This is a genomic window from Tersicoccus phoenicis (assembly GCF_001968835.1).
Classification (GTDB): Bacteria; Actinomycetota; Actinomycetes; order Actinomycetales; family Micrococcaceae; genus Tersicoccus; species Tersicoccus phoenicis.
In genome coordinates this window covers 114,259-203,832 of record NZ_MRDE01000068.1, presented here as the reverse complement: position 1 = coordinate 203,832, position 89,574 = coordinate 114,259, and the positions used below count along the sequence as shown (strand labels likewise).

The following is an 89,574-nucleotide window of genomic DNA, read 5'->3' as shown; positions in this document are numbered from 1 at the left end:
CCTATGAGGTCACAGACGCCCGTCCGGTCGCGTGCGTAGCGATCCCCCCGCAGTGGACCGACAAATCGCAAACAAGACAGCCGGAGCGTCGGTCAGTCGGTGAGTCAGACCCACCCGGGGGAACCACTACCTCCATCATCACTGTCAGTCGATCACGACCACCCCGTCGCGACACCCCGACGTCGACTATCGAATTTCGGGGCTTCCGCCGCCGGAATGAGCCCCGAAATGCAATAGTCAACGCGGAATAGGGGCGGCAAGGGCCGCGCCCTCCTCAGTGGACGGGCGCAGTGCGGCCGAGGTCGGCGGACGGGCGGGTCGGCACCCGGCGTACCGGCGAGAGCGCGGCGAGGATCGCGTCCGTGTCGGGTTGACCGTGTTCCCCGGTGCCTGCGGCGTCGGTGCGGTCGATGCCGTGGCGGGCGTCGGTGCGGTCGATGCCGTGGCGGGCCAGGATCGAGGCGGCCGCGAGTTCGGCGAGCGCGGGAGCAATGTGCACGACGCCGTCGCCCTGGCCGGCGAGCCAGAAGAAGCCGCCCGCCTCGCCGTCGTACCCCACCACCGGCAGCCCGTCGCGGCCGCGCGTGCGCACCGCCGTCCAGGCCCGGTCGAGGCCGCCGATCGAATGGTCGGTCAGCGTCGACGCCGCCCGCCGGAGGTTCTGGACCACCGCGGGACTCGGAGGGACGGCCCCGGGAATGCCCGGGGAGCCGACAGCGTCGCCGACCAGCAGTCCGTCGCCGTCGGGCCGGATCACGACGCCGTCACGCACGAACATCGGGATGTCCGGGTCGATCGGCGCCTCGAGCGCGAAGACGGCCGCGGTGTGCCGGAGGGGTTGCAGGCCCTGGATCTCGACGGCGGCGACGACGGCGATCGGATCCGCCCAGGCGCCCGCCGCGTTGACGACCGTGCGCGCGTTGATAGCGTCCTGACCGGCGCCGATCGCCCAGCCGTCCCCGACGCGCGCGGCGGTGTGGACGTCCGCGACCGGGACGATCTCGGCACCGACGTCGAGCGCTACGGCCCGATAGTGGTCCTGCAGCACTCCGGCATCGATCTCGATCCCCTCGTCCGTGGCGACCGCCCCCGTGAGGTCCCGGGCCCCCACCTGTCCCAGCGCGGCGGCCGGGTCGTCGGCGACGGTCAGGCCACCGGCGACGGCGAGATCGCCGACCTGCCGCTCGGACCCGGCGAAGACCCGCCGTCGCGGGCTCGCCACGCTGCTCGCCCCCGCACCGAACGCCGTGGCGATCAGCTCCGCGGCCCGCCGCTGCAGCGCCCGCAGCACCGGCGGGTCGACGGTCGGTTCCAGCTGGCGCGCGGCCCGGGCGGACTGCTGATAGGCGACCGCCGGATCGGCCTCGACGATGACGACACTCGTGTGCGGGGCGAGCGCCGCCGCCAGGGACAGTCCGGTGATACCGCTGCCGATGATCAAGACGTCGGTGTCCATGGCCCGATGGTGTCACATGTCCGGAACTCGGGCCGGGTGGGTTGGCCACGATTCCCTGCGGTCGTGGAGCGGGACGGGGTCGGCCGTGCTCGACGTCGATCCGGGCGGTGCGGGGACATCCACGGGTCGGCGTGGTTGGTCTCAGGTCGTCGATCCCGTCGGTGCGGGCGTCGCCGACTTCACTGACGGCGCCCCGGGGTCCGGCGCCGGCAGCGACCGCCCCGCCCCGGCCGGCAGCACGAGCAGCCGCTGGACCGTCGGCGTCGTGCTCGTCTTCGCGGCCATCAGCGCGACACGGTCCCCGACCTTCAGGTCCGCGGCCGCGATGACAGTGCGGTGGCGGCTCCCACCAGCCCGCGGGTCCGGGTCGGTACCCGCGCTCGGGGTTGCGGTCGGAGTGCTGTTCGGCCCGGCGCTGGGGCCGGCGCCCGGACCGGCGCTCGACCCCGAGCCGGCGTTCGGGCCGCTCTTCGGACGGGGACCGGCGTTCGGGGTGCGCAGCGGCCGCTCCGGTGCGGCGAAGAGCCTCGACGACGTGCCGAGGGCGTAGGTCGCGGTGTAGCCGTCGGCGGACTTCACCGTGACCGACGTGTCGGACACCGCCGCGATCCGGCCTCGCTGGACGAGGACGGTGGTGTTGCCCTGGCCCTGCGGCAGGACGAATTCGCCGTGCAGCGGTGCTCGTGCCGGAGCGATCGGGAACCAGGCGCCCCGGTGCTGGGCACGGGGCTGTCGGTCCGGCCCGGAGGCGGGCGTCGATGCCGTGGGAGTAGTCGACGCACCGGTCACCCCGGTCCCGTTCGTCGCGGGTCCCGACGTGCCGTTGCCGGCCGCTATCACCGCGACGCCGCCCGCACCTGCCAGCCCCAGCGTCAACAGGCCGGTGGCGATCCACCGCCCTGTGCTCCCGGCCCAGCTCCTCGTGCCGGTCGTCGTCCCCCGCGGCGCCGGCTGCCGGTCGGATGTCGGTGTCTCGAAATCGTGCATGATCTCTCCCTGGATGAGGACGGTCAGCCCGACGACGCCGGCGGGTACCGCCACGTCGTCGCACCCCGCTCGGGCGCTCGTACCGCGATGCCGAGAGCCAGTGTGCGGTCAGCCGCTGGGGATCGCCTGTGCGTCGCTGCCAGTCCGGCGGGCAGCAGCCAGGCCGTCATCGTCGGCCGGCTCCGCGCTTGCACCGTCATGAGCCGGCTCCGTGCTTGTGCGGCTGCCACCCCTTGGGAAGACTGACCCCATGACCGTCGCTCCCTCCTCCCCCGGAACCGCCAACCGGGTCGCGCTCGTCGTCGGCGCCTCGCGCGGCCTCGGCCTGCTGATGGCCCGCGACCTGCTCGAGCAGGGCTACCGGGTCGTCATCGCCGCACGCAACGAGCAGACCCTGCGCACCGCGGCCGCCGAGCTCGACCCGTCCGGTGCCCGGGTCCTCCACCGGGCGGCCGACGCCGCGGATCCCGAGGCCATCGCCGACCTGGTCGCGTTCGCCGAGCGGCAGGGCGTGCTCGACGTCGTCATCCATGTCGCCGGCATCATCCAGGTCGGCCCGGTCGCGGCCATGAACCGCGGGCACTTCCGGGAAGCGATCGACATCATGACCTGGGGCCCGATCAACGTGGCGCTGGCCGCAGTGCCCGGGATGCGGGCACGCGGCCATGGCCGGATCGGCATCGTCACCTCACTGGGCGGCAAGGTCAGCGCACCGCACCTGGTGCCCTACTCGACGGCCAAGTTCGGCGCGGTGGGGTTCACGCAGGGGCTGGCGGCGGAGCTTGCCGGCACCGGTGTCACCGCGACGACCCTGGTCCCGGGGCTGATGCGCACCGGATCGCACCTGCAGGCCGCCTTCGTCGGTGACGTCGCGAAGGAGTACCGCTGGTTCGCGCTCGCCGCGACCCTGCCGCTGGTCGCCATGAGCGCCGAACGGGCCGCCCACAAGATGGTCACCGCGACCCTCGCCGGCAAGCCCGTGGCCGCCATCGGCGTCTCCGCGCAGGCCTCGACGCGGTTCGGAGGGCTGGCGCCGTCGATCACCGTCCGCGGGATGGGACTGTTCTCCCGCTTGCTGCCGAGCACGACCGACGACGGGCCGCACGTCCGGTCCGACGACGCGACCACGGTCAAGGGTGAGGACGCCCGCCGCAGGCTGGCCTCACCCCTGATCAACTTCCTGACCGGCCTCGGCCACCGCGCGGCGACGAAGAACCTGGAGCGGTAGGCCACCCGGTCGCGGCGTCGCTCGGAACGAGCGACCGCCATGGGGACCGTTCCTACCGATCGGGACGTAGGGAACCCCACATTTCGGTAGCAACTGTCCCCATCGCGACTCGGGTTGCGGGACCGATGCCGGACTGCGGGATCGACGACGCGGCCTGCGGGACCGATGCCGGACTCGACGCCGCCGGGGCTACGCGCGGTGACGCGGGGCACGGCCGGACGGCGACCCAGCGTCCGGCGTCGGCTCCGGCGCGTCCGTGGGCGCCGCGTGCCGGCCGCGGCCGTCGGCCGAGGCACCCACCGAAACCAGCTCCCCGGACTCCGCAGCGTCGGACGAGGACGACGCCGCCGCCGAGCCCGCACCAGCACCGGAACCAGCCGAACCCACCACCGTCACCGGCCCGGTGACCGGGTGCTCCCGCTCCAGTTTGGCGCCCTCGACGTCGACGTCCGGCAGGATCCGGTCCAACCAGCGCGGCAGCCACCACGCCGACCGGCCCAGCAGGTGCATCACGGCCGGGATCAGCAGCATCCGCACCACGAACGCGTCGATCAGGACACCGAACGCCAGGCCGAAGCCGATCGGCCGGATGATCGTGGACTCCGAGAACACGAAGCCGGCGAACACCGAGATCATGATCACCGCCGCCGCGGTCACCACGGCCCGGCCGGCGTGCAGGCCCCGCTGGACCGCGACCTTCGCCCGGTGCCCGTGCGCGTACGCCTCCCGCATCCCGGAGACCAGGAACAGCTGGTAGTCCATCGCCAGGCCGAACAGGATGCCGATCTCGATGATGGGCAGGAAACTGAGGATCGGGGCCGGGTCGTGCACCCCGAACACCGCACTGAGCCAGCCGAACTGGTAGATCGCGGTGATCCCGCCGAAGGCCGCGAGCAGGGACAGTACGAACCCGATGGTGGCGGTCAGCGGCACCAGGATGGAGCGGAACACCAGGATCAGGATCAGCAGGGACAGCCCGACGACGACGACGAGGTAGACGGGCAGCACGTCGGCCAGGTTGGCCGAGACGTCGATGTTCGCGCTGGCGTTGCCGGCGACGCCGAACGTCGCCTGTCCACCGCCGACGTCGACCGACAGCCCGCGCAGGTCCCGGACCAGCTGCTCCGTGTCCGCGCTGTCCGGCCCGCTCCCGGGGATCACCTGGAACGCGATGACCGTACGGTCCGCCGACGCACCGATCGGGGCCACCGCGGACACGTTCCGCTCACCGGCGATGGCGCGGCCGAGGGACACCTCGGTGGCGGTCACGTCCGCCTGGGCCACCGGTGCGGGCAGCTCCGCGACCGCCAGCAGCGGTCCGTTCTGCCCGGCGCCGAACTTCTGCTCGAGCGTCTTGTACGCCTGGTACTGGGTCGACGTGACGGGCTCGGAGGCTCCCGAGGGCAGCCCGAGCCGCATCTGCGTGGCCGGCAACGCGACCACGGCGAGCACCGCGATCCCGGCGACCAGGGTGACGACGGCCCGCCACGTGGACATCGGCGTCGTCGGCAGCCGCGGCGCCGTACCGTCGCGACCGATCGCGGCCCGCTCCTTCTTCCGCAGGATCCGCATTCCCACCAGGGACAGCAGGGCGGGGGTGAAGGTGATGGCGATGAGGATCGCGACCAGCACCGCCCCGGCCCCCACCGTGCCCATCAGGCCGAGGAACGGGATGCCGGTGATATTCAGGGCCAGCAGGGCGACGATGACGGTGGACCCGGCGAACACGACGGCGTTGCCGGACGTGCCGTTGGCCAGGCCGATCGACTCGTGCAGGGACATGCCGCGCTTGAGCTGGGCCCGGTGCCGGTTGAGGATGAACAGCGAGTAGTCGATGCCGACGGCCAGTCCGAGCATGACCCCGAGCACCGGGGTCACCGAGATGAACTCGACCAGGCCGGAGAACGAGAGGGCCGCGAGTGAGGCGACTCCGACGCCCAGGACGGCGCTGACCAGCGGCAGCGCCGCGCCGACCACGGTCCCGAGCATCACCAGCAGCACGACGGCGGCGATGACGACACCGACCACCTCGCCGGGCCCGAGCACACTGGGCACCCCCTGGGAGATGTCGTTGGACACCGCGACGTCGACCCCGGCGATCCCGGCGCCCTCGGCCCGGTCGCTGATGGCCTTCTTCTGCGGCTGCGGGGTCGCGAAGGTCGACTGGTCGAACCGGACCGTGCCGACCGCGGCGCTGCCGTCGGCGGAGACGAACCGGATGTTCTTCGACAGGTCCAGCAGGGCCGCACCCTGCTCGAGCTTCGTCTGCTGGGTCTGCAGCGCATCCCGGTTCTCGGTGATGGTCCTCTGGCTGGCCGCGAGCTGCTGCTGCTGCCGATCGATCTGCGCCTGCGCACGGTCCAGCTGCGGCTGGGCGGCGGCGAGCTGACCGGCGGACCGCGCCTGCGCCTTCCGCTGGTCGAGTTGCCGCTGCGCCTGGGCGAGCTGGGTACGGCCGGAGTCGATCTGCTGCTGCCCGGCATCGAGCTTCGCGCGGCCGTCCGCGATCTGCGCGCGCCCGTCGGTGACCTGTTTGCGCTGATCGTCGAGCTGACGCTGCTGGGCGAACGGATCGATGGTGTCCTTGACCCCACCCAGTGACTTCAGGTCCGCGAACAGGGCGGCCACGTCGCGCTTCTGGGCCGCGGTGAACGCCTTCCCGTTCTGGGTGGAGACGACGATGCTGCCGGAACCGCCGGTGGCCGCCGGGAACTTCTCCGCGAGCCGGTTCTGCACCTGCTCGGTCGCGGTGCCGGGGATCGAGATCGCCGAGGAGATGGTGCCGGAGAAGAGGGCGAAGGTGCCGCCGGAGATGGCGAGCACCAGGATCCAGCTGATGATGACCAACCAGTGCCTGCTGGCGCAGAACCGCCCGAGGCGGTAGAGGAGACCGGCCATGCCGTCCCGCTCCTTTCTTTTCGTGAGCGTGTTGTCGGGCCCCGGAGGGCCGGTCGGGCGCGGGTGAACACCGCGAGTCTCAGGGTGCGGCGGGCAGGTACCCGTTGCGGACGTTGGCGATCAGCCGGGCCAGCAGATCCTGCCAGGTGGCCCGCGCCGCGGCGTCCAGGCGCCCGCCCGTCCGTTCCACCCAGTGCCGGGAGATCACGACGATGCCGCCCATCAGGGACTCGACCAACAGTTCGGCCTCCAGTACGTCCGCGGCGGGATGCCGGCGCAGCACCTCGGCGAGCAGCCGCTCGGTGACCCGGGAGAACGCTGCATCGGTCAACGGCGCCTTCCGCTCGTCGGCGGGCGACGGGCCACCGAGGATCCGCAGGATGGTGGCGATCGCGGCCGGCAGGTCGGCGTCGTGCATGGCAGCGGCGATCTCGTCGAACATCGCGGACCGGCCGCCGTCGCCCAGCGGGGTGCGGGCGATGCGGGCGAGGAAATCGTCGACGACGACGGCCAGCGCGTCCTCGCACACGGTCAGGAACAGGTCGTCCAGGGACGGGAAGTGGTTGAAGACGGTGCGGCGGGAGACGTCCGCGCGGGCGGCGAGTTCGTCGACCCCGAACGTGGGACCGCCGCGCTCCTCGATCAGGTCGCGGGCGGCGTCGACGATGGTGGAACGACGCTCCGCCTTCTGCGCGGCGCGGCGGTCCAGGGTCGATCGAGTCACGATGTCTACACTAGGTGCAACCTTGCACTCAATGCAACTTCAATGCGCGGCCGGTGACGCGACGTCGCCCGGTGCACACTGCCGACTGGTCAATAGACGCGCGATTCGGCCGGTCCCCGGCGCCAATCCGTGCAGCTATTGACCACTCGACGACGAGGGCGAGCGCGACGACGACGACGACGGCGAGCGCGACGACGCCGTCAGACGCCGAGCTTCTCCAGGACGATCTCGCGGACCCGGCCGGCGTCGGCCTGGCCACGGGTGGCCTTCATGACCGGGCCGATCAGGGCGCCGACGGCCTGGACCTTGCCGCTCTTGATCTTCGCGACGACATCGGGCATCGCGGCGATCGCCTCGTCGACGGCCACACCCAGTGCCCCGTCGTCGGAGACGACGGCCAGGCCACGGGCCTCGACGATCTGGGCGGGCGTGCCCTCGCCGGCCAGCGCGTGCTCGAGCACCTGCCGGGCGATCTTGTCGTTGATTCGCCCCTCGACGATCAGCGCGTCCAACTCCACGATCAGCGTCGGGGTGGCGCCGACCTCGGTGGGCTCGACATCGCGTGCCTTGGCGAGGCGGGAGATCTCCCCCATCCACCACTTGCGCGCCACCGCGGCGGAAGCGCCGACGGCGATGGTGTCCTCGATCGCCTCGAGCACCCCGGCGTTGACGACGTCGCGGAACTCGGCGTCGCTGTATCCCCAGTCGGCCTTCAGCCGTTTGCGCCGTTCGGCGGGCGGCTCCGGCAGGGTGGCCCGCAGCTCCTCGATCCACTCCCGGGTGGTGACCACGGGGACGAGGTCCGGCTCCGGGAAGTAGCGGTAGTCGTCGGCGTCGGACTTGGGCCGCCCGGACGTGGTGGACCGGGTGTCCTCGTGCCAGTGCCGGGTCTCCTGGACGACCTTCTGCCCCGCGTTCAGCACGGCGGCGTGCCGGGAGATCTCGTGCCGGACGGCGTGCTCGACGGCGCGCAGCGAGTTGACGTTCTTGGTCTCGGACCGGGTGCCGAACACGGTGGCACCCTTGGGCATCAGGGACACGTTGGCGTCGCAGCGGACGTTCCCGCGCTCCATCCGCGCCTCGGAGATGCCCAGGCCCTTAACGATCTCGCGGACCGCGGCCACGTAGGCGCGGGCCAGCTCGGGCGCACGGGGGCCGGCCCCGACGATCGGCTTGGTGACGATCTCGATCAGCGGCACGCCGGCCCGGTTGTAGTCCACCAGGGAGTACTCGGCGCCCTGGATCCGGCCGGCCGCGCCACCGAGGTGCGTCAGCTTCCCGGCGTCCTCCTCCATGTGCGCCCGCTCGATCTCGACCCGGAACACCGTCCCGTCCTCCAGCTCGACGTCCAGGTACCCGTCGTGGGCGATCGGCTCGTCGTACTGGGAGGTCTGGAAGTTCTTCGGGGTGTCGGGGTAGAAGTAGTTCTTCCGGGCGAACCGGCACGACGGCGCGATCGAGCAGTTCAACGCGAGGCCGAGCTTGATCGCGGACTCGACGGCGGTCCTGTTGACCACCGGCAGGACGCCGGGCAGGCCGAGGTCCACCGGGGAGACGTTGGTGTTCGGCACGTCCCCGAACGCGTTGGGGGCGGCGGAGAACATCTTCGTGGCCGTGTTCAGCTCGACGTGCACCTCGAACCCGAGCACCGGGTCGTACGTCGCCAGTGCATCGTCGACGGGAACCAGGGTCTCGGTGCTCATTTGTCGCCTCCGGTCGTGGTCAGGGATGCAGCTTCCGCGAGGTCCGGGGCCTGCGCCAGCAGCGGGCCGCCCCAGCGGTGCACCAGCAGCCGCTCGAGCGCGGCGCCGGCACGGTAGAGCCGCTCGTCCTCGCGGGCGGGGGCGAGCAGCTGGATGCCGGCGGGCAGCCCGTCCTCCGTGGCCAGGCCGCTGGGCAGGGACAGGCCCGGCACGCCCGCCAGATTGGCCGGGATGGTGGCGACGTCGTTGAGGTACATGGCCAGCGGGTCGTCCGTCTTCTCCCCCAGCCGGAACGCCGTCGTCGGCGCCGTCGGGGAGATGAGGATGTCGACCCGCTCGAACGCGGCGTCGAAGTCGCGCTGGACGAGCGTGCGCACCTTCTGCGCCGACCCGTAGTACGCGTCGTAGTAGCCGGCGGACAGGGCGTAGGTGCCCAGGATGATGCGGCGCTTCGCCTCGGCGCCGAACCCGGCGGCCCGGGTCGCCGCCATCACGCGTTCGATGGTCAACGGTCCCTCGGTGGGCAGGGTACGCAGACCGTACCGGACGCCGTCGAACTTCGCCAGGTTCGAGGACACCTCGGACGGCATGATCAGGTAGTACGCCCCGAGCGCGTACCGGAAATGCGGGCAGGAGACCTCGACGATCTCGGCGCCGGCCTCCCGCAGCAGGTCCAGCGCCTCACCGAAGCGGTCCAGCACGCCGGCCTGGTAACCCTCGCCCTGGAGGTCGGTGACGACGCCGATGCGCAGCCCGGTCACGTCGCCGTCGGCCGCGGCGGCCGCGAATGCGGCGACCGGGTCGACCAGCGAGGTCGAGTCCTTCGGGTCGTGGCCGCCGATCAGCTCGTGCAGCAGCGCGGCGTCCTCGACGGTGCGGGCACACGGGCCGATCTGGTCCAGGGACGAGGCCATCGCGATGGCGCCGTAGCGGGAGACCCCGCCGTAGGTCGGTTTGACGCCGACGGTGCCGGTGACGGCGGCGGGCTGACGGATGGACCCGCCGGTGTCGGTGCCGAGCGCCAGCGGTGCCTCGAAGGCGGCGACGGCGGCCGCCGACCCGCCCCCGGAGCCGCCGGGGATGCGGTCCAGGTCCCACGGGTTGTGGGTGTCGCCGAAGGCGGAGTGCTCGGTCGAGGAGCCCATCGCGAACTCGTCGAGGTTGGTCTTGCCGAGGATCGGCAGCTTCGCGGCGCGGATCTTCTCGATCACGGTCGCGTCGTAGGGGCTCATCCAGCCCTCGAGGATGCGTGAACCCGCCGTCGTCGGCTGACCGACGGTGACGATGAGGTCCTTGATCGCGATCGGGACGCCGGCGAGCCGGTGCAGGGACTGCCCGGCGGCACGGGCGGCGTCGACCTCGGCGGCGACGGCGAGCGCTTCTTCGGTGTTAACGTGCAGGAAGGCGTGGACGACGCCGTCGACGGCGGCGATCCGGTCCAGGTGTGCCTGGGTCAGCTCGACGGAGGTGATCTCACCGGCCGCGAGCTTGTCCGCCATCTGGGCGGCGCTCAGGGTGATCAGGTCGGTGCTCACGCTCACTGCTCCTCGTCCAGGATCGCCGGGACCTTGAAACGACCGTCCTGGACGTCGGGGGCGCCGGAGAGCGCCTGCTCGTTGCTCAGGGTCTCCCCCACGACGTCCTCGCGGAACACGTTCGACAGGGCGATGGGGTGGCTGGTGGCGGGGACGTCGTCACCGGCCACCTGGGAGATGGAGGCGATCGAGTCGACGATCACCGCCAACTCTCCGGCCATCGTCTCGAGCTCGGCCTCGGACATCTCGATGCGCGCCAGCTGCGCCAGATGGGCAACGTCGTCACGACTGATCTGAGCCACGGTCCTCCTCACGGGACGGGGTGGGTTTTCCGCCCTCCATCCTACGGCGGGCCGCGACGCGGCATCTCCCCCGGGATCGTGCGTCCGCATTGCCGCCGTCTTCGTCGTTGGCCCGTTGTTCGCGGCAATCGACTGCAGAGCCGGCGAACAAGTCGTCCATGACCTCGGACGGTCCCTGCCCTCGGCTCAGTCCGCCTTGTCGAGCGACTCCGGCTTGTGGACGGCCTCCTTGCCGGTCTTGTCGCTCTCGACCAGGTACTGCGGGTCGTCCTTGTCGGCACGGACGGTACGGCCGGCTGCCTCGGTGTCCTCGGTGATCTTCTTCTGCACCGTGCCTTCGACCGTCTGCCCGTGGCTGCGCCACTCGACCTTCTCGCCCTTGCGCAGATTCTTCTCGTCGCTCATCACGCCACCCTAGCGGCGGGTCGCTCGATGATCGAGAGGTCCCGGGAGGCAGCCACCTCTTCACAACGACCGGATCCGGCCCGACAATGACGATCACGGGGACCTTGCATGACCCCGTCTCCGCCTGCTCCTTTCTCGCACGCTGATCGGCGCCGGCGACGGTGCCGACGGGTGCGATGCGTTGGTCATCCCACGAGAACGGAGCGAGGTCATGAAGGTTCTGATCGTCGGGGCGGCCGGGAAGACCGGCCGAGCCACCGTCGCCCGAGCCGTGCGGGCCGGCCACGAGGTCACCGCCTTCGTGCATCGGCAGCCCGAAACCGCTCTCCCGGGGGCGCGTTCGATCGTGGGCGACGCAACCGACCCGGACGCCGTCGACGCCGCGGTTCGGGGGCAGGATGCTGTCATCGACACGGTCGGCGGGCCGGTGCCCTGGCGACGGACCACGCTCGAGACCGACGTCGCCCGCGCCATCATCGCGGCGATGGATCAGCACGGCGTCCGACGACTGATCGTCACGTCGTCCGTCGGCGTGGGCGACAGCATGGCCGCTGTCGCGCCCGGTCTCCGCGTGTTCCTGCCGACGTTCCTGCGGGGTGCGATACGGGACAAGGACGCGATGGAGGCGGCGGTGCGCGCCAGCGGTCTGGACTGGGTGATCGCCAGGCCGGCCCTGCTGACCAACCGAGCGGCCACCGGCGACATCTGTGTCCAGCCCGGGAGCTCCCGGACCCGCGCCCGTTCTCTCACGCGTTCCGACCTCGCCGACTTCCTCGTCGCCGAGCTCACGCGGGACGATCATCTGCGCACCGCCGTCACGGTCGCCAACGGCTGACGCGCCGCGCGGCCGGCCAGTTGCGGGTCCGACCTTCACGGCCCGACCGGTCACGGCCGGACCGGTCATCGTCGTCGGCCTCCGCGGTCGTCGCCGGACTTTGCGTTCCGCCACGAGAACCCCGACGTCGGTCGTCATCGGCCTCCGCGGTGTCGCCACTGGGACCGTTCCTACCGTTGACACAGTGACCAACACCGCCTCAGCGGGAGGAACTGTCCCACTGGGCACGATCCGGCTCCACGGATTGCGGCTGCGGTTGACAGGGTCCGGCCATCACGGTCCGGGCGTCGGCCTCCGCGGTCGTCATGGGCCTCCGCGGTCGTCGTCGGTCTCCGCGGCCCCCGCCACTGGGACCGTTCCTACCGTTGACACGGTGACCAACACCGCCTCAGCGGGAGGAACTGTCCCACTGGGCTTGACGTCGGCCGCGCCGCGGGCCGAGCCCGGTAGCCCGGTAGCCCGCCGACCCAGTAGCCCTCAGCCGAGCGCGGCACGCTCGGCGCAGCGGCGCGCGAACGACGTGAACACCGGCGTGAACGGCGTGGCGATTGATTCGTGCTCGGCGGCGAACGCGATGCGCAGCGCAGCGGCGGCCGCGTCGGGCTCTTCACCGGGCCCGGCCAGGTCGGCACGCATCTCCGGTTCAGCCAGCCAGCGGTCGAGCATCGACGGCGTCAGCTCGGGGTGGAACTGCAGACCGAGCGCGCTGCCGACGGCGAACGCCTGCACCGGGCATCCGGCCGACGAGGCGAGCACGACGGCGCCGTCGGGCGCGTCGACGTTGTCATCGTGCCACTGCAGCACCGTCGTCTCGCCGACCGGCAGGCCCAATCCATCGAGCAACCCATGGCCGGCGGTGTTCCCGAGACCGTCAGGCAGATGGTTCTCCACCGGTTGACCGAGGCCCCGCGTGGCATCCGTGACGTCGGTCGGCTGCCCGGCGCCCGGCGCGAACCCGAGACCGTCAGGGCCGACGCCCGGCGGCCGTGACCCGGCGCCGGTGAATTCCACCGGGGCGAGACCGACCTCGTGGGTGACCCCGGCGTGCAGGCAGCCGCCCAGGGCGGTGGCGATGATCTGGTGGCCGAGGCACACGCCGAGCACGGGCAGGCCGGCGGTGACGGCGGCCCGGACGATCTCGGCCTCGCGGGCCAGCCCTGGGTGGGTGTCGTGGTCGTCGGCGCGCATCGGCCCGCCCATGAGCACGACGCCGGCGAGGTCGGGGATCGCGGGCAGGACGTCATCGGGCCGGTCGATGAGGTTCCTCACGGTCATGGGCAGCCCGGCAGCCCGCAGGGCGTCACCGATCAGGCCGGGACCTTCCCACGGGCTGTGCTGCAGGACGAGCACGGGCGGTGCCGTGCGGGGCGACGGAACCCGGGCGGTCATGCGCTGCGCCAGTAGAGGCTGCCGTCGGCCTCGCGGGTGAGGAACCCGGAGTCGACGAGCGCGCGCCGCAGGGCGGGGACGTCGCGGGTGACGGTGGCCAGCAGGCGGTTGACTTCCGCCTCGGTCAGCACGTCCTCGACACCGAACAGGCGGATCGCCAGGTGGCCGAGCAGCTCGTCCCGGTCCTCGGTGCGGCGCGGGACGGCGGTGATGCGGCCGTCGTGGAAGAACCGATCGACGCCGGTGGGCTGTGGCGACGCCGAGGCGGCGAGAGCGGTGGCGAACACGGAACCGGAGACGACCGGCGCGCCGTCGGGACCCGTGGTGAGCAGTCCCGCGTCGGACAGCTTCCGGATCTCGCGCGGGTCGAGCCGGTCGACACCGTGAGCGACGGCGAGGCCGTACGCAAGCCGAAGCTTGTCGTTGGCCAGGGCGGCGAACACCCGCTGCCAGGGCACGGACGCACTGCTGTCGTCGGACGCGGTCATGGCGTCATGCTTACCACGCGGTCGCGCCCAGCCTCACCCCGGGCCGACCCTCACTCCAGGTCCAGATCCAGGTCGAGGCGCCGGGCCTCGTGCCGGCTGGTGGCCGCCGTGATGCCTTCCTCGCGCCACTGACCGGCGGGGTCGGCGAGCGCGGTGGACGCGGTCGAGCGGTGCACCCAGCACCCGGCCTCCTGCGCGATCAGGGCGCCCGCGGCCCAGTCGTGCTCGTGCAGCCCGCTCTCCCGGAAGGCATCGAGGGTGCCGTCCGCCACCAGGCACAGGTCCAGGGCGGCCGAGCCGAGCCGCCGCACGTCCGCGAACGCGCTCATCAGGCCCTCGAGCTCGTTGAACTGCCGGGTGCGGGACGAGCCGTTGTAAGAGAACCCGGTGGCGAGCAGCCGACCCGGCCGTTCCGGGTCCGGACCCGTGAGCCGCCGCGGGCGGTCCTGCGCGGCGTCGCCGATCAGCCGTCGTCGCCATGCTCCTCGTCCGGCCGCGGCCGAGTACTCCACCCCGAGCGCCGGGGCGTTGACGACGCCGGCGAGCCATCGCCCACCCGCGCCGATGACCGCGACGGACGTGGCGTAGTAGACGATGCCGCGGATGAAGTTCGTCGTCCCGTCCAGCGGATCGACGGACCAGCGCAGCCCGGAACCGTCGGTCGGAACCGCGGCGTCGTCGGACCCCGAGGTGCCGAACTCCTCACCGCTGACGACGTCGTCGGGCCGCTCGGCGGAGAGCACCGCCCGCACCGCGCGTTCGGCGGCCAGGTCGTAGGAGGTGACCCAGTCCGAGTCGGACGATTTGGTGGTCGCGTCCATCCGCCACTCGTCGGTGCCCCCGGCGACGGCGTCCGCCAACACGGCGGCGCCGGCCGCGGCGGCCCGACGGGCGGTCGCCAGCAGCGCGTCGAGATCGACCGGTCCGTCGGTCCCGTCGACCGGAGCGCCTGCCGGTGCAGCGCCGGCCGTATCGCGCGGAACACCCTCGCCATTGACGCTCATCACGCCTCCCCGGTGGCGAGCAGCGCCTCGAACCCGGCCTCGTCGAGCACCGTCACGCCGAGCTGCTCGGCCTTGTCCGCCTTGGTCCCGGCGTTCTCCCCCACCACCACGTAGTCGGTCTTCTTCGAGACGGAGCCGGCGGCCTTCCCCCCGCGGGTGAGGATGGCCTCCTTCGCCTCGTCGCGGCTGAAGTTCTGCAGCGAGCCGGTGACGACGACGGTCAGCCCGGTCAGCGTGCGCGGCACCGACTCGTCGGACTGGTCCGCCATCCGCACTCCGGCGGCGGCCCACGTGTCGACGATCTCCCGGTGCCAGTCCTCGGCGAACCACTCGATCAGCGCCTCGGCGATGGTCGGGCCCACCCCGTCGACGTGAGCCAGCTCCTCGACGCCGGCCGCCCGGATGGCGTCCATCGACCCGAACGCCCCGGCCAGAGCGCGGGCGGCGGTCGGCCCGACGTGCCGGATGCTCAGGGCCACCAGCACCCGCCACAGCGGCTGGCGCTTGGCCTTCTCCATCTCCTCGAACATGTGCCGGGTGTTCGCGGTCGGCTCCGGGGGCTTCTTCGCGGTGCCGCGCGTGTAGAAGTAGGGCACTAGCTCGGTCGTTCCCGTGGGCACGCCCTTGACCTTCTTCTCCCGCTCGATCCGCACGTCGGCGAGCTTCCCGGGTGTCAGGTCGAACAGGTCCGCCTCGGTGGTCAACGGCGGGGTCGCCGGCTCGGCGGGCGCCGTCAGGGCGATGGCCGCCTCCCAGCCGAGCGCTTCGATGTCGAACGCCCCGCGGCCGGCGACGTGGAACACGCGCTCGCGCAGCTGCGCCGGGCAGGAGCGGGCGTTGGGGCAGCGGATGTCGGCGTCGCCCTCCTTGGCCGGGGCCAGCTCCGTGCCGCAGGACGGGCAGTGGGTGGGCATGACGAAGTCCCGCACCGGCGGGTCCTGCGCCTCCCGCAGGGCGACGACGGGACCGACGATCTCGGGGATGACGTCGCCAGCCTTGCGCAGGACGACGATGTCGCCGATCTTCACGCCCTTGGCCTTGACCACGTCCTGATTGTGCAGGGTGGCCATCTCGACGGTGGAGCCGGACACCTTGACCGGGGTCATCACCCCGTACGGAGTCACCCGGCCGGTGCGGCCGACGTTGACCTGGATGTCCAGGAGTTTGGTGTTGACCTCTTCCGGCGGGTATTTGTAGGCCACCGCCCAGCGGGGCACTCGCGAGGTGTGGCCGAGCCGGCGCTGCGTGTCCAGGTCGTCGACCTTGATCACGATGCCGTCGATCTCGTGCCGCAGGTCGTGCCGGTGCTCGCCGTAGTGCTCGATGAACGCGAGCACGTCGTCGTAGGTGGCCAGCACCTTCGTGTAGGGCGAGACGGGCAGCCCCCACCCGGCGAGCAGGTCGTAGGTGCCGGACTGGGTGGTGGCGGTCAGCCCCTCGCGGACGCCGATGCCGTGCACATAGACGTGCAGGTGCCGGGACGCGGTGACCTTCGGGTCCTTCTGCCGCAGCGACCCGGCGGCGGAATTGCGCGGGTTGGCGAACGGCGCCTTCCCGCTGGCCACCATCTGCTCGTTCAGGACGAGGAAGTCGGCGCTCGGGATGAACACCTCGCCGCGCACCTCGAGCCGCTCGGGCCAGTCCGACCCGCTCAGCCGACGCGGCACGTCCTCGATGGTGACGACGTTGGCGGTGATGTCCTCCCCGGTGACGCCGTCGCCGCGGGTGGCGGCCCGGACCAGGACGCCCTTCTCGTACAGCAGGTTGACCGCGAGGCCGTCGATCTTGACCTCGGTCAACCAGGCCGGCGCGGGCAGGTGCAACTGCTCGATCTGCGCCTCGGCGCGGGTGAACCAGGCGCGCAACTCGTCGAGGGAGAACACGTCGTCGAGGCTGTAGAGGCGCTGCAGGTGCGTGACCGGGCTGAAGGCGGCGGAGACCTCGCCGCCGACCTCCTGGGTCGGCGAGTCGTTGGTCTTCAGCTCGGGGTGCAGCGCCTCGAGCTCCTCCAGCCGCCGGTACAGCCGGTCGTATTCGGCGTCCGAGAGCGTCGGCGCGTCATTGGTGTAGTAGGCGACCCGGGCGCTACGGACGGCGTCGACGGTCTCGTCGTACTCGCCCTGCAGGGCCTGCGCCGGGGCCTCGGACTCGGGGATCTCCGCCTCTGTGCTCACGGCTCCATCTTGCCCCACCCCACCGACCGAACTGCAGGGCCGGCTGCTGCCGGGCGGCCGGCGATCCGGTGCGCGGCGCGGCGTGGACGCTAGCCCGCGGTGGCCGATCCCGTGGCGTCGCCGCGCCCCTCCGCGTCGCCGGCGTCGTCCGCGGCCCCGGACCCGCCGACGACGTCGATCACGACGACGGTGATGTTGTCCCGGCCGCCGTTCGCGAGCGCGGCCTGGACCAGGGTGTCGGCGGCGGCCTGCGGGTCGGCCACGGCGTCGAGCACGCGTCCGATCGCCTCGTCGGGGACCTCCACGGTCAGCCCGTCGGAGCACAGCAGGATCCGCTCCCCCGGTTCGAGCGGCAGCAGCCAGAAATCGGCGGCGATGTCGACACCGGTGCCCAGCGCCCGGGTGACCACGTGCCGCCGCGGGTGGACCAGGGCCTCCTCGGGGGTGATGTGTCCGAGGTCGACGAGCTCCTGGACCTCCGAGTGATCGACGCTGATCTGCCGCAGCCGGTGCTGGTACAGCCGGTAGCTGCGGGAGTCCCCGACGTTGAAGAAGAGCCAGTACGGCCGGCCGGCCTCGCGGGTGAGGACGACGCCGGTCAGGGTGGTACCCGCACGAGAGCCCGTCTCCTCGCGGATCCGCGCGTCGGCGGCCTCGAGCAGTTCCTGCACCTGCGCCGCGGTGGCGTCGGTCCGGGCCAGCAACTCGGATTCGCCGAGGGTGCGCACGCAGACGCCGCTGGCCACTTCCCCGGCCTCGTGCCCGCCCATCCCGTCGGCCACCGCGAACAGGGTGTCGGTGACGATCAGGGAGTCCTCGTTCAGTTCCCGGCGCAGGCCGCGGTCCGTCGTGAAGCCGGAGACGATGCGCACGACGTCGTCGGCGCCCTCGGCCGTGGTGGTCTCAGTCATCGTCCGGTCATCCTAGCCGCCATGGGTCGCGGTTCCCCACCGTCGACTGGTTGGTGGACGCGCGTTCGGCGGCAGCGGAGCGACTCGTTCGCGCACCTCTTGACCAGTCGAGGCGGAGATGCGGAGGTGCGGAGGTGCCGATGCTCGGCCGGAACCCCGGGATCAGTCGAGGACGAGGCCGGCGCCCTCGCCCCGGGTCAGCAACACCGGGTGCACCTCGCCGAATCCCCGGAGATTGGCGCTCTCCTGCGGGGTCAGCACGAATCGTTCGTTGCCGGCCAACAGTTGCGCTGTCGGCTCATCGGTCAGCACCGTGCCGATGTCCGCGATCGCCGTCAGGCGCGAGGCCATGTTGACCGTCGGCCCGTAGACGTCGCCGAGACGGGGCAGGATCCGGCCCCAGACCACGGCACCTCGGGTGGCGGGCATGTCCGGGTCGCCCGCGAACCGGGTGGCCAGGGCCAGGGCGATCTCCGCTCCCGCCTGCGGGGTGTCGGCGATGTACAGCACCTCGTCGCCGACGGTCTTGATCATCCGCCCGCCGCCGACCGAGATGATCTCCGCGCAGCGGGCCTCGAAGGTGGTGACGAGGCTGGCCAGGGTCTGTTCGTTCATCCGGCGGGACAACGAGGTGTACGAGACGAGGTCGGCGAAACCGACGGCGCGGGCGATCGGCAGTTCGGCCTCCCGGCGCGCCGGATGCCGCCCGCCGCTGGCCCAGCGCCGTTGCGACTCGGTGCGCACGGCGAGCCGCTGGACGCCCTCGTTGAGCTGGCGGCGCCAGGCGTAGCTGAGCAGTTCCTGCAGCGGTTCGATCATCGCCGGCAGCTCGGCGATCAGCCGCTCACGTGCCTCGGTGTCCGAGATGCCGAGGTGGGCGACCATGTCCTCGACGATGGCCTCGATCTGCCAGATCACCATCCGGTCCGTCATCTGGCCGAACGCGCGCGCGATCGAGATCGCCGCCTCCTCGCTGATCAGGCCGTCGCGGACGAGCCCGGTAGCCGTGCGCAGTGCCTCCAGGTCCCGCTCGGTGAACGCGACGGCGGACTCGTCGACGTTGGCGAACCCCATGGCACGCCACAGCCGGCGGGCCCAGCGCAGCGACACCCCGGCGTTCTTCGCGACCTGCCGTCGGCTGAGGGTGTGGTCGCCGCCGAGGATCCGCGCCTCGATGGAGGTCGCCTGCCGAGAACCGATCCGTGGCAGCTCCGTGGTCAGCGGCATGGGATCCCCGTCGAGACCCACGGATCGCTCACGCCCGTCTCGGCCGCGCACGTGCCGGCCCCGGGGTCGGTCAGCGGCCACGCGTCCCCCCGGGCAGGGAAAAGGGGGTCATGGCCGACGTCGGACCGGCCGGCCCCGGCCAGCCGGCACCGGGGTAGTGAGCACCGGGGTAGTCGGCGCCGGGGTGACCGGGCCCCGGGTAACCGGCCATCGGATGGCCCGGCCTCGATCGATTGACGGCGTCCGTGACGACGTCGGCGAATCGGCGCACGTGCGGCGCGTCGGGCAGCACCAGGCGCCCCGACACCGCATCGAGGTACAGGTCGCCCGCGCGCACCAGTCGCTGCCGCAGATTCTGGCTGATGTGCACGTGCAGGACGCCGGCCAGCCACACCTGCGTGGACCCACGGCGGCCACCGTCGCGGCGGATCATCCGCGCCGTGGTGAGCACATAGCGGGTATGGTGCCAGCGCAGGAACGGGCGCAACACGAAGACACCCGCGGCCGCTGCGGCCGCGACCACGACGGCGAGCAGCAGGACCGGCTGCACCGAGACGAGCACCGGGTCGGTGTGGCGGCGGCTCAGCCAGCCGAGCGAGAAGCCGGCGACGGCGACGATGACCAGGAGCACCACAAAGGATCCGACCAGCCGGTGGGCCCGCGGCCGGGTCACCACGAGTACCTCCTCCCGCGGGTCGGCGCCGCGGAGCAGCCGGCGCAGGGCGCGGGAGGTCACGTCCCCTCCTCGGTACGCAGGTGCACGACGTCGGCGGCATGGATGTCGTGCTGGGCCAGGTCGGAGCCGATCACCTGCAGGGCGCCGTCGGCGGCCAGGCCGGTGGCCTCGCCCACGAGGTCGGACCCGTCGGGCAACTGCACCCGGACCCGCCGGCCCAGTGTCCCCATCCGCAACGACACGGCCCGGATCAGACTGGTGCCCTCACCGGCCGCGGTGGGGTCCCCGGAGCGGGTGCAGAAGGTGCGGTAGTGGCCGGCGAACGCGGCGAGGAACGCCGTGGCCACGTCCGTGGGGTCGAGCCGACGGGAGCCTGCCGCGGCCAGGGACGTGGCGGTCGGCACGGGCAGTGCCCCGGCTGCCTGATTGACGTTGATACCGCATCCGAGGATCACGGCAGGTGGCGTGCCGTCACCGGTGCCCGCCAGCTGAGCGAGGATGCCGGCGATCTTGCGTTCGTGCACGAGGACGTCGTTGGGCCACTTGATCGTGGCGGTCACGCCGTCGGCACCACCGACGGACTCCGCCAGGGCGAGGGCGGCGAGCAGGGTGAGCCAGCCGTACGTCTGGGTGGGCAGCGGCCGGCCGGACGGAGCGGTCGGGCGCAGGACGAAACTGATCGCCAGGCCGGCGCCGGGTTCGATCACCCAGGACCGGTCCAGCCGTCCACGGCCGGCGTCCTGGTTGGTGGTGAGCAGCGCGCTGAGGTCCGGCCAGGCCTCCGGCTGGGAAACCGCGGCCGACGCGGCGTCGGCGTTCGTCGACCCGGTGCGCTCCACCACCGTGGTCCGTGCCCACGGCCCCGCCGGCGGGAGCAGCTCGCCTTCCATGCGCCTCTGGTCCAGAACCGGAGACGCGGGGACGGACGGGGTCATGCGGTCAGTCTATCCAGTACCCGTTCGGGCATCGGGGCCGCGCCGTTCGTCGACGTCCTGCATGGATACCGGGCGAAAGACCCGGTCAGCGCGGACCCGGGTCACCGGAGGGGTCATCGGAACCGTCGGACAGGAAGATGTCCGGGAGCAACCGGACGGGATCGGCTCCCGGGACGGGCGCGACCACGCTGTACGGGCGGAAGTCGGTGCAGCCGGCCTCGCGCAGCACCTGCTCGTCGGTGAAGAAGTTGCCCGTGGTGGTGGCGGCGTCCCGGGTGAGGACGGCGTGCGCGGCGTCGGCCATGATCTCCGGCTTCCGGGCGGCGCGCACCAGCCGCTCCCCGCCGGGCATCGCGCGGATCGCGGCGGTGTCGATCAACGTGCAGGGCCACAGGGAGTTCACGCCGATCCCGCGAGGTGCCAGCTCCCGGGCCAGGCCCAGGGTCGTCAAGCTCATCCCGTACTTCGCCATGGTGTAGGCCAGGTGCTTGCCCGCCCAGTAGGGGGTGAGGTTCAGCGGCGGCGACAGCGTCAGGATGTGCGGGTTGGCCGACCGGGACAGCGCCTCGATGCTCAGCTTCGAGAGCAGGAAGGCGCCGCGCACGTTGATGTCGGCCATCAGGTCGTAGCGCTTCATGTCGATGTCCGTCGTCGTGGCGGTGTCGATCGCCGACGCGTTGTTCACGACGACGTCGATGCCGCCGAACCGCGCGATCGTCCGCTCCACCGCGCGCGCGACGTCGTCGTCGTTCCGCACGTCGCCCACCACCGCGAGCCCGGCGCCGCCGGCGGCCTCGATCTGCTTGACGGCGGTGTGCACGGTGCCCGGCAGCTTGGGGTGCGGGGTGTCCGTCTTGGCCAGCAGCGCGACGTTCGCCCCGTCCCGGGCGGCGCGGACGGCGATGGCCAGGCCGATGCCGCGGCTGCCGCCGGACATGAGGATCGTGGAACCGGAAAGAGTGCTGCTCATGGGCCCATCCTAGCCGCATGTTACTGACCAGTAACCCGGCAAGGTCGCTTCCTGGGCTCGCCGATCGAGCGGAGCCGCTCCGTCGAGCGTGCGGATGACGCAGGCATTCGACCCGAATGACACCGCCATCCGCACAATCGGCGACCCCTCTGCGAACGCGTTCGAGAATCGCCCCTGACTTTGTCGGCTTCCTACAACGGTCGGCTCGACAGTGCTGGCTAGACTTGCACGAGTTCGCTCGCGTCGCGCCCGTTGTTGTGCGGAACCTCCAGAAGGCGCGCGGTCGTGACGGCCCCGTCCGGTGCACTCGGGCGTTACCACGCGATGACGCGCGAGAATCCCGGACCCATCCCCCCGGAACCCCAGGAGCCGAAGACCAGATGAGTATCGATCTGACCACCACCGCCGGCAAGATCGCGGAGTTCCGCCGCCGGCAGCAGGAGTCAACGGTCCCGTCCGGTCCGGCCGCCGTCGAACGCCAGCACGCCCGCGGCAAGGGCACCGCCCGCGAGCGCATTGACCAGCTCGTGGACGAGGGCTCCTTCGTCGAGTTCGACGCCCTCGCGGTGCACCGCTCCACCGCGTTCGGCATGGAGAAGAAGAAGCCCCTCGGCGACGGCCTGGTCTCGGGGTACGCCACCGTCGACGGGCGGCTGGTCGCCCTCTACAGTCAGGACTTCACCGTCTACGGCGGCTCCCTGAGCCAGGTCAACGGCGAGAAGATCGTCAAGGTGCAGGAGTTCGCGCTGCGCAACGGCTGCCCCGTGATCGGCATCAACGACGGTGGTGGCGCGCGGATCCAGGAGGGCGTCGCGTCGCTGGCCATGTTCGCGGACATCTTCCGGAACAATGTGCACGCCTCCGGCGTGGTCCCGCAGATCAGCCTGATCATGGGCCCGTGCGCCGGCGGCGCCGCCTACTCCCCCGCCCTGACCGACTACGTCGTGATGGTGGACAAGACCAGCCACATGTTCATCACCGGCCCGGACGTGATCAAGGCCGTCACCGGCGAGGACGTGGACATGGAGTCCCTCGGCGGCGCGCGCCAGCACAACGCGAACACGGGCACCGCCACCTACCTGGCCACCGACGAGACCGACGCCCTCGACTTCGTCCGGGAGCTGCTCGAGTTCCTCCCGTCGAACAATCTGGCCGAGGCGCCCCACCTGGACTTCGCGGAGGAGCCGGATCCCACCGTCGAGGACGCGGCGCTGGACACCCTCATCCCGGACTCCGCGAACCAGCCGTACGACATGCGCACGGTGATCGAGACCGTGGTCGACGACGGGCACTTCCTCGAGATGCAGGCGCTGTACGCGCCCAACGTGCTGATCGGCTACGCCCGGATCGAGGGCACGACGGTGGGCATCGTCGCGAACCAGCCGATGCAGTTCGCCGGCACGCTGGACATCAACGCCTCCGAGAAGGCCGCCCGGTTCGTGCGGCACTGCGACGCCTTCAACATTCCCATCGTCACGCTGGTGGATGTGCCCGGGTTCCTGCCCGGCAAGGACCAGGAGTTCAACGGCATCATCCGGCGCGGCGCGAAGCTGCTGTTCGCGTACGCGGAGGCGACGGTCCCGCTGGTCACCCTGATCACCCGCAAGGCCTACGGCGGGGCGTACATCGTGATGGGCTCGAAGAAGCTCGGTGCGGACGTCAACCTCGCCTGGCCGACGGCGCAGATCGGGGTGATGGGTGCCCAGGGCGCCGTCAACATCCTGTACCGGGCGGACCTGAAGGCCACGGCCGAGGCCGGGCAGGACGTCGACGCACGGCGCGCCGAGCTGATCGAGCACTACGAGGAGGAACTCCTCAACCCCTACCAGGCGGCCGAGCTCGGCTACGTCGACGCCGTCATCGCCCCCGCCGACACCCGGCTGCAGATCGTGCGGGCGCTGCGCGCCCTGCGCGACAAGCGTGCCTCCCTGCCGGCCAAGAAGCACGGCAACATTCCCCTGTAGATCGCACCGACTGCCACGCCGATACCCGCCCTTCGTGGAGGAGAACCCATGACCATCACCGTTCCCGGCACCGACACCGATCCCGAGCCCCTGCTGCAGGTGCTCGCCGGCAATCCGACCGCCGAAGAACTGGCGGCCCTCACCGCGGTCGTCGCCACGCTCGGCACGGCCGAGGAGGAGGCGCACGAGCACGACCGCAGCTGGCAGCGGCGCGCGGCCCTGCGGATGCGGCCCGCCCCGGGCCCGGGCGCCTGGCGCCGGAGCTCGCTGCACCGCTGACGTCCCGACGGATCCGTTGCCGGCCGGGTCGTTCCCGGCCCGCGACGCGCACGTGACGGCCAGCCCGCACCACCGAGGTCCGCGCGGGCGGGCCACCAGCGGATGTCGACGTGCAGGGCGGCGCAGAAGTCGGTGAGCCAGGCGCGGTCGGGATCCAGCCCGAAGGCCCGGGCGACGGTGGGATCCACGACCAGCCCGCCGGATCCGACGCGGTCGCCGAACAGGACGTAGGCGTGGTCGGTGTTGCACCGGTGACTCAGCCAGACGGCACCGTCGAAGCCGGCGCGGTGGGCTGCCTCCGCCCAGGCCACCGTCTCGCCGTACCGGTCCGCGGCCGTCGCGGTGATGTCGCCCGCCTCGACCTTCAGCGCCCGCAGCCCCGTGCCCATGAAGGCGGCCAGGGTCAGCGGCCGGGCCGGGTAGCAGCCGCCGAGAACCGTGTGCTCGTAGTCAGGCGGCCTCCATCGTCGTTCGACGCGGCGGCACCCGCCGGTGCCGGGCCCCCGGTCCGCGTACCGTTAGGCTCGTCCCCGTGACCGACACCACAGGCCCCGAGGCCACCCGCACCCCGACCACCCTCGATGAGCTGGCGAACACGTACACCCAGACCCTGTTCGACCTCGATCCCGCCTTCGCCACCGTGATGGGCAAGCCCGGCCGCGAGACCGAGTACCGCGACTACTCGCCCGACGGGTACCGGGCCGACGCCGACGCCGCCCGCAGCACGCTCGACGCCGCCGCGTCGCTACGCCCCGAGGACGACGTCGACGTCGTCACCCTCGACGCGCTGAACGAGCGACTCGGCCTGGCACTGGAGATCCACGAGGCCGGCCACGACATCGGCGAACTGAACAACATCGCCTCCCCGGCGCAGGAGATCCGCAACGTCCTGGACCTGATGCCGACCGACACCGCCGAACAGTGGTCCCACCTCGCCGGCAAGCTGGCCAACATCCCGGCCGCCCTCGACGGGTACGTCGCCTCCCTGCGCGCCGCGGCCGACCGGGGGCGCATCGCCGCCGTCCGGCAGGTCGACACGGTGATCGAGCAGGCCGGCCGCTACATCGCCGACGACGGGTACTTCGCCGGCCTGGTCGCCGGCGCCCGCACCGGTGACGGCGACCTGCCCGCCTCCGTCGCCGCCGACCTGGCGCGCGGCGCCGACGCCGCTCGCGCCGGATACGCGAAGCTCCGGGACTACCTCGCCACCGAACTGCGCCCGCTGGCACCCACCGAGGACGCCGTCGGGCGCGAACGCTACGCCCTGCACTCGCGGCAGTTCCTCGGCTCGGCCGTCGACCTGGACGAGACCTACGCCTGGGGTGTCGCCGAACTGGACCGGATCATCGCCGAACAGGAGGAGGTCGCCGGGCAGATCAAGGCCGGGGCGAGCGTCCCCGAGGCGATCGAGATCCTCGACGCAGACCCCGCCCGGCAGCTGAACGGCACCGAGGCGCTGCGGGCCTGGATGCAGACCACCTCGGACGAGGCCGTCGCCGCGCTGGCCGGCACCCACTTCGAGATCCCCGAGATCATGCGCACCGTGGAGTGCCGGATCGCCCCCACACAGGAGGGCGGCATCTACTACACCCCGCCCGCCGACGACTTCTCCCGGCCGGGCCGGATGTGGTGGTCCGTGCCCGCGGGCGAGGACACCTTCACCACGTGGAAGGAGAAGACGACCGTCTACCACGAGGGTGTGCCCGGTCATCACCTGCAGATGGGCTACCAGACGGTCAAGAAGGACGTGCTCAACAGCTGGCGGCGCAGTGCCTGCTGGGTCTCCGGGCACGGCGAGGGCTGGGCGCTGTACGCGGAGCGGCTGATGGCCGACCTGGGCTACCTCGACGACCCGGGCGACCGGCTCGGCATGCTCGACGCCCAGCGGATGCGTGCGGCGCGGGTCGTGTTCGACCTGGGCGTGCACCTGGGCCTGCCGGTGCCGGAGCGGTGGGGATCCGGTACCTGGACCGCCGACACCGGCCGCGCGTTCCTGCGCAAGAACATCGCCATCTCCGACGGGCAACTGGACTTCGAGTTCACCCGCTACCTCGGCTGGCCCGGGCAGGCCCCGGCCTACAAGATCGGCCAGCGACTCTGGCAGCAGATCCGCGACGACGTGCGCGCCCGCGAGGGCGACGGGTTCGATCCCCGGGCATTCCACACCCGCGCGCTCTCCCTCGGCTCGGTCGGCCTGGACACCCTGCGCCGGGCGCTGATCCCCGCCGCCTGATCGCGTTCTTCACCCGCCGGCTCGTCAAGGGACGCACCAGGGGTGCCGGTTCGCGACCACCTCAGTGGACGAGCCGGCGGGTGACTGACGTTACGTCACAGTTCGACATATTCACTTCACTTTGATATAGACCACCGACTAGTCTCTTTCGGTGACTTCCCAGACTTCCGCGTCGCAGCGACGCGCCCGCACCCTGCCGCGGTGGATGACGTCCTTCGGACCGCAGATCATCGCGGCCCTGATCGTCGGCCTGGCGCTCGGCCTCGCCGCCAAGGCCATCGGCGGGGACCCGAAGACCTCCCCCAACGCCCTGATGACGACGTTGAGCACGATCGGCTCGAGCTACGTCTCGCTGCTGACGGCCGCCGTCGTCCCCCTGGTCTTCACCGCCGTCGTCAGCTCCATCGCCAACCTGCGGCAGGTCTCCAACGCCGCCCGGCTCGCCTGGAACACCCTGCTCTGGTTCGGGATCACCGCGTTGATCGCCGTCACCATCGGCATCGGGCTCGGTGTGCTGCTGCAGCCGGGCAGGACCGCCAGCGCCGCACCGCCGGCCGACTACAGCGGCACGACCGGCAGCTGGTGGGCCTTCCTGCAGGGTCTGATCCCGGTCAACTTCCTCGGCCTCGGGGCCAAGACCACCATGACCGACGGTGCCGCCGCCACGGCCGTCAACTTCAACGTCCTGCAGATCCTGGTGATCGCGATCGCCGTCGGCATCGCGGCCCTGAAGGTCGGCAGAGCGGCCGAGCCGTTCCTCAATCTCACCGCCTCCGCCCTCGCGGTCATCCAGAAGGTGCTGTGGTGGATCATCCGCCTCGCCCCGATCGGCACCGTCGGCCTGATCGGCCGCGCCGCCGCCGAGTACGGCTGGGACACCATCGGATCGCTGGGCATGTTCATCCTCGCCGTCTACATCGGCCTGATCCTGGTCGGGTTCGTCGTCTACCCGGTCCTGCTGCGGCTGCATCACCTGAGCATCAAGCAGTTCTTCTCCGGTGTCTGGCCCGCCACCCAGATGGGCTTCGTCTCCCGCTCCTCCATCGGCACCATGCCCCTGACCCAGCGGGTCACCGAACGGAACCTCGGGGTGCCCTCCAGCTACGCGTCCTTCGCCGTGCCGCTGGGCTCGACCACCAAGATGGACGGCTGCGCGGCCATCTACCCGGCCGTCGCCGCGATCTTCGTGGCGCAGTTCTTCGGGGTGGACCTGAACCTCGGCCAGTACCTGCTGATCGTCGTCGTCTCCGTCCTCGGCTCCGCCGCGACGGCGGGCACCACCGGCGCGACCGTGATGCTCACCCTGACCCTGTCGACCCTGGGGCTGCCGCTGGCCGGTGTCGGTCTGCTGCTGGCGATCGACCCCATCCTCGACATGGGCCGCACCGCGCTCAACGTCACGGGACAGGCCCTCGTGCCGACGATCGTCGCCAAGCGCCGGGGGCTGCTCGACGAGACGCTCTACAACGCCCCGCGCACCGGCGAACCGTTCAACGACGACGCTCGCCGGGTCGCGGACGCGACGGTCGCCGCGCCGACGCAGTCCACCGGCGACGGCCAGCGCACCGACGCGGACCTGGCCGGCGTGCGCGCCTGAGCCGATCGCCTCCGTCCTCCGGGCCGGGTCGCCCCTGCTCCGGGGCGGCCCGGCCCGCGTCGTCCGCAGCGCTACGCTGGAGCGCGTGCCCGAGCTGACCCGTCCCCCTGAACTGATCCTTGCCTCCGCCTCCCCCGCCCGCACCAAGCTACTCACCGACGCCGGCATCGCCCACCAGGTCCGCGTCTCCGACGTGGACGAGGCCGCCGTCGTCGCCCGGCACGGCATCACCGACCCGGCCGAGACCGCCCTGCTCCTCGCCCGCGCGAAGGCCGAGGCCGTCGCCGCGGCCCTGGTCGGCGAGCCGGCCCGCGAGCACGGTGCCCTCGTGCTCGGCTGCGACTCGGTGTTCTCGTTCGACGGCGTCGCCCACGGCAAGCCGTACACGCCCGAGCGCGCGGCGGAGCGGATCACCGCGATGAGCGGCCGGTCCGGTGTGCTGTACACCGGCCACTGGCTGATCGACACCCGGCCCGGCCGCGGGCGGCGGGCACCCGACGGCGCGGCCGCCACCGGGGCGATCGCCAGTGCCGAGGTCCACTTCGTGACCATGACGGCGGCTGAGATCGCCGCGTACGTCGCCACCGGCGAACCGCTCGCCGTTGCCGGTTCCTTCACCATCGACGCCCGGGGGGCTGCCTTCATCCGCCGCGTTGACGGCGACGCGCACGCCGTCGTCGGCCTCTCCGTCACCACGCTGCGCACCCTGCTGAGCAGACTCGGTGAGGACATCACTGCGCTCTGGGCCTGACCCGGCCCACCGTCCCGGGCACGGCGACGACCGGTGGCGTTTTGTAGGGATACCACAACGATTCGGGCTCCGCAACGCGTGAACCCGGTCATCCGTAGGTCGAAGCCACCAACAGCGGTAGGGTTCCCCAAGATCACCGAAGGAGTTCACGTCCCGTGTCACGAGCCATCTCGAAAGTCCTCATCGCCAACCGCGGTGAGATCGCCGTCCGCGTCATCCGGGCCGCCCGGGACGAGGGAGTGGCCTCGGTGGCCGTGTACGCGGACCCGGACCGGGACGCCCTGCACGTGCGGTTGGCCGACGAGGCCTACGCCCTGGGCGGGACCACCGCGGCCGAGTCCTACCTCGTCATCACCAAACTGCTCGATGTCGCCCGCCAGTGCGGCGCCGACGCCGTGCATCCGGGATACGGTTTCCTCTCCGAGAACGCCGAGTTCGCGGCCGCGGTGATCGACGCCGGTCTGACCTGGATCGGTCCGCCGCCGGCGGCGATCGCCGCCCTCGGCGACAAGGTCTCGGCCCGGCACATCGCCGAGAAGGTCGGGGCTCCCCTCGTGCCCGGCACGGCGGACCCGGTGGCCTCCGCCGACGAGGTGCTCGCCTTCGCCGACGAGTACGGCCTGCCCCTGGCCATCAAGGCCGCCCACGGCGGTGGCGGCCGCGGCATCAAGGTCGCGCGCACCCGCGAGGAGATCCCGGAGCTCTACGAGTCGGCGGTGCGCGAGGCCACCGCCGCCTTCGGCCGCGGCGAGTGCTTCATCGAGCGGTTCCTCGACGCGCCCCGGCACGTGGAGACCCAGTGCCTCGCCGATGCCCACGGCGACGTCGTCGTCGTCTCCACCCGCGACTGCTCGCTGCAGCGGCGGAACCAGAAGCTGGTCGAGGAGGCCCCGGCGCCGTTCCTGGACGAGGCGCAGAACACCCGCCTGTACGCCGCGTCGAAGGCCATCCTGAAGGAGGCCGGCTACGAGGGGGCGGGCACCTGCGAGTTCCTGGTCGGCCGCGACGGCACCATCTCCTTCCTGGAGGTCAACACGCGCCTGCAGGTCGAGCACCCGGTGTCCGAGGAGGTCACCGGCCTGGACCTGGTCCGGGAGCAGTTCCGGATCGCCCGCGGCGAGGCGTTGGGTTACGACGACCCCGAGATCCGCGGCCACGCCTTCGAGTTCCGGCTCAACGGGGAGGATCCGGGCCGGAACTTCATGCCCACGCCCGGCACCCTGACGGCGCTGACGTTCCCGGCGGGGCCCGGCGTGCGCGTCGACTCCGGTGTCGAGGCCGGTGAGACGGTCAGCGGCAACTTCGACTCCATGATCGCCAAGCTGATCGTCACCGGCGCCAGCCGGCGGCAGGCGCTGGAACGGTCCCGGCGCGCCCTGGCCGAGCTCGTCATCGAGGGGATGCCGACCGTCGCCCCGTTCCACCGGGCCGTCGTCGTCGACCCCGCTTTCGCCCCGGAGGACGGGTCGCCCTTCGCGGTGCACACCCGCTGGATCGAGACCGAGTTCGCCAACACCATCCCGCCGCACGCCTCGGCCGGGTCCGACACCGGCGAGGACGACCGGCAGCGCGTCACCGTCGAGGTCGGCGGGAAACGGTTGGAGGTCGTGCTGCCCTCGTTCATCTCCTCCACGGTCAAGTCCGCCTCGACCGCGGTGCGGGCGTCGCGGAAGCCGCGCGGTGCTCGCTCGGCGGCCACGCCGGCCGCGAACGGGGACGCCCTCACCTCGCCGATGCAGGGCACCATCGTCAAGGTCGCGGTCACCGACGGGCAGGCCGTCAGCGAGGGCGACCTCGTCGTCGTCCTGGAGGCGATGAAGATGGAGCAGCCGCTGACGGCGCACCGATCGGGCACCATCACGGGCCTGACGACGACGCCGGGAGCCACCGTCGCGGCGGGCGCGGTCATCGCCACCATCGCCGACTGACCGGGACCGGCTCGGCACGGCACGGCCCGGCAGGCCGAGGTTCCGCACCCCAGGGCGCGAGCCGGTGCGTCGGTGAGCCGCTGACGTACGCGGAGTGGCGGCGTCCAGCGCGGTCCATATGGCGGACAGGTTTGTCCGCCATATGATCGCGGGCGTAGATTTCCTGCGTCTCACTCGCACAAGGAGCGCTCCCATGGCCACATCACTGCCGGATCCGTCGGGCCCCGCCGCCACCGGCCGCACCGACACCCCCACCATCCCCCGTCGCCGCATCATCATCGCGAGCCTGGTCGGCACGTCGATCGAGTTCTACGACTTCTACGTCTACGCGACCGCCGCGATCTCGGTGTTCCCGCTGCTCTTCTTCCCGAAGGGCAACGAGGGCGCCGCCGTCCTCGCGTCCCTGGCGACGTTCGGCGTCGCGTTCGTCGCCCGGCCGATCGGCTCCGTCCTGTTCGGCCACTTCGGGGACCGGATCGGCCGCAAGGCCACCCTGCTCGGGTCGCTGCTGACCATGGGCATCGCCACGTTCCTCATCGGCCTGCTGCCGACGTACCAGCAGATCGGCGTGTTCGCGCCCGCGCTGCTGGCGATCATGCGCTTCTGCCAGGGCCTGGGCCTGGGCGGCGAGTGGTCCGGCGCCGCCCTGCTCACCACCGAGACCGCCGCGAAGGGCAAGCGTGCCTGGGCGGCGATGTGGCCACAGCTCGGCGCCCCGATCGGCTTCTTCTTCGCCAACGGCCTGTTCCTGGTGCTGACCCTGGCCTTCGGGCACGACTCGACGAAGCCGTTGTTCGACGGCCCCTTCCTGACCTGGGGCTGGCGGCTGCCGTTCCTGCTCTCCATCATCATCGTCGCGATCGGCCTGTACGTGCGGATCAAGCTGGAGGAGACCCCGGTCTTCGCCCGCGCCGTCGCCCGCGGTGAGAAGGTCAAAGCGCCCATCGGCGTCGTGTTCAAGCGCAACTGGGTGCAGGTCGTCCAGGGCACGTTCATCATGCTCGCCACCTACGGGGTGTTCTACCTGATGACGACGTGGGTGCTCTCGTACGCCATCGGCTCCCCGGCCCAGGGCAAGCTCGGCATCGGGTACGGCAACTTCCTGATCCTGCAGTTGATCGCGATCCTGTTCTTCGCCGCCTTCGTGCCGGTCTCCGGCTGGCTCGCGGACCGGTTCGGCCGGCGGTCCACCCTGCTGGTGATCACGGGCCTGATCATCGTCTTCGGCTTCTGCTTCGGCCTCTTCCTCGACCGGAACGCCATGGGCACCGGCGCGTCGGCCAACCTGGGCTTGATGCTGCTGTTCCTGTGCGTCGGGATGGCGTTGATGGGTCTGACCTTCGGCCCGATGTCCGCGGTGCTGCCCGAGCTGTTCCCCACCAACACCCGGTACACCGGCTCCGGCGTCGCCTACAACGTGTCCTCGATCCTCGGCGCCGCGATCACGCCGTTCGTCGCGGACGCCCTCGTGCAGAGCGTCGGCGTCGGCTGGGTCGGCATCTACCTGGCGTTCATGGGCGTGTTGACGTTCATCGCCCTGTGGTTCACTCGGGAGACCCGCCACCGGGATCTGGACACCCTGGAGGACGAGGTCGCGACCGTGGCGGTGGCGACCACCTCCCCGTAACACCGCGCCCTCCGCGGGCACTACCCGGGCACTACCCGGGCACTACCCGGGTCGACTGGTCAGTTGATGGCCGTTTCCGGCTCGAACGGGTCGGGAAACACCCAACAAGTGACCAGTCAGCCCCCGGGGGGGTGGCAGCCGCGGAAGCGGCGACCCTACTGGTGGACGTGGAGGCGGCGGGCGGCCTCGGCGATCGACCCCGACAGCGACGGGTACACCGTGAAGGTGGAGGCGACGTCGTCCACGTTCAGCTTCTGACTGACGGCGATGGCGAGCGGGTAGATCAGCTCCGAGGCGCGCGGGCCGACGACGACGCCGCCGATCACCGTCCCGGAACCCTGCCGGGCGAAGACCTTCACGAACCCGTCCTTGACGTGCATCATCTTCGCCCGCGCGTTCGACTTCAGGGACAGGGTGAACACGTCCGCCTGGTACCGGCCGGACTCGACGTCGGCCTCGGTCACGCCGACCGTCGCGATCTCGGGGGACGTGAAGATGTTCGACGAGACCTGCTTGATCCGCAGCGGCTTGACGGCGTCGCCGAGCAGATGGGCGACGGCGATCCGGCCCTGCATGGCCGCGACCGAGGCCAGCGGCATCACCCCGGTGCAGTCACCCGCCGCGTACACGTTGAACGCGCTCGTCCGGGAGACACCGTCGACGACGACGTGCCCGGCCTCCGTGGTCGCCACGCCCGCCTCCTCCAGCCCGAGATCCTCGGTGTTCGGCACGGCCCCGACGGCCAGCAGACAGTGCGAGCCCGCCACCGTGCTGCCGTCCGCGAGCGTGACGACGACGCCGTCCGCGGTGCGGGCGACCGCGTTGGCGCGGGTGCGGGGCAGCAGGTTCAGACCCCGCTTCTGCAGCACATCCTCCAGCACCGCCGCGGCATCGGGGTCCTCCCCCGGCAGCACCCGGTCCCGCGAGGAGACGAGGGTGACGTCGGAGCCGAGACCGACGAACGCGGACGCGAACTCGGCGCCGGTGACGCCGGAACCGATCACGATCAGGTGCTCGGGCAGCCGGTCCAGGTTGTAGACCTGCTTCCACGTCAGGATGCGCTCCCCGTCCGGCTGGGCCGCGGGCAGCACCCGCGGGCTGGCGCCGACGGCGAGCAACACGGCGTCGACCTCGATCCGTTCGGTCCCCGACCCGGTCGTCGCCTCGATGGTGTGATCGGCGCGCAGCCGGCCCCGCCCGCGGACGACGCGGACACCCTTGCGCTCCAGCGCGGCCTGGATGTCCGCTGACTGGTCCTTCGCCAGGGCCAGCAACCGCTGGTTGACACCGGCCAGGTCCGCCCACATGGCGGGAGCCGGCGTGGAGGTGTCCAGGCCCGGGGTGTCTCCGGTCGCACCACCCGCGGAAGCGAACTTGATCCCGAGGGCGTCCGCGTCGGCCGCGGCGGTCATCGCGTCCGCGGTGGCGATCAGGGTCTTGGAGGGCACGACGTCGGTGAGCACCGCGCTGCCGCCCACCCCGTGCGACTCCACGATGGTCACCTGGGCTCCCAGTGAGGAGGCGACCATGGCGGCCTCGTAACCGCCCGGTCCGCCACCGATGATCCCCAGACGCAACGACGAGTAGTCCAACTGATTGTTCACGGCGACCATTGTGGTCCATCGCTTCCGGCACGGCCAACGCGGCACCGAGCGCCCGGCGGACCAGCCGCGTGAACATGCACCGAGCGCCCGGCGGACGTGAGCCGCGTCATCCCCGCCAGCCGGTAGGGTCTGACGGGTGAGCAGCCCCGAGGACCCTTTCCCCCTGGCCGCGGCCGCGGCCGCCGTCATCGCCGAACGCACCGGCGTCCAGCAGCACGACGTCGGCCTCGTCCTCGGCTCCGGCTGGGGCGGTGCCGCCGAGTTGATCGGTGCCACCGTCGCCGAGCTGGACGCCGCCGACCTGCCCGGTTTCGCCCGGCCCGCGGTCGCGGGCCACGTCGGCACCATCCGGTCGCTGCGCACCGACGCCGGCCGGCACGTGCTCGTGCTCGGGGCCCGCACCCACTACTACGAGCACCGCGATGTGCGCGCCGTCGCCCACGGGGTGCGCACCGCCGCCGCCACCGGGGCCACCACCGTGATCCTGACCAACGGCTGCGGTGGTCTGCGCCCCGAGGTGGCCCCCGGCTCCCCCGTTCTGATCGCCGACCACCTCAACCTCACCGGGGCGTCCCCGCTGGAGGGTGCGACGTTCGTCGACCTGACCGACCTGTACTCGCCGCGGATCCGCGCCCTCGCGCGCGAGGTGGACCCCGAGCTGACCGAGGGGGTCTACGCCCAGTTCCCCGGCCCGCACTACGAGACGCCGGCCGAGGTGCAGATGGCCCGTGTCCTCGGCGCCGACCTGGTCGGCATGTCCACCGCCCTGGAGGCCATCGCCGCCCGGCACGCCGGCATGGAGGTGTTCGGCATCTCGCTGGTGACCAACCTGGGCGCCGGGATCAGCGACGAGCCCCTCAGCCACGCCGAGGTGCTGCAGGCCGGGCACGACGCCGGCCCCCGGATCAGTGCGCTCCTGGCCGGGATCGTGCGCCGGCTCTGACGCCCCGGGTCGCCCCGCCGTCACGGCACGCCGCCGCGGCGACCGCCCGCACGAACGCTCGATCACTCTTGTCACAGCCCCCGGGTCGCCGACACGCCAACCCACCCCGAGGAGAGTCCCATGAGCCTGCCGCGGACCCCGTCGTCCCCCACCACCAGCGCCGAGACCGGCGACGGCACCGCCGCGCAGACCGGCACCCTCGTGCGGGCGGCCCGGGTCTGGGCGGACGCCGACCCGGATCCCCGGACCCGGGCGGAGCTGCTGGCCGACCTCGCCGCGACGACGGCCGGCGACGAGGCCGCCCGGGAGCGGCTCGCCGGCGCCTTCGCCGGCCCCCTGACCTTCGGCACCGCCGGGCTGCGGGCGGCGCTGGGGCCCGGGCCGAACCGGATGAACCGGCTGGTGGTGCGGCAGGCCGCCGCGGGCCTGGCCCGGTACCTGCTCGACGTCGCCGACGGCGCCTGGACCCCGCGCGCGGTGATCGGCTTCGACGCGCGCCACAACTCCGCCGTGTTCGCCGCCGACAGCGCCGCCGTGCTGACCGCGGCCGGCATCGAGACGCTTCTGCTGCCGGCGGCCCTGCCCACCCCCGTGCTCGCCCGGGCGGTCCGCCGCCTCGACGCCGACGCCGGGGTGATGGTCACCGCGAGCCACAACCCGCCGCAGGACAACGGGTACAAGGTCTACCTCGGCGGCCGGGCCAGCGACGAGACCGGCCGCGGCGCCCAGATCGTCAGCCCCGTCGACGCCGCGATCGCCGAACGGATCCGCGCCGTCGATCCGGCCACCGTGCCGATGGCCGACGACGGGTGGACGGTCCTCGCCCCGGCGATCGCCGACGAGTACCGGGCCGGCGTCGTCGCGCTCTCCCGGCCCGAGCTGTTTCCCCCCCGGGCGGTGACGATCACGCTCACCCCGCTGCACGGGGTCGGCGGGGACCTGATGCGCGCCGTGCTGAGCGATGCCGGGTTCGGCGCGGTGCACCTGGTGCCCGAGCAGGCCGCCCCCGACCCGGACTTCCCCACCGTCGCGTTCCCCAACCCGGAGGAGCCGGGTGCGCTGGACCTGGCGCTCGCCGCGGCCCGCGAGCAGGGCGCCGACCTGGTCATCGCGAACGACCCCGACGCGGACCGGGTGGCGCTCGCCGTGGCGCACGAGGGCGACTACCGGGTGCTGACCGGAGACGAGACCGGCGCGCTGCTCGGTGCGCACCTGCTCGACCGGTGGCAGCGCGAACGAGCGGCCGCTGCGCCCGCCGCCCGCAGCAACCCGGCCGGCCCGGCCCCGGTGTTCGCCAACTCGATCGTCTCCTCCCGTCTGCTCTCCCGCATCGCCGAGGCGGCCGGCATCGAGCACCGGGTCACGCTCACCGGCTTCAAGTGGATCACCCGGACCCCGGGCCTGACCTTCGGCTACGAGGAGGCGCTGGGCTACTGCGTGGATCCGGCCGCCGTGCGGGACAAGGACGGCATCAGCGCCGGTCTGCTCGCCGCCGAGCTGGCCGCCGACGCGAAGGCGGACGGCCGCACCCTGGTCGACGTGCTGGAGGACCTCTCCGTGCGCCACGGTGTGCACCGCACCCGGCAGCTCTCCGTGCGGGTCACCGATCTCGGGTTGCTGGACGCCATGATGGGCCGCCTGCGGCAGACCGGCCCGACGGCGTTCGACGGGTCCGCCGTCGTGGTCGCGGTCGACCTGGCCGCCGGGGAGGCCGTGCCCGGGCTGGCTCCGCTGCCACCGACCGAGGGCCTGTACTGGGTGACCGAGGCAGGCAACCGGGTGATCGTCCGCCCCTCCGGCACCGAGCCCAAGCTCAAGTGCTACCTGGAGGTCGTCGTCCCGGCGGCGTCCCGGACCGATGTGGCGGCCGCGACCGCCCGGGCCGAGGCGTCCCTCGACGCGATCGTGGCGGACCTGCAGGCCCTGCTCGAGCTGCCTTCGTGAACCCTGGCGCGTCCACCCGGGTCGGCCGCACCGAGCCGGCCGCACCGAGCCGGCCGCACCGAGCCGGCCGCACCGAGCCGGCCGCACCGGCGGACCGCACCGGCGGACCGCACCGGGTGTGCGAGCATGGACCGGATCCCGACGAAAGGCCCACCATGCCCTCGAACCGCGTCGACGCGGCGTCCCTCACCGCGGCCGAGCTCGCCGGTTACCTCGACCACACGCTGCTCGCGCCGAACAGTGCACGGTCGGACATCCTCACCCTGTGCGCTGAAGCCGCCGAGCACGGATTCCGGTCGGTGTGCGTCAACCCGCTGTGGGTCTCCACGGCCCGGGAGGCACTACGCGGCACGGACGTGCTGACCTGTTCGGTCGCGGCGTTCCCGTTCGGCGCCACCCCCACCGACGCGAAGGTCCACGAGGCCCGCGGTGCCTGCCTGGACGGGGCGGACGAGGTCGACATGGTGATCACCATCCCGGCGGTGATCGCCCTGGACCGGCACGCCGTCGTCGCGGACATCGCCGCCGTCGCCGAGGCGGTGCACCAGAACCAGGCCATCGTCAAGGTGATCATCGAGACGTCGATGCTGACCGACGAACAGAAGGAGTTCGCCTGCCGGTGCGCCGTCGACGCCGGCGCCGACTTCGTCAAGACCTCCACCGGCTTCGGCGGCGGCGGGGCCACCGTCGCCGACGTCGCCCTGATGCGGCGTACCGTGGGCGAACACCTGGGGGTCAAGGCCTCCGGCGGCGTCCGCACCCGCGATGACGCGCTGGCGATGATCAACGCCGGCGCCAGCCGGATCGGCGCCAGCTCGGGGATCGCCATCGTCACCGGCGGTGCCGGCACCGGCTACTGAGCCCCCCGCCGCGCGCGTCCGGTCCGGACCGGGGCCGGGCGGGCCAGACCGGATCGGGGCGAGGCCGGTGGGTACGATGGGAACGAATCATCCGTCGCGCACCCCCGGAGGAAGCATGAGCACGTCAGCCGCACGACAGTCGCCCAGTCAAACGGCGGACAGCCGCCCGCACCGGACCCATTCCGGCGAGGGCCGCTTCGTGCAGAACTTCGTGACCTTCATCATCATGTTCGCCGTCTTCCTGGTCGGTCTCTACCTGATGAGCTTCATCGACCACAACAACCCCGCCACCTGGTGGGCGATGCCGGTCGCGATCCTGGTCGCCTCGGCCATGTACTTCATCGGGTTCTCCCGGCCGACCCGCAAGGAGCACGCCGGGCGCTGACCGGGCTCAGCCTCCCCGGCGTGAGTTAGCCGGTTCCACCCGAAAGCAGTGCTCTCAGAGCATGCCTCTCGGGCGGAACCAGCTAAGTCAAGGACGAGGCGCGATCGCCGTCGCCGCGCTCAGCCGGCAACGGCGGGCTCGGTCGCGAACACCGCGTCGATCACCCCGCGCGCCCACGTCAGGATCGCCTCGTCCGTCAGGTCGGTCGCCCCGATCGGGGCGGACTTCGGTCGCGGGATCAGCACCGCGTTCAGGGCCGGCTTCACCAGCGCGCCCGGGTACATGCGGGTGAGCCGCAGTTGCCGCGACTCGGGCAGGTCGGCGATCGGCCCGAACCGGACCATCGCCCCCTGGGCGATCACCTCGGTCAGCCCCGCGGCGCGGGCGGCGATCCGGAACCGGGCGACCGCCAGCAGGTTCTCCACCTCGGCCGGCGGTTCCCCGTACCGGTCGGTCAGCTCGACCTGGACCTCGTCGATCCCCTCGTCGGTGGACGCGGCGGCGAGCTTGCGGTACGCCTCCAGGCGCAGCCGCTCGCCGGGCACGTAGTCCTCGGGCAGGTGGGCGTTGACGGGCAGCTCGATCTTCATCTCCGCCGGCGTCTCGTCCTTCTCGCCCCGGAAGTCGGCGACGGCCTCCCCCACCAGACGCAGGTACAGGTCGAACCCGACGCCGGCGATGTGGCCGGACTGCTCGCCGCCGAGCAAGTTCCCGGCGCCGCGGATCTCGAGGTCCTTCATCGCCAGTTGCATGCCGGCCCCGAGCTCGTTGTGCTGGGCCACGGCCTTGAGCCGCTCCAGCGCGACCTCCCCGAGCGGCTTCTCGGACGGGAACAGGAAGTACGCGTACGCCCGTTCCCGGCCGCGGCCCACCCGACCGCGCAGCTGGTGCAGCTGGGACAGCCCGTACGCGTCGGCCCGGTCGATGATCAGGGTGTTCGCGTTCGCGATGTCCAGGCCGGTCTCGATGATGGTGGTGCAGATCAGCACGTCGAACCGGCGCTCCCAGAAGTCGACGATGATCTGCTCGAGCCGGGATTCGCTCATCTGCCCGTGCGCGACGGCGATCCGTGCCTCGGGCACCAGCTGCTGCAGGTGCGCGGCGGTCCGCTCGATCGAGGACACCCGGTTGTGCACGAAGAACACCTGCCCCTCGCGCATGAGTTCCCGCCGGACCGCCGCGGTGACCTGCTGGTCGGTGTAGGGGCCGACGTAGGTGAGCACGGGGTGTCGCTCCTCCGGCGGGGTGGCCAGCGTGGACATCTCCCGGATCCCGGTCACCGCCATCTCCAGGGTGCGCGGGATGGGGGTGGCGCTCATCGCCAGCACGTCGACGTTGGTGCGCAGCTTCTTCAGCTGTTCCTTGTGCTCGACGCCGAACCGCTGCTCCTCGTCGACGATCACCAGCCCGAGATCCTTGAACCGGACCTGGTCCGAGAACAGCCGGTGGGTGCCGATGACGACGTCGACGCTGCCCTCCGCCAGGCCGGTGATGGTGTCCTTCGCCGCCTTGGCCGTCTGGAAGCGGGACAGGGCCCGGATCCGCACCGGGAACCCGGAGAACCGCTCCGAGAACGTCTCGAAGTGCTGCTGCACCAGCAAGGTGGTGGGGACCAGGACCGCCACCTGCTTGCCGTCCTGGACCGCTTTGAACGCCGCGCGCACGGCGATCTCGGTCTTGCCGTAGCCGACATCGCCGGAGATCAGCCGGTCCATCGGCACCTCCCGCTCCATGTCGGCCTTGACCTCGTTGATCGTGGTCAGCTGGTCGGGGGTCTCGACATAGGGGAACGCCTCCTCCAGCTCCCGCTGCCAGGGCGTGTCCGGCCCGAACGCGTGCCCCCGCGACGCCATCCGGGCCGAGTACAGCCGGATCAGCTCGCCGGCGATCTCCTTGACCGCGCGTCGGGCGTGGTTCTTGGTGCGCGTCCAGTCGCTGCCGCCCATCTTCGACAGGGCGGGCGTGTCGCCACCGACGTACCGGGTCACCTGGTCCAGCTGGTCGGTGGGCACGAACAGGCGGTCACCGGGGGCCCCCCGCTTGGCGGGCGCGTACTCGATCACGAGGTACTCCCGGGTGGTGCGCGCCTTCCCGGCGCCGGTGGTGCGCTGGATCAGTTCGACGAACCGGCCGATGCCGTGCTGTTCGTGCACGACGAGGTCCCCCGCCGTCAGGCTCAGCGGGTCGACGGCGTTGCGCCGCCGCCGGGCCGGCATCCTGCGCATGTCCCGGGTGGTGGAGGCGCTGGACCGGCCGAGCAGGTCGGTCTCGGTGAGCAGACCCAGCTTGAGCGGCTCGACGACGAAGCCCCCGTCGGCCGCGCCGGTGGTGATGTGCACGATGCCGGCGTCGGGGACCGTGGCCACGTCGTCGACCCGGGCGGCGGGGATGTCGGCGTCGTGCAGCAGTTCGGCGATGCGCTGGGCGGGGCCGGGACCGGGCGTGCACACCACCAGGCGCCAGTCGTCGCGGACCCGGCCACCGAGGAAGGCGAGCATCTGCTCGACGTCACCCTGGTAGCGCAGCGGCTCCCGCGCGTCCACGCGCAGGGTGTCGACGTCGGGCAGGAGCTCGTCCTGGACGAAGGAGGACATCGACCACCAGCGCACCCCGGCGGCGAGGGTCGTCGACCGGGTGTCGGTCAGGGAGGCGAAACCGCCCGGCTCCAGGCCCGTGCCGTCGCGGCCGGCCGCGTCGAGCTGGAGCGGCGCCGCCCCGCCGTCGGACGCGGACGCCCAGGCGGCGGCGAGGAATTCCGCGTTCGTGCGTTCCAGGTCGTGCGCGCGGGCCCGGACCTTCTCCGGTTCGATCAGCACGAGCACGGACCCGGGCGGCAGGTGCTCGACGACCGGGACCATCCCGTCCGCCAGCACCGGCGCGAGGGACTCCATGCCCTCCACGGCGATGCCCGCGGCGATCTTCTCCAGCATCGCCGCGGCGCCGGGCATGGCCGGGATCAGGGCGGCGGCCCGCTCGGCGACGGCGGGGGTGATCAGCAACTCCCGGCACGGCGGGGCGTAGAGGCTCCGCAGTTCCTCCCCGGGGAGGGACCGCTGGTCCGCGACGGAGAAGTACCGCATGTTCTCGACCTCGTCGCCGAAGAACTCGATCCGCACCGGGTGGTCGGCGGTGGGCGCGAACACGTCGAGGATGCCACCGCGCACGGCGAACTCCCCGCGTCGGGTGACCATGTCCACCCGCGCGTAGGCGGCCGCGGAGAGCTGTTCGATCAGCCCCGAGAACTCGTGCTCCTGGCCGACCGTCACGGTCACCGGTTCGAGATCCTCCAGGCCGGCCACGACGGGCTGGACGACGGCACGGACGGGCGCGACGACGACCCGCAGCGGCGCGACGGCGTCAGTGCTCGCCGGCTGCGTTCCTTCCCGCTGCCCGGGGTGCGCGAGCCGGCGCAGCACGTGCAGGCGGGTGCCGACCGTGTCCGAGCGCGGGGAGAGCCGCTCGTGCGGCAGCGTCTCCCACGCGGGGAACGCCTCCACGGCGCCGGCCGGCAGGTAGCAGCTGAGCGCGTCGACGAGGTCACCCGCCTCCCGGTCGGTCGCGGTGACCGCGAGTACCACCGGGGCCCGATCCCCGCCCGACCGATCCCCGTCCGGCGCATCCCCGTCCGGCGCATCCCCGTCCGGCGCGGTGGCCGGTCCGGTGCCGACCGGCCGGTCGTCGGTGCCGGTGGCGGCGCCCCCCAGGCCGGCCGCCAACTCGGTCAGCAGGGCCGGCCGCAACCCCGCCGGGGCGCTGACCTCCAGGGACTCGGGGGCGTCGGCCCCGGCACGAGCCAGCCGAGCCAGCCGTGCGACGCCGGGTTCGTCCGCCAGGGCGGTGCGCAGACCGGTCAGGCTCATCAGTCACTCCTCGGGAACACAGCGCGGGCAGCACGAACGCCCGAGGTCCAGCACGGACCCCGGGGAGGCCACCAGCCTACCAACGGCCCGCCGTCCCTCTAGGATGAGGGAGCCGGACCGGTTTCCCGAACCGGTTCTCCCATCCCTCCGACAACGCCGAAGAGGACCCCATGAGCCTGGACGCGACCGCCACCATCGACGCCCCGGTGGACACGGTCATCCGTGCGTTCACCAACCGCGACTTCCAGCAGTACGCCGGAGCCGCCGCGGGTGGCTCTCTCGACGACTTCCGGATCGACGGCGACCCCGCCGGCGCATTCACCATCGCGATCGTCCGCGCGGTGGCCGAGGAGCGGATCCCCGACCTGGCGAGGTCCTTCATCCGCGGGCGGCTGCTGCTGAGCCAGGAGGAGCACTGGGCCGCGCCCGCCCCCGACGGCAGCCGCACCTCCGAGGTCTCCATCTCGTTCGGCAGCGTGCCGTTGAAGGTCACCGGGACCGAACGGCTGGCCGCCGCCGGTGACGGGTCGACCCTCACCGTCACCGGGAACGTCACCTCCGGCATCTCGTTCCTCGGCGCGCGGATCGCCCAGATGGCCGAACCGGTGATCGCGAAGGCCGTGCGGCTGCAGGCCACCGCCGTCGCCCGCTGGATCCGGGAGCACTGACCGTGTCGCTGCCCATCCCGCTGGCCGTCATCCTCATCGTCGCCGGCCTCTGGTCGCTGGTGGCGTGGGGGTTCATCGCGGTCCGGGCCGTGCGCGCGACGCGGAGCGCGCCGACGTCGGCTCCGGGCTCCCCCAGCCGTGAGGCGTCGGCACCCAGCGGCACCTCGACCCGCGGGACATCGACCGACGAGGCCGCGACCGGACCGGCACCGACCCCGGCCGCCACACCATCGACGCTGTCGCTGCTCGTCGTCGCGATCTCGATGACGCTGGGGCTGGCGACCCTGGTGATCGGCTTCCGCGCCCTCGGTTGACGCGACCGCGACAAACGTCGGCGACGCGCCCGGTCGCGCCTGCCGCCGTCGTTCCCCACGGAATCCCCCGGTAGACTCATCCCCTGGTGTGCCGGGAAGTCTGGTCGGCGTCGTTCTGTCCTGCGCGCCGTGCGGCGCACGATCCCCGGGAGCCGCCCGTGACCGACCAACCCGAGCACGATCCGCCCGTGACCGACCAGCGGGCGAGCGCGGCCGCCCGCCCTGTCGCCGCCGTCGGCCGCACCCTGTTCGGCCGCGGAACCCGGCGTGAGGACCGCCGCATCGGCGAGATCCTGCGCAAGGAGACCGCCGGCGGCGTGCTGCTGATCGTCGCCACCGTCCTCGCGCTGCTGTGGGCGAATTCGCCCTGGGCCGACGGTTACACGGCGCTGCGGGACACGACCCTGGGCGTCGACGTCCTGGACCTGGAGCTGACCGTCGGGCGATGGGCCTCCGACGGCCTGCTGGCGATCTTCTTCTTCCTGGTGGGGCTGGAGCTCAAGCGCGAGTTCCTCGTCGGTGACCTGCGCGATCTCTCCCGGGCGATCGTCCCGATCACCGCGGCCTTCGGCGGTGTGGCCGTCCCGGCGCTGATCTACGTGCTCGTCACCGCACCGTCCGGGACGGAGACGCTCCGGGGCTGGGCCATCCCCACGGCCACGGACATCGCGTTCGCTCTGGCCGTGCTGGCCGTGATCGGCTCGCACCTGCCGTCGGCGCTGAGAACCTTCCTGCTCACGCTGGCCGTCGTCGACGATCTGATCGCCATCGTCATCATCGCCTTCGTCTACACCTCCGACCTGCAGATCGGCTATCTGCTGGCCGGGCTGGTGCCGCTGGCGCTGTTCGGGTTGGTCGCCCAGCGCCGCGAGCGGCTGTTCCGGTTGCGTCCGGGGGCGGCCTGGGTCCTCCTGCTGCCCCTCGGCGTGGCGACCTGGGTACTGGTGCACGCGTCCGGGGTGCACGCCACCATCGCCGGCGTCCTGCTGGGGCTGACCGTGCCGGTGCGCGTCCGGACGCGCACACCGGAGTCCCATGACGAGGAGAGCCTGGCCGAGAGCCTGGAGCACCGGCTCCGGCCCCTCTCCACGGGTGTCGCCGTGCCCGTCTTCGCGTTCTTCTCCGCCGGCGTGGCCCTGGGCGGCGCCGAAGGCATTCGCGCCACCGTGACGGACCCGGTGGCGATCGGCATCGCGGTCGGCCTGGTGGCCGGGAAGACCATCGGCGTACTGGGCACCACCTGGCTGCTCACCCGAACCACGCGAGCGAACCTGGACCCGGCCGTCGGGTGGCCCGACGTGGTCGGCCTGTCCGTCCTCGCGGGCATCGGGTTCACCGTGTCCCTGCTGATCGCCGAACTCAGCTTCGGGACGGGCAGCCCGCACCAGGACCACGCCAAGGTCGCCATCCTCACCGGGTCGCTGATCGCCGCCGTCATCGCGTCAATCATCCTGCGCGCCCGGAACCGCCACCATCGCCGCCACGCCATCCACCGCGTGGGCTGACGGGCGCAGCCGGTGGGACGAGGTGCGATCGACCGGTGGTGCAGTACGCCGTCGAGCCGCACGTACTTTCCTTTCCGCCCACGTTCGGGTGGCGCGCACGGTGCACCATAGGCTGACCGGGGCAGTCGGTAGCGGAAGGGCTGATGGCGTGAAGATCTCGGTGATCGGGTGCGGGTATCTGGGGGTGGTGCACGCGGCGTGCATGGCCCGGCTGGGCCACGACGTGGTCGGGGTCGACGTGGACGAGCGGAAGATCGCCGCCCTGCAGTCCGCGGCGGCACCGTTCTACGAGCCGGGTTTGAACGAGCTGCTCGCCGACATCCAGGCAGGGGGCTCCGACCACGGTGCGGGGACCGGGACCGGCTCCGGCACCGGCGCCGGGAGCCTGCGGTTCACCACCGACCTGGCCCGGATCACCGGGGCGCGCGCGCACTTCGTGTGTGTGGGCACCCCGCAGCGCAAGGGCGAGAACGCCGCGGACCTGCGGTACGTCGACGCCGCGTTCGCCTCCGCCGCCGCGTACCTGGCGCCCGGTGACCTGATCATCGGCAAGTCAACGGTCCCGGTGGGCACCGCCGGGCGCCTGGCGGAGGACCTGCACCGCATCGTGCCCGACGCGAGGCTGGTGTGGAATCCCGAGTTCCTGCGCGAAGGCCACGCCGTCACCGACACCCTGCAGCCCGACCGGCTGGTCTACGGCATCCCCGACGACGAGCAGCGGGAGACCACCGCGGCCGTCCTGGACGAGATCTACGCCGCGCCGCTGACCGGGGGGTCCGCCCGGCTGGTCACCGACTATACGACCGCTGAGCTGGTCAAGACCGCCGCCAACTCGTTCCTGGCCACGAAGATCTCCTTCATCAACGCGATGGCCGAGCTGTGCGAGGCGGCCGGCGCCGACGTCACCGAGCTCGCCGACGCGATCGGGCTGGACGACCGGATCGGCCGGAAGTTCCTCAACGCCGGGCTCGGCTTCGGCGGCGGCTGCCTGCCCAAGGACATCCGGGCGTTCATGGCCCGGGCCGGGGAGCTCGGCGCGGACCAGGCCCTGACGTTCCTGCGGGAGGTCGACGCCATCAACATGCGCCGCCGGATCCGGATGGTCGAACTCGCCCGCGAGGTCTGCGACGGGTCCTTCCTGGGCAGGACCATCACCGTGCTCGGCGCCGCGTTCAAACCCGAGAGCGACGACGTGCGGGACTCCCCCGCCCTGAACGTCGCCGCCCAGATCCAGCTCCAGGGTGGCAACGTCGTCGTCACCGACCCGAGAGCGCTGGCCAACGCCGAGCACCGGTTTCCGGACCTGCAGTACGAGGCGGACGTCGCGATCGCCCTGACGGGGGCGGACGCCGTGCTGCTGCTGACCGAGTGGAAGCAGTACACCGATCTGGACCCCGAGAAGACCGCGACCCTCGTCCGCACCCGCCGGATCCTGGACGGGCGCAACGTGCTCGACCCCGCCACCTGGCGGGCCGCCGGCTGGACCTACCGGGCACTCGGCCGCCCCTGACGAGGCGGCGGACGGTCCGACGTAAGCTGGAGCCCATCGAGTCATGGTCCGCTTCACCGGGTACCCATCGGCTATGTCGACGACAGAAGGATCAGGACGCATACGGTGCACGTGCAACGGAGGAGACGGGGGCTACTGCTCCTGTGCGCGGTCGGGGTGATCATCGTGGTGGCGGTCATGGTCTTCTGGCCGGTGCCCGTCGACCGGCCTTTCCGCCAGGTCATCATGCAGGTGCTCGACGCTGCGCGTGACCGCGGCCTGCCGCCGTGGGTCACCTACAACCAAGTCGAACGTGCGGCCAATGTCCTTCTTTTCATGCCGGTCGGGGCCGTCGTCACCCTCGTGCTGAGACGGCCGGTCGTCGCTCTCACCCTGTGCGTGCTCGCATCCGCCGGTATTGAACTGGTGCAGTACTTCCTGCTCGGCTCCCGCAAGGGCAGTGTCGTCGACCTCGCGATGAACTCTCTTGGCGCAGCTGTCGGGGTGACGGGCGTCGTCGTCACAGCGCGGATCGTCCGTCTGCTGCGGAACCGGTGGGGGCGACGATCGGTCAGCGAGCCGAGCTGATCCGCGACCACGGGCGACCCGTCACCACGGGTACCGGCCAGTCCGACGGACCGACCTCAGCGTTGCTCAAGCAGCCGCAGCAGATATCGGCCGTACCCGCTCTTGACCAAGGGTTCCGCCCGCTCCCGTAGCCCGTCGTCGTCGATGAAGCCCCGGCGCCAAGCGATCTCCTCCGGGCAGCCGATGGACAGGCCCTGCCGCTTCTCGACCGTGCGGATGTAGTCGGAGGCGTCGAGCAGGGAGTCGAAGGTACCAGTGTCCAACCATGCGGTGCCTCGAGGCAGGATCTCGACCTGCAAGCGGTCCTCTCGCAAGTAGGTGAGATTGACGTCCGTGATCTCCAGTTCTCCCCGTGCCGACGGCTTCAACCCTGCAGCGATCTCGAGCACGTCGTTGTCGTAGAAGTACAGTCCGGGGATCGCGTAGTTACTCCTCGGAGCGGTGGGCTTCTCTTCCAGGGAAACGGCGCGGCCGTCAGCGTCGAACTCGATGACGCCGTAGTCCTGGGGATTGGCGACCCAGTACCCGAACACCGCCGCACCGTCGACCTCGGCAAAGCGGCGCAACTGCCGACCCATCCGCGGTCCGTAGAAGATATTGTCACCGAGCACCAGGGCGACGGTGTCGGTACCGACGTGGTCGGCACCGAGCACGAACGCCTGCGCAAGGCCGTCGGGACTGGGCTGAGACACATAGCTGAGATTCACCCCGAAGCGCGAGCCATCACCGAGAAGGCGGTGGAACTGCTCCGCATCGTGCGGCGTGGTGATCACCAGAATGTCCTGAATACCGGCCAACATCAGCGTGGACAGCGGGTAGTACACCATGGGCTTGTCGTAGACCGGCACGAGCTGTTTCGACGTACCGAGCGTGATCGGGTGCAGGCGCGAGCCCGTACCCCCCGCTAGTAGGATCCCCCGCATGCGTCCCCGTTTCCTCTGACTATTCCGTGCTCCGCGCCTCCGCTGCGACACGCGTCCGTCTGTCGATCGGTGCTCTACTAAGCTAACGCGCATGCGCCAGTTGCTGGTCACCGGGGGAGCCGGTTTCATCGGTTCGAATTTCGTCCGTCATGTACTCGAGCACACCGAGGATAGCGTCACGGTGCTCGACAGCTTCACGTATGCGGCGAGTGAGGCGGCGCTCACCGGCCTCGACCCGACGCGGGTGCAGGTGGTGCGGGGCGACATCGCGGACGCCACGCTCATCGACGCCGTGCTCGCCGGGCACGACGCCGTCGTTCACTTCGCCGCGGAGACCCACAATGACAACTCCCTGGTCTCTCCGGCGCCGTTCCTGCAGACCAACCTTGTCGGCACCTACACACTGCTGGAGGCGGCCCGCCGCCATGGCACGCGTTTCCATCACATCTCGACCGACGAGGTCTTCGGTGACCTCGAGCTGGACGACCCTGCCCGGTTCACCGAGTCCACTCCCTTCAACCCCTCGAGCCCCTATTCCGCCACCAAGGCAGGCTCGGATCTGCTGGTCCGTGCCTGGGTGCGCTCGTTCGGCGTGCAGGCGACGATCAGCAATTGCTCGAACAATTACGGGCCCTGGCAGCACGTCGAGAAGTTCATTCCGCGGCAGATCACCAATGTGCTGACCGGCTCCCGCCCCAAGTTGTACGGCGACGGGCTGCACGTGCGGGACTGGATCCACGCCGACGATCACTCCTCCGGCGTTCTGGCCGTTCTGGACCGCGGTCAGATCGGCGCCACCTACCTGATCGGCGCGGACGGAGAGCGCAGCAACCGACAGGTGATCGCCGACATCCTCAGGTTGATGGGTCGCGATCCTGATGACTTCGAGCACGTCACCGACCGCACCGGTCACGATCGCCGGTACGCCATCGACGCGACCCGGCTGCGCACCGAGCTGGGCTGGCAGCCCCGATACGCTGATTTCGAGGCGGGGCTGGCCGCGACCATCGACTGGTACCAGGAGCACGAGGACGTGTGGCGACCGGCCAAGGAAGCCACCGAGGCGACCTACGCGGCAAAGGGACAATGACGTGACGGCCTCCCTCGACGCATCGGCGACCGCCATCGACGGTCTCATCATTCTCACCCTCCCGGTCCACGCTGACGCACGTGGCTGGTTCAAGGAGAACTGGCAGCGGGAGAAGATGGCCCCGCTCGGTCTCGGCGACTTCACCCCTGTCCAGCACAACGTCTCGTTCAACGCGGCCCCGGGGACGACCCGCGGCATCCACGCGGAACCGTGGGACAAGTATGTCTCCGTCGCCAGCGGCAGTGTCTTCGGCGCGTGGGTCGACCTGCGGAAGGGCCCCGGCTTCGGCACGGTGGTCACCGCACGGCTCGGTCCCGGATCGGCGGTCTTCGTTCCGCGCGGCGTCGGCAACGCGTTTCAGACCCTCGAGAAGGACACCGCGTACACGTATCTGGTGAACGACCACTGGAGCGCGGCCGCCCAGTCCCGGTACACGTACCTCAACCTGGCAGATGAGACGGTCGGCATCGACTGGCCGATCGACCTGGCCGAAGCGGAGGTGTCCGCCGCGGACCGCACGCACCCTCGACTGAACGACGTCACCCCGATGGCGGGCCGAGACGTCGTCGTGCTCGGTGCCGGCGGTCAGATCGGCCGGGCGCTACGGAAGATACTGCCGGCCGCACGATTCGTGGGGCGGAATGAGGTCAACCTGGCCGATCCAGCGGCGGTCGCTCGGCTCGACGTCGACGGCGTCGGCACCATCATCAACGCTGCCGCCTTCACCAATGTCGACGCCGCCGAGAGCGAAACCGGTCGCCGCACGGCCTGGGCCGTGAACGCGGCCGCCGTGGCCATCCTCGCCGGGATCGCCACCCGCCACCAGCTCACCCTGGTGCACCTGTCCTCCGACTACGTCTTCGACGGCACCGTCGCGGAGCACCACGAACAGGAAGCGCTCAGCCCCCTCGGCGTCTACGGACAGACCAAGGCCGCCGGCGACCTCGCCGCCTCCGGCGCACCCCGGCACTACATCGTGCGAACCAGCTGGGTGGTCGGGGACGGCGGCAACTTCGTCCGCACCATGGCCTCTCTTGCCGACCGAGCGGTCGCCCCCCGCGTGGTGGACGACCAGTTCGGACGGCTCAGCTTCAGCGACGACCTTGCGGCGGGCATCGTGCACCTGCTCGATTCCGGCGCCACCTACGGCACCTACAACCTGACCAACACCGGCCCGGTGCGGTCGTGGGCACAGATCGCGGCCGATGTGTACCGCGCGCGCGGGGCCGACCCGGCACTGGTGACCCCGGTGTCCACCGAGGACTACGTCGCCCAGCACGGGACCGACATCGCCACCGCTCCCCGCCCGCGGCACAGCGCGCTGAGCACGGCCAAACTCGAAGCCACCGGGTTCACCCCCCGACCCGCGGACGCGGCTCTGCGTGCCTACCTGGCGGACGACACGACCGGCTGAGTCCGAGCCACGTCACGCGGCGCCGACGCGCAGACACATCTTGCACGCCGTCGGCGTCGCGTCCTAGAGTCAGCCATAGCTGACCGGCTCGGACCTGCCGGATCAGCATCATGGGGGTCACTGGGGGTCAGAATGTCGTCAGCGGTGGATCGTGCACGTCCCTCTCACGCCGGCAGGGGTACTGGCGTCGCCGGCCATCACGGCCGGAGCCAAACAGACGTGGGCGACGGCCCGGCACCGACGCCGGTGGCACCGAGACCTCCCCACCCGCACGTTGCCGTGGCGGGTATCCGCATCGATCTCCTCGAAGCCGATCAGGCCCTGGCCGCGATCATCGAGCACGCGACCCGACCCAACGGTATGCCACTCGCCGTCGTGTCGATCAATCTCGACCACATCCACCACTTCGCTCCCGGGCAACGCTGGCACGGGACGCTGGACGAAGGTCCCGACGTCGAGTTCCTGAATCTGCTCGACGGTGCTCCCCTGGTCGCCCAGGTTGCCCGCACGACGGGCCGGTCCTGGCCACGCCTGGCCGGCAGCGATCTGATCGACCCGGTGCTCGACGCGGCCGCCGAGCGCGGCGTGCGGGTCGGGTTTCTCGGCGGCAGCCCGGAGACCCAGGCCACCCTGCGCGACCTGTTCGCCACCGAACGACCCGGCCTGGCGGTGTCGGGATGGTGGGCGCCTTCGCGGGACGTCCTGACCGATCCCGAAGCGTCGGCTGTCCTGGCCGACCAGATCCGGGTCGCGGGCACCGACCTTCTCGTCGTGGGGCTCGGAAAGCCCCGGCAGGAGCTGTGGATGAGCCGGTACGGTGCCGCGTCCGGGGCGCGGGTGCTGCTCGGGTTCGGGGCCGCCGTCGATTTCCTGGCCGGCAACGTCGAGCGGGCCCCGCGCTGGGTCAGCGAGCGGGGACTGGAGTGGAGCTGGCGCCTCGTGAAGGAGCCGAGCCGGCTCGCGCGGCGCTACCTCCTGGACGGGCCGCCCGCCTACCTCGCCGTCCGGCGCAACCGGGACAACGTCACGCCGGCACGAACTGCGCGGCCCGTGGTCGAGCGGCTGGCCTCTGTCAGGGGGGCCGGGACGGGGCAGCGCGACGAGCTGACGCCGGGACGATTCGCTCCGCCGGGCACCCACGCGGACGTCACCGTGCTGGCCGTGACCTATCGCAACGCGGACGACATCGATCGGCTGATCGGCTCGCTGCGGGAGGAGACGCGCGACGCGCGCATCCGGGTCGTTGTCGCTGACAACTCACCCGACGGCGGCACCCTCGACGCGTTGAACCGGTACGACGACGTCATCGCCTTCTCCACCGGCGGCAACCTCGGGTATGCGGCGGGTCTGAACGCCGCAGCGGAACGGGCCGACCTGACCGATACCCTGCTCGTGCTCAACCCTGACCTGCGCGTCGAGCGGGGCTCCGTTCTCGCCCTCCGCGCCCGGATGAGTGCCACCGGGGCGGGGATCGTGGTGCCCGCCCTGCTCGACGACGACGGGACGATCTACCGGTCGCTGCGTCGCGAACCCTCCCTGACCCGGTCGTTCGGCGACGCCGTTCTCGGATCGCGGCTTCCCTGGCGGCCGGCGTGGTTGTCGGAGATCGACCACGACGACGAGAGCTATCAGCATCCGCACCGGATCGACTGGGCCACGGGAGCGGCCCTGCTCGTACGCGCCGACGTCGCCGCCGCCCTGGGCCCGTGGGACGAGCGCTACTTCCTCTATTCCGAGGAGACGGACTATTTCCGGCGCTTCCGAGAGGCCGGCTGGTCCGTCTGGTACGAACCGGCCGCCCGCATGTGGCACAGCCGCGGTGGATCCGGCGCGTCACCCCAACTCGTCGCCCTGATAGCGGTCAACAAGGTGCGCTACGCCCGGGCGCACCGGGGATCTCTCTACGCCCTCGGCATGCGCGCCCTCGGAGCGGCCGGCGCTCTGGCTCGGCCGCACAACGCCGGCGACCGCGTGGCGGCTCGTTACCTGCTCGGCGTTCGGCCGTGGGAACAACTCCCCCGGGCCGTGCCCGCCGCCCCGACATTCGACGCCGCCACCCTTCCGCACGGCGCGGTCATCATTCCGGCTCACAACGAGGAGTCGGTGATCGCTCGCACCCTGACTCCGCTGGCTCCGCTCGCCGCGGCCGGTGCCATCGACGTCGTCGTGGCCTGCAACGGGTGCTCCGACCGCACGGCCGAGATTGCCCGCGGGTTCCCCGGCATGACCGTCCTGGACCTCGCCACGGCGTCGAAGACCGCGGCGCTCAACGCGGCCGACGCCGCAACGGGCGCGTGGCCCCGGCTCTACCTGGATGCGGACATCGAGATCACGGCGGCGACCCTGCAGGCGCTCTTCCTGCATTTGAGCGAGCCCGAACGGCTCGCAGCACGGCCGGTCGCCGACTACGACACCGACGCCGCCGGCCCCCTGGTACGCGCCTACTACCGCGCCCGGCGCCGGGTGCCCGAACTGCACCGGCACCTGTGGGGAGCCGGTGCCTATGCCGTGTCGGCAGCCGGCCATGCCCGGCTGGGCCGGTTCCCGGACGTCACGGCCGACGACGCGTGGGCGGACTCCCGATTCGCACCAGAGGAGAAGCAGGTCATCGCCACCACGCCGGTGGTGATCCGCACCCCGCGGACGACGGGCGCCCTGGTGGCCACCCTGGGCCGGGTGTACGGCGGCGTGGCACAGCTGGACGGCGGCGAGCCGGTGGCCGACCGCGGGTCCGGCTCGGGCCTGCGCAACCTGCTGGCCAGCATCGACGGTGCCCGAACCACGATCGATGCGGCGGTCTACGCCGGGATCGTCGCGGCCGCGCGGCTGCGCCTGCGGCTCAGTGCGGCACTGCGTGAACCGGGCCACTGGGCGCGGGACGAGAGCAGCAGGTGACGACTTCGGTCCAGAACCATACGCCAACCCCTAGCGGCGATGAGGTGTGTCGCCTCTGAGGCGCAGATCGCTCTAGGCCGATACAGGGCGTGCCGTAGAGTGTTAGACTCCCGCAACGGGGGCCGCAGAAGTTCCAACTCCTTCGCACTGGCACGGCAGGACTGACATGCATCCCATTCCCGTATCTTGGCGCGGCACGCGTCGTCGCAGGTCCAGACTCGCGGTCATGGCCATTATGACGGCCCTTTCACTGACGACCTCGCTCACTCCCATGATGAGCGCCACCGCCGATACGTTGGTGCCCACACCGGGAGCGAGCACCGGCCCTGCCCCGACAACTCCGTCAACGGTGACGGTGGATGATGACCGCTCCGTGGAACTGGGTTCGCTTTTCTCGCCCACCGATGATGGAGTCGTGTCCGCAATCCGCTTTTACAAGGGCGCCGCCAACGTGGGACCACACACGGTTACCCTCTGGTCGGCCGACGGCAGAGAACTCGCCAGCGGGGCGGCGAACCCAACGGACGAAAGCAACTCCGGCTGGCAGACGATTACTTTGCCTACACCGGTGAAGATCGCAAAAGGGAGCACGTATATCGCCTCCTACCTGGCGCCTCGGGGCCGCTACTCGGCTGATCTAAACGGTCGGGACGATGCCGTGACCGTTGGAGCTCTCACCTATCCAGTCGGAAGCGGGGTGTATGCGTACGGGAACGGCGGAAATGCTCCGTCTCAGCGCTACCAGAACGCGAACTACTTCGTCGAACCGGTCTTCACTCCCGGGAACCCGTCACCCGCAACCCCAGCCCCCACGACCACCGTTACACCGACGCCGTCGACACCTGCGCCCAGTGCCCTTAACCTGCCTCGCATTCCGTGGGAGGGAGGCTCCGCGTACTGGAAACAGTTCAGCAAGGCGAACGCCGCTGGGTGGTCCGATCCGTCCTTCTTTCCCATCGTCGCCTGGTACAACGGCATCAGTTCCAACCGTGAGGCCGCGTACGACAAGTCCGTGGGAATCAACACCTATATCGGCATGGACCCCAGTACGCCGTATTCCTTGTTCCGGGACAACGGCGTCTACTGGATCGGAGGAAAGCTCAACAGCTCCTTCACTGACGCGAGTACGAACTGGGTCGGAAACTTCCTCGACGACGAAGTGGATGGTCGGTTCACCCCTGCCGAAGGACGCCAGTACCTCCAGAACCTGTCCGACCAGGCCGTCGGCACTGGACGATTCCGCTACGCCAATTTCACTCAGATGGTCATGAGTGCCGATATGAATCAGCAGGACGCCCGCGCCTACGTGAACAACTACACCGACGCTGTCTCGTTGGACATGTACTGGTATACGATTCCCTTCTGCAGCAACGTCCCGTTCCGCCAGAACTACATCCTTCCCATCACCCAAGAAAACTGCCGCACTGCCTCCAGTTATGGAACCACCATGAAGGCGTTGCGACAACAAGATGCCACCGATGGCAAGCTGCAAGCCCCGTGGCAGTTCGTCGAACTGCTCAACGGCGGGCCCGGTGAAGGTCCGTTCACCGCGAACGTCTCGGCCGACCAGCTCAAAGGTGCAGTGATGGCTTCAGTCATCAACGAGGCCCGCGGCATCGTCTACTTCAACCAGAGCCTCTCGGGTCCGTGCCAGGGCGGTAGCCTGATCCGTCAGGCGCAGACGACCAGCGGCTTCTGCGGCGCGGACCAAGTACGAGCGGCCTCCGAGGTCAACAATCAGATCAAGAGTCTGGCCCCTGTGCTGAACACTCAGTCCTACCAGTACTCCTTCGGCTCTGGGCTGGACACGATGCTCAAGAGCTACAACGGTGATGCTTATGTCTTCGCCATGATCGACGGCAAGTCTTCTCCCGGTAGTCGGACGTTCCGCCTGCCGAGTGAGTTCTCGGCCAGTTCGGTGGAGGTGGTTGGCGAGAATCGTTCGATCCCCGTGTCAGGCGGTGTGTTCACGGACGGCTTCGCGAACGAGTCCAGCTACCACATCTATCGGGTCAAGCTCTAATTCTGCCGCTGCCGCTTCAGCGCTGATCAGAGGTCCGGTCGGGGCGTCCTCGGGCACGGTCCGACCGGACCATCGATCATTGCTGGCGCCGCCTGACTCCTCGAGGCCGGCGCCAGACCACGTGATCAGTCAGCCCGGACAGGCCGAGCGCTACGCCCACGGCGAGCGCACTCGTGGCGGCCACAGCGTAGGACGTCCGCACCCGCTGTTCCGAGACCACCACATCCCCGGCTGCTTGGCGCGCGGTCTCGATCCTCGCCCCCGCCCGGACGCCGATGGCATCTTGAGGCACTTTCGCCAGCGACGTCAGCGTCGACGCGATCCCACGAGACCGGGCCAGGACCGCGTCAGGAGAGTCGCCCACCACCTCGACCCGGATGGCTGGTGTGTTGAAGTTGGTCTGCCACTGCCCCCCAGCATCCGGCAGGTAGACGGCCTGCGCGCTTCGCGCCCCGGTACCGAACAAGGGAGCGCTGGTGGGCCGGATTGGGTAGTTCGGGTGGCTGCCGACATACATCCGCTGCACTATTGCCGCGAAGCCGACGATCATGGGTGCTTCCGTCCGGAGCGGGTTGCTCCTCGTTGCCCGCGGCGGAGCCTCGAACCGGACGTCGAACTCGGTGTAGTAGACACCGGGCACGGATCTGGCGGCTGCCGCAATGGGAATCGCCGCCAGACATACCGCCAGGGCGACGTACCACCGGCGCGCCAGGACTGCGCTCCACCGCCGGACGCTCGGCTCGGCGACGTGCATGCCCTGCATGCGCCCGGGCCTGTCGGCGCGATGAAGGTTCCGGAGAGCTCCGCACAACCCCACCACGAGAAACAACAGGCCGACGCTCTGCGGGAAGTAGAACGCATCGAAGAAGGCGAACAGCAAGGCACCCGAGACCACGGCAGCGCTCAACGCAGGTCCGAGCGCCGCGAGGTCCGGGTCGGCGTCGCGGCGCTGCGCCATCCCCGTGGCTGCTGCGGTCAAGACGACGCCGAGGAACGCGGCCAGACCGATGACGCCGATTTGGATCAGTAGACCGATGTACTGGTTGTCGAAGATGTGGTAGGAGCGATCCAGCGTGCCGAGTCCCCGTCCCCACCACGGGGAAGCGGCCACATAACTGCCGACGATGTCGTAGCTGGACGTCCTGGACACCAGGCTCGGATCCTCGGGATTGAACATGGCCCGGACGGTGCTGGCTAACGACGGGGCCAGCGCCAGTGCACCGGTGATTCCGATCAACGCCGCCACCGCCACCGCCCGGCGCATTCGGCGGTCCCAGCTGGGAAACAGGACCACAAGGACGGAAACAATGCCCAGCAGCGCAGACCTGGTCAGTGACACGACCGCGGCAGCGAACGTGAGGGCCGCTGGCGTCCAGCGCTGCGCCACGCTCCGCGACGACTTCTGCGCCAGGAACAAGGCCAGCGCAAACGTCATCGACAACACCGACGCGAACTCCAGAGCGTGCCGCGCGGTGGCTTCTGGCCGGATGAAACCACCTCGGGTGTCTACCGCTCCTTGCCCGACGGACGACAGCCCCGGTGTAGCGACGGCGTCGACTAAATTCTGTCCGGTGACGAACTGCAACAACCCGAGCGCGGAGTATGCAGCTCCGAGCCAGCAGATACGGCGGACCAGCACCAAAAGCCGCTCCTTGCTTCGGATACCGTCGTTGGCCACCAGCACGACGCCCGCCCAGGACGCGACGGTGATCAGCCCCGTCATGGAACCGTTGGCGTTCTCCTGCGGCAGCGCGGTGAGTGCTGCCTTCACGAAGGATGCCAACACGCACATGATGAAGATGAACAAGGCGATCCGCACCGGTTGTACCCGATGAGTGGTAGTGCTGGTGATCCGGCGGATGTGGTACCACGCCCACCACAGCAACATGATCGAACCGAAGATGCTGGCAGGCGATCCCGCTGCACCCAGCGCAGCGACCCCGCGGTCGGACGGCACCACCAGCAGCAGCACCACATAGACGGTCAAGACGGTCGTGGCGTCGATGCCACGACGCCAAGCGGTGCTGCCACCCCTCACGCCGCGTGTTACTGGTGACGCCACCGCGATCGGCGCTGCCGTCGACGACAATGTTTCAGACCTCGACACGCGCTCTGCCCTGTTCCACAGCCTCCGGTTCATAGAATTCTGTCGCTCGGGGCGCAGCCGTCGCGTCGTCCCTGTCGTCGGTCGCGCCCGAGTCCGCCTCGTCCGCCCGGGCCGGGTCCTCCGCTTCCCCGCGGTCACCGGGTTCCGCTTCTGGCTCTGCCGCCCCGCCGGATCTGCGTCGCGCCAGCATCCGGTCCAGCAGCCCAGTGATGAGGATGGTGGCTGCTGTGCCGACGACCGCGGTCAGTACGGTCGCCTGCAACTGCTGTTTGTCCACACTCTTGGCGGTGGAATCCCGGGAGAGTTCCATCATCGTGATGGTGGAAGCTGCCGGCACCTTCAGTGACGTCTGCAGCTCTGCAAGGGTCTTGGGCATCAGCGCCACCGTGCCAGCGAGCAGTTGCATCGCGGAGCCGGCATCATCGGCGGTGGCCGTGATGGCCATGATGGGTCCACTGGTAGTCGTGTCCTGAACGATCGAGAGCGCACTCCCGGGGTAACGATCCAACAGCGCTCCGGCAACCTCGGGCGAGGTCACCTTCACTCGGAGCACACCGACGGCCTGGTCCAGACCGCCCAGGTACAGATAGGGATTGTCGCCCACTGTGACAGCGACCTTCGGCGGGATGAGAACAACGCTGGCGCCAGCCTCGTACGTCGGCTTGATTGCGCCGAAAACGGTGATGGTGGCCACGGCCGTGATGGCAAGGCCAACCAGCACGACGTACCAAAGCCTGCGACAGCTCGAGATGAAGTCCCTGACGAACATTGTTCAAGCCCCACTCTTCCGGTGTCCGTTGTCTTTCCTGCTTCGACGACCTGAGACCGTCCTCGTTGTCGTCATCCTTTCGCTTCCCCGGGCTATCCACCCGCACGTGTCCGGCCTGCGACAAGCACCTTGATCCGATCGAGACCCGCCTTGCCGCCAACCTGGAGAATGGTCCGCTTGGCCACCGCCCGCGCGCCGTCCCGGAGCAGCCGTACCCGGCTGCGCACGAGCTGGTCCATCCAGAGGTCACGTGACCTCGGCTGTGGCATGGTCGCCACAACCGAAGGAAACAGCGCGGTGTAGCGATCCGGGCGCACTCGTACCCCCCGGACCCGGTTGCTGACGTTGCCGCCATGGACAACCTGCAACCAACCGGGCGCGCCGTGGAGCCGGGTCGCGGGCATCGAGTACTCCAGTCGGTTGTGCCAGTCGGACCAGCACGTGACGGGTGCATTCCAGCTTTCCGCGACCGAACAGAAGGCATTGCTGACATCGCGGTGCCGGTAGAGCGCGTCGGTCTGCATGATCAGCCCATTGGTCAGATACAGCGCCCGGCGAGCAGTACCCGCGACGCCTTTCTGGAGGCGGGCGACGAAATCCACCGCGACGGCGTCATCATTGTCGAGGTTCGTGGTCAGCAGTACGTCGCCCGCAGCGCCAGTCACAGCACGGATGTCCTTCAGGAGGTCGTCCCGGGGCACTTCTTCCCGATAGATCGGGACAAACAGGCCGTCGTGCGAGAGTTCGGTGATGCGGTTCTTCAGCCAATCGGGGCTCTGCACATCGAGATAAATGATCCAGTGGAACGATCGCTGCACCTGGGCTCGCACCGAGGGAAGACAGTACCGCTCGAAGAGCGATTGTCGATTCCGCAACCAGCCCTCCTTGGCACGTACCAAGCTTTCCACTCCCGGCGACGGCAGATTGAAACGCGTCAGAAGCACGTGGTCGATGGTCAGGGGCATGGTGTCACCTCGTGGATGTGGGTACGGAACCGCGGACGGTATCCTGACCGTCCTGGCGGAGCAGTCGGCGAGAGACCGGAATGATTCGGCTCGATCGAGAAGATGCGGTTGTTGAGGCGATCGCCAGGAGGTGGGCCGCCCGCGCGTCCCACGTGTGCCGACCCGCGAAGGCTCGACGCGCCGCTGCGTCCCCGGCCTGCCACTCGTTCGCTAGAGCGGCCGTGACGGCAGCGATGAAGTCCTGTTGGTTCTCAGCGACGTGCACCCACTTGGAGCTGAGCCAGCGGGATGCGGGCAGATCGGTCGAGACCACCGGTACGCCGGCGCTCAGGTAATCGAGCGTCTTCAGGGGAAAGCTCGCCCGGTTGAACCGATCCTGCCGATAGGGCGTCAAACCGACCGACCAGCTGGCGACCCGCTCGGCCGCACCCGCCTCGGACAGCTCCCCGAGCCAGGTGACACCACGGGAGTTCAAGAAGGTGGTCAGCCGTCTGCCGCAGTCGGGTTCACGGGCGCGGAGGGGGCCGACCACTTCGATGTCGATGCCGGTGCGAACGAGTGCTTCCAACAGGTTCACGTCCAGTCGTTCATTCAGTTGTCCCACCAATCCGGCGACTCGGCGCCGCGCCGGTAAGGGAACGGATCCCGCGCAGGGGGTGCACCCATTGGGGAGCAGAGTCACCTCCGTCTCGCCGGCTAAGGTCGCAAGATCGTCGCTGAGACCGGGCGACACGGTCGTGATGACGTCCGCACGGGCTGCATTCGCTCGCAGCGTGCGGCGAACCCGTGCCTGGTCGAGTCCCATCATCGTCGCGCCGGCGATCCAGTCGTCGGTCACGTGCAGCACCCGGGTGCCCGGAACTCGTGACGGGAACTTATCGCGGGGCGAGAGCAATATCATTGCGGTCGGACGGTGTGGTCCGAGCGCCCGCCGCATCGCCGAGCCGGCGAGCGCTGCGGCGATGGTCCGCAGCACCGGTCGGGTGAACCCAGGTGGTGCGAGCACCCGAAGTCGGCGCAGGCCGGGGCGAATCTCCTCCAGCTCGTATCCCGGCACCACGCCGGGACGGCGGCTGGACGCCGGTCCGAGCAAAGGGACCGGGGGGTCGACCCACAGGACACTGGCCCGTCGAGCCAGGGACTCGGCAAGACGATGATCGGTACCGCGGATGTCGTCCCAGCGGCTGCCGGCGATCAGAACCAGTATGGGAGGATCGGTGTGGTTCATGACGACCTCTCCGAGACCGCTGCCACCGGAGTGGCGTTGAAGTCGTCGACGGTTGACCGGCCACGCCGACGTGCGTTCACCCGCCGCGCTTGATGTGCCACGAATCGGGCCCCAGCCACGACGGTCTCGCCGGGCACGGCGAATCCCGAACGTCGCGATGCCAGTGCTTTCCGGTAGAAGTCGATCTGCCGGGAGGCCACCCTGTCCAGGGAGAACCGATCGAGCACCACGCCGCGAGCGAATCCTCCCAGGTCCTCGGCCCGGGCGCGATCCTCGAGCAGGCTCCGCAGCTGGCCGACGAGCCGGTCTACCGCCCCGTCGGTGCCGGGTCCGACCCCGTACCAGCCCTGCCAGAGAAACTCCGGCAGTGACTCCGGGGTGAGCATTCGCCAATATCCCTTCTCCCCTTGCACGATCAGCGGCTTCTCGAACGCCATGGATCGGAGCGCTGATCCCCCCATGCCCAGGAGGACGTCTCCAGTTGCATAGGCAGGGCGGGGGTCGACCAGCTCGCCGGTCCAGATCACCCGTCGAGACCCGATCCGCGCATTGGCCCGTTCGACGCGGTTGCACACATCGGAGCGACCCGGGCCGTCACCGGTGATGACGAGCTGGACGGGAGTGCGCTCGTTGAGCGCTTCCACCGCGGCGATGGCGGTGAGGATGCCCTCCAGCTTCATCTCCCGCGCCAACCGGGACACGATCGAGACTGTGGGTATGTTCGGGGCGATCCCATGAGACAGCCGAAAGCCGGTGACGTCGACGTCCGTAAGACCAGGCGTGTTGGCCTCGGCATCCACGGGCGGCTCGAGCAGGGTGACGCTTTGGCGGCCGAATCGGCGTTCCGCTGCGGCGATCTGTGCGGTGCCCACGGCGATTGGGACCTGTCTGGGAATGAACGGGGCAACCGACATCGACAGCACCGTGGCCACGGCGACCGGTCCGCCGCCGCCCAGGCAGGCGAGCCAGGACTCCAGCACGGGTGGCCACTCGTAGCCATGGACCACGTCGACGTGGCGGCGGCGCAGGGTCCGTGCCAAGTGGGCGACGACGGTCGGTGTCGGTCTTTGGTGGACGGCGGGGGACGACAGGAACTCGAGGCCCAGGGCTCGGACCTGTTCGACCAACGGACCGGGTTGCCCATAAACCACGACCTCGTGCCCGAGCCGAGCCATTGCCCCGCACAGCTCGATCGCCCCGAGCTGGCTGCCACCCACGTTGAGGTCGTGCGGATAAACGAGGACCCTCATCGAGCACCTTCCTTCTGCCGGCCCCAGGCCCGCACCGTCGCCAGGTCAGCCCGGCGCGCCAGCAAGAGCGCCGTCAACACAACGCAGCCGGTAAAGGTCGCCGCCAGAACAGCCAACAGTGGATTCGAGATGCTCGACGCGAACCACACGCTCACCCCGAACAGTGGCACACTGACCGCCACGGGCAGCCACACCCGTCCCGCCAGCGCCCGGAGCGAGAACCCGTGCCGACGCAGGATCACCAGGTAGACCGGCAGGATCGCGAGCACGGCGACCACGAGTGGGGCGGCAGCGACGCCACGGAGGCCCGCCACCGTGGCGCCCGCGATCAGCGCGGCCAGCAACGCTGCGAACCACAAAATCTGGACATTGAGGATCAGCCCAGACCGACCCACCACGACGAGGTAGTCATAGACAAGTTCGAAGAGCACCTTCACTGCCGTGAAGGTGGCGAGCCAGACAACGGCTTCGGCCGCAGGCAACCACTCGCTGCCGTAGACGAACGTGACCAGCGGCACCGCTGTTCCCGCCATCACCGTCACGACCGGCATGACGACCGCTGTTACCACTGCGAGTAGTGTGAGCATGGCCTCGCGCATCTGGGATGGATCATGCTGGAGGCGCGCGAACACCGGCGGTGCGACGCTGCGCAGCGGCTGGGAGAAGATGTTCGCCGGCCAGTTGGCAAGGTTGGTCGCCAGTACGTACAGACCCAGGACCACGCTCCCGAGCATCCGTCCGGCCACGATCTGATCCACATAGCCGACGGCGAACACCAAGATGCTGGAACCGGCGAGAGGAAGCCCGAAGCGCAGCAGAGGCCCGACTTTCCCACGGTTGAAGCCGAGACGCGTTGGCAGCGGGGAGTACCGCAGGAACAGCACGGCTGCTGCCACGCTGGCCACGACCCGTCCGATGGCCAAGCTCATGGCTCCGGTTCCCAGCACCACCAACACCACCGAGACGACGGCGCCCAACCACACATTGACCTGGTCGATCACCATGCGAGTGCCCTGCAGGAAGTCGCGCTGCAGCAGAGCGGCGGGCGTGGCCACGGCTCCGTTGATGACCACGCAGCCCGCCATGACGCGAACCACGGGTGCCGCCGATGCGTCGCCCATTGCGTCTGCGAACCACTGCGCTGCCGCAAGGGCACCAGCGAAGATCAGTGCGCTGCTGGCCAGGGAGATGGTCGTCACGGTCGATGCGATCTCCCGAGGATCCCCCGGCCACCGGACGATCGCCAGGCTGATGCCCAACTCGTTGAAACTGAGGATCGCGATCAGGGCGATGAACGCAATCGCATACGTCCCGAACTGGGAGGGGCCCAGCATGCGCGCCAGAACGATGCCGATGCCGATGGTGCCCAGCTTGGACACGAGCGTGTTCGCCAGGCCGAGCAAGAACGCTCTGGACGGAGTAGGTGCGTCCACCCCGGTCCGACGAACCCGCGTAACAGTCGGCATCGTCAAGATTTCCGGGTAACCGCATTGGCCAGCACGTCGACTACCCGCTCTTGCTGGACCGGGGTCAGGTGCGGAAACATCGGCAGGGACAGGATGCGGCCAGCGGCCCGTTCGGCTACCGGAAAGTCGCCCGGCCGTCCGAGATTGCGGAACGCGTTCGTCAGGTGCACCGGCGACGGATAGTGGATTCCGGTTCCGATACCTTCCGCCTGCAGTTCTTCGAGCACGCGGTCACGCTCGCCGACCTGCACGACATAGAGATGCCAGACGTCCTCGTTTCCCGGTCGTACGCACGGCGTACGCACCTCTGGCACGTCCGACAGTAACCGGTCGTATCGGTCGGCTGCGGCGCGCCTGGCTGCGTTCCAGGTGTCGAGGCGCTCGAGCTTGGCGCGCAGCACCACCGCCTGGATGGCGTCCAGTCGGGAGTTGACCCCGACCACGTCGTGCACGTACTTGGAGGCACTGCCGTGGGCACCGAGCATCCGGACGCGGTCCGCGATCTCTGGGTTGTTGGTGGTGACGGCGCCGGCATCCCCGGCTGCGCCGAGATTCTTGCCGGGGTAGAAACTGGTTGCGGCAGCGGTTCCGAACGCCCCCGACACAATGCCCTGCCGTCGAGCGCCTTGCGACTGGGCAGCGTCCTCGATGATCGCCACGCCATGAGAGCTCGCGATGTCCTGGATCTGATCGATCGGAGCCAGCTGACCGTACAGGTGCACCGGCACGATCGCCTTCGTCGCCGCGGTGATCGCTCGGTCCAACTGGATGGGATCAAGCAGCAGGTGTTCGGTGTCGACGTCGACCAACACCGGAGTCGCCCCTATTCGGGCCACGGCCTCCGCCGTGGCCACGAACGTGTTGGCCGGGAGCACGACCTCACTGCCGGGGCCGACACCAACCGCACGCAACGCCAGTTCGATCGCGTCCGTGCCGTTGCCTACTCCTACACAGGCCGCTGTGCCCGTGTACCCCGCATACGCCCGTTCGAAACCGTCCACAGCAGGGCCGCCGATGAAGGCTGCGGTCGCCAGCAATTCCTCGATCTCGTCGCGGATCACCGGCAGGATCTCGGCCTGTTGAGCGGCAAGATCCACGAAAGGCACCTGCTGCGTAGTCGTACTGATGACGGTCATGCTGTGACCCCCCTGTTCGTTGCCGCGGGTACGGCCTTCTCAACCCCGATCGGGCGCGCCGGTACGCCCGCCCAGGTCTGGCCGTTCGGTACGTCGTCGAGCACGACCGCCCCCATGCCGATCACCGCGCCGGCACCCACCCGGGTCCGCTCCCGGACACCGGCGTTCATCCCCACGTACGCCTCCGGGCCGACCACGACACCGCCGCCGAGCGTGACCCCGGCCGCGAAGGTGGCGTAGTCCCCGACCTCATCGTCGTGGGTGAAGACCACGTGCGGCATGGCCACAACGTGTCGGCCCAGAGTGACCGCCGCGGTCAGGACCGTGCCGGTCAACAGGATGGACCCGACACCGACGGTGCACCCCCCCGGAACGACCACCGAAGCCGCGATCACGGTACCGTACCGGTCCGGGCCCACTCCGAGACCGGCGAGCCGCCTCACGATCGCCGCGCGGACGACTCCCTTGCCGACGCACACCACGAAACTGCAGTCGCCGTAGGACGCTGCCGCGTCGATCGGGCCGAGCACGGGAAGATCATCGACCGACGTGCCCGCGAGTGCGACGTCGTCGTCCAGGTAGCCACGCACCCGGTATCGGGTCGAGCCGCGTAACGCGACGGCGGTCTCACGGGCGAGTCCACTGGCCGCCACGAGAATCAGATTCTCCATGCCCTAGCCGCCCGCCACCGTACGAAAGGCCTCGAGCACACGATCCTGTTCCTCGGTCGTGAGTTGGTGATAGAGGGGGAGGATGATCGTGGTGTCGGTCAGCCGTTCGGAGCCGGCCAGGTCCGCCGATCCGGTTTCCACGTCCGCGTAGGCGGGCTGACGGTGTGCACACATGATGCCGCGCCGCGCCGACACCCCCACGTCCGCGAGATGACGCATCATGTCCTCACGATCCAGGGGGAAGTCGGGCAACAGTTCCACCCAGAACGACTGGAAGTTGGCCGTCCCGTATGCCGGATCTCGGACCGCGCGCAGCCCCGGGACGGCTTCCAGCTCGCATCGGTACCGGGCAGCGAGTTCCCGACGACGTGCCACGATATCGGTCAGCCGGCCGAGCTGGATCAGACCGACAGCTGCTTGCATGTCGGTCATCCGGAAGTTGAATCCGATCTCGTCGTACCGCTCGGGCGGTGACAGCACGGACGCGTGGCGTTCTGCCGCCGACGCCGTCATGGCGTGCTCCCGGAGACGGCGTGCGTGGGCAGCCCACTCGGCGTTGCCGGTGGTCAGCATGCCGCCTTCGCCCGTCGTGAGGATCTTCCGCGGGTGGAACGACCACGCCGTGAGATCGGCTCCGTGTCCGACGGGGTGTCCGCGATACGTGGAGCCCGCGCCGCAGGCCGCGTCCTCGATGAGGACCACGTCCCGGGAGTGGCACAGCTCGCGGATGGGGTCGAGGTCCACCGGGATCCCGCCCTGGTCCACCGCGATGACCGCTCGGGTTCGATCGGTCATGGCCGAGGCGATGGTCTGCGCCGTGACGTTTCCCGTCTCGGGATCGACATCGGCGAAGACGGGGCGCGCGCCGACATAGGTGGGCGCATTGGCGGTGGCGATGAAGGAGAACGAGGGCACCACCACGTCGTCACCGTGGGTGATGCCCGCCACCACCAGCGCCAAGTGCAACGCCGTCGTGCAATTGGACGTGGCGACGGCATGGGCGACCTGCTGGGAGTCGGCGAAGGCCTTCTCGAACGCCGCGACCCGCGGCCCCTGCGCGACCCAACCCGATGCGATGACGTCCGCGACCGCGTCGATCTCCTCCTGGCCCAACCAGGGCTTCATCACGTTGATCCGACTGCTCATGCCGAGACGCCCGTCCGGTTCCAGTTCGTGTCCGCGACCTGCGCCAGCATCGCGTCGGGAGAGGCGTCCGCACGCCGGAACCACGCGATCAGGTCAGCGATGCCGTCACGGAACGGCACGGTGGGTTCAACCCCCGTCAGCTGTCTCATCCGGGTGTTGTCCACGCACAGGCGCAGCACGTCACCAGGCCTCGGGTCCAACAGCCGGGGGGTGAGCTCCGGTCGGCCGATGATCTCCGCGATCACCCGACACAGCTCGAGCATGGAGATCTCGACGCCGGTGCCGATGTTGACCGTCTCTCCGATGGCGTCCTCGCATTCCGCGAGCGCCAGAAGAGCCGTCGCGGTATCGCTGACGTGCATGAAGTCCCGCGTCTGCGATCCGTCTCCGTAGACCACCGGACGTTGCCCGTTCAACATCCTGACGATCGTGCGGGGGATCACCTCGCCGCTGTCCCCTTCGAAATGGCTGCGGGGACCGTAGGTGTTGAACGGGCGGGCCACCACGGTCGCCATCCCGTCCGTGCGGAACATCGCACGCGCGTAGGCCTCCCCCGCCAGCTTTCCGGCACCGTAGACCGTTTCGGGCCACGTGGGGTGCCGTTCATCCATCGGTACGTACTGCGCCGTTCCGAATGCTTCGCTCGAGCTGACATGGACGTATCGGGAGACGCCCGCGTCTCGCGCCGCCAGTCCGACGACCAGGGACCCCTCCGCATTCACCTGGTGGTTGCGCATGGGAGCGTGGAGACTGTGCCGGACACCGAGGCAAGCCAGGTGGAAGACGGTGTCGGCGCCGGCGACGACGCGGTCGACCTCGGCGCGATCGCACACGTCGCCGACCACGAGCTCAAACCGATCATCGTCCGTCCAGTGAGCAAGGTTGGCGGTCGTACCGTTCTCCAGGTCGTCGAGGACGGTCACCTTGTGCGGTCGCCGGTTGCGCAGCAGCGTGTCCACGAGATGGCTGCCGATGAAGCCGGCGCCGCCGGTGACGACGACGGACGCACCGTCCACGACGGATGAGGAACTGGCGGCGGTGGTGTCATTCCTTACCTGGTCGCGGTACCTCGGCGTACGGGAATCGTCCTGCCCGGCTGCCCTCGGTGTCGTCATCGTGCCCCCTCCAATTGTTCGTTCCCCAGACCGACGTGGAAGTATCCCCGATCGACGTCGCTCCGCGCCCCGTCGGTGGCGAGGCTGCGTCGCGACGCCTCCAGCACGGAGAGCACACGCAGCCCGGAGTCTCCGCCCGTGCGAGAAGGCCGACCCTGCCGGATGCAGTCGGCGAACTCCGTGACCATGGCACCGAGCGCTTCTCGCTCGGGAAGGGCGGGAGACCACGTGTCACCGAGCCGGTACGAGATGGCGGAGGACGTGCGGTCCGCCGAGGCAGCGGAAACCCGTTCCAGATCGACGCCCCGGTCGTACACGCTCAGCCGCTGCTGGGGATTCAGGTCGTCCCATACCAACGTCCGTCTCGACCCGCCGATCACCATCTGGCGAATCTTGGTGGGGCTGAGCCAGTTGACATGGATGTGCGCCATCGCACCACCGGCCAGGGCGAACGACAGATGACCGACGCATGCTCTGCCGGTTCCGAGCGGATCGGCGCCCTGCGCGATCACGGATTCCGGGCGCAAGCCGCCGGGCAGGATGAAATCCAGAATAGAGAGGTCGTGGGGGGCCAGGTCCCACAGCACATCGACGTCCGGCTGGACCAGTCCCAGATTGATGCGGACCGAGTCGATGAACAGGAGTTCCCCGAGTTCGCCAGCCTGGACCAGCTCCCGGATCCTGGTCACTGCCGGCGTGTAGCAGTACGTGTGGTCAGCCATGAGCACGAGGCCGCGGCTGTCCGCCTCGGTGATCATGTCGCGCGCCAACTCGACAGTGGCCGCGAGTGGCTTCTCCACCACCACGTGCTTCCCGGCTCGGAGCGCCGCAACGGCGATCGGGTGATGCGTTCGGGCAGGCGTCGCGATGGCGACCGCGTCGACCTCGACCGACATCAACATGACGTCGAGGGACCCGAAGGCCCGCACGCCGCCGATCATGGCTGCGAGCCTTCGGGCTCGTTTCAGATCTGCATCGACCACCGCGACCAGTTCCCAGTCCGTGCTGCCATGGAAATTCCTGGCCAGGTTGGGGCCCCAGTAACCGGCGCCGACAACCGCAACACGCAACGGTTCGCCAGTTCGCGTGGTAACGCCCCCGAAAGGATCTATCGAGACCATGTTCTCTTCCTGTCTAGCGATGGCTTTTCATCAGTAGGCTCCATTCGGGGCGACGACCGCCCTGAACGTCCGCCAGAGAATCATGACGTCGCCGGCGAGGGACCAATTCTCGACGTAGTAGAGATCGAGCCGGACGCTTTCCTCCCAGTTCAGGTCCGACCTCCCGTTCACCTGCCACAACCCGGTGACGCCGGGCTTGATGAACAAGCGGCGGTGGACGAACCCGTCGTAATTCGCGACCTCGGACGGCAAGGGCGGCCGCGGTCCGACCAGCGACATGTCACCCCTGACCACGTTGAACAGCTGGGGTAGCTCATCGAGGGAAAATCTGCGCAGTACTTTCCCGATTCGTGTGATCCGTGGGTCAGCGCGCAGCTTGAACAACACGCCCGCACCCTCGTTGAGTTGCGTCAGGGCCGCGAGGTCCTGTTCTGCGCTGACCACCATCGACCGGAACTTGAACATCGTGAACGGTGCACCGTGCAGGCCGATCCGGACCTGCCGGAACAGTGCTGGCCCCGGGCTGTCCTGCCGGACGGCAATGGCCAGCACGCCGAGCAGCGGACTGAGGACGACGATCGCTGCGCAGGCCAGGACGACGTCGACGACGCGCTTGAACACATGGCGGGTACCCGTGAAGTGCGGTAGCTCGACGTGCATGAGAGGCAGTCCTTCGACGGGCCGGAAACGGATACGTGGCCCGGCGACGTTCGTCAAGGACGAGGCAACGGCCAACTCGGTGTTGGTTCGTTCGAGCTCCCACCCCAGTTCCCGGATGAATCCGCTCCCCCGCGCAAGCTGACCCGCCACGATCACCGCGTCGGCACCGAACTTCTGGACGATGGACGGAACTTCCTGCACGGTGTTGTAGACCGGAACCAGGTTTCCCCCGCGCTGCAGCGACTGCACATCGTCGGTGTCTTCCATCACGGCTGCAACAATGTGGTAGACGGCGCCGAGCTTCTTCACGATCTGTTCGGTGACGTATTCGACGTCCGCTCGCTGACCGAGCACCACGACCTTCGACCGGAATTGACCATCGCTGCGGCGATGAGTCAACCAGCGGCGGGCCGCCCACCGTTCCGCAAGGAGGGCCAGGGTACCGAAGGGGATGGCGAGGAACACGAAGCTGCGGGATTCGGCCTGGACGAGCAGGAACAACACAGCCGCAGCGCCGACCGACGCTGCACCGGCATTGAACACCGCCCGGTACTCGGCGGCACCGACGCCGAGTACCCGCACATCCCTGCTGTGCGACCAGCTCAGAGCACACAACCAGATCGCCATTACAATGCTCGATTGCAGCGCAGCCCGCGGAAGCATTCCGTTCGCCGCGAACGCGTACGAATGCAGAACGACCGGCACCAGGAAGGCTGACGCGACGACGATGGCCGAGTCCAGTATCCAGAGCATTCTTCGAAAACGGCGAGACCACCCCCCGGAGCGCATTGCTCTGACATGCGAGTCGAATCCGCTCAGCGCCGCCGGCACGGACGCTGCAAAATCCCCCATTGCCGGAACTCGTGCCGCAATCTCTCCATCCAGCTGCGTCATTCCCCCACCCCCTTGATTCCCCGCGATCGCCACCGGCGATCCGCTCACGACCTCGCAGCCGATGAGCCCCCAACCACAATCACTAGACCCAAGGACCCGACCCTTGACAACGCTCGCCGTCGACCTCGATCGGCGACCCCGACGGCTGGATGCTCGACCGTCCTCGACACACGACCAGTCCCATCTGAGATCGTCATGCAAGAGTCAGCGAGCGGTCTCTGATCGTCCGCATGACTCACTGCCCTGACCGCTGGGCCAAATACCCAACCAGTGCTCCGACTGAATCAGTCGTCGAGTGTGAGACCTAGTCGATTTCCCCAGAACCCAACTTCCTCTCGAAGTGTAAGCAGTTGCGTTACTCGAACCGCACGGAAGCCCTACGGGTGGTTGACGAGTGACCACGCTATTTATGCTTGACGTATCCTTGACTGTGGGCGGCAGAGTACGTGGTGGAGATCATGGTCGAGGTCTGCCAGTCGCTGGCCCGGGGACGAAGTCGCGTGCTCTCGGTGGACCGGGAGCGCTCCCGCGATAAGCGAAAGAAGTGGCTTGTACCAGCGAGGTCGTCGACGCTACGAGAAGGCTCGGCAACTGGGCGCTGGCGACAGGGTGGACCGGCACCGTGGCACTCAACCTGCGATCGTGAAAGTCCCCAGGGCCGAGTATCCGGACCGTGCCGTCCCCGCTCGGTTGGCCGTGATCGTGACGGTGTTGCGTCCCGACGTCGCGGTCAGCGTCACCGAGCCGCTGAGTGACTCTGCCACGGATACAACCCAGCCTCGACGAGTCAGTTCAGTCTTGTAGAAGGTCGTGATAGACCTCGGGGCGGCCGCGGCGGTGGCGAGCAATGTCAATTGGACGGTCGGCTTGCCACCCGATGAGGAAGAGGACTGGATCGCGGATCCGGGGTATACCGGCATGGCGTCGACGGGGAATCCCCGAGTCAAGCCGCCGGAGGCGGTCCCCGGCGTCGGCGCCGTCGTCAGTGGCGCCGCTGAACTGCGGGCTGGCATCGGTAACCGGTACGGCGTCGGCGTCGCTCCTGGTTTCCCCTCCAGGTTCCCCGCCCGTGGCCCGGCGATCGGTCCAGATGGCACGGCCGTGGGCGTGGTACCTGGACGGTTCTGCGGTGGCGAGGACGACGGCTGCAGGGAAGGACGATTGGTCGGTGTCGCGCTCGACGACGCAGTTGCTGATCCACGACCGCTGGCGCTCGGACCGGAACGCTCGCGCGATGGTGGCAGCCCCGGAGGGCCGGTGGTCGGAGCGCTGCTAGCTGTGGGAAGGCCGGTGCCCGTCCTAGCTTCCGAGGTCGCCGTCCCGGATCCGGCCATAGGAATCCATGCCACGGCCACGCCCAGCACGACGACGAAACTGACTAGACCAAGCAGTGTTCGCTTACGCATGGTCACCTCACTCTGAGAACACCAGGTCGGTGAAGTAGTTGGTGGCATTCCACGACTGCAGCGGCAGACCACCCGGCTGTCCATAGGAATACCGGCCGTTGGGAGTCGTGGACGTGAGCGGTCCCGACGAGATCGGGGCGGAGAACGCGCCGCCGGTGTAGGCGTAGCCACCGACCGCTTGATAGGAGACGGTGAACATCGACCCAGCGGGAAGCCGCACGGGCCGGTCGAGCACCGCCGTCTGCCACCCGCTGGCAGTCTCGTCAGTGAACTTCGCCGTGGCGAGAGAGTTGCCGGCCGAGTCCCACAAGGTCGCCGTATGGCTTCCTGCGCTGTCCTTGCTGCCCTTGTAGAAACGCAACGCTCTGATGTCGATCGGACGACTGGTGCTGAGTTGTACCCCGAGACTGACAGGTGCGGGATCCGCGGCATCAGTGACAGCAGGCACCGAGTTGCCCAGAAGTGTCGTCGGGTTTCCAGCCGCGGAAGCCGTGCTGAAGGTCCATGCGGTGCGGGCCAGTTTAGCGCCGTTGGCGGCACTGATGTTCTCCACCGACGCGCTGATGACAGTCGCGGCAGGGAGGGCGCCGGTCGGTTCGAAGGTCAGCGACGTACCGTCGGCGGACCGACGAGTAGTACCGGCGATGGCGTTCGCACCAGCGGTCACCCGGAAGGTGTACCCGTCGAGAACGGGCTGGCTGAACCTGATCGAAAGAGGACCAGGGGTGGTGTCGGCCGCTCCATTGGCGGGGCTCGTCGCGGTGACAGAGACCGACGCTGCAGAAGGTGCCGGGGCGAAGACAGGATCCACCAAGTAGGAGGTGCTGGAGGCGTTGTTGGGGAACGCACCACCATAGCTGAAGGCTCCGGCGCGAGCACCAGTACGCAGAGGGCCGACTGATTTGGCGGCGTCCAGGTCGCCCGGAGTAGCGGAGTAGGTTCCATTCCCGCTAAGGGCGATGACGTAATCCACACCGGGTGACAACTGAACCGGAGCATTGAATGTGGCCTGCTGCCATCCGGAGGCAGTCTCACTCGACACCGTGACGGTGGACAGCGCGGTGCCGTCCGCGGAGAACAACGTACCGATATGTGTCCCGGTCATCCCCGCAGCCTTGTAGAAGCGTAGCCCCGTGACGGCCCCGGGCACCACAGTCGTGAAACGTGTTCCAAGGGTGAGGCGCTGCCCTGATGCGAGGAGCGAGCTGTCGTCAACCAGTTCGAGAGCAGGACGGGTGGAGTCCTGGTAGAGACTGCACGGGCACGTACCCGGTGGGGTGTCGGGCTTCACTGTGCGGAACGACCAAGAAGCTCCGCTCGTCAACGACTGACCGGCCGCATCCTTGGCACCGACCGTGACCGTGTACTGGGTGTTCCGCTGCAGCGCCTGACTCGGCTTGAAGGTCGCGGTTCGGGTGTTCCCATCCCACGTCGTGGCACCGGACGCCTGAGCGCCTGCAGCGTCGCGCACCACGATCGACACGGTGGCGGGGTCGACCGGCTTGTTCAGGACCGCGCGGATCTCGCTGTCGACCGCCACACTGACCGCCGTGTTGAGCGGGTACTGATCCACGGTCGCCAGCGGAACTGCGCCCGCCCCCTCGAAGATCGCGTCCACGCTGTAGTTCGTATTCTGATAAGACGAGGTGGGCATTGATCCGATAGCGCCGTAGACACCAGCAGATGCGCTCCCAGCGCCACCGGCCACCTGGAACGGTTCTCTACTCAGTCCACCGTAAGCGAATGCCCACGGTTCATAGGCGTAGCGCCCTGACGTGGTGCTGTACGAGACCGTATAGGTGGTGCCAGCCGTCACCTGAACCGGCGTGGAGAACCGAACTTCCTGCCACCCGGAGGCGGTCTCCCCGGTGAAGGTCGCCTGCGCCAGACGTGCACCGTTCGCCGACCAGAGCGAGCCGATATGAGTGCCCGTATTGGCGACACTCTTGTAGAACCTGGCACCGGCAAGGTAGCCGTCCCGCGACACGGAAAAACGCAGGCCGAGTTCAACCGCTGATGGATCGCCGGAATCCGCCGACTGCGGCACGGTGTCACCGAAGATGCTGGCGGGGCTGGCTACGTCGACCGAGACCACCGTCCCTGTGGGGTCTGTGTTGGCGCTGTCGTCGATGGCGCGGACTCTCACGGACGCAGGGCCGAGGCCGTGCTGGATGTAGGAGAAGGTCCACGACGTCGTGCCGGTCGCCGGAGACCAGGACACACCACCGTCCGTGGAGTACTCGACACCGGCCACCACCCCTCCACCGGTATCGACAGCGCTCCCGGCGACCGTGTAGGAGCGACCGTTCTGCACCGATTGGGGCGGGCGCGACGTGATGGTCACTGTAGGCGCCTGATCGTCAGTCGACGCCTGAGCGGCCACCAAGCCACTCATCAAGGTGGTCGGCTGGGCTCCCATGTCGGCCAGGAGGTTGATCTGAGCCTGTTGCATGCGTTGGTCGGAGGGCGACTGTAGACCGTCGTGGGTAGCATCCAACCCCCAACTCCACTGGATGCTTCCGGCGGAGAAGACGAGTGCCCGGCTGCTGGCGCGGTACATCGTCAAGTGATGGGTGGTGCGACCCGGCCGGACCGTATTCCCGAAATCCTGCAGGTACTGGGGGACGTCTCCGACGGTGGTGGACAGGCGGATCAGGCCGGGCGGACGGAATCCGTTGAAAAGATCCTCATCGGATTCGTATCCGACGGTGTTGGGCGCGAGTTCGGCTTTGGTGCCGGGTGACAAGGAGGTCAGCGAGGTATTGCGCCAGAGTCGGGTTCGGCCTTCGTCGGCGTTGACGGTGACGGGCAGGAGGCCGTCGTTGACCACGTACGCCGTTCCGGTGAGCGCATTTTCCGGCGATGCTCCCCCGTTGGCTGGGGTGGCGAAACGGGGATCTCGCCAAGTTCCCGTCCATTCGTTCGACGGGTCGATCTTGGCGTTGCTCAACGTCTCTTTGTAGGAGACCAGTGTGCGGTACGCGCCGCCGTCCACGGGTGAATTCTCGTAGCGCGTGCGCCAGTAGCCTTCGTTGCCGCTGAGAAACTGCAGATTGACACCGGCATCTCGGGCGGACTGGATGTTGGCGCGTTGCGCACCGGACCAGTACTCGTCGTGTCCGGCCGAGATGAAGACACGGTGGTTCTTCAACAGCGCTCCTCGCCGGTCCGTGTCCACCCCGGACAGATAGCTGACATCGTATCCGTTGCGTTCCAGGAAGCGCACCAGAGGGAACTCGGCACCGAAATAGAAGTCGCGGGCCGTGCTGGCGTCTCCGCGCGTAGCGAACGGACGATTGTAGCTGACCTTGAAAGCCCGGCCGGCGGTACCGCCCTGATAGAAGCTCGCCCCCCCGTACGAGTTGTATGCCTGCCAGGTCGGGTCGGAGGTTTGATACACGACACTGGACCGGCTGGTATCGCTACGTACGACGAAGATGATATGGCTGGAACCGCCGGTGTCCGTCCGAGTCAATCGGGCGAGGTAAACGCCCGACACCGCTGTGGACGGCACGTTCCAACTGGCCGATACTTTCCAGTTACCGCAGTCCGTGAGCGAAGTCGAGCTGTCGACCTTGCAAGCATCCTGAACTTGCGGCAGAGAAGCGGACGGTTGCACGCTGTCCACTTGTCGAGCGCCAAGGCCCTGGTACCACCCGGTGCGAAAAATGGTGATCGTGTAGGCGGCAGCGTCGCTCTTGATCTTGAAATCCAGCCGTTGACCGGCATCCACGCTCATGTCCGTCGCGAAACCCTGAATGCTCGGATCGCCAGCACCGTTGATGTCCCAGATGGCCGGGTCAGTTCCCGGTCGCGTGTTCTCGCACTGCACGGGATTCATCTGGGGAGTGCAGGAGGTCGCCGCCCATGCGGTACCCGGGAGCGCCCAGGTAAGGAGTGCGAGCAAGATCGCGGCGGTCCAGAAACGGGATCCGGCGCGCCGAGTAGATCGAGAAGCGGGCCCAGTCGCCACGAGGTGCAGCCCATTCGCTTTACGCGTTCTCCAGGACACGTCGTCCCCCTTTGTAGCCTTCGAGCACTGATCAAGCGGGCACCAGAACGGTGAATGAGGATGTCATGAAGGAGTCGGCGGCGGCTGGGGGGGGCCTTGGTCTCAGAAGGCCATCCGCCGCCGACTCCGTCCATGGGCCTGACACACGTTCCGCGACGAGCAATCTGTGCTCTAGACGCGTCCCGCATGTTCAGACGGTGACGGGGTGTTCGGGCCTGAACGGAGCGTGGCCCTCCCGTCGCGACTGCCGCACCCTCCCCCGGGTCGGTAGTCAAGATCAAGACCGTCGGTGATTGAGACTCAGCAATTCTCCCCCCGTGCTTCCCCCGGCGATTTCCCCCCTCGATCTTGTGATGCCAGCCTAGGGGTGCGCTCTACTCAATCACCGCGCCTGCAGTACTTGAGGTACTGGGTGAACCACTCGATTCAGGACGGGTCAACGGGCAGGAGCGTCGGCAGCGACAGTCAGAGATCGCTGTCTGCTGCTTGCGGATCTTCCAACGGCGACGTGACGAGATGGTCCCGGCTCTTGATGCCGAGCTTGCGGTAGACCCGATACAGATGGCCTTCAACCGTACGGACCGACACGCTCATCTGTGTCGCGACCTGTCGGTTACCGAGACCCGATCGGACCAGCTCGACGATCTGCCGCTCACGGCGGCTGAGCTGCGAGAGGTCGAGCGGTGTCGGTGCCACGGGAGCGGACGGGCTGAGTCGTTCGTCAATACCGGCCAACTCAGTCTCGAGTGCGCGCATGTTCGCTGATGCACGCCCGTTGGCCAGTGATCCGCTGACGGCCCTGGCGGCGGACCGCGCGACGAGCACGCACTCGAGTTCGAGGGCCCGCGCCGCCACGGCGAGCAGTTGGGTCTCACGCTCGTCGGACACCAGTGCGTTCTCATATCGGCGGAGCAGTTCCGCGATGTGACCTTCCGCCTGCGCAGTCAGGACGTCTACTCGGTCGAGTTGTTGGGTATCGCCGAGTTCCGCAGCGAGAAGCCGTAGCTCGACCTCGACAGACGTCATCCCGGAGCTCTCGGCCTGTCGGGCGAGTGCCCCCATCTTCTCGAGCGTGGCCGCCGGTCCCAGCCGACCCAGCGACGCCATCGCGACATAAGCCTGAGCCAGCTGGTACTTGGGATCGAGCCAACCCGGAACGGGCACCGTCTGGAAGTCTTGTCGACAGCGGGATACGAGGCGGTCCTCACCCGCAAGAGACGCCGCGAAGGCGGTGACGCCGACGGCGAGAGCAAGCAGGCCCTCGACATCGCGGTCGAACAACGCTTCGACAGCTGGCACCAACCGCTTCAGGGCGGCTTCCAGCCGTCCTCGTCTGAGCTCAACGAGCCCATGCGCCAGGTCCACGGCACCTCCGAACTGCAGGAGCAAAGCCGGGGCGCGCTTCTGGTACAGCTCCAAGGTCTGTTCCGCACGGTCCGCACTCGGGACAAGTAAGCAGCAGAGAAGATGGCGGCTCGATGCCAGGTCGAGGTAGTGACGCAAGCCTCGCTGGTGTTCAATCAGTTCGAGCGCCCGAGTCGAACACACGAGACCCGATTCTGGTCGGCCCGTCCAGCCGAGTACCTCGGCCAGCAGGACGAGTGCGACGACCTCGTGTTCCTCATCCGGACGATTGTCAAGGATCTCGCGTAAGTCCGATTCGACGCCAACGACGGCGAAGTCGCGAAGGTCGGCAGCGATTTCAATCAGCCGGATCCCCACGGTCGTCACATCCGGCTGCTTTCCGGTTCCAGCGAGCCGTTCGATAGCCGCTTGCCAGAGGGACGCGTCCTGACGCAGACGCGCCGACGGTTCTCCGGTTTGCAGATGAACACATGTCAGCAGTTGGGCCGCTGATCCGACCACCACCCGATCGGTGGAAGATGCCAGCAGTTCGCGACAGCTCTGTATGGCTTGGTCATACTCTCCGCCCAGATATGCCGCCCGGGCGAATTCGATACGCGCCCTCTCGACGAGGTGCGGCGCGGCGACAGCACACGCGGCTCGTCGGGCGGACTTCACGTGCACGAGGTCATTCCCTTGCCGTGCGGCACGAAGCAGGACGGCGGCGTCCACAGGAGCACCGGTGTCGAGCGACCAGTCGACGTAACGCACGACGCCCTCTCCGGACAGGGCCATGACGTCAGTGACAGTGGCCAACTCCTGACGGAGTGCCAGGGAACGTCCCACCGGAACGAGCTGACGGAGCAACTCGCCGTACAGGGGATGGCGAGTACGCACCAACGTGGGCGGCCCCAACTCAACCATCACGATGTCTTCCGCTTCCAGTACACGCACATCATCGGCGTAACCCAACTGTGTGAGGGTCCGCAACGGCAGCTCTTCGGACAGCGCCACGAGTTCGAGGGCGTTGCGCTGTCGAGGCGATCGGTCGATCATCTCCCGTCGAAGAACCTCGGCCAGGCGGAGATCTGCGGGCAGGAGCTCGCCCGCCGGGATCCAGACGCCGCGTCTACTGATCAAGCTTCCGTTGCGCCGGGCGCCATCGATGAGTGCCGTGGACAGGAGGGGATTGCCGTCGCAGATTCGGTGCACGTACGTCCCCACCGCCTGCATCACCGGCCCGCCCAGATACAACTCGCACAGTCGGTGAGTCTCGTGTTCGGAAAGGGGTGGCAGCTCGATCCGCTCGATGAGACCATCCGTGTAGAGGGTGAGTAGATCGTTCGGGAAGGTCGGGACCGCACGACCGAACGCCAAGAGCCGAGCTGCCCCACCAGCGACAAGTTGGGCGATGACGGCAGCGCTGCTGTCATCGAGCAGGTGAACGTCACTGACCAGAAGCAGTGGTGCACGATCACCCGCTTCGGCGGCCAGACGGGAGCTGACCAGTCTCATCACTGCGATCGGAGATGCCATCTGGGTCAAGGTGGCGCCTGAGGACAACGGTGTCAGAGCGCCGAACTGGATGGTCGACAGGACCGTGCTCGCGTATATCCGCCACACGTGCATGCGGTCAGCGACCAGATCGACGACCATGTCGGAGATTTCGGCCTTTCCCGAGCCCGCCTCGCCCATGATGAGCAGCCCGGACACGGAGCCCTCGCGAAAATCCTGGGCGATACGGTGGGCGAGTTCGGTGCGCAAACCGGTCGCCAAGGTCGATCCGGGCATCATGGGCGACTACTCAGCCGAACCAGAGTGCCGAGACCCTCCCGGCCGGACACGTCCAGCTTGTCGAAGATTCTGGCCAGATGCCATTCGACCGTCCGTGCAGACAGAAAGAGTTGCTGGCCGACTTCGCGGGTCGTCAGGCCTGTGGCCACCCCCCGAGCTACGCGGCGTTCGGTGCCGCTGAGCCCCTCCATCTTCTGTAGCGCTGTCGCCGGTGAAGTCATCCGCAAGGTGCTGCCCTGGAGCACCCGTCGAGCCGACCGACGCTGGTTGGCATCCAGTTCGCAGGCCTTTCCCCGAAGCATGGCCTCGGTCAGCAGCATCAGGACGGCGTCCAGTCCTGCCGTCGTGGCGTGCTCCGCTGCCGCCAGTAGATCCTCTGGTCGGCTGGTGGCAAGCGCAGCGTTCACCCGCAGCGCCAGCCGGGGTAGGCGGCCGTGCAGGCCCGCGCCCAATCGATCCACGGCTGCTCTCGCCTGCACCGACCCCGCGAACACCGCACCCAGGCCGAAGACGAGCGCCAGCTGAACTCGGCCCGCAGATTCGTCTTCTGACGACGTCGCGGCCAGGTCCTCCGCGATGCGCGTGGCGTCCTCCCCCACCAAGAACTCAGCCCACCGCGCCAGCAACTGGCCCAGGCGTTGCACCAAGAACCACGGGTGCGCGGGTGAGACTTTCCACTCCACCAAGTACCGACGTGCCTCCTCCTTGTCGCCGCAGGTGGCCGTGGCCATCGCCGCAGCCGCCAACGCCAACGAGATCAAGGATTCAGGGTCGTGAAGCCGCAACTGCGCGACCGCCGGCCGCAGGCACGTCAGAGCGTCATCACCGCGTCCCATCAGCGCGAACAGGACACCACTGCGTGTGTCGTGGCTCGACAGGGAATGGAAGCCCGGACTGAGTTCACCGTCCTCCACCGCACGATCCAGCTCCTGCAGGAAACGGCGGCAGCGATGAACTCTTCCCGCGAAGAGATAGACGAAATACATTCTGGTGGTGATCAGTCCCCAACTCTGAGCGCTGACGGTGCGCCGGTCGAGCCGAGTGAAGAGTCCCTCGATGAGTTCCACCGCGCGGTCAGTTTCTCCTACCTGGCAGAGCGCCTCCGCCAGCCAGCTGATCCGGACAGCTTGGGCATCGGATAACCGGTCTCCGTCGGCGCCGACGACAAAGCCTGCATCATCGTGGGCAGCGTCGATAATCTGCGCATACTGGCCTTGGTGGGCAGCGCGATCGAATTCCGCTGACTCCACCAGTGACCTCAGTCGCCGGTCGCCGGCCGCAGCGGCACCGGCCGCGGCGATGGCTTCGGCGACCCGGTCCTCACATCGGTCGCCGTGTCGCCGTACCTCCTGCTCGATGAGCTTGAGGTTGACGAAGTCTTCGCGTCCGTCCTCGGGCGTGAAGGCGGTCGCATCAAGCATCGTCGCCGCTGCCTGGTAATCACCGACTGCGACCAAGACACTCACACAGGCAACCGTGTGACGTAGATCGCCAGCGGCGGGCAGGTGGTCGGCGATTCGACGGGCCCGGTCGTGTTCCATCCGCTGGAGCGCCGTCTCGATCGATTGATACAGCTGTTCCGCCGGTATGTTCTCTCCCAGAGCAAGCGACCACTCGGTCAATCCGAGGCGCGTTGCCGCCGGAGCCGTGCCTCCGGTCTTTGCGAGCGCCACGAGGACCTCCTCGCGCAAACACCTGCCCGCCAGTACCGGGGTCTCACTCCGGACCACGTCTCCGAGCAGGCGATGCCGCAATCGGACGAGTGGTTCGGATCTCCGATCCACCTGCAGCATGCGCTGATCGAACGCCTCATCGATCACCGATCCCGGTACGAGCTCGCTGAGCAGCGGCAAGCTGGCGGCTTCCAGGTGCGCGAGAACGGTGAGCAAACGTCGATGTCCCTCCGGCATCGCACGCAAGCGCGCCAGAGCATACGCGCTGGCGCTACCCGTGACACTCTCAGGTGCCGTGATCAGCCACGCGCCGTTGCGCTGCTCGAGCCTTCCGTCCGACAGGTGTCCCATGCTGACCATCCGGAGATACAAGGGATTGCCCGCGCTCGCTTCCCAGAGCCAGTACGCCGCCTCCCTGGAGACGACCCCTCCGAGATCCCCGCTGAGCACTTCCGTCGTCTCCGCCAGAGTGAATGGGGCCAGGTCGATGCGCACGGACCACGTACCGATGGCGAGATGTTGCAGGTCGTCGGGCAGGGCACCCACGTCCGGAACAGTTGCGACCACGGCCAGCGTTCCTCGCCGAGCCAACTGATCCAGCACCATGGCACTGTGCGCATCGAGGAGATGCGCGTTGTCGACCATGAACACGACGCGGCGGCCATCGGCGCGCTGCCGAAGAACTTGGTCCAACCCGTCGACGGCGAGAGTCGGATGTTCCAGGGCTTCGTCGGGTAGATCGCTCATGAGCAACCCGAGCGAGCCGTATTCGCTGCGACCGGTCACAGCACTACCGCGGACCTGGATCAGGAACGTATCGGTGAGTTCCATCGACAGACCGCGGAGGAACGTGGTCTTGCCGCTCCCCATCTCGCCAACGACCACGACCGACAGCGGCTTGAGGCCCTGCAGAGCCGTCTTAGCGGTGGCAACCAGCGAGTTCCTCGCACCGACGAACTGTCCGACCCCCGGTGGGAGCCTCGCCTCACTCACCCGAGGAACGAGATCGCCATCACCGAGTCGAATTTCCCCCATGTACACTTTCGCCCCAACCCGCGGTCCCCCGACCGTCGTCTTGGACCTCACAGTAAGGACGAAGCCGTGACTTGTCCAGCACACTACAGACCCAAGGCGTCATCTACCCTCGGGCGGGGACCCGTCACCGCGACCGTGCCGGCGTGGCGGTGCTCCCGTCAGCGGCCGTGGAAACGTTGTTGCGCGGCGAGCAGTCCCTCCTCGACCAGAGCCTCGACGGCGTCGGCCGCCGTGTCGAGCAGCAGCGGCAGGTCGGTCTGTTCGGCCCGGGTGAAGTCGCTGAGCACGTGGTCGGCGGGGTCCTTCCGCCCGGGCGGGCGGCCGATGCCGACCCGGACACGCAGGTAGTCGCGGGTGCCCAAGACCCGGGTGATGTCCTTCAACCCGTTGTGGCCACCCTCGGAACCGCCGCGTTTGAGCCGGACGTCGTCGAAGGGGATGTCCAACTCGTCGTGCACGACGATCAGCCGGTCCGGCTCGATCCGGTAGTACTGCAGCAGCGCGGCGACCGGGCCACCGGACGTGTTCATGAATACGGTCGGCTTGACGAGCACGACGCGCGGACCGCCGGGTCGGATCCGGCCGGTCGCGACGGAGGCTCGGGCGCGGTGCGTAGTGTACCCGGCACCGATGCGGGCGGCCAACTCGTCCAGCACCATCGCGCCGACATTGTGCCGATGACGGGCGTAGCCGGGCCCGGGGTTCCCGAGCCCGGCCACGAGCCAGGTGTCCGCACTCATCGGTGGTGGGTGCCGGACGGAGTGATCGACGTGGTCACTCGGCGGATGTGCCCTCGGCACCCTCGGCCGCGGTCTCGCCCTCAGCGGGCTGACCCTCGGCCGTCTCCTCAGTGGCCGGCTCCTCGCCGAGGTCCTGGACCGCCGGCTCCGAGATGTTCACCAGCAACGTCTCCGGGTCGGTGACAAGGGTGACGCCGGCGGGCAGCACCAGGTCCGAGACGTACAGGTGATCGCCGACCTCGCGGCCGGTGATGTCCGCCTCGAAGGCCTCCGGGATCGCGGTCGCGTCGGCCTCGACGGAGATGCTGGTCTGATCGAGGTTGACGTAGGCGTTGGGGTCGGCCTGCTCGCCGATCACGTGCACGAGCACGTCGACGGTGACCTTCTCGCCCCGGCGCACGCCCTGCAGGTCGACGTGCTCGATCAGCTGGGTGACGGGGTTGCGCTGCACGTCCTTGACCAGCGTCAGGTGCGTCTCCCCCTGGACGTCGATGTCGAGCAGTGCGTTGACGGTGCGGACCAGCATCATGGTCTGGTGGCCCGGCAGGGTCACGTGCAGCGGTTCGGTCCCGTTGCTGTAGATGACCGCGGGGACCTGGTGGGCGGCGCGGATGCGGCGCGCCGCACCCTTGCCGAACTCGGTGCGGCGCTGGGCGGTCAGGGTCTTGGCTGCCATGGGTTCCTCCTGGAACGGTCGACGGCGGTGCCACGGGGAGTCCGCGGCGGGGCCTGCCAGGCGGATGATCCTCGACACCGGACAGCCTGAGCTGTCGCCACCACCGACCAGAATCCGCATGCGAATCCGGTGGGACGGAATGCCATGTCGTCGATCACGGAGCGTGCGCTCCCTCGCCTGGGCAACTTCACCAGTCTACCCGGTCCGTGCCGGGGCGCGGACCGTCGCGCCCGTCAGTGGGCGACGCCGTCGAACAGGCTGGTCACCGACCCGTCGTCGAACACCTCGTGGATGGCCCGGGCCAGCAGCGGCGCGATCGAGAGCACGGTCAGGTTGGCGAATCGTTTCTCCGGCGGGATCGGGAGGGTGTTGGTCACGACCACTTCCCGGGCGCCGCTCTCCGCCAGCCGGCGAGCGGCCGGATCCGAGAACACGGCGTGGGTCGCGGCGATGATGACGTCCCGGGCGCCGCCCTGCTTGAGCACGTTGACGGCGCCGGCGATGGTGCCGCCGGTGTCGATCATGTCGTCGATCAGCACGCAGGTGCGGCCTTCGATCTGACCGACGACCTGCTTGGAGACGGCCTGGTTCGGCACGCTGATGTCCCGGCTCTTGTGCACGAACGCCAGCGGCGCACCGCCCAGCCGCTCCGCCCACTGCTCGGCCACGCGAACGCGACCCGTGTCCGGGGACACGACGGTGACCTCGTTGACGTCGACCCGGGAGCGGACGTAGTCGGCCAAAAGCGGGATGGCCATCAAGTGGTCGACCGGACCGTCGAAGAAGCCCTGGATCTGGGCGGTGTGCAGGTCCACGCTCATCAACCGGTCGGCACCGGCGGTCCGGTAGAGGTCCGAGACCAACCGGGCGGAGATCGGCTCCCGGCCGCGGTGCTTCTTGTCCTGGCGGGCGTAGGGATAGAACGGCGAGACCACGGTGATGCGCTTCGCGGAGGCCCGCTTGGCGGAGTCGATCATGATCAACTGTTCCATCAGCCACTTGTTCAACGGGAACGGGTGCGCCTGCAGCACGAACACGTCGCAGCCGCGGATGCTCTCCTCGAAGCGCACGTAGATCTCGCCGTTGGCGAAGTCGTACGCGGAGGCCGGGAGCAGTTCGATGCCCAGCTCCTCGGCGACCTGCTCGGCCAGCTCGTGGTGTGCGCGGCCGGCGATCAGCACCATCCGCTTCTCGCCCTGGACCTTGATGCCCGTCATGAAGGGTCGCTCTCTGCCGTCGGTCGGTCGGTGGTCGTGGTGGTGCCGGTCGCCGTCGCGTCCGGGGCGGACCCACCGGCGGTGTTGTGACCGGCACGCTCGGCGGCAGCTGCCGCGGCCGTGCCGGCCCGGTTCGCCGCCACCCAGCCGTCGAGGTTGCGCTGCGGGCTGACGTTGATCGCCAGGGCGCCCGCGGGCACGTCCTTGCGGATCACGGTGCCGGCGCCGCTGTAGGCGCCGTCGCCGACGGTGACCGGTGCGACGTACATGTTGTCGCTGCCCATCCGCACGTCCGAGCCGATGGTGGTGCGGTGTTTGTGCACGCCGTCGTAGTTGACGAAGACGCTCGCGGCACCGATGTTCGAGTTCGTCCCGATGGTCGCGTCGCCCACGTAGCTCAGGTGCGGGACCTTGGAACCGGCACCGATGGCGGCGTTCTTGGTCTCGACGAAGGCGCCGATCTTGCCGTCCGCGCCGAGGTCGGTGCCCGGGCGCAGGTAGGCGAACGGCCCGACGGTGGCCCGCGGCCCGATGACCGCGCCGGAGCCGTGGGTCCGGACGACCTCGGCTCCTTCGCCGACCTGCACGTCCGTCAGGGTGGTGTCGGGGCCGACGACGGCGTCGCGCGCGACCGTCGTGTTCCCCTGGAGTTGCGTACCCGGCAGCAGCGTGACGTCCTCGGCGAGGTCCACGGTCGGCTCGATCCACGTGGTGGCCGGGTCGACGACGGTGACGCCGGCGCGCATCCAGGCCTCGACGGTGCGGCGGTTCAGTTCCGCGCCGACCGCGGCCAGTTGCACCCGGTCGTTGACGCCCTCGAGCTGCCACCGGTCCGGGCACGTCAGCGCGGTGACCGGGACGCCCTCGGCGCGGGCCAGCCCGATGACGTCGGTCAGGTACTTCTCGCGCTGGGCGTTCTCGGTACTCAACTGCGGTAGGACGCGGCGCAGCAGGGCGGCGTCGAACGCGTAGATCCCGGAGTTGACCTCCCGGACCGCGCGCTGCTCCTCGGTCGCGTCCTTGAACTCGACGATGCCGGCCACGGAGCCGTCCGCGGCGCGCAACACCCGGCCGTAGGCGCCCGGCTCGTCGAGCTCGGTGGTGAGCAGGGTCACCCCACCGGGGCGGTGGGCGGCCACGAGCTCGCCGAGCAGGTCGGTGGACAGCAGCGGCACGTCGCCGTAGGTGACGACGACGGTGCCGTCGAACTCGCCGAGCGCCTCGACGGCGACCTCGACCGCCCGACCGGTGCCGGGCACGTCGTCCTGGTCGACGATCACGGCGTCGGGGGCGACGGTGCCCAGGTGCCCGACGACGGCGTCGCGCTGGTGCCGGACGACGACGGCGAGCCGCTCGGGGACCAGGCCCGCGGCCGCACGCACCGCGTGGTCGATGAGGGAACGCCCGGCGATCTCGTGCAGGATCTTCGGCGTGGCCGACTTCATCCGGGTGCCGGCACCGGCGGCCAGGACGATCACGGCGGCGGGACGGGTCCGGCCGGTCTCGGGCTGCCGGTCGGTGCTCACGGGATTCGTTCTCCTCGCGTCGGGGGTTCGGGCCGTTCCGCCCCTAGGACTCGAACCTAGACTCCACGGCTCCAAAGGCCGGGGTGCTGCCATTACACCAGGGCGGATCCACCCGGTTCTGCGGTTCCGGGCGCCCTCCACAGTGTAGGGCGCGGCTCGCGACCGTGCTGAATCGGCGTGCCGATCAGCCGGTTCGATCGGCCGCTCGGGCCGCCGTGCGGGTGTGCTCGGTCACGAGGACGGGCACCGGGGCGCTGGCGGGCACCGCGCGATGCAGCGCGTGGGCGGTCGCCGCGTCCGGCACGACCACGTGGCCGTGGGACCGCAGCAACAGGCCCCGGGCGCGTGCCCACCCGGTCGCGAGGTTCTCGCCCGCCGCGGTGCTCATCGCCACGTCCCAGGCGGCGCCGATCACGACCGGCCGGCCCGGGTCACCGGTGCCGGGGTCGCCGTCGCGGGGCTGGCCGCTGCGGGGGTGGCGGAGCGAACCGGTTCGCTCCCGGCCGTCCGCACCGCCGGCGGCCGGATCCCCGGCGACCCGGTCGTGACCGGCCGGCGGGGCGGCGGCCGGTGCGGGTGATCGTTCCTCGTTCGGCTGGCCGAGCCGCCGGTGCAGGAGATCGATCAGGTCGATCACCTGCGCGATGCCGGGGACCGCGGGCGCGTTCTGCAGGACGGCGGCGACGTCGAGCGCGGCGGCGTGGTCGGCGAGCGCGCGCAGCCGCCTGACGGCCCGCTCATCACCGGGTTCACCCGCTCCCCGGGGGATCGTCTGGGCATGGGTCAACGTGAGGGTCAGCGACTCGGCTCCGACGTCGGCGGCCAGGTCGAGGTAGTCGGCGATGTCCGCGGCCACGCCCTCGTCCGGGCGCTCGGCGAGCAGATCCGTCGGCGCGGTGACCGTGATCAGGCGCAGCCCGGCCTCGCGGATCCGGCGCCGGTACTCGTCCCGTACACGAGCTCCGAGGTGGATGCCGAGGGCCTGCCCCGGGCCGGCCGCCAGGCCGATGACGGTGACGCCCTGCTCGCGGCACCCGACGATCACGTCATCCAGGCTGGACGCCCCGTCCAGCAGAGCACCGGGATCGGGTGCGTCCGGTCCGATGCGGGGCCCCCGCTTCCTCATCGGCACAGCGCCCTCCTCATCGGCACAGCCTGGTCATCGGTGCAGCTTCTCCGGCCGGGACGCAGCGGTCATGGGCACAGTCTCCCACGACCGTGCGGGAGACCGATCGGTGCCGGTCCGCAGCGTGGCCGGTCGGCGGGCTGCACGGATGCCGTTGCCGATGACGACGACCTCGGCGATCTCGTGCACCAGGACCACGCCGGCCAGGCCGAGCACGCCGAACAGGGCGAGCGGGAACAGGCCGATGATGATCGCCAGGGCGAGGCCGATGTTGACCGTCATGATCCGCCGGCCGCGGCGGGCGTGAGCGAGAGCGGCGGGGATGAGGCGCAGGTCATGGCCGGTGAAGGCGATGTCGGCGGACTCGATCGCGGCCGCCGACCCGGTCGCGCCCATCGCGATGCCCACGGTCGCGGTCGCGAGGGCCGGGGCGTCGTTGATGCCGTCACCGACCATCGCGCTCGGTCGGAACCCCGCCAGTTCGGCGATGGCTGCGGCCTTGTCACCGGGGAGTTGTTCGGCGCGGACGTCGCTGATGCCGGCCCGGGTGGCCAGGGCGTGGGCCGTACGGGCGTTGTCGCCGGTGAGCATCACCGTGTCGATGCCCTGAGCGTGCAGCATCCGTACGGTCTGCGCGGCTTCGGGACGCAGTTCGTCGCGCACCCCGATCAGCCCCGCGAGCTGCCCGTCCGTCTGCACGACCAGAACGGTCATCCCGGCCGCGGTCAACTCCTCCGCGTCCGGGCGCAGGGCGGCGGGGTCGATCCAGCGGGGGCTGCCGATGCGGACGGTGCGGCTGCCGACCCGGCCGGTGACGCCACGGCCCGCGTCCTCCCGCACGTCCCCGGCTGCAGGGGCGCCGGGGGCGGCGGCGGTGACCGCCGAGGCCAGGGGGTGGCTGCTCGTCGCCTCCACCGCCGCTCCCCAGCTCAGGACGTCGTCGGCGGTGAAGCCCGCCGCGGGACGGACCTCGCTGACCTGGGGACGACCGCGGGTGAGGGTGCCCGTCTTGTCGAAGGCGACGGTCCGGATGGTGCCGAACTGCTCGAACGCGGCACCGGACTTGATCACCACCCCGAATCTGGAGGCGGACCCGATGGCGCTGATGACGGTGACCGGTACGGCGATGGCCAGCGCACACGGCGAGGCCGCCACCAGCACGACCAGGGCACGTTCGACCCACGTCCCCGGGTCCCCGATCACCACTCCGAAAACGGCCACGAGCGTAGCGACGATCAGCACGGCCGGTACCAGCGGTCGGGCGATCCGGTCGGCGAGCCTGGCGCGTTCGCCCTTGCGGGCGTGGGCCTGCTCGACCAGTGCGACGATCTGCGTCAACGAGTTGTCCCGGCCGTCCGCCGTGGCCCGCACCCGCAACGTGCCGGGCCCGTTCACCGCCCCGGCGGGCACCGCGGCACCGGGTTCGATCTCGACCGGGATCGACTCACCCGTGACCGCGGACGTGTCGATGCTCGAACGTCCCCGGACCACCTGTCCGTCGGTCGCGATCCGCTCGCCGGCCCCGATCACCAGCACGTCACCGGCCCGGATGTCGGGGACGGGCACGGTGACGTCCCCGCCGGTCCGGGACAGGCGGGCCGTCTCGGGGATCAGTGAGAGGAGCGCCCGCAGGCCCTCCTTCGCCCGGTCCATCGCCCGGTCCTCGAGCGATTCCGCGAGGGAGAACAGGAAAGCCAGGGTCGCGGCCTCACCGACGCGGCCGAGCAGCACCGCCCCGACCGCGGCGATCGTCATCAACAGGCCGACACCCAGCCGGCCGCGCAGCAGGCGGCGCACGGCCCCCGGTGCGAAGGTCCACCCGCCCGCCAACAGTGCGATCCCCTGTGCCGCCACCGCGGCGACGCCGGGCCCGGTCCAGTCCAGGACGTAGCCCACGGCGAGGAAGACCCCGGAGACGGCGGAGGGCAGCAGCGCGACGTCACGCCACCACGCCGGCCGGGCCTCCGTCACGCCACCGGCAGCGGTGGGCGCACCGGGACCGCAGCACGCGTCACCGTCGTCGAACACCACCGGCGCGGCCTCGACCGGCCCGCAACAGGCGTCGTCCGCCGGCCGGGCGGCGCCGACGCGCCGGCTCGGGGCCGGCGGTACCGTCCAGCGGGGCTCTTCCGGCCCGCAGCAGTCCCCGCTCACCGCGAGACCTCCGTGCCGCAGCACCCCGGTACCGAGCACGCCGGGTCCGTGCAGGGCGTGCTCTCGTCCACCGCGAGCGTGACCTCGACCAGGGCGGTCAAGGCTGCCGCGATGTGCGGGTCGGCGATCTCGTATCGCGTCTGCCGGCCCTCGGGTTCGGCGACCACGATGCCGCAGCACCGCAGGCAGGCCAGATGGTTCGACACGTTCGTGCGGGTCAGTTCCAGTTCGCGCGCGAGTCTCGCCGGGTACCCCGGGCCGTCCAGCAGGCTGAGGAGCACCTTCGACCGGGTGGGATCGGCCATCGCCCGCCCCAGCCGGTTCATCGCGTCCATCCGCGAAGCAATAGTCAGCATCCACTGACTATATATCGGGCCTTTACCCGTGGAGATCCCGTCGATGTGTCACTCGAGCTGTTCGGAGAGCTCCAACCAGCGTTCCTCCAACCCGGCGGTCTCCGCCTCGGCGGCTCGGAGCTCGTCCTGGAGCCGGGCCAGGCCGGCGAAGTCACTCTGGTCGTGTGCGGCCATCCGCGCGTGGATCCCGGTCACGCGCTCGGCGATGCGCTCGAGCCTGCGTTGCGTCGCCCCGAGCTCCTTGCGGGCCGCGCGTTCGTCGGCACCCGACAGACCCGGCGCACGGGGTCCGGACTCGCCCGTCGACGGTGCGACGTCGGGCCGGGCGTCCTGTGCGGTCCGCAGCCGCAGGTACTCGTCCACCCCGCCGGGCAGGTGCCGCAGCCGGCGGTCCAGGATGGCGTACTGCTGGTCGGTGACCCGTTCGAGGAAGTACCGGTCGTGGCTGACCACGATCAGCGTGCCGGGCCAGGAGTCGAGCAGGTCCTCCATCGCGGCGAGCATGTCGGTGTCCAGGTCGTTGGTCGGTTCGTCCAGGATCAGCACGTTGGGTTGATCGAGCAGGACGAGCAGCAGCTGCAGCCGCCGCTTCTGCCCGCCGGAGAGGTCCTTGACCGGGGTGGAGAGCTGGGCGGAGGCGAAGCCGAGCCGTTCCAGCAGTTGCCCCGGGGTCAGGTCCTGGGCCTTCGAGCCGGAGCCGAGCGTGTACGTGGCACGCAACCGGCCGATGACGACCCGCACCGGATCGGCCAGGTGCTCCTCGAGTTCGTCGAGCCGCTGGGTGAGGGTGGCGACCTTGACCGTCTTGCCGCGTTTGACCCGGCCGGTGGTCGGCTGCACCGCGCCGTCGATCAGGCCCAGCAGCGTCGACTTGCCGGCGCCGTTGACCCCGAGGATCCCGGTCCGTTCCCCCGGTGCGAGCCGCCACTCGACCCGGTGCAGCACTTCCCGCTCGTCGTACGCGACCGAGACGTCGAGGACGTCGACGACGTCCTTGCCGAGCCGGGAGACGGCGAGGGACTGCAGGTCGACCCGGTTGCGGATCTCGGGGACGTCGGCGATCAGCGCGTTGGCCGCGTCGATCCGGAACTTCGGTTTGGCGGTGCGGGCGGGGGCGCCCCGCCGCAGCCAGGCCAGCTCCTTGCGCGCCAGGTTCTGCCGTCGCGCCTCGGTGGCCGCCGCCTGCCGGTCCCGTTCGACGCGCTGCAAGATGTACGCCGCGTAGCCGCCCTCGAAGGGCTCGACGATCCGGTCGT

At 69.7% G+C, this 89,574-nt stretch carries 65 protein-coding genes, 1 tRNA gene and 1 pseudogene (1 of these 67 only partly in view); 22 read left to right on the top strand and 45 right to left on the bottom strand.

All coding sequences use genetic code 11. From position 1 onward, the window contains the following. Window positions 1–274 precede the first annotated feature (274 nt). Both BKD30_RS11110 and BKD30_RS11105 read right to left on the bottom strand, forming a co-directional pair. On the bottom strand, window positions 275–1,456 hold the full coding sequence (locus BKD30_RS11110; RefSeq protein ID WP_076704646.1) for an NAD(P)/FAD-dependent oxidoreductase: 1,182 nt from the start codon (window positions 1,454–1,456) through the stop codon (window positions 275–277). Window positions 1,457–1,597: 141 nt separating this feature from the next. Then, on the bottom strand, window positions 1,598–2,497 hold the full coding sequence (locus tag BKD30_RS11105) for a hypothetical protein (RefSeq protein ID WP_076704644.1): 900 nt from the start codon (window positions 2,495–2,497) through the stop codon (window positions 1,598–1,600). Window positions 2,498–2,693: 196 nt separating this feature from the next. Here BKD30_RS11105 and BKD30_RS11100 point away from each other — a divergent pair, with 196 nt between their 5' ends. Further along, window positions 2,694–3,671: an SDR family NAD(P)-dependent oxidoreductase gene (locus BKD30_RS11100; RefSeq protein ID WP_076704642.1), complete on the top strand. Its 978-nt coding sequence runs from the start codon at window positions 2,694–2,696 to the stop codon at window positions 3,669–3,671. Between the two features lie 189 nt (window positions 3,672–3,860). Here the strand turns inward: BKD30_RS11100 and BKD30_RS11095 are convergent, their stop codons facing one another. From BKD30_RS11095 to BKD30_RS11070, 6 genes are all read right to left on the bottom strand, one after another. After that, the gene (locus BKD30_RS11095; RefSeq protein WP_076704640.1) at window positions 3,861–6,569 is read right to left on the bottom strand and encodes an MMPL family transporter; all 2,709 of its coding nucleotides are present in this window, start codon (window positions 6,567–6,569) and stop codon (window positions 3,861–3,863) included. A gap of 79 nt (window positions 6,570–6,648) precedes the next feature. Continuing rightward, entirely contained in the window at window positions 6,649–7,293 is a 645-nt protein-coding gene (locus tag BKD30_RS11090) for a TetR/AcrR family transcriptional regulator (protein WP_159440571.1), read from the bottom strand. Between the two features lie 200 nt (window positions 7,294–7,493). Further along, complete coding sequence (gatB, locus tag BKD30_RS11085) at window positions 7,494–8,996, bottom strand: Asp-tRNA(Asn)/Glu-tRNA(Gln) amidotransferase subunit GatB (RefSeq protein WP_076704637.1); 1,503 nt, start codon at window positions 8,994–8,996, stop codon at window positions 7,494–7,496. Continuing rightward, on the bottom strand, window positions 8,993–10,495 hold the full coding sequence (gatA, locus tag BKD30_RS11080) for an Asp-tRNA(Asn)/Glu-tRNA(Gln) amidotransferase subunit GatA (RefSeq protein ID WP_218189300.1): 1,503 nt from the start codon (window positions 10,493–10,495) through the stop codon (window positions 8,993–8,995). The genes gatB and gatA overlap by 4 nt, the downstream gene beginning before the upstream one ends. A 38-nt stretch (window positions 10,496–10,533) precedes the next feature. Next, a complete protein-coding gene (gene gatC, locus BKD30_RS11075) occupies window positions 10,534–10,833 on the bottom strand; it encodes an Asp-tRNA(Asn)/Glu-tRNA(Gln) amidotransferase subunit GatC (protein WP_076704635.1) in 300 nt (99 codons plus the stop codon). Between the two features lie 186 nt (window positions 10,834–11,019). Then, window positions 11,020–11,238 carry a hypervirulence associated TUDOR domain-containing protein gene (locus BKD30_RS11070; protein WP_076704634.1) on the bottom strand — a complete coding sequence of 73 codons (219 nt, stop codon included), beginning with the start codon at window positions 11,236–11,238 and terminating at the stop codon, window positions 11,020–11,022. Between the two features lie 211 nt (window positions 11,239–11,449). Between BKD30_RS11070 and BKD30_RS11065 the strand changes: the two genes are divergently transcribed. Next, window positions 11,450–12,073 (top strand): NAD(P)-dependent oxidoreductase, encoded by a 624-nt coding sequence (locus BKD30_RS11065; RefSeq protein WP_076704633.1) that lies wholly within the window; start codon window positions 11,450–11,452, stop codon window positions 12,071–12,073. 477 nt (window positions 12,074–12,550) lie between these two features. Here the strand turns inward: BKD30_RS11065 and BKD30_RS11060 are convergent, their stop codons facing one another. The 9 genes from BKD30_RS11060 to BKD30_RS11020 form a co-directional block, all read right to left on the bottom strand. After that, on the bottom strand, window positions 12,551–13,462 hold the full coding sequence (locus tag BKD30_RS11060) for a type 1 glutamine amidotransferase (protein ID WP_083956340.1): 912 nt from the start codon (window positions 13,460–13,462) through the stop codon (window positions 12,551–12,553). After that, the gene (locus BKD30_RS11055; RefSeq protein ID WP_076704630.1) at window positions 13,459–13,950 is read right to left on the bottom strand and encodes a DUF2087 domain-containing protein; all 492 of its coding nucleotides are present in this window, start codon (window positions 13,948–13,950) and stop codon (window positions 13,459–13,461) included. Before BKD30_RS11055 ends, BKD30_RS11060 begins: the two co-directional genes overlap by 4 nt. A 50-nt stretch (window positions 13,951–14,000) precedes the next feature. Next, window positions 14,001–14,954, bottom strand: coding sequence for an inositol monophosphatase family protein (locus tag BKD30_RS11050; protein ID WP_083956339.1), 954 nt, complete (start codon window positions 14,952–14,954; stop codon window positions 14,001–14,003). Continuing rightward, the gene (ligA, locus tag BKD30_RS11045; protein ID WP_083956338.1) at window positions 14,954–17,146 is read right to left on the bottom strand and encodes an NAD-dependent DNA ligase LigA; all 2,193 of its coding nucleotides are present in this window, start codon (window positions 17,144–17,146) and stop codon (window positions 14,954–14,956) included. Before ligA ends, BKD30_RS11050 begins: the two co-directional genes overlap by 1 nt. A 71-nt stretch (window positions 17,147–17,217) precedes the next feature. Further along, window positions 17,218–18,039: a PP2C family protein-serine/threonine phosphatase gene (locus BKD30_RS11040; protein WP_076704628.1), complete on the bottom strand. Its 822-nt coding sequence runs from the start codon at window positions 18,037–18,039 to the stop codon at window positions 17,218–17,220. A 162-nt stretch (window positions 18,040–18,201) separates the two neighbouring features. Continuing rightward, window positions 18,202–19,266, bottom strand: coding sequence for an adenylate/guanylate cyclase domain-containing protein (locus tag BKD30_RS11035; protein WP_083956352.1), 1,065 nt, complete (start codon window positions 19,264–19,266; stop codon window positions 18,202–18,204). 70 nt (window positions 19,267–19,336) lie between these two features. Then, window positions 19,337–20,002, bottom strand: a complete 666-nt coding sequence (locus BKD30_RS11030; RefSeq protein WP_076704625.1) for a PH domain-containing protein — start codon at window positions 20,000–20,002, stop codon at window positions 19,337–19,339. After that, window positions 19,999–20,877, bottom strand: coding sequence for a biotin--[acetyl-CoA-carboxylase] ligase (locus BKD30_RS11025; RefSeq protein WP_076704623.1), 879 nt, complete (start codon window positions 20,875–20,877; stop codon window positions 19,999–20,001). The genes BKD30_RS11030 and BKD30_RS11025 overlap by 4 nt, the downstream gene beginning before the upstream one ends. 85 nt (window positions 20,878–20,962) lie before the next feature. Beyond that, window positions 20,963–21,847, bottom strand: coding sequence for an SDR family oxidoreductase (locus BKD30_RS11020; protein WP_076704621.1), 885 nt, complete (start codon window positions 21,845–21,847; stop codon window positions 20,963–20,965). A 380-nt stretch (window positions 21,848–22,227) separates the two neighbouring features. Here BKD30_RS11020 and BKD30_RS11015 point away from each other — a divergent pair, with 380 nt between their 5' ends. After that, window positions 22,228–23,811: an acyl-CoA carboxylase subunit beta gene (locus tag BKD30_RS11015; RefSeq protein ID WP_076704619.1), complete on the top strand. Its 1,584-nt coding sequence runs from the start codon at window positions 22,228–22,230 to the stop codon at window positions 23,809–23,811. A gap of 48 nt (window positions 23,812–23,859) precedes the next feature. Then, window positions 23,860–24,090: an acyl-CoA carboxylase subunit epsilon gene (locus BKD30_RS11010; protein ID WP_076704618.1), complete on the top strand. Its 231-nt coding sequence runs from the start codon at window positions 23,860–23,862 to the stop codon at window positions 24,088–24,090. A 215-nt stretch (window positions 24,091–24,305) separates the two neighbouring features. Here BKD30_RS11010 and BKD30_RS17105 read toward each other — a convergent pair. Further along, window positions 24,306–24,479: pseudogene (locus tag BKD30_RS17105) on the bottom strand (RES domain-containing protein); the annotation flags it as partial. Between the two features lie 143 nt (window positions 24,480–24,622). Here BKD30_RS17105 and BKD30_RS11000 point away from each other — a divergent pair. From BKD30_RS11000 to BKD30_RS10980, 5 genes are all read left to right on the top strand, one after another. After that, window positions 24,623–26,323 carry a DUF885 domain-containing protein gene (locus BKD30_RS11000; protein WP_076704617.1) on the top strand — a complete coding sequence of 567 codons (1,701 nt, stop codon included), beginning with the start codon at window positions 24,623–24,625 and terminating at the stop codon, window positions 26,321–26,323. A 151-nt stretch (window positions 26,324–26,474) separates the two neighbouring features. Next, the gene (locus BKD30_RS10995; RefSeq protein WP_076704616.1) at window positions 26,475–27,920 is read left to right on the top strand and encodes a dicarboxylate/amino acid:cation symporter; all 1,446 of its coding nucleotides are present in this window, start codon (window positions 26,475–26,477) and stop codon (window positions 27,918–27,920) included. An 85-nt stretch (window positions 27,921–28,005) separates the two neighbouring features. Further along, window positions 28,006–28,671: a Maf family protein gene (locus BKD30_RS10990; protein WP_408033376.1), complete on the top strand. Its 666-nt coding sequence runs from the start codon at window positions 28,006–28,008 to the stop codon at window positions 28,669–28,671. Window positions 28,672–28,826: 155 nt separating this feature from the next. Further along, window positions 28,827–30,599 (top strand): acetyl/propionyl/methylcrotonyl-CoA carboxylase subunit alpha, encoded by a 1,773-nt coding sequence (locus tag BKD30_RS10985; RefSeq protein ID WP_076704615.1) that lies wholly within the window; start codon window positions 28,827–28,829, stop codon window positions 30,597–30,599. 193 nt (window positions 30,600–30,792) lie between these two features. Then, on the top strand, window positions 30,793–32,226 hold the full coding sequence (locus BKD30_RS10980) for an MFS transporter (RefSeq protein WP_076704614.1): 1,434 nt from the start codon (window positions 30,793–30,795) through the stop codon (window positions 32,224–32,226). A 155-nt stretch (window positions 32,227–32,381) separates the two neighbouring features. On the opposite strand, the gene BKD30_RS10975 is transcribed toward BKD30_RS10980, so the two are convergent. Continuing rightward, window positions 32,382–33,830 (bottom strand): NAD(P)H-quinone dehydrogenase, encoded by a 1,449-nt coding sequence (locus BKD30_RS10975; protein ID WP_235861636.1) that lies wholly within the window; start codon window positions 33,828–33,830, stop codon window positions 32,382–32,384. Between the two features lie 136 nt (window positions 33,831–33,966). Between BKD30_RS10975 and BKD30_RS10970 the strand changes: the two genes are divergently transcribed. From BKD30_RS10970 to BKD30_RS10955, 4 genes are all read left to right on the top strand, one after another. Then, on the top strand, window positions 33,967–34,773 hold the full coding sequence (locus BKD30_RS10970) for a purine-nucleoside phosphorylase (protein WP_076704611.1): 807 nt from the start codon (window positions 33,967–33,969) through the stop codon (window positions 34,771–34,773). A 120-nt stretch (window positions 34,774–34,893) separates the two neighbouring features. Next, window positions 34,894–36,717 carry a phospho-sugar mutase gene (locus tag BKD30_RS10965; RefSeq protein WP_083956334.1) on the top strand — a complete coding sequence of 608 codons (1,824 nt, stop codon included), beginning with the start codon at window positions 34,894–34,896 and terminating at the stop codon, window positions 36,715–36,717. A 155-nt stretch (window positions 36,718–36,872) separates the two neighbouring features. Then, a complete protein-coding gene (gene deoC, locus BKD30_RS10960; protein WP_076704685.1) occupies window positions 36,873–37,577 on the top strand; it encodes a deoxyribose-phosphate aldolase in 705 nt (234 codons plus the stop codon). Window positions 37,578–37,692: 115 nt separating this feature from the next. After that, complete coding sequence (locus BKD30_RS10955; protein ID WP_143588169.1) at window positions 37,693–37,962, top strand: hypothetical protein; 270 nt, start codon at window positions 37,693–37,695, stop codon at window positions 37,960–37,962. Between the two features lie 119 nt (window positions 37,963–38,081). On the opposite strand, the gene mfd is transcribed toward BKD30_RS10955, so the two are convergent. Beyond that, window positions 38,082–41,822 carry a transcription-repair coupling factor gene (mfd, locus tag BKD30_RS10950; RefSeq protein WP_076704607.1) on the bottom strand — a complete coding sequence of 1,247 codons (3,741 nt, stop codon included), beginning with the start codon at window positions 41,820–41,822 and terminating at the stop codon, window positions 38,082–38,084. A gap of 170 nt (window positions 41,823–41,992) precedes the next feature. Here mfd and BKD30_RS10945 point away from each other — a divergent pair, with 170 nt between their 5' ends. The 5 genes from BKD30_RS10945 (at window position 41,993) to BKD30_RS10925 (ending at window position 46,386) form a co-directional block, all read left to right on the top strand. Beyond that, complete coding sequence (locus BKD30_RS10945) at window positions 41,993–42,490, top strand: DUF2505 domain-containing protein (protein ID WP_076704605.1); 498 nt, start codon at window positions 41,993–41,995, stop codon at window positions 42,488–42,490. Window positions 42,491–42,492: 2 nt separating this feature from the next. Continuing rightward, a complete protein-coding gene (locus tag BKD30_RS10940; RefSeq protein WP_076704603.1) occupies window positions 42,493–42,804 on the top strand; it encodes a hypothetical protein in 312 nt (103 codons plus the stop codon). Window positions 42,805–42,992: 188 nt separating this feature from the next. Further along, window positions 42,993–44,309, top strand: a complete 1,317-nt coding sequence (nhaA, locus tag BKD30_RS10935; protein WP_076704684.1) for a Na+/H+ antiporter NhaA — start codon at window positions 42,993–42,995, stop codon at window positions 44,307–44,309. A 148-nt stretch (window positions 44,310–44,457) separates the two neighbouring features. Continuing rightward, window positions 44,458–45,819, top strand: a complete 1,362-nt coding sequence (locus BKD30_RS10930) for a UDP-glucose dehydrogenase family protein (RefSeq protein ID WP_076704598.1) — start codon at window positions 44,458–44,460, stop codon at window positions 45,817–45,819. Window positions 45,820–45,924: 105 nt separating this feature from the next. Continuing rightward, window positions 45,925–46,386: a VanZ family protein gene (locus BKD30_RS10925; protein ID WP_143588168.1), complete on the top strand. Its 462-nt coding sequence runs from the start codon at window positions 45,925–45,927 to the stop codon at window positions 46,384–46,386. A gap of 56 nt (window positions 46,387–46,442) precedes the next feature. Here the strand turns inward: BKD30_RS10925 and rfbA are convergent, their stop codons facing one another. Beyond that, window positions 46,443–47,309, bottom strand: a complete 867-nt coding sequence (gene rfbA / locus BKD30_RS10920; RefSeq protein WP_076704596.1) for a glucose-1-phosphate thymidylyltransferase RfbA — start codon at window positions 47,307–47,309, stop codon at window positions 46,443–46,445. A gap of 91 nt (window positions 47,310–47,400) precedes the next feature. On the opposite strand from rfbA, the gene rfbB reads away from it, so the two are divergent. The 4 genes from rfbB (at window position 47,401) to BKD30_RS15635 (ending at window position 54,731) form a co-directional block, all read left to right on the top strand. After that, window positions 47,401–48,399 (top strand): dTDP-glucose 4,6-dehydratase, encoded by a 999-nt coding sequence (gene rfbB / locus BKD30_RS10915; RefSeq protein ID WP_076704595.1) that lies wholly within the window; start codon window positions 47,401–47,403, stop codon window positions 48,397–48,399. A 1-nt stretch (window position 48,400) separates the two neighbouring features. Next, window positions 48,401–49,813, top strand: a complete 1,413-nt coding sequence (locus BKD30_RS10910; RefSeq protein WP_076704594.1) for a sugar nucleotide-binding protein — start codon at window positions 48,401–48,403, stop codon at window positions 49,811–49,813. 279 nt (window positions 49,814–50,092) lie between these two features. Then, on the top strand, window positions 50,093–52,708 hold the full coding sequence (locus BKD30_RS15640; protein ID WP_159440570.1) for a WecB/TagA/CpsF family glycosyltransferase: 2,616 nt from the start codon (window positions 50,093–50,095) through the stop codon (window positions 52,706–52,708). 226 nt (window positions 52,709–52,934) lie between these two features. Next, a complete protein-coding gene (locus tag BKD30_RS15635) occupies window positions 52,935–54,731 on the top strand; it encodes a DUF4082 domain-containing protein (protein WP_159440569.1) in 1,797 nt (598 codons plus the stop codon). A gap of 76 nt (window positions 54,732–54,807) precedes the next feature. Here BKD30_RS15635 and BKD30_RS10880 read toward each other — a convergent pair whose 3' ends face one another. From BKD30_RS10880 to BKD30_RS10765, 24 genes are all read right to left on the bottom strand, one after another. Then, window positions 54,808–56,706 (bottom strand): O-antigen ligase family protein, encoded by a 1,899-nt coding sequence (locus BKD30_RS10880; RefSeq protein WP_159440568.1) that lies wholly within the window; start codon window positions 56,704–56,706, stop codon window positions 54,808–54,810. A gap of 118 nt (window positions 56,707–56,824) precedes the next feature. Continuing rightward, the gene (locus tag BKD30_RS10875) at window positions 56,825–57,607 is read right to left on the bottom strand and encodes a YveK family protein (RefSeq protein ID WP_076704591.1); all 783 of its coding nucleotides are present in this window, start codon (window positions 57,605–57,607) and stop codon (window positions 56,825–56,827) included. Between the two features lie 92 nt (window positions 57,608–57,699). Next, the gene (locus BKD30_RS10870; protein WP_076704589.1) at window positions 57,700–58,572 is read right to left on the bottom strand and encodes a glycosyltransferase; all 873 of its coding nucleotides are present in this window, start codon (window positions 58,570–58,572) and stop codon (window positions 57,700–57,702) included. Window positions 58,573–58,576: 4 nt separating this feature from the next. After that, the gene (locus BKD30_RS10865; protein ID WP_083956328.1) at window positions 58,577–59,800 is read right to left on the bottom strand and encodes a glycosyltransferase family protein; all 1,224 of its coding nucleotides are present in this window, start codon (window positions 59,798–59,800) and stop codon (window positions 58,577–58,579) included. Next, entirely contained in the window at window positions 59,797–61,050 is a 1,254-nt protein-coding gene (locus BKD30_RS10860) for a glycosyltransferase family 4 protein (protein WP_076704585.1), read from the bottom strand. The genes BKD30_RS10865 and BKD30_RS10860 overlap by 4 nt, the downstream gene beginning before the upstream one ends. Further along, a complete protein-coding gene (locus BKD30_RS10855; RefSeq protein WP_235861635.1) occupies window positions 61,047–62,453 on the bottom strand; it encodes an oligosaccharide flippase family protein in 1,407 nt (468 codons plus the stop codon). Before BKD30_RS10855 ends, BKD30_RS10860 begins: the two co-directional genes overlap by 4 nt. A gap of 65 nt (window positions 62,454–62,518) precedes the next feature. Next, on the bottom strand, window positions 62,519–63,652 hold the full coding sequence (locus BKD30_RS10850; protein WP_076704581.1) for a DegT/DnrJ/EryC1/StrS family aminotransferase: 1,134 nt from the start codon (window positions 63,650–63,652) through the stop codon (window positions 62,519–62,521). Then, window positions 63,649–64,323 (bottom strand): NeuD/PglB/VioB family sugar acetyltransferase, encoded by a 675-nt coding sequence (locus BKD30_RS10845; protein ID WP_076704579.1) that lies wholly within the window; start codon window positions 64,321–64,323, stop codon window positions 63,649–63,651. Before BKD30_RS10845 ends, BKD30_RS10850 begins: the two co-directional genes overlap by 4 nt. A gap of 3 nt (window positions 64,324–64,326) precedes the next feature. Further along, complete coding sequence (locus BKD30_RS10840) at window positions 64,327–65,469, bottom strand: DegT/DnrJ/EryC1/StrS family aminotransferase (protein WP_076704577.1); 1,143 nt, start codon at window positions 65,467–65,469, stop codon at window positions 64,327–64,329. Further along, window positions 65,466–66,485 (bottom strand): dTDP-glucose 4,6-dehydratase, encoded by a 1,020-nt coding sequence (locus BKD30_RS10835; protein WP_076704576.1) that lies wholly within the window; start codon window positions 66,483–66,485, stop codon window positions 65,466–65,468. Before BKD30_RS10835 ends, BKD30_RS10840 begins: the two co-directional genes overlap by 4 nt. 95 nt (window positions 66,486–66,580) lie before the next feature. Then, a complete protein-coding gene (locus BKD30_RS10830; RefSeq protein WP_076704574.1) occupies window positions 66,581–67,705 on the bottom strand; it encodes a Gfo/Idh/MocA family protein in 1,125 nt (374 codons plus the stop codon). Window positions 67,706–67,735: 30 nt separating this feature from the next. Further along, a complete protein-coding gene (locus BKD30_RS10825) occupies window positions 67,736–69,259 on the bottom strand; it encodes a sugar transferase (protein WP_076704678.1) in 1,524 nt (507 codons plus the stop codon). A gap of 1,413 nt (window positions 69,260–70,672) precedes the next feature. Continuing rightward, complete coding sequence (locus tag BKD30_RS10820) at window positions 70,673–74,506, bottom strand: DUF4082 domain-containing protein (RefSeq protein WP_083956324.1); 3,834 nt, start codon at window positions 74,504–74,506, stop codon at window positions 70,673–70,675. 636 nt (window positions 74,507–75,142) lie between these two features. Next, on the bottom strand, window positions 75,143–77,815 hold the full coding sequence (locus tag BKD30_RS10815; protein ID WP_076704570.1) for a LuxR family transcriptional regulator: 2,673 nt from the start codon (window positions 77,813–77,815) through the stop codon (window positions 75,143–75,145). Next, window positions 77,812–80,523 (bottom strand): LuxR C-terminal-related transcriptional regulator, encoded by a 2,712-nt coding sequence (locus BKD30_RS10810; RefSeq protein WP_143588165.1) that lies wholly within the window; start codon window positions 80,521–80,523, stop codon window positions 77,812–77,814. The genes BKD30_RS10815 and BKD30_RS10810 overlap by 4 nt, the downstream gene beginning before the upstream one ends. Window positions 80,524–80,681: 158 nt before the next feature. Then, window positions 80,682–81,263, bottom strand: coding sequence for an aminoacyl-tRNA hydrolase (gene pth, locus BKD30_RS10805; RefSeq protein ID WP_076704566.1), 582 nt, complete (start codon window positions 81,261–81,263; stop codon window positions 80,682–80,684). 34 nt (window positions 81,264–81,297) lie between these two features. Then, on the bottom strand, window positions 81,298–81,939 hold the full coding sequence (locus BKD30_RS10800) for a 50S ribosomal protein L25/general stress protein Ctc (RefSeq protein WP_076704564.1): 642 nt from the start codon (window positions 81,937–81,939) through the stop codon (window positions 81,298–81,300). A 233-nt stretch (window positions 81,940–82,172) separates the two neighbouring features. Beyond that, window positions 82,173–83,156 (bottom strand): ribose-phosphate diphosphokinase, encoded by a 984-nt coding sequence (locus BKD30_RS10795; protein WP_076704562.1) that lies wholly within the window; start codon window positions 83,154–83,156, stop codon window positions 82,173–82,175. Next, window positions 83,153–84,682: a bifunctional UDP-N-acetylglucosamine diphosphorylase/glucosamine-1-phosphate N-acetyltransferase GlmU gene (gene glmU, locus BKD30_RS10790; protein WP_076704561.1), complete on the bottom strand. Its 1,530-nt coding sequence runs from the start codon at window positions 84,680–84,682 to the stop codon at window positions 83,153–83,155. The genes BKD30_RS10795 and glmU overlap by 4 nt, the downstream gene beginning before the upstream one ends. 35 nt (window positions 84,683–84,717) lie before the next feature. Continuing rightward, window positions 84,718–84,789, bottom strand: a tRNA-Gln gene (locus BKD30_RS10785). 77 nt (window positions 84,790–84,866) lie between these two features. Further along, a complete protein-coding gene (locus tag BKD30_RS10780; RefSeq protein WP_143588164.1) occupies window positions 84,867–85,808 on the bottom strand; it encodes a TIM barrel protein in 942 nt (313 codons plus the stop codon). A gap of 33 nt (window positions 85,809–85,841) precedes the next feature. Beyond that, a complete protein-coding gene (locus BKD30_RS10775) occupies window positions 85,842–87,962 on the bottom strand; it encodes a heavy metal translocating P-type ATPase (RefSeq protein ID WP_408033375.1) in 2,121 nt (706 codons plus the stop codon). Then, on the bottom strand, window positions 87,959–88,318 hold the full coding sequence (cmtR, locus tag BKD30_RS10770) for a Cd(II)/Pb(II)-sensing metalloregulatory transcriptional regulator CmtR (RefSeq protein ID WP_076704559.1): 360 nt from the start codon (window positions 88,316–88,318) through the stop codon (window positions 87,959–87,961). Before cmtR ends, BKD30_RS10775 begins: the two co-directional genes overlap by 4 nt. Before the next feature lie 48 nt (window positions 88,319–88,366). Continuing rightward, window positions 88,367–89,574: the 3' portion of an ABC-F family ATP-binding cassette domain-containing protein gene (locus BKD30_RS10765; RefSeq protein WP_076704558.1), read on the bottom strand. It continues 589 nt past the right edge of the window; only the last 1,208 of its 1,797 coding nucleotides appear in the window; the start codon falls outside the window, past its right edge; its stop codon occupies window positions 88,367–88,369.

What these genes read in the sequence shown, in the direction of transcription:
- BKD30_RS11110 (WP_076704646.1), bottom strand. Translation starts at nt 1,456, where the DNA reads ATGGACACCGACGTCTTGATCATCGGCAGCGGTATCACCGGACTGTCC.
- BKD30_RS11100 (WP_076704642.1), top strand. Translation starts at nt 2,694, where the DNA reads ATGACCGTCGCTCCCTCCTCCCCCGGAACCGCCAACCGGGTCGCGCTC.
- BKD30_RS11095 (WP_076704640.1), bottom strand. Translation starts at nt 6,569, where the DNA reads ATGGCCGGTCTCCTCTACCGCCTCGGGCGGTTCTGCGCCAGCAGGCAC.
- gatB (WP_076704637.1), bottom strand. Translation starts at nt 8,996, where the DNA reads ATGAGCACCGAGACCCTGGTTCCCGTCGACGATGCACTGGCGACGTAC.
- gatA (WP_218189300.1), bottom strand. Translation starts at nt 10,495, where the DNA reads ATGGCGGACAAGCTCGCGGCCGGTGAGATCACCTCCGTCGAGCTGACC.
- BKD30_RS11070 (WP_076704634.1), bottom strand. Translation starts at nt 11,238, where the DNA reads ATGAGCGACGAGAAGAATCTGCGCAAGGGCGAGAAGGTCGAGTGGCGC.
- BKD30_RS11065 (WP_076704633.1), top strand. Translation starts at nt 11,450, where the DNA reads ATGAAGGTTCTGATCGTCGGGGCGGCCGGGAAGACCGGCCGAGCCACC.
- BKD30_RS11060 (WP_083956340.1), bottom strand. Translation starts at nt 13,462, where the DNA reads ATGACCGCCCGGGTTCCGTCGCCCCGCACGGCACCGCCCGTGCTCGTC.
- BKD30_RS11055 (WP_076704630.1), bottom strand. Translation starts at nt 13,950, where the DNA reads ATGACCGCGTCCGACGACAGCAGTGCGTCCGTGCCCTGGCAGCGGGTG.
- BKD30_RS11050 (WP_083956339.1), bottom strand. Translation starts at nt 14,954, where the DNA reads ATGAGCGTCAATGGCGAGGGTGTTCCGCGCGATACGGCCGGCGCTGCA.
- BKD30_RS11040 (WP_076704628.1), bottom strand. Translation starts at nt 18,039, where the DNA reads ATGACTGAGACCACCACGGCCGAGGGCGCCGACGACGTCGTGCGCATC.
- BKD30_RS11035 (WP_083956352.1), bottom strand. Translation starts at nt 19,266, where the DNA reads ATGCCGCTGACCACGGAGCTGCCACGGATCGGTTCTCGGCAGGCGACC.
- BKD30_RS11025 (WP_076704623.1), bottom strand. Translation starts at nt 20,877, where the DNA reads ATGACCCCGTCCGTCCCCGCGTCTCCGGTTCTGGACCAGAGGCGCATG.
- BKD30_RS11020 (WP_076704621.1), bottom strand. Translation starts at nt 21,847, where the DNA reads ATGAGCAGCACTCTTTCCGGTTCCACGATCCTCATGTCCGGCGGCAGC.
- BKD30_RS11015 (WP_076704619.1), top strand. Translation starts at nt 22,228, where the DNA reads ATGAGTATCGATCTGACCACCACCGCCGGCAAGATCGCGGAGTTCCGC.
- BKD30_RS11010 (WP_076704618.1), top strand. Translation starts at nt 23,860, where the DNA reads ATGACCATCACCGTTCCCGGCACCGACACCGATCCCGAGCCCCTGCTG.
- BKD30_RS10980 (WP_076704614.1), top strand. Translation starts at nt 30,793, where the DNA reads ATGGCCACATCACTGCCGGATCCGTCGGGCCCCGCCGCCACCGGCCGC.
- BKD30_RS10965 (WP_083956334.1), top strand. Translation starts at nt 34,894, where the DNA reads ATGAGCCTGCCGCGGACCCCGTCGTCCCCCACCACCAGCGCCGAGACC.
- deoC (WP_076704685.1), top strand. Translation starts at nt 36,873, where the DNA reads ATGCCCTCGAACCGCGTCGACGCGGCGTCCCTCACCGCGGCCGAGCTC.
- BKD30_RS10955 (WP_143588169.1), top strand. Translation starts at nt 37,693, where the DNA reads ATGAGCACGTCAGCCGCACGACAGTCGCCCAGTCAAACGGCGGACAGC.
- mfd (WP_076704607.1), bottom strand. Translation starts at nt 41,822, where the DNA reads ATGAGCCTGACCGGTCTGCGCACCGCCCTGGCGGACGAACCCGGCGTC.
- BKD30_RS10945 (WP_076704605.1), top strand. Translation starts at nt 41,993, where the DNA reads ATGAGCCTGGACGCGACCGCCACCATCGACGCCCCGGTGGACACGGTC.
- rfbA (WP_076704596.1), bottom strand. Translation starts at nt 47,309, where the DNA reads ATGCGGGGGATCCTACTAGCGGGGGGTACGGGCTCGCGCCTGCACCCG.
- rfbB (WP_076704595.1), top strand. Translation starts at nt 47,401, where the DNA reads ATGCGCCAGTTGCTGGTCACCGGGGGAGCCGGTTTCATCGGTTCGAAT.
- BKD30_RS15635 (WP_159440569.1), top strand. Translation starts at nt 52,935, where the DNA reads ATGGCCATTATGACGGCCCTTTCACTGACGACCTCGCTCACTCCCATG.
- BKD30_RS10875 (WP_076704591.1), bottom strand. Translation starts at nt 57,607, where the DNA reads ATGTTCGTCAGGGACTTCATCTCGAGCTGTCGCAGGCTTTGGTACGTC.
- BKD30_RS10870 (WP_076704589.1), bottom strand. Translation starts at nt 58,572, where the DNA reads ATGCCCCTGACCATCGACCACGTGCTTCTGACGCGTTTCAATCTGCCG.
- BKD30_RS10865 (WP_083956328.1), bottom strand. Translation starts at nt 59,800, where the DNA reads ATGAACCACACCGATCCTCCCATACTGGTTCTGATCGCCGGCAGCCGC.
- BKD30_RS10860 (WP_076704585.1), bottom strand. Translation starts at nt 61,050, where the DNA reads ATGAGGGTCCTCGTTTATCCGCACGACCTCAACGTGGGTGGCAGCCAG.
- BKD30_RS10850 (WP_076704581.1), bottom strand. Translation starts at nt 63,652, where the DNA reads ATGACCGTCATCAGTACGACTACGCAGCAGGTGCCTTTCGTGGATCTT.
- BKD30_RS10845 (WP_076704579.1), bottom strand. Translation starts at nt 64,323, where the DNA reads ATGGAGAATCTGATTCTCGTGGCGGCCAGTGGACTCGCCCGTGAGACC.
- BKD30_RS10840 (WP_076704577.1), bottom strand. Translation starts at nt 65,469, where the DNA reads ATGAGCAGTCGGATCAACGTGATGAAGCCCTGGTTGGGCCAGGAGGAG.
- BKD30_RS10830 (WP_076704574.1), bottom strand. Translation starts at nt 67,705, where the DNA reads ATGGTCTCGATAGATCCTTTCGGGGGCGTTACCACGCGAACTGGCGAA.
- BKD30_RS10825 (WP_076704678.1), bottom strand. Translation starts at nt 69,259, where the DNA reads ATGACGCAGCTGGATGGAGAGATTGCGGCACGAGTTCCGGCAATGGGG.
- BKD30_RS10820 (WP_083956324.1), bottom strand. Translation starts at nt 74,506, where the DNA reads ATGAATCCCGTGCAGTGCGAGAACACGCGACCGGGAACTGACCCGGCC.
- BKD30_RS10815 (WP_076704570.1), bottom strand. Translation starts at nt 77,815, where the DNA reads ATGATGCCCGGATCGACCTTGGCGACCGGTTTGCGCACCGAACTCGCC.
- BKD30_RS10810 (WP_143588165.1), bottom strand. Translation starts at nt 80,523, where the DNA reads ATGGGGGAAATTCGACTCGGTGATGGCGATCTCGTTCCTCGGGTGAGT.
- pth (WP_076704566.1), bottom strand. Translation starts at nt 81,263, where the DNA reads ATGAGTGCGGACACCTGGCTCGTGGCCGGGCTCGGGAACCCCGGGCCC.
- BKD30_RS10800 (WP_076704564.1), bottom strand. Translation starts at nt 81,939, where the DNA reads ATGGCAGCCAAGACCCTGACCGCCCAGCGCCGCACCGAGTTCGGCAAG.
- BKD30_RS10795 (WP_076704562.1), bottom strand. Translation starts at nt 83,156, where the DNA reads ATGACGGGCATCAAGGTCCAGGGCGAGAAGCGGATGGTGCTGATCGCC.
- BKD30_RS10780 (WP_143588164.1), bottom strand. Translation starts at nt 85,808, where the DNA reads ATGAGGAAGCGGGGGCCCCGCATCGGACCGGACGCACCCGATCCCGGT.
- cmtR (WP_076704559.1), bottom strand. Translation starts at nt 88,318, where the DNA reads ATGCTGACTATTGCTTCGCGGATGGACGCGATGAACCGGCTGGGGCGG.